Annotated in this window: 95 protein-coding genes, 1 pseudogene and 1 riboswitch (2 of these 97 running past the window's edge); of the genes and pseudogenes, 52 read left to right on the top strand and 44 right to left on the bottom strand. The window is 64.3% G+C overall.

Annotation, left to right across the window (positions count from 1 at the left end):
- The 7 genes from KI242_RS02810 to KI242_RS02780 form a co-directional block, all read right to left on the bottom strand.
- A protein-coding gene (locus KI242_RS02810) for a TIGR02281 family clan AA aspartic protease (RefSeq protein ID WP_011058920.1) crosses the window boundary here: on the bottom strand, positions 1 to 22 show its start. The gene continues 500 nt to the left of window position 1, outside the view; only the first 22 of its 522 coding nucleotides appear in the window; the start codon lies at positions 20 to 22; the stop codon falls past the left edge of the window.
- Positions 19 to 1,002 carry an esterase-like activity of phytase family protein gene (locus tag KI242_RS02805; protein ID WP_212805888.1) on the bottom strand — a complete coding sequence of 328 codons (984 nt, stop codon included), beginning with the start codon at positions 1,000 to 1,002 and terminating at the stop codon, positions 19 to 21. Before KI242_RS02805 ends, KI242_RS02810 begins: the two co-directional genes overlap by 4 nt.
- Positions 1,002 to 2,906 carry a DNA topoisomerase IV subunit B gene (gene parE / locus KI242_RS02800; protein WP_011058918.1) on the bottom strand — a complete coding sequence of 635 codons (1,905 nt, stop codon included), beginning with the start codon at positions 2,904 to 2,906 and terminating at the stop codon, positions 1,002 to 1,004. The genes KI242_RS02805 and parE overlap by 1 nt, the downstream gene beginning before the upstream one ends.
- Positions 2,907 to 2,948: 42 nt before the next feature.
- Entirely contained in the window at positions 2,949 to 3,557 is a 609-nt protein-coding gene (locus KI242_RS02795) for a YqiA/YcfP family alpha/beta fold hydrolase (protein WP_212805887.1), read from the bottom strand.
- Between the two features lie 67 nt (positions 3,558 to 3,624).
- Positions 3,625 to 4,440: a 3',5'-cyclic-AMP phosphodiesterase gene (gene cpdA / locus KI242_RS02790; protein ID WP_041115433.1), complete on the bottom strand. Its 816-nt coding sequence runs from the start codon at positions 4,438 to 4,440 to the stop codon at positions 3,625 to 3,627.
- A 99-nt stretch (positions 4,441 to 4,539) separates the two neighbouring features.
- On the bottom strand, positions 4,540 to 4,992 hold the full coding sequence (locus tag KI242_RS02785; RefSeq protein WP_011058915.1) for a DUF1249 domain-containing protein: 453 nt from the start codon (positions 4,990 to 4,992) through the stop codon (positions 4,540 to 4,542).
- Complete coding sequence (locus KI242_RS02780; protein WP_011058914.1) at positions 4,983 to 5,600, bottom strand: NUDIX domain-containing protein; 618 nt, start codon at positions 5,598 to 5,600, stop codon at positions 4,983 to 4,985. Before KI242_RS02780 ends, KI242_RS02785 begins: the two co-directional genes overlap by 10 nt.
- A 224-nt stretch (positions 5,601 to 5,824) precedes the next feature.
- On the opposite strand from KI242_RS02780, the gene KI242_RS02775 reads away from it, so the two are divergent.
- A complete protein-coding gene (locus KI242_RS02775; protein WP_015633925.1) occupies positions 5,825 to 6,571 on the top strand; it encodes an RsiV family protein in 747 nt (248 codons plus the stop codon).
- Here KI242_RS02775 and cytX read toward each other — a convergent pair.
- On the bottom strand, positions 6,540 to 7,832 hold the full coding sequence (gene cytX / locus KI242_RS02770; RefSeq protein WP_212805886.1) for a putative hydroxymethylpyrimidine transporter CytX: 1,293 nt from the start codon (positions 7,830 to 7,832) through the stop codon (positions 6,540 to 6,542). The two genes, KI242_RS02775 and cytX, sit on opposite strands and share 32 nt — an antisense overlap.
- A gap of 113 nt (positions 7,833 to 7,945) precedes the next feature.
- Complete coding sequence (gene thiC / locus KI242_RS02765) at positions 7,946 to 9,835, bottom strand: phosphomethylpyrimidine synthase ThiC (protein ID WP_015633923.1); 1,890 nt, start codon at positions 9,833 to 9,835, stop codon at positions 7,946 to 7,948.
- Positions 9,836 to 9,999: 164 nt separating this feature from the next.
- Positions 10,000 to 10,104, bottom strand: a riboswitch (TPP riboswitch).
- Between the two features lie 197 nt (positions 10,105 to 10,301).
- Here thiC and KI242_RS02760 point away from each other — a divergent pair.
- Positions 10,302 to 11,732 (top strand): TolC family outer membrane protein, encoded by a 1,431-nt coding sequence (locus KI242_RS02760; RefSeq protein WP_011058910.1) that lies wholly within the window; start codon positions 10,302 to 10,304, stop codon positions 11,730 to 11,732.
- A gap of 100 nt (positions 11,733 to 11,832) precedes the next feature.
- Here the strand turns inward: KI242_RS02760 and waaA are convergent, their stop codons facing one another.
- Entirely contained in the window at positions 11,833 to 13,113 is a 1,281-nt protein-coding gene (gene waaA / locus KI242_RS02755) for a lipid IV(A) 3-deoxy-D-manno-octulosonic acid transferase (protein WP_011058909.1), read from the bottom strand.
- A gap of 22 nt (positions 13,114 to 13,135) precedes the next feature.
- Positions 13,136 to 14,020, bottom strand: a complete 885-nt coding sequence (locus KI242_RS02750) for a LysR family transcriptional regulator (RefSeq protein ID WP_015633922.1) — start codon at positions 14,018 to 14,020, stop codon at positions 13,136 to 13,138.
- 110 nt (positions 14,021 to 14,130) lie between these two features.
- Here KI242_RS02750 and KI242_RS02745 point away from each other — a divergent pair, with 110 nt between their 5' ends.
- The 4 genes from KI242_RS02745 (at position 14,131) to KI242_RS02730 (ending at position 17,571) form a co-directional block, all read left to right on the top strand.
- On the top strand, positions 14,131 to 14,463 hold the full coding sequence (locus KI242_RS02745; protein WP_011058907.1) for a multidrug efflux SMR transporter: 333 nt from the start codon (positions 14,131 to 14,133) through the stop codon (positions 14,461 to 14,463).
- A 110-nt stretch (positions 14,464 to 14,573) separates the two neighbouring features.
- Positions 14,574 to 15,749 carry an FAD-dependent oxidoreductase gene (locus KI242_RS02740; protein ID WP_077933258.1) on the top strand — a complete coding sequence of 392 codons (1,176 nt, stop codon included), beginning with the start codon at positions 14,574 to 14,576 and terminating at the stop codon, positions 15,747 to 15,749.
- Positions 15,746 to 16,558, top strand: coding sequence for an aldo/keto reductase (locus KI242_RS02735; protein WP_212805885.1), 813 nt, complete (start codon positions 15,746 to 15,748; stop codon positions 16,556 to 16,558). The genes KI242_RS02740 and KI242_RS02735 overlap by 4 nt, the downstream gene beginning before the upstream one ends.
- A gap of 41 nt (positions 16,559 to 16,599) precedes the next feature.
- A complete protein-coding gene (locus KI242_RS02730; protein ID WP_019093038.1) occupies positions 16,600 to 17,571 on the top strand; it encodes a hypothetical protein in 972 nt (323 codons plus the stop codon).
- Between the two features lie 52 nt (positions 17,572 to 17,623).
- Here the strand turns inward: KI242_RS02730 and hldE are convergent, their stop codons facing one another.
- The 4 genes from hldE to msbA form a co-directional block, all read right to left on the bottom strand.
- Positions 17,624 to 19,057, bottom strand: coding sequence for a bifunctional D-glycero-beta-D-manno-heptose-7-phosphate kinase/D-glycero-beta-D-manno-heptose 1-phosphate adenylyltransferase HldE (hldE, locus tag KI242_RS02725; protein WP_011058903.1), 1,434 nt, complete (start codon positions 19,055 to 19,057; stop codon positions 17,624 to 17,626).
- 102 nt (positions 19,058 to 19,159) lie between these two features.
- On the bottom strand, positions 19,160 to 19,771 hold the full coding sequence (gene cysC / locus KI242_RS02720) for an adenylyl-sulfate kinase (protein ID WP_053156066.1): 612 nt from the start codon (positions 19,769 to 19,771) through the stop codon (positions 19,160 to 19,162).
- Positions 19,764 to 20,468 carry a sulfotransferase family 2 domain-containing protein gene (locus KI242_RS02715; protein WP_015633918.1) on the bottom strand — a complete coding sequence of 235 codons (705 nt, stop codon included), beginning with the start codon at positions 20,466 to 20,468 and terminating at the stop codon, positions 19,764 to 19,766. The genes cysC and KI242_RS02715 overlap by 8 nt, the downstream gene beginning before the upstream one ends.
- Before the next feature lie 187 nt (positions 20,469 to 20,655).
- Positions 20,656 to 22,461: a lipid A export permease/ATP-binding protein MsbA gene (gene msbA, locus KI242_RS02710; protein WP_011058900.1), complete on the bottom strand. Its 1,806-nt coding sequence runs from the start codon at positions 22,459 to 22,461 to the stop codon at positions 20,656 to 20,658.
- Positions 22,462 to 22,617: 156 nt separating this feature from the next.
- Here msbA and KI242_RS02705 point away from each other — a divergent pair, with 156 nt between their 5' ends.
- Positions 22,618 to 24,480: an O-antigen ligase family protein gene (locus tag KI242_RS02705; protein WP_041115422.1), complete on the top strand. Its 1,863-nt coding sequence runs from the start codon at positions 22,618 to 22,620 to the stop codon at positions 24,478 to 24,480.
- Between the two features lie 79 nt (positions 24,481 to 24,559).
- Here KI242_RS02705 and KI242_RS02700 read toward each other — a convergent pair whose 3' ends face one another.
- From KI242_RS02700 to glnE, 16 genes are all read right to left on the bottom strand, one after another.
- Entirely contained in the window at positions 24,560 to 25,180 is a 621-nt protein-coding gene (locus tag KI242_RS02700; RefSeq protein ID WP_011058898.1) for a CatB-related O-acetyltransferase, read from the bottom strand.
- A gap of 14 nt (positions 25,181 to 25,194) precedes the next feature.
- Positions 25,195 to 26,079, bottom strand: coding sequence for a glycosyltransferase (locus tag KI242_RS02695; protein WP_212805884.1), 885 nt, complete (start codon positions 26,077 to 26,079; stop codon positions 25,195 to 25,197).
- On the bottom strand, positions 26,079 to 27,230 hold the full coding sequence (locus KI242_RS02690) for a glycosyltransferase (protein ID WP_065364872.1): 1,152 nt from the start codon (positions 27,228 to 27,230) through the stop codon (positions 26,079 to 26,081). Before KI242_RS02690 ends, KI242_RS02695 begins: the two co-directional genes overlap by 1 nt.
- A 2-nt stretch (positions 27,231 to 27,232) precedes the next feature.
- Positions 27,233 to 28,111 carry a DUF6625 family protein gene (locus tag KI242_RS02685; RefSeq protein WP_123473062.1) on the bottom strand — a complete coding sequence of 293 codons (879 nt, stop codon included), beginning with the start codon at positions 28,109 to 28,111 and terminating at the stop codon, positions 27,233 to 27,235.
- Positions 28,112 to 28,164: 53 nt separating this feature from the next.
- On the bottom strand, positions 28,165 to 29,577 hold the full coding sequence (locus tag KI242_RS02680; protein ID WP_019093034.1) for a PIG-L family deacetylase: 1,413 nt from the start codon (positions 29,575 to 29,577) through the stop codon (positions 28,165 to 28,167).
- A gap of 8 nt (positions 29,578 to 29,585) precedes the next feature.
- Complete coding sequence (locus KI242_RS02675) at positions 29,586 to 30,482, bottom strand: antimicrobial resistance protein Mig-14 (RefSeq protein ID WP_011058893.1); 897 nt, start codon at positions 30,480 to 30,482, stop codon at positions 29,586 to 29,588.
- Positions 30,482 to 31,612, bottom strand: a complete 1,131-nt coding sequence (locus KI242_RS02670) for a glycosyltransferase (protein WP_011058892.1) — start codon at positions 31,610 to 31,612, stop codon at positions 30,482 to 30,484. The genes KI242_RS02675 and KI242_RS02670 overlap by 1 nt, the downstream gene beginning before the upstream one ends.
- Positions 31,596 to 33,353, bottom strand: a complete 1,758-nt coding sequence (locus KI242_RS02665) for a carbamoyltransferase (RefSeq protein WP_015633912.1) — start codon at positions 33,351 to 33,353, stop codon at positions 31,596 to 31,598. Before KI242_RS02665 ends, KI242_RS02670 begins: the two co-directional genes overlap by 17 nt.
- A gap of 199 nt (positions 33,354 to 33,552) precedes the next feature.
- Positions 33,553 to 35,007, bottom strand: coding sequence for a lipopolysaccharide kinase InaA family protein (locus tag KI242_RS02660; RefSeq protein WP_015633911.1), 1,455 nt, complete (start codon positions 35,005 to 35,007; stop codon positions 33,553 to 33,555).
- Complete coding sequence (locus tag KI242_RS02655) at positions 35,007 to 35,759, bottom strand: lipopolysaccharide kinase InaA family protein (protein WP_011058889.1); 753 nt, start codon at positions 35,757 to 35,759, stop codon at positions 35,007 to 35,009. The genes KI242_RS02660 and KI242_RS02655 overlap by 1 nt, the downstream gene beginning before the upstream one ends.
- Positions 35,756 to 36,490: a lipopolysaccharide kinase InaA family protein gene (locus tag KI242_RS02650; protein WP_011058888.1), complete on the bottom strand. Its 735-nt coding sequence runs from the start codon at positions 36,488 to 36,490 to the stop codon at positions 35,756 to 35,758. The genes KI242_RS02655 and KI242_RS02650 overlap by 4 nt, the downstream gene beginning before the upstream one ends.
- Positions 36,490 to 37,296, bottom strand: coding sequence for a lipopolysaccharide core heptose(I) kinase RfaP (rfaP, locus tag KI242_RS02645; protein WP_047283653.1), 807 nt, complete (start codon positions 37,294 to 37,296; stop codon positions 36,490 to 36,492). Before rfaP ends, KI242_RS02650 begins: the two co-directional genes overlap by 1 nt.
- The gene (locus KI242_RS02640) at positions 37,293 to 38,417 is read right to left on the bottom strand and encodes a glycosyltransferase family 4 protein (protein WP_011058886.1); all 1,125 of its coding nucleotides are present in this window, start codon (positions 38,415 to 38,417) and stop codon (positions 37,293 to 37,295) included. Before KI242_RS02640 ends, rfaP begins: the two co-directional genes overlap by 4 nt.
- A complete protein-coding gene (gene waaC / locus KI242_RS02635) occupies positions 38,417 to 39,478 on the bottom strand; it encodes a lipopolysaccharide heptosyltransferase I (RefSeq protein WP_011058885.1) in 1,062 nt (353 codons plus the stop codon). The genes KI242_RS02640 and waaC overlap by 1 nt, the downstream gene beginning before the upstream one ends.
- A gap of 1 nt (position 39,479) precedes the next feature.
- Entirely contained in the window at positions 39,480 to 40,514 is a 1,035-nt protein-coding gene (gene waaF, locus KI242_RS02630) for a lipopolysaccharide heptosyltransferase II (RefSeq protein ID WP_041751920.1), read from the bottom strand.
- A gap of 134 nt (positions 40,515 to 40,648) precedes the next feature.
- Positions 40,649 to 43,588: a bifunctional [glutamate--ammonia ligase]-adenylyl-L-tyrosine phosphorylase/[glutamate--ammonia-ligase] adenylyltransferase gene (gene glnE / locus KI242_RS02625; protein ID WP_019093029.1), complete on the bottom strand. Its 2,940-nt coding sequence runs from the start codon at positions 43,586 to 43,588 to the stop codon at positions 40,649 to 40,651.
- Positions 43,589 to 43,971: 383 nt separating this feature from the next.
- Between glnE and aceE the strand changes: the two genes are divergently transcribed.
- The 4 genes from aceE to msrA all read left to right on the top strand — a co-directional run bounded on the left by aceE (position 43,972) and on the right by msrA (position 52,307).
- Positions 43,972 to 46,617 (top strand): pyruvate dehydrogenase (acetyl-transferring), homodimeric type, encoded by a 2,646-nt coding sequence (gene aceE / locus KI242_RS02620; RefSeq protein WP_011058882.1) that lies wholly within the window; start codon positions 43,972 to 43,974, stop codon positions 46,615 to 46,617.
- 11 nt (positions 46,618 to 46,628) lie between these two features.
- Positions 46,629 to 48,578, top strand: a complete 1,950-nt coding sequence (aceF, locus tag KI242_RS02615; protein ID WP_123431204.1) for a dihydrolipoyllysine-residue acetyltransferase — start codon at positions 46,629 to 46,631, stop codon at positions 48,576 to 48,578.
- Between the two features lie 311 nt (positions 48,579 to 48,889).
- Positions 48,890 to 51,583, top strand: a complete 2,694-nt coding sequence (locus KI242_RS02610) for a GGDEF and EAL domain-containing protein (protein ID WP_041115398.1) — start codon at positions 48,890 to 48,892, stop codon at positions 51,581 to 51,583.
- Positions 51,584 to 51,656: 73 nt separating this feature from the next.
- Entirely contained in the window at positions 51,657 to 52,307 is a 651-nt protein-coding gene (gene msrA / locus KI242_RS02605) for a peptide-methionine (S)-S-oxide reductase MsrA (protein WP_041115396.1), read from the top strand.
- Between the two features lie 62 nt (positions 52,308 to 52,369).
- On the opposite strand, the gene rlmJ is transcribed toward msrA, so the two are convergent.
- From rlmJ to eutH, 3 genes are all read right to left on the bottom strand, one after another.
- On the bottom strand, positions 52,370 to 53,206 hold the full coding sequence (rlmJ, locus tag KI242_RS02600; RefSeq protein WP_041115394.1) for a 23S rRNA (adenine(2030)-N(6))-methyltransferase RlmJ: 837 nt from the start codon (positions 53,204 to 53,206) through the stop codon (positions 52,370 to 52,372).
- Between the two features lie 103 nt (positions 53,207 to 53,309).
- Positions 53,310 to 53,666, bottom strand: a complete 357-nt coding sequence (locus KI242_RS02595; protein WP_011058877.1) for a DUF1937 family protein — start codon at positions 53,664 to 53,666, stop codon at positions 53,310 to 53,312.
- 36 nt (positions 53,667 to 53,702) lie between these two features.
- Positions 53,703 to 54,938 carry an ethanolamine utilization protein EutH gene (gene eutH, locus KI242_RS02590; protein ID WP_011058876.1) on the bottom strand — a complete coding sequence of 412 codons (1,236 nt, stop codon included), beginning with the start codon at positions 54,936 to 54,938 and terminating at the stop codon, positions 53,703 to 53,705.
- Between the two features lie 382 nt (positions 54,939 to 55,320).
- Here eutH and KI242_RS02585 point away from each other — a divergent pair, with 382 nt between their 5' ends.
- The 6 genes from KI242_RS02585 to KI242_RS02560 all read left to right on the top strand — a co-directional run bounded on the left by KI242_RS02585 (position 55,321) and on the right by KI242_RS02560 (position 62,416).
- Complete coding sequence (locus tag KI242_RS02585; protein WP_011058875.1) at positions 55,321 to 56,085, top strand: DeoR/GlpR family DNA-binding transcription regulator; 765 nt, start codon at positions 55,321 to 55,323, stop codon at positions 56,083 to 56,085.
- A 157-nt stretch (positions 56,086 to 56,242) separates the two neighbouring features.
- Positions 56,243 to 57,649, top strand: coding sequence for an NAD(P)/FAD-dependent oxidoreductase (locus tag KI242_RS02580; protein WP_212805883.1), 1,407 nt, complete (start codon positions 56,243 to 56,245; stop codon positions 57,647 to 57,649).
- Positions 57,636 to 58,892, top strand: coding sequence for an FAD-dependent oxidoreductase (locus KI242_RS02575; protein ID WP_065364861.1), 1,257 nt, complete (start codon positions 57,636 to 57,638; stop codon positions 58,890 to 58,892). Before KI242_RS02580 ends, KI242_RS02575 begins: the two co-directional genes overlap by 14 nt.
- A 2-nt stretch (positions 58,893 to 58,894) precedes the next feature.
- Complete coding sequence (locus KI242_RS02570; protein ID WP_212805882.1) at positions 58,895 to 60,319, top strand: glycerol kinase; 1,425 nt, start codon at positions 58,895 to 58,897, stop codon at positions 60,317 to 60,319.
- A gap of 222 nt (positions 60,320 to 60,541) precedes the next feature.
- Positions 60,542 to 61,813, top strand: coding sequence for an aminotransferase class V-fold PLP-dependent enzyme (locus tag KI242_RS02565; protein WP_019093026.1), 1,272 nt, complete (start codon positions 60,542 to 60,544; stop codon positions 61,811 to 61,813).
- A gap of 108 nt (positions 61,814 to 61,921) precedes the next feature.
- Entirely contained in the window at positions 61,922 to 62,416 is a 495-nt protein-coding gene (locus KI242_RS02560; protein WP_011058870.1) for a DUF2165 domain-containing protein, read from the top strand.
- Positions 62,417 to 62,601: 185 nt separating this feature from the next.
- Here KI242_RS02560 and putP read toward each other — a convergent pair whose 3' ends face one another.
- Entirely contained in the window at positions 62,602 to 64,086 is a 1,485-nt protein-coding gene (gene putP / locus KI242_RS02555) for a sodium/proline symporter PutP (RefSeq protein WP_011058869.1), read from the bottom strand.
- A 124-nt stretch (positions 64,087 to 64,210) separates the two neighbouring features.
- Positions 64,211 to 64,468 carry a hypothetical protein gene (locus KI242_RS02550; protein WP_143061824.1) on the bottom strand — a complete coding sequence of 86 codons (258 nt, stop codon included), beginning with the start codon at positions 64,466 to 64,468 and terminating at the stop codon, positions 64,211 to 64,213.
- 81 nt (positions 64,469 to 64,549) lie between these two features.
- On the opposite strand from KI242_RS02550, the gene putA reads away from it, so the two are divergent.
- Both putA and KI242_RS02540 read left to right on the top strand, forming a co-directional pair.
- Positions 64,550 to 68,503, top strand: coding sequence for a trifunctional transcriptional regulator/proline dehydrogenase/L-glutamate gamma-semialdehyde dehydrogenase (gene putA / locus KI242_RS02545; protein ID WP_041115386.1), 3,954 nt, complete (start codon positions 64,550 to 64,552; stop codon positions 68,501 to 68,503).
- A 278-nt stretch (positions 68,504 to 68,781) separates the two neighbouring features.
- Positions 68,782 to 70,584, top strand: coding sequence for an acyl-CoA dehydrogenase (locus tag KI242_RS02540; protein ID WP_183000682.1), 1,803 nt, complete (start codon positions 68,782 to 68,784; stop codon positions 70,582 to 70,584).
- Positions 70,585 to 70,838: 254 nt separating this feature from the next.
- On the opposite strand, the gene KI242_RS02535 is transcribed toward KI242_RS02540, so the two are convergent.
- The 3 genes from KI242_RS02535 to KI242_RS02525 form a co-directional block, all read right to left on the bottom strand.
- Entirely contained in the window at positions 70,839 to 72,776 is a 1,938-nt protein-coding gene (locus KI242_RS02535) for a methyl-accepting chemotaxis protein (RefSeq protein WP_212805881.1), read from the bottom strand.
- 118 nt (positions 72,777 to 72,894) lie between these two features.
- Entirely contained in the window at positions 72,895 to 73,197 is a 303-nt protein-coding gene (locus tag KI242_RS02530; protein ID WP_011058865.1) for a cell division protein ZapA, read from the bottom strand.
- Positions 73,194 to 73,424: a hypothetical protein gene (locus KI242_RS02525; protein WP_015633896.1), complete on the bottom strand. Its 231-nt coding sequence runs from the start codon at positions 73,422 to 73,424 to the stop codon at positions 73,194 to 73,196. Before KI242_RS02525 ends, KI242_RS02530 begins: the two co-directional genes overlap by 4 nt.
- A 311-nt stretch (positions 73,425 to 73,735) precedes the next feature.
- Here KI242_RS02525 and KI242_RS02520 point away from each other — a divergent pair, with 311 nt between their 5' ends.
- From KI242_RS02520 to trxC, 9 genes and pseudogenes are all read left to right on the top strand, one after another.
- A complete protein-coding gene (locus tag KI242_RS02520; protein ID WP_011058863.1) occupies positions 73,736 to 75,361 on the top strand; it encodes a methyl-accepting chemotaxis protein in 1,626 nt (541 codons plus the stop codon).
- 194 nt (positions 75,362 to 75,555) lie between these two features.
- On the top strand, positions 75,556 to 77,181 hold the full coding sequence (locus KI242_RS02515) for a methyl-accepting chemotaxis protein (protein WP_015633894.1): 1,626 nt from the start codon (positions 75,556 to 75,558) through the stop codon (positions 77,179 to 77,181).
- A 176-nt stretch (positions 77,182 to 77,357) separates the two neighbouring features.
- Positions 77,358 to 79,100, top strand: coding sequence for a potassium/proton antiporter (locus KI242_RS02510; protein ID WP_011058861.1), 1,743 nt, complete (start codon positions 77,358 to 77,360; stop codon positions 79,098 to 79,100).
- 62 nt (positions 79,101 to 79,162) lie between these two features.
- Positions 79,163 to 82,516, top strand: a complete 3,354-nt coding sequence (gene mscK, locus KI242_RS02505; RefSeq protein WP_011058860.1) for a mechanosensitive channel MscK — start codon at positions 79,163 to 79,165, stop codon at positions 82,514 to 82,516.
- A gap of 49 nt (positions 82,517 to 82,565) precedes the next feature.
- Positions 82,566 to 84,029: a protein adenylyltransferase SelO gene (gene selO, locus KI242_RS02500; RefSeq protein WP_015633892.1), complete on the top strand. Its 1,464-nt coding sequence runs from the start codon at positions 82,566 to 82,568 to the stop codon at positions 84,027 to 84,029.
- A 174-nt stretch (positions 84,030 to 84,203) separates the two neighbouring features.
- Positions 84,204 to 84,644 carry an IgaA/UmoB family intracellular growth attenuator gene (locus KI242_RS02495; protein WP_015633891.1) on the top strand — a complete coding sequence of 147 codons (441 nt, stop codon included), beginning with the start codon at positions 84,204 to 84,206 and terminating at the stop codon, positions 84,642 to 84,644.
- Positions 84,645 to 84,726: 82 nt separating this feature from the next.
- Complete coding sequence (locus KI242_RS02490; RefSeq protein ID WP_152685896.1) at positions 84,727 to 85,671, top strand: hypothetical protein; 945 nt, start codon at positions 84,727 to 84,729, stop codon at positions 85,669 to 85,671.
- Between the two features lie 26 nt (positions 85,672 to 85,697).
- The gene (locus KI242_RS02485) at positions 85,698 to 86,648 is read left to right on the top strand and encodes a hypothetical protein (RefSeq protein ID WP_227454118.1); all 951 of its coding nucleotides are present in this window, start codon (positions 85,698 to 85,700) and stop codon (positions 86,646 to 86,648) included.
- Positions 86,649 to 86,747: 99 nt separating this feature from the next.
- A pseudogene (gene trxC / locus KI242_RS02480) lies at positions 86,748 to 87,181 on the top strand (thioredoxin TrxC).
- A 51-nt stretch (positions 87,182 to 87,232) separates the two neighbouring features.
- Here the strand turns inward: trxC and KI242_RS02475 are convergent.
- Positions 87,233 to 88,003: a ParA family protein gene (locus tag KI242_RS02475; RefSeq protein WP_011058854.1), complete on the bottom strand. Its 771-nt coding sequence runs from the start codon at positions 88,001 to 88,003 to the stop codon at positions 87,233 to 87,235.
- Between the two features lie 345 nt (positions 88,004 to 88,348).
- Between KI242_RS02475 and KI242_RS02470 the strand changes: the two genes are divergently transcribed.
- The 23 genes from KI242_RS02470 to KI242_RS02360 all read left to right on the top strand — a co-directional run bounded on the left by KI242_RS02470 (position 88,349) and on the right by KI242_RS02360 (position 108,221).
- Positions 88,349 to 89,068 (top strand): beta-ketoacyl synthase chain length factor, encoded by a 720-nt coding sequence (locus KI242_RS02470; protein ID WP_011058853.1) that lies wholly within the window; start codon positions 88,349 to 88,351, stop codon positions 89,066 to 89,068.
- Positions 89,044 to 89,865: a lysophospholipid acyltransferase family protein gene (locus KI242_RS02465; RefSeq protein ID WP_011058852.1), complete on the top strand. Its 822-nt coding sequence runs from the start codon at positions 89,044 to 89,046 to the stop codon at positions 89,863 to 89,865. Before KI242_RS02470 ends, KI242_RS02465 begins: the two co-directional genes overlap by 25 nt.
- A complete protein-coding gene (locus KI242_RS02460) occupies positions 89,834 to 90,106 on the top strand; it encodes a phosphopantetheine-binding protein (protein WP_011058851.1) in 273 nt (90 codons plus the stop codon). The genes KI242_RS02465 and KI242_RS02460 overlap by 32 nt, the downstream gene beginning before the upstream one ends.
- A gap of 9 nt (positions 90,107 to 90,115) precedes the next feature.
- Positions 90,116 to 90,370 carry an acyl carrier protein gene (locus KI242_RS02455; RefSeq protein WP_011058850.1) on the top strand — a complete coding sequence of 85 codons (255 nt, stop codon included), beginning with the start codon at positions 90,116 to 90,118 and terminating at the stop codon, positions 90,368 to 90,370.
- Complete coding sequence (locus KI242_RS02450) at positions 90,367 to 90,912, top strand: hypothetical protein (RefSeq protein WP_123473070.1); 546 nt, start codon at positions 90,367 to 90,369, stop codon at positions 90,910 to 90,912. Before KI242_RS02455 ends, KI242_RS02450 begins: the two co-directional genes overlap by 4 nt.
- Entirely contained in the window at positions 90,909 to 92,582 is a 1,674-nt protein-coding gene (locus tag KI242_RS02445; RefSeq protein ID WP_212805880.1) for an AMP-binding protein, read from the top strand. Before KI242_RS02450 ends, KI242_RS02445 begins: the two co-directional genes overlap by 4 nt.
- Positions 92,583 to 92,647: 65 nt before the next feature.
- On the top strand, positions 92,648 to 93,382 hold the full coding sequence (locus tag KI242_RS02440) for a glycosyltransferase family 2 protein (protein ID WP_015633886.1): 735 nt from the start codon (positions 92,648 to 92,650) through the stop codon (positions 93,380 to 93,382).
- On the top strand, positions 93,379 to 94,335 hold the full coding sequence (locus KI242_RS02435) for a glycosyl transferase (protein WP_123473072.1): 957 nt from the start codon (positions 93,379 to 93,381) through the stop codon (positions 94,333 to 94,335). The genes KI242_RS02440 and KI242_RS02435 overlap by 4 nt, the downstream gene beginning before the upstream one ends.
- Positions 94,316 to 95,860: an aromatic amino acid ammonia-lyase gene (locus KI242_RS02430; protein ID WP_212805879.1), complete on the top strand. Its 1,545-nt coding sequence runs from the start codon at positions 94,316 to 94,318 to the stop codon at positions 95,858 to 95,860. Before KI242_RS02435 ends, KI242_RS02430 begins: the two co-directional genes overlap by 20 nt.
- The gene (locus KI242_RS02425) at positions 95,853 to 96,278 is read left to right on the top strand and encodes an acyl-CoA thioesterase (RefSeq protein WP_011058845.1); all 426 of its coding nucleotides are present in this window, start codon (positions 95,853 to 95,855) and stop codon (positions 96,276 to 96,278) included. Before KI242_RS02430 ends, KI242_RS02425 begins: the two co-directional genes overlap by 8 nt.
- A gap of 50 nt (positions 96,279 to 96,328) precedes the next feature.
- On the top strand, positions 96,329 to 96,955 hold the full coding sequence (locus tag KI242_RS02420; protein WP_227454117.1) for an outer membrane lipoprotein carrier protein LolA: 627 nt from the start codon (positions 96,329 to 96,331) through the stop codon (positions 96,953 to 96,955).
- Entirely contained in the window at positions 96,939 to 99,281 is a 2,343-nt protein-coding gene (locus tag KI242_RS02415) for an MMPL family transporter (RefSeq protein ID WP_152685894.1), read from the top strand. Before KI242_RS02420 ends, KI242_RS02415 begins: the two co-directional genes overlap by 17 nt.
- Complete coding sequence (locus tag KI242_RS02410) at positions 99,275 to 100,465, top strand: sodium:proton antiporter (RefSeq protein WP_212805878.1); 1,191 nt, start codon at positions 99,275 to 99,277, stop codon at positions 100,463 to 100,465. The genes KI242_RS02415 and KI242_RS02410 overlap by 7 nt, the downstream gene beginning before the upstream one ends.
- On the top strand, positions 100,452 to 101,699 hold the full coding sequence (locus KI242_RS02405; RefSeq protein WP_015633880.1) for an NAD(P)/FAD-dependent oxidoreductase: 1,248 nt from the start codon (positions 100,452 to 100,454) through the stop codon (positions 101,697 to 101,699). Before KI242_RS02410 ends, KI242_RS02405 begins: the two co-directional genes overlap by 14 nt.
- Positions 101,696 to 102,457: a class I SAM-dependent methyltransferase gene (locus tag KI242_RS02400; RefSeq protein WP_019095190.1), complete on the top strand. Its 762-nt coding sequence runs from the start codon at positions 101,696 to 101,698 to the stop codon at positions 102,455 to 102,457. Before KI242_RS02405 ends, KI242_RS02400 begins: the two co-directional genes overlap by 4 nt.
- Complete coding sequence (locus tag KI242_RS02395) at positions 102,454 to 102,939, top strand: DUF3261 domain-containing protein (protein ID WP_212805877.1); 486 nt, start codon at positions 102,454 to 102,456, stop codon at positions 102,937 to 102,939. Before KI242_RS02400 ends, KI242_RS02395 begins: the two co-directional genes overlap by 4 nt.
- Positions 102,936 to 104,132: a beta-ketoacyl-[acyl-carrier-protein] synthase family protein gene (locus KI242_RS02390; RefSeq protein ID WP_077933235.1), complete on the top strand. Its 1,197-nt coding sequence runs from the start codon at positions 102,936 to 102,938 to the stop codon at positions 104,130 to 104,132. The genes KI242_RS02395 and KI242_RS02390 overlap by 4 nt, the downstream gene beginning before the upstream one ends.
- Positions 104,129 to 104,602: a hotdog family protein gene (locus tag KI242_RS02385; protein WP_011058837.1), complete on the top strand. Its 474-nt coding sequence runs from the start codon at positions 104,129 to 104,131 to the stop codon at positions 104,600 to 104,602. Before KI242_RS02390 ends, KI242_RS02385 begins: the two co-directional genes overlap by 4 nt.
- Positions 104,599 to 105,327 (top strand): 3-oxoacyl-ACP reductase FabG, encoded by a 729-nt coding sequence (gene fabG / locus KI242_RS02380; RefSeq protein ID WP_011058836.1) that lies wholly within the window; start codon positions 104,599 to 104,601, stop codon positions 105,325 to 105,327. Before KI242_RS02385 ends, fabG begins: the two co-directional genes overlap by 4 nt.
- The gene (locus KI242_RS02375; protein WP_123473075.1) at positions 105,327 to 106,553 is read left to right on the top strand and encodes a beta-ketoacyl-ACP synthase; all 1,227 of its coding nucleotides are present in this window, start codon (positions 105,327 to 105,329) and stop codon (positions 106,551 to 106,553) included. The genes fabG and KI242_RS02375 overlap by 1 nt, the downstream gene beginning before the upstream one ends.
- 25 nt (positions 106,554 to 106,578) lie before the next feature.
- Positions 106,579 to 107,028: a hypothetical protein gene (locus tag KI242_RS02370; RefSeq protein WP_011058834.1), complete on the top strand. Its 450-nt coding sequence runs from the start codon at positions 106,579 to 106,581 to the stop codon at positions 107,026 to 107,028.
- Between the two features lie 62 nt (positions 107,029 to 107,090).
- Positions 107,091 to 107,537, top strand: a complete 447-nt coding sequence (locus KI242_RS02365; RefSeq protein WP_123473076.1) for an excinuclease — start codon at positions 107,091 to 107,093, stop codon at positions 107,535 to 107,537.
- A 192-nt stretch (positions 107,538 to 107,729) separates the two neighbouring features.
- Positions 107,730 to 108,221, top strand: a complete 492-nt coding sequence (locus KI242_RS02360) for a hypothetical protein (RefSeq protein ID WP_053156030.1) — start codon at positions 107,730 to 107,732, stop codon at positions 108,219 to 108,221.
- On the opposite strand, the gene KI242_RS02355 is transcribed toward KI242_RS02360, so the two are convergent.
- Positions 108,189 to 109,088 (bottom strand): LysR family transcriptional regulator, encoded by a 900-nt coding sequence (locus tag KI242_RS02355; RefSeq protein ID WP_011058831.1) that lies wholly within the window; start codon positions 109,086 to 109,088, stop codon positions 108,189 to 108,191. The two genes, KI242_RS02360 and KI242_RS02355, sit on opposite strands and share 33 nt — an antisense overlap.
- 176 nt (positions 109,089 to 109,264) lie before the next feature.
- Between KI242_RS02355 and KI242_RS02350 the strand changes: the two genes are divergently transcribed.
- Positions 109,265 to 110,476, top strand: a complete 1,212-nt coding sequence (locus KI242_RS02350; protein WP_125063333.1) for an MFS transporter — start codon at positions 109,265 to 109,267, stop codon at positions 110,474 to 110,476.
- Between the two features lie 576 nt (positions 110,477 to 111,052).
- Here KI242_RS02350 and hemE read toward each other — a convergent pair.
- The 3 genes from hemE to gltB all read right to left on the bottom strand — a co-directional run.
- Positions 111,053 to 112,120: a uroporphyrinogen decarboxylase gene (gene hemE / locus KI242_RS02345; RefSeq protein WP_041115348.1), complete on the bottom strand. Its 1,068-nt coding sequence runs from the start codon at positions 112,118 to 112,120 to the stop codon at positions 111,053 to 111,055.
- Between the two features lie 210 nt (positions 112,121 to 112,330).
- Positions 112,331 to 113,749, bottom strand: coding sequence for an FAD-dependent oxidoreductase (locus KI242_RS02340; RefSeq protein WP_011058828.1), 1,419 nt, complete (start codon positions 113,747 to 113,749; stop codon positions 112,331 to 112,333).
- Between the two features lie 33 nt (positions 113,750 to 113,782).
- Positions 113,783 to 115,343, bottom strand: the end of a protein-coding gene (gltB, locus tag KI242_RS02335) for a glutamate synthase large subunit (RefSeq protein ID WP_011058827.1). It continues 2,888 nt past the right edge of the window; 1,561 of the gene's 4,449 nt are visible here — the last part of the coding sequence; its start codon lies beyond the right edge, outside the window; it ends in the stop codon at positions 113,783 to 113,785.

Genomic DNA, 115,343 nt, shown 5'->3' with positions numbered 1-115,343 from the left:
TCTTGCCCGGTTGCTGGCTCACGGCTTGGCACTCCAGCCGCCTTCGGGAGCTGCAAAACGCCAGACGATCGGTCGGGCCTCGCCGTCGGCGCGAGCACCGTTGTTGTTGTCCAGGCCAATCCAGGCGCCCTTGGCGTCCACCACCAGGGCTTCCGCCAACCCGTAGGGCTGTGGATAACGCCGATGCTCTATCAGTGCTTCGCCAGCATACGACCAGCACTGCTCGACCTTGGCGCTCAGCGCGTCCCGGCGACAGATCTGATAGGCGTTGCGCTCCAGGGTGAACAGCTTGCCGTCGAACAGCGACAGGTCGGCGAAGTCACGGGATACGGCCTTGGCGTTGGGCATCTGCTCAGGCTGCATTAGCGCCCCTGCTTCACTGAGCAGCACGCAACCGCCATCGCAGTCCCAGGTGGTCTGGCCACGCTTGATCAACAGCAGCCCGCGCCGCTCGCGTTCCGCCGCCAGCCAGATCCGATCCCCGGCAGGGTTGACCGCCAGCCCTTCGAACAGGGCATTGAAGTGCAGCAGCATGCCGCTGGCACGGGCTTCGCGCACCATGATCGGGGAAATCTTCAACCAGGCCGGCGCGCCTTGCGCCGGAACCTGCAGCACCGCGGCATGGGCTTCGCTGACCACATATTTGTTGCCGGCGGCATCACAGGTGATGCCCTCGAAGTCCAGGTCGCCGCCACGCACGAAGGACGCCGCCCAGGTCCGCACCTTCAAGCCCCAGGGCAAGCCGGAATCCGGCACCGCAGGCACCTCGATCCCGACGGTCTCAGCCTGCCAGACAGGGTTACGGGTATCGAGCCTGTAGATCTGCTCGTCGTCGCGATCGGAGACGGTCCAGAGCTCCTGACCACACAGCGCCAGCCCGGACAGATTGCCGCCGCGCATGCCTTCCACAGGATGCTCGGACAGCAGTTTCAGTTCGGGCGCCGGCGCGGCCACCACCGAGGTTGCCAATAGCGCCAGGGCCAGGGCAAAACCTCTGTGCATCAGGCCAGCACCTCGGCCAGGTTGCCCTTGGACTCCAGCCAGGACTTGCGATCACCGGCGCGCTTCTTGGCCAGCAGCATGTCCATGATTTCCGCGGTGGCCTCGACATCGTCCAGGGTCAACTGCACCAGACGCCGGGTGTTCGGGTCCATGGTGGTCTCGCGCAGTTGCGGCGGGTTCATTTCACCCAGCCCTTTGAATCGGGTGACCTGTGGCTTGCCGCGCTTCTTCTCGGCCACCAGGCGGTCGAGAATGCCGTCGCGCTCGGCTTCATCCAGGGCGTAGTAGATCTCCTTGCCCAGGTCGATGCGGTACAGCGGCGGCATGGCCACGTAGACGTGACCGGCATCCACCAGCGGACGGAAATGCTGGACGAACAAGGCACACAGCAAGGTAGCGATGTGCAAGCCGTCGGAGTCGGCGTCGGCGAGGATGCAGATCTTGCCGTAGCGCAGCTGGCTCATGTCCTCGGCGCCCGGATCGACCCCGATGGCCACGGCGATGTTGTGCACTTCCTGGCTGGCCAGGACCTCGCTGCCGTCCACTTCCCAGGTGTTGAGGATCTTGCCGCGCAACGGCAGGATCGCCTGGAATTCCTTGTCCCGCGCCTGCTTGGCCGAACCGCCGGCGGAGTCACCCTCCACCAGGAACAGCTCGGAGCGCATCGGGTCCTGGCCGGCACAGTCCGCCAGCTTGCCTGGCAGCGCCGGGCCCTGGGTAATGCGCTTGCGCTCGACCTTCTTGCTGGCCTTCAAGCGGCGCCCGGCGTTGCTGATGGCCAGCTCCGCCAGTTGCATGCCCAGCTCGGGGTTGGCGTTGAGCCACAGGCTGAAGGCGTCCTTGACCACACCGGAAACGAACGCCGCCGCCTCGCGGGATGACAGGCGCTCCTTGGTCTGGCCGGAGAACTGCGCATCCTGCATTTTCATCGACAGGACAAAGGCAATGCGCTCCCAGACGTCTTCCGGGGCCAGCTTCAGGCCGCGGGGCAGCAGGTTGCGGAACTCGCAGAACTCGCGCATGGCATCCAGCAGGCCCTGGCGCAGGCCGTTGACATGGGTGCCGCCCTGGGCCGTGGGGATCAGGTTGACGTAACTTTCCTGGACGCTGTCGCCGCCTTCGGGCAGCCACAACAGGGCCCAGTCCACCGCTTCCTTGTTCCCTGCCAGGCTGCCGCAGAACGGCTCGGCCGGCAGGCGTTCGAATTCACTGACCGCATCCACCAGGTAGGAGCGCAGGCCATCTTCGTAGTGCCACTCGACCTTCTCGCCGCTGGACTTGTCCTCGAAGCTCACCAGCAGCCCCGGGCAGAGTACGGCCTTGGCCTTGAGCACGTGCTTGAGACGGCTGACGGAGAATTTCGGCGAGTCGAAGTATTTTGGGTCCGGAGCGAAGTACACGCTGGTGCCGGTGTTGCGCTTGCCCACGGTGCCGACCACTTCCAGCTCGGTGGCCTTGTAGCCGTCGGCGAAAGTCATCTGGTATTCGTTGCCGTCGCGCTTGACCCGCACCCGCACCTGGTTCGACAAGGCGTTGACCACGGAGATGCCCACCCCGTGCAGACCGCCGGAGAACTGGTAGTTCTTGTTGGAGAACTTGCCGCCGGCGTGGAGCTTGGTGAGGATCAGCTCGATCCCGGACACGCCTTCTTCCGGGTGGATGTCCACGGGCATGCCGCGGCCGTCGTCGGACACTTCCAGGGAATGGTCGGCGTGCAGGATGACCTGTATCGACTTCGCATGGCCGGCCAGGGCTTCGTCGACGCTGTTGTCGATGACTTCCTGGGCCAAATGGTTGGGCCGCGTGGTGTCGGTGTACATGCCCGGGCGTTTGCGCACCGGGTCGAGTCCCGAGAGGACTTCGATGGCGTCTGCGTTATAAGAGCTAGCGCTGGGAGTGGCCATGGGTTCTCGTCGTTAGTCGTTCAATGAATATGGGGCGAAGGCTCACAGTGCAGTGAAGTCGATCGCCTGGTACTGATCGGCAGTGATGCCGGCAAAATTCAACATCGCCGGCAATTGTCCGGCAAAACCTTGGAAACTATGATCGCCGCCGGCCTGTATGCGCAAGGCGCAGGCGCGGTAGTAGCGCTCGGCGCTGCGATAGTCCAGCGTCTCGTCCCCGGTCTGCAACCACACCTGATAACGCTCAGGGTCCTGGGGTGGCGCCACTTCCAGCGCTGCCAGGGCCGCGACATGGTCGTGGGTCAGCTCCCAGGTCTCGTCGGTGTACAGGTTCTTCTGCGTGCCCAGATAACCGTCGAACATCCGGTGCGGGCTGACAGCAGGGTTGATCAGCAGGGCCTTCAGACCATAGCGCTCGGCAAGGTGAGTCGCATAGTAGCCGCCGAGCGAGCTGCCGACCAGCAATGGACGACCGAGTTCGGCAATCGCCTGTTCCAGCTGGCCAATGGCCTGGCGCGGATGGTGATGCAGGGCCGGTACCTGCAGTTGCCCGGCCAGGCCGATCTGCTCCATGACCTGGCGCAACTGGGAGGCCTTGGTCGATGCCGGAGCACTGTTGAAGCCGTGGATATAGAGGATCGAACCGGACATGCGAGCTCCCTGTGCACCTGGGCAAAAGCCGCAGTTTACAGGGATGGGGCCAGGTTACGCAGCCGCTTCAGTAGCCTTCGCTACCGTAGTCGATGGTGAATTCATAGCCTTCGACCCGCTGCACGCCGGTTTCCAGCCGTCCATCGGGCAGCAGCCGCAACCAACGGTAGCCCGGCACCTGCTCCTCGACCTTGAAGTCGTCGCTCAAGGGCTCGAACTGGATGCAGGTGGAAGGTGAGGCCAATAGCCGCACGTCGCCCCGCAGGCGATCGATCTCCTGGTGAACATGCCCCCAGAGCACGGCGCGCACCTGGGGGAAAGCGTCGATCACGGCAAACAGCGCCTGGGCATTGCGCAGGCCGATGGGCTCCATCCAGGCGCAATCGATGGACACCGGATGGTGATGCAGGCAGACCAGGTGGTGCCGCTCTGGTGCTTCGCGCAGGGAGCGGGTCAGCAGTTGCAACTGCTCATCCTGCAGATAACCCGGTACCGAACCCGGCACCGCCGAGTCCAGCAGGGTGATGCGCCAGTTGCCGATGTCCACCACCGGGTCCAGCAAGTCACTGCCGCTGGCGGCCTGCTCCATGACCTGCGGTTCGTCGTGGTTGCCCGGCAGCCAGCGGCCTGGGGCGGCAATCTGCCGGGTCAGTTGGCGAAAGCGTTGATAGGACTCCAGCGTGCCGTCCTGGGACAGGTCGCCGGTGGCCAGCATCAGGTCGATCCGTGGCTGCTGCGCCAACACAAGGTCGATGACCCGTTGCAGGCTGTCGGCGGTGTTCATGCCCAAGAGCGTGCCGTCCGTCTCGGCAAACAGGTGGCTATCGGACAGCTGCACCAGCAACACGGGGTCGGCGGCAGTCAGTGCGGATACGCTTGGCACGGCGTTCTCCCGGAGCAAGATCACAAAGCGTGAAGAAGGGGGCAATTATGCTGGGGGAAGTGAAAAAGAGGAAACCTGGGAAGCGGACCCAGTTCACATCTAGCGCACGGCTTCGAACTCGTGACCGCAGGCCAGGCAGTGGCTCAGCCACTCGCCGAGGAACACGTTCAGCTGGGCCTTTTCATCAGGCTGGTGCATGAAGGCATTGGGATAGGGATAGATGCTGCGAAAACGCCGGGCATGTTCGGCACTGATGACTTCCGCCATGCGCGCGTCGTGGTAGACCTGCACTTCCAGCTGCGGCACAGGCAGCCAGGGCAGGCTGTGCTCCTGGCGCACCTGCAAGGTGGTGGTATACGGGCAGGCCAGTACCACCTCCAGGGCCAGTACGCCGAGCATCTGGTCGCCCTGGGTCACGGCGATGCGCCGGGCCACGGGCTGGTTGCGCATGTCGGGCAGCAGTCGCATCAGCCGGGCGTAGTTGGCCTCGCAGGAAGCTTGCAGCCCCGCGAGATCCACCCGATAGCGGTCGCGTACCTTGTTTACGACCATAACCCCCTCACTTCCGCGCGATTGAGCGCCAGCCACTGCAAGGCAATGATGCTGGCGGCATTGCAAATCCGCCCGTCGCGCATGGCCTGCAAGGCATCCTCGTAGGCCATCACGCACACCCGAATGTCTTCCGCCTCTTCCTCCAGCCCATGCAGCCCACCGGCGGCGCTGCTGTCGCAACGCCCCAGGTACAGATGGACGAATTCGGTGCTGCCACCGGGCGACGGGAAGTACTGGGTCATCGGCCACAGCGCCGAGATGTCCAGGCCAGCTTCCTCCTGCGCCTCGCGGCGGGCAACCTGTTCCGGCTGCTCGTCCTTGTCGATCAGCCCGGCCACCAGTTCCACCAGCCAGGGCGAAGCCGTCTTGCCCATGGCACCGACGCGGAACTGTTCGATCAGCACCACCTCATCGCGCTGCGGGTCGTACGGCAGTACGCAGACCGCATCGTGACGGACAAAGACTTCACGATTGATTTCACGCCCCATGCCACCGGCGAACAGCTCATGACGCAGTTGCAGGCGATCGAGCCGGTAGAAACCCTGGAAACAGTTTTCGCGCCGGATGATCTCGACGGCACTCGGCGTGGAGTTGGCAAAGTCAGTCATAACAATCCTCGTGTACAGCATGTTCAATCCGAGGATCCCCCTCGACTTCGCGCCATCCTAACGCGCTCGCAGCTGATCATGCAGCCCCTTTACCCTCAGCGGGATAGACGGCGAGGGGCTAAACCTACTCTAATTGCCTCTATTGAGCTTAGTGGCGAACCGACTGCCTCGCAGGCAGTCGAAGCCGGTAACTTTTGCCTCCCCCTGGTTTATGAAGGACGCCCATGTCGCTTGTCAAAATCGCCTCCGTGGCCTGTATCGCCCTGACCCTGGGTGCCTGCCAAAGCCTGTTTCAACCCAGCTACATGACCCCGCTGGAAACCACCCGGGACAAGTCCGAACAACTCAAGCCCGGTTGCAGCGGCGCCGACTGCCCGCTGGTCAACCTCGACACCGTGCACTTCCCCGCCGAACCGAAGCTGGATGCCATCATTGAAAAGCGCCTGCTGCAAATGACCCGCACCAGCCCCGATGCTGCGCTGCCGGCCAGCCTTGCGGCCTATCGCGAGCAGTTCCTGCGCAGCGCGCCGGACCGCCACGGCATGTACCTGCAATCCAAGCTACGCGAGCAGCATGACGGCCTGGTGATCATCGAACTGGCCAGTTACCTGGACACCGGCGCCGCCAACGGCACCCCGGGCCGTGGCTTCGTCAACTACTCACGCCAGCAGCACAAGGCCCTGAACCTGGCGGACATGCTCCTGCCCGGCCAGGAAGAGATGTTCTGGAAGGCCGCGCGGGTCGCCCACAACAACTGGCTGATCAGCACTCACCTGGATCGCGAGGCCGAGTTCGTGAAGACCTGGCCCTTCCAGAAGACCCAGAACGTAGCGCTGACCCGTAACGCCGTGACCCTCAAGTACGACGTCACCACCATCGCGCCGCAGGTTTTGGGCCACATCGAACTGCAGATCCCTTACGACCGCCTCAAGGGCGTGCTCAAGCCCGAGCTGTTTCCTGGCGGTAACTGAAAGCCCGGCCCAACAGCCATTGCAGCAGCCCTGCCAGCACCAGTGACGGCAGGGTTGCGCCGATATCCGGGTACAGATTGGCCAACAGATGATAGGTGCTCACCCCACCCAGCCAGGCCAGCAGCGCCGGCCAGCGCAAGGCTGACGCCGGGTTCTGCCCCGAGCGCCGACGCAGGATGAAGTGATCCACCAGCACCACGCCAAACAGCGGCGCGAATACCGAGCCGATCAGCAACAGGAAGTTCTGGTACTGGGCCAACGGCGCCAGGCAGGCGATCAGGGTGCAGAGCACGCCTATGGCCAGCGCCAGGTGCTCGACCTTGAGGCGCAGCAGGATGCCGCTGGAAACCGCCGCCGAATGGATATCGGCAAAGGCATTCTCCGACTCGTCCAGCAGAATCAGCAGCAACGGAATCCCCAGCCCGGCCCCGGCCAGCGCCAGCAGCAAGGCATTCACTTCACCACTGGGAGCGAAGGCCAGGGTGTAGGCGACGCCCAGGCTCATCAACCAGAAATTGCCGATGAAAAAGCCCAGGGCCGTGCCGCCGAATACGCTCTTGGCGTGCTTGCCGAACCGCGAGTAGTCGGCGATCAGCGGCAACCAGGACAAGGGCATGGCGATGGCGATATCGAAGCCCACGGCGAACGGCATCGAGCCGTCCCCGGCCTGGGCCCAGAGCGCCGCCAGGTCGGCTCGGGCGAAGAGGTTCCAGGTCAGCCACAGGCAGGCGGCCAACAATAACCAGATCCCCCATTTGCGCAGGATCTGCCGGACGAAGGTCAAGGGCCCGCTGACCGCCAGCAAGGTGGCCAGGGCACCGAAAAACAGGGTCCAGAGCAACGGGTTGGCCAGCAGGCTGCCTTCGCTGAAGGCCCGGCTGCCCAGGAGGCTCGCGGCATCGCGCATGACGATGATTTCAAACGAGCCCCAGCCCACCAGCTGCAACAGGTTCAACAGTGCCGACAGGCTGGCACCGCGCCGGCCCAGGCTGAGCTTGAGCGCAGCCATGGACGACAGGCCGGTGTCGCTGCCGATCACCCCCACCGCCGCCAGCAGCAGAACGCCGACTGCGGTGCCGAGCAGGATCGCCAGCAGCGAATGGGCCAGCCCCAGGCCTGGCGCCAGCAAGGCGCCGGTCTGCAGCACCATCAGGCCGATACCGAGGGAAAACCACAGGGAAAACAGATCGCGGGCGCCAAACACGCGCTTGTCGGCCGGTACCGCGAGATCGGGAGAGTAGGTACTGATTGGACTGCTCAAGGTTGATATCTCGAAGGAATAGGGTCTGCAGGAGCCGGCTTGCCGGCGAAAGCGCCACCTTGTCGAGAGCGCGGCGCCTGGTTCGCGGGCAAGCCCGCTCCTGCACAGAGGGGTCAGACTTTCTTGTACAGCTGGCTGCCTTCCTGCTTGAAGCGCTCGGCCTGTTCCGCCAGGCCCTTGGCGACATCCACATCCACCGCTTCGATACGCTGGTTGGCTGCGTACTCACGCACTTCCTGGGTGATCTTCATCGAGCAGAACTTCGGCCCGCACATGGAGCAGAAATGCGCGACCTTGGCCGAATCCTTGGGCAGGGTCTCGTCGTGGTACGAGCGGGCGGTGTCCGGGTCCAGGCCGAGGTTGAACTGGTCTTCCCAGCGGAACTCGAAACGCGCCTTGGACAAGGCGTTGTCGCGGATCTGCGCGCCCGGATGACCTTTCGCCAGATCCGCAGCATGCGCGGCGATCTTGTAGGTGATGATCCCGGTCTTCACGTCATCCTTGTTCGGCAGGCCCAGGTGTTCCTTGGGCGTGACGTAGCAGAGCATGGCGCAGCCGAACCAGCCGATCATCGCCGCACCGATACCGGAGGTGATGTGGTCGTAGCCGGGGGCAATGTCGGTAGTCAGCGGGCCGAGGGTGTAGAACGGCGCCTCGTCGCAGCACTCCAGCTGCTTGTCCATGTTCTCCTTGATCAACTGCATCGGCACGTGGCCCGGGCCTTCGATCATGCACTGCACGTCATGCTTCCAGGCGATCTTGGTCAGCTCGCCGAGGGTCTCCAGTTCGCCGAACTGGGCTTCGTCGTTGGCGTCGGCAATCGACCCCGGGCGCAGGCCATCTCCCAGGGAGAAGCTGACGTCGTAGGCCTTCATGATTTCGCAGATTTCGTCGAAGTGGGTGTAGAGGAAGTTCTCCTTATGGTGCGCCAGGCACCACTTGGCCATGATCGAGCCACCCCGGGACACGATGCCGGTGACCCGCTTGGCGGTCAGCGGCACGTAACGCAGCAAGACGCCTGCGTGGATGGTGAAGTAGTCCACACCCTGCTCGGCCTGCTCGATCAGGGTGTCGCGGAACAGCTCCCAGGTCAGGTCCTCGGCCACGCCGTTGACCTTTTCCAGGGCCTGGTAGATCGGTACGGTACCGATCGGCACCGGCGAGTTGCGGATGATCCACTCGCGGGTTTCATGGATGTGCTTGCCGGTGGACAGGTCCATCACCGTGTCCGAACCCCAGCGGATGCCCCAGGTCAGTTTCGCCACTTCTTCCTCGATCGAGGAACCCAGGGCACTGTTGCCGATGTTGCCGTTGATCTTCACCAGGAAGTTGCGGCCGATGATCATCGGTTCCAGTTCGACGTGGTTGATGTTGGCCGGGATGATCGCGCGGCCACGGGCGATTTCCTCACGCACGAACTCGGCGGTGATTTCCTTGGGGATGCTGGCGCCGAAGCTGTGGCCGGCGTGTTGCTGCTTCAGCAGGCCGGCGGCACGGGCCTCTTGCAGCTTCATGTTTTCGCGGATGGCGACGTATTCCATCTCGGCGGTGATGATGCCTTTGCGCGCGTAGTGCATCTGGCTGACGTTGGCCCCGGCCTTGGCCCGGCGCGGGTTGTTGACGTGGGCGAAGCGCAGCTTGGTCAGCTCCGGGTCGGCCAGGCGCTGCTGGCCGAAGTTGGAGCTCAGGCCGGCCAGGCGCTCGGTGTCGCCACGGTCTTCGATCCAGGCCGAACGCACATCGCCCAGGCCCTTGCGCACATCGATCACCACGTTCGGATCGGTGTAGGGGCCGGAGGTGTCGTACACGGTCACCGGGGCGTTGATCTCGCCGCCGAAGTCGGTGGGGGTCACATCCAGGGTGATTTCGCGCATGGGCACGCGGATGTCCGGGCGCGAACCCTGGACATAGACTTTTTGCGAGCGGGTAAAGGGCTGAACCGATTGTTGGTCGACTTGGGCCGACTCACTGAGGTTGCTAGCGTTTTTTAATTTTGTAGTCATCACGGGCTCTCCAGACAGCATCCAGGCAGTGGATTTTTGTCGGAGCGAACCTGTAACGGACGGACGCACCCTGGCTAGGCAACTAGTTGAGTGCAGTGCTTGGTACTCGAGGGGTGTTCGATTGTCGAACAACAGCCCGGACGAAGCACAAGAGGACTCGCCGGGTGACGAGAAATCTTGTTCCCTACGCAGGCGCTAACCTGATCAGGTTCAACGGGATCCGGATTGTCCGATCTCAGCCTCATAGCAAGGCACCCCGACAAGAACCGGGCCAGTCTAGACAAAGCCACAGCAGAACGCCAACCCCCCGTACGATCAGCATGATGAATGGCGTAATTGCAGGATTGTTGCCACCCCCCAGCGCATCTACACTCGTTGCCCTGTGTCGAACCTTGACGCTCCGTGGGTCGCGCCTTAGCCTTGGCGCCTGAATTATTGCCGTAATATCAACTCTAGGGATCGCCGAATGCTGCGCAAACTCTCACTGGCTGTTGCCGTGTCTTGTGCGTCCAATGGAATGGCCTGGGCAGCAGAAGCGCCTTTGACCACCAAGACCGATCTGGTCAGCGTCTACCAGGAAGCGGTGGACAACAACGCCGATCTGGCCGCTGCGCGCGCCCAGTACGGTGCCCAGAAGGAAGTGGTGCCCCAGGCTCGTGCCGGGTTGCTGCCTAACCTTTCGGCCGGCGCGGACATGAACAACACCCGCACCAAGTTCGACGAACCGTCGATGACCTCTACCCGCAGCGGCAACGTCTACCAGGCGACCCTGGCCCAGCCACTGTTCCGGGCCGACCGCTGGTTCCAGCTGCAGGCGGCCAAGGACATCAACGAACAGGCTTCCCTGCAACTCTCGGCCACCGAGCAGAACCTGATCCTGCAGAGCGCGGAGAACTACTTCGCGGTGTTGCGCGCCCAGGACAACCTGGCCTCGACCAAGGCCGAGGAAGCGGCCTTCAAGCGTCAGCTGGACCAATCCAACGAACGCTTCGACGTGGGCCTGTCGGACAAGACCGACGTCCTGCAATCCCAGGCCAGCTACGATACCGCCCGGGCCAACCGGATCCTTGCCCAGCGCCAGGTGGATGATGCCTTCGAGGCCCTGATCACCCTGACCAACCGCGAGTACAACTCGATCCAGGGCATCGTCCATACCCTGCCAGTGCTGGCGCCGACCCCCAACGACGCCAAGGCCTGGGTGGACACCGCCGCCAAGCAGAACCTCAACCTGCTGGCCAGCAACTACGCAGTCAGCGCCGCCGAGGAAACCCTCAAGCAGCGCAAGGCCGGGCATGCCCCGACCCTGGACGCAGTGGCGCAGTACAAGAAAGGCGACAACGACGCTTTGGGCTTCAGCAACCCCAACCCGCTGACGCGCTACGGCAGCGACGTCGAACAGCGCTCCATCGGCCTGCAACTGAACATTCCGATCTACAGCGGCGGCCTGACCAGCTCCCAGGTGCGTGAATCCTACTCGCGCCTGAGCCAGACCGAGCAACAGCGTGAATCCCTGCGCCGCCAGGTGGTGGAAAACACCCGCAACCTGCACCGCGCGGTGAACACCGATGTCGAGCAGGTCCAGGCCCGGCGCCAGTCGATCATTTCCAACCAGAGCGCAGTGGAGGCCACGGAGATCGGCTACCAGGTGGGCACGCGCAATATCGTCGATGTGCTCGACGCCCAGCGCCAGCTGTACACCTCGGTGCGCAACTACAACAACAGCCGCTACGACTACATCCTCGACAACCTGCGCCTGAAACAGGCGGCCGGCACCCTCAACCCGGGGGACCTGCAGGACCTGTCGCGCTATCTCAAGGCCGACTACAACCCGGATCGCGACTTCCTGCCGCCAGATCTGGCCAAGGCCGCCCAGGAGCAGCTCAGGGCCCGCCCTTGAAGGTCGCAAGCATGAAAAAGGCCACCTTTGCGGGTGGCCTTTTTCATGGCGGTGTAACGGCCTTTTACGGCCATGCGACAGCGGCTACCGAAGGCGACGATCAGTGCCTGCCCAGGAGGCGGCCAAGGCCATCGAGCAGCCGTTGCAAGGCGCCCTGGTTGGCCTTGAGCACCTTGAGCCCGGCATCGGCCATCTTGCGCGCATCCTGGGGTAGCTCGAACAGACGCTGCACCGCCACCGCGAGCCCCTCGGCATCGTCCACTTCCTGCAAGGCTCCGGCCTCACGCAGCATCGCGGCGATTTCCAGGAAATTGAACAGATGCGGCCCGCTGATCACCGGCTTGGCCAGGGCCGCCGGCTCCAGCAGGTTGTGCCCACCGTTGGGCACCAGGCTGCCGCCGACAAAGGCGCTGTCGGCCAGGGCATAGAGGAACAGCAATTCGCCCATGGTGTCCCCCAGCAGTACCGAGGTGGTGGCAAGCACCGGCTCGGCTGCAGAACGGCGTACCGTGGCAAAACCCTGCTGCCGGCACAGCTCATGCACCGAGTCGAAGCGCTCCGGGTGCCGCGGCACCAGGATCAGCAAGGCATTGGGGTAATTGCCCAGCAGTTGCCGGTGGGCATCGAGCACCACCGCGTCTTCGCCCTCGTGGGTACTCGCGGCGATCCACACCGGGCGCTCCATGGCCTGCCATTGCTGGCGCAGCTCAGTGGCCCGCTGCAGCAACTGCGGGTCGATGCTCAGGTCGAACTTGATCGATCCGGTCACTTGCACAGTCTCTGGCCGGGCCCCAAGCCGGAGGAAACGCTGGGCCTCGGCTTCGGTCTGCACCGCGAACAGGCTCATCTGCGCCAGCATCGGTGCGGTCAGCCGAGCAAAACGCCCATAGCCCTTGGCCGAACGCTCGGACAACCGGGCATTGGCCAGGGCCACCGGAATCCCGCGCCGGGCACACTGGTCGATATGGTTGGGCCACAGTTCGGTTTCCATGATCACCGCCAGCTTGGGCTGCACCCGATCGAGAAACCGCGCCGCGGCGCAAGGCAAGTCGTAGGGCAGGTAGCAGTGCTGGATCCGCGGCTCGTTGGCAAACAGCGCGTGGATGCGCTCGGAGCCGGTGGGAGTCATGCAGGTCACGGTAATCGGCAGCTGTGGATAACGCGCCAGCAGCGCCCGGATCATCGGCGCGGCAGCGATGCTCTCGCCCACCGACACCGCATGCACCCAGATGCCACCGGGTTGCATGCTCGGCAAGCCGAGAGAGAAACGCTCGCCAATGCGCTTGGCATAAGCCGGCGCCTTGCGCGAGCGCAGCCACAGGCGGATCGCTACCAACGGCAGCCCCAGGTAAAACAATGCGGTATAGAGAGTTCTATTCATGGCGGCGGAGTTTATCGGTTTTTTAGCCGATCGCCTTCAGGTGCACGGCAAAACGTTCTGCCAGCCAGTGCGCCGCGGGGCCCAGAGGTTCGTCACGGCGCCAGGCCAGTTCCACCACCAGTGCCGGGGGCGTCCATTGGCTGGCCAGCTCCACCATCTGGTTCTGATAGGCCGGGTACTGCACCACATGCCGTGGCAGCCAGGCCCAGCCCAGCCCGCGCATCAGCCATTCGGCCAGGACGTAGAAGCTGTCAGCCCGCCAGACCTGGGGGCTGACCTGCTCACCACCGGGGTAGCCACTGGCTTGCGGAGCGATGAGCAACTGCCGGTGTAGCGCCAGCAACTGGCGGTTGACCCTTTTTTCATGGGCCAGCGGATGCCCCACGGCGCAGACAGTGACCATCTCCACACTGCCCAGGGCCCGGCGCTCCAAAGTTTCCGGCATCTGCTCATGATGAAACAGCAACCCCAGGTCGGCCCGGCGCTCCACCAGTTTGCGCGCTACGTCGCCCTGGGCCCCGCTGGCCAGTTGCACCTCCAGGCTGGGAAAGTGTTCCGCCAAAGCCTCTAGGCTGTCGAGCACCGGCTGATAGGGCATCGCTTCGTCCTGGGCCAGGCGCAACCGCGCTTCCTGGCCGCGCATCAAGGCCAGCGCCCGGCCATTGAGGCGGTCGCACTGGCGCAGGATCTCCCGCGCTTCCTGCAACAGTGCGCTGCCCGCCTCCGTCAGCCTTGGCTGGCGGCCACTGCTGCGTTCGAACAGGCTGACTCCCAGGTCATCCTCCAGCTGGGCGATGGCACTGCTGATGGCCGATTGCGCCTTGCGCTGCTGGCGGGCCACGGCAGAAAACGAACGCAGTTCGGCGACCCCGACAAACAGGCGCAACTGCTCCAGGTTCCATTGCATGTTCATGGCACAACCTATCTATCATCCAGATAGGTAATGACTTTACCCCATCTGAACTTTCTCTAGAATGCCGACCTCACAAAGCAGTCCCAGCCCCGAGGAACCCTCCCATGAACGCTTACTACTACCTGGCTATCGCCATCTGCGCGGAAGTGATCGCCACTGTTTCAATGAAAGCGGTCAAGGGCCTGAGCACTCCGCTGCCCCTGGCATTGATCATCGTCGGCTACGGCGTGGCCTTCTGGATGCTGACCCTGGTGGTGCGTACGGTGCCGGTGGGCGTGGCCTACGCGGTATGGGCCGGCATGGGCATCGTCATGGTGAGCATCGCCGCGCTGTTTCTGTACGGCCAGAAGCTGGATATCCCGGCGATGCTGGGCATGGCGCTGATCGTCCTCGGCGTGGTGGTGATCCAGTTGTTCTCGAAAACCGCCGGGCACTAGAAAGCAGCCTCACGCCACACGCCTCAAACGGCCAGAGTGAGCGCCAAGCTTGCAGCTTGAGGCCTGAGGCTTGAAACTTGCGGCTTCGTTTTACTTACCGAGGTCGCTGCATGCCATCCGCTATTTCCACCGATGTGCTGATTGTCGGCGCAGGCGTCGCCGGTCTCTGGCTCAACGCTCGCCTGCAACGCCTGGGTTTTTCCACCGTGCTGGTGGAAAGCGCCAGCCTCGGCGGCGGACAGAGCGTGAAATCCCAGGGGATCATCCACGGCGGCGCCAAATACGCCCTGCACGGCGCCCTCACTGGCGCCTCCGAGGCCATTGCCGACATGCCACGGCGCTGGCGCGAAGCCCTGGCGGGCAATGGCGAGCTGGACCTGTCCGGCGTGCGCCTGCTGTCCGAGGCCCACTACCTCTGGTCCCCCGGCACTCTGGCCGGCAACCTCACCAGCTTCTTCGCCAGCAAGGCGGTACGCGGGCGGGTCGATCAGGTCAAGGGCGAGCAACTGCCCCCGGCCCTGCAGGACAAGCGTTTCAAGGGCAAGGTCTACCGCCTCGCCGAACTGGTAGTGGATGTGCCGAGCCTGATCGAGCGCCTCGCGCACCTGGCGGGAGACAGCCTGCTGGCCGGGCAGAAGATCGAGCCCCTGCTGGAGAACGGCCAACTGCTGGGCCTGCGGGTCGACGGCCGGGAAATCCGCGCGCAACGCATTGTCCTCAGCGCCGGAGCCGGCAATGCCGAGCTGCTGCAAGCGGCCGGCCTGAGCCAGCCCGCCATGCAACTGCGACCATTGCACATGGTGCTGGTCAAGGGCCCGAGCCTGAAACCGCTGTACGCCCACTGCCTGGGCGGCGGGCCAAAACCACGGATCACCGTCACCACTCACCCGGCCGCCGACGGCCAGTGGGTCTGGTACCTGGGGGGCGATATCGCCGAAGCCGAGGGCGTGGCCCGGGAACCGGCAGCGCAGATTGCCGCAGCCCAGAAGGAACTGGGGCAACTGCTGCCCTGGATCGACCTGAGCCAGGCGCAATGGGCCACCCTGCGGGTCGACCGCGCCGAACCGGCACAGTCGGGCCTGGCCCGCCCGGACAACGCCTTCCTCGCCGAGCAGGATCGCCTGCTGGTGGGCTGGCCGACCAAGCTGGCCCTGGCACCGGACTTCGCCGACCGGGTCCTGGCTGCCCTGGAGCGCGACGGCATTCGCCCCGCCGCCGCCCAGGCCCTGCCCGAACTGCCCAAGCCGCCCCTGGCGCAACCAGCCTGGGAGCAACTGCTGCCATGAGCCAGCCAACCCTGCACGATCTGCATCGCCCCTTGGGCAGCACCGGCCTGCTGGTGTCGCCCCTGGGTCTGGGCACGGTGAAACTGGGCCGCGACCAGGGCGTGAAATACCCCAACGGCTTCCAGATCCCCGACGACCAGGAGGCCCGCATGCTGCTCAAGCTGACCCGCGACCTGGGCATCAACCTGATCGACACCGCTCCGGCCTACGGCCGCAGCGAAGAGCGCCTGGGCCCGCTACTGCGCGGCCAGCGCCAGGAATGGGTGATTGTCAGCAAGGTCGGCGAAGAGTTCGCCGATGGCCTGTCGCGGCACGATTTCAGCGCGGCCCATACCCGGATGTCCGTGGAGCGCAGCCTGCAACGCCTGGAAACCGACTTCATCGACCTGGTGCTGGTGCATTCCGACGGCAACGACCTGGCGATCCTCGAGCAGTGCGAGGTCTACCAGGCCCTGGCGCAGCTCAAGCAGGAGGGCAAGATCCATGGCTTCGGCTTCTCCGGCAAGACCGTAGACGGCGGCCTGAAGGCCCTGGAGCAAGGCGATTGCGCCATGGTTACCTACAATCTGAACGAACAGGCCGAGCGGGCAGTCATTGACTACGCTACCGCTCACCACAAGGGCATCCTGGTGAAAAAGGCGCTTGCCAGCGGCCACGTCTGCCTGAGCCCGGGAATCGATCCCGTGCGGGCCAGCTTCGAGCTGCTGTTTGACCGGCCCGGTGTCGCCAGTGCTATTGTCGGGACCATCAATCCCTTGCACCTGGCCCATAACGTGTCGACTGTGGCGCAGGTCCTTGGCAAGAACTGATGCCGCCGACGCGGCCGACCCCGACGCAAGAAGGAGCCGAGATGTCGCGACCGCTCATTAGAAAGAACCCCAGCAACTTCAAGACCCTGCCCCTGTTCGTCGAAGCGACTCCCGAAGGCTTGAGCTACCAGAGCGTCGGAATGCCGCTGAACTTCGCCCAGACCCTGCAGCGCCGGCGCGCGGTGACGGTGGCCGACAATCAGCGCTTCGCCCTGGAGCTGGCCAACCTCGGAGTCTCGGTGCGCCTGACCCTGCACTGGCAGAACCGCGACTACTGGGTGCTGGTGCGCCAGCGCCGCCAGGATCGCGGCGATGTGGTGCTCAAGCTGATTTCCGGCTATGTCCCGGCTCACGAGCTCAACCTGCCACTGCATACCGCGATCCAGGAAATTGCCGAGGAATGCCTGCTGGAAACCCCCGAAGGCTGGCTCGGTGGGCGCTTCAACGACACCTGGCTGCCCGCGCCCTACGCCGGCGCCCTGCACTATCGCGAGGCCCTGCCCTTTCGCCTGACCCCGCTGTCCGGGGCGGCGCTGCCGGTGCGCTGTGGCAACCTGCAGTTGCTGGAGCGTCCCCGGGCCTATGTGCACCTGCCCACCGCCTCACTGCAGTTGATCTACGACCTGCGCCTGGACGTGCCGAGGGAAGCCAAGTCCCTGAGCCTGTTCCACGTCGACGAGCGCCTGGAGGGCGACCAACTGGTGGCACGGCTGGACCGCAAGCGCCCGGACCTGTACCTGATGCCCCTGGACAACGGCGAGCCCTGCGCCGAGCTCTACACCCTGAAGAAAGACCAGTTGCATCCGGCCAGCACCCGCGGCCTGTACCTGGCGGAAAGCTTCGCCCAGCAGGAAGGCTGGGTGGTGAGTGACGAGCGGATTCGCTGGAAGGACTGGCTCAGGCAGCGGGGCCTGGAGCCACCGCAAAAGGCGTCGAAGCTATCGCGGCTAACCGGCCGGGCCCGGCAGATCCTGCGCAAGATCGTCCCCGGCAAGGCCCGGCGCCAGGGCTGAGGCAAAAAAAAGGCGCCTGCAACAGGCGCCTTTTTTGCGGACCGCAAGGCCGTTACTCGGCCTTGTCGGTCTTGCGGATCTTCTCGACGATAGCCGTGGTCGAGCTGTTTTCCACCAGCCCCAGCACCTTAACGGTGCCGCCATAGGCACCGACTATATCGGCACCTACAACCTGGTCGATGGAATAGTCACCGCCCTTCACCAGCACGTCCGGCCGAACCTGGGACAGGAGGTTTTCCGGGGTGCCTTCGGGGAAACTGATCACCCAGTCCACCGCCCCCAGCCCCGCCAGCACCGCCATGCGCCGGTCGACGCTGTTGATCGGACGGCCTGGGCCCTTGAGGCGACTGACCGAAGCGTCATCGTTGATCGCCACGATCAACCGGTCGCCCTGGGCTCGCGCCTGTTCCAGGTAGGTCACGTGCCCGGCGTGCAGGATGTCAAAGCAGCCGTTGGTGAAGACGATCTTCTCGTTGTGGGCTCGGGCATCATCGATGGCCAGCAGCAACTGGTCGAGGCTCAGCACCCCGCGCTCGGAGCCTTCCTCGCGCTGGATCGCCCGGCGCAGTTCGGGAGCACTGATGGCGGCGGTACCCAGCTTGCCAACCACGATGCCGGCCGCCAGATTGGCCAGGCCCACTGCGTGGGGCAGCTCTTCGCCGGCGGCAATGGCGGCTGCCAGGGTGGAGATCACCGTATCCCCGGCACCGGTAACGTCGAACACTTCCCGGGCCCGGGCTGGCAAGTGCATGGCCGGATGGTCGGGGCGCAACAGGGTCATGCCATGTTCGCCACGGGTCACCAGCAGCGCCCCCAGTTCCAGGTCATGCATCAACTGCGCGCCCTTGCTCACCAGTTCGTGCTCATCGGCGCAGCCGCCGACGATGGTCTCGAACTCGCTGAGGTTCGGCGTGATCAGGCTGGCGCCGCGGTAGATGGAGAAATCCTTGCCCTTGGGGTCCGCCAGCACCGGAATGCCCCGGGCCCGCGCAGCGGCGATCAGCACCTGGTGATTGCGCAGCGCGCCCTTGCCGTAGTCGGACAACACCAGCACCTTGATCCCGTCGAGCAGGGCATCGACCTCGGCCGCCAGGGCCAGGGCGTCGGTGGCGAAGGGTTCTTCGAAATCGATACGCAACAACTGCTGGTGACGGCTCATGACCCGCAGCTTGACGATGGTCGGCTGGTGCTTGATGCGCTGGAACAGCGCACGCACGCCCGCGCCTTGCAGGCTGTTGGCCAGGCTGTCGGCGGCTTCATCGTCGCCGGTCACGCCCACCAGGGAGGCCGGCGCGCCGAGGGCAGCGATGTTCAGGGCAACGTTGGCGGCACCGCCGGGGCGATCCTCGATTTGCTCGACCTTGACCACCGGCACTGGCGCCTCAGGGGAAATCCGTGAGGTACCACCATGCCAGTAACGGTCGAGCATGACATCGCCGACCACCAAGACGGGGGCTTGATCGAATCGCGGCATGGACAACTTCATGGAGCATCCCACATACAAAATGAACAGGGGCGCGATATTAACACAGGGTTGGCGCCGCCTAGTTCTATGCCTTGAATGGGGCCGACGAAGAATTCTTGCCGCTTATTTACGGGGCAGCAGTTGCAGCAGGCGGCGGATCGCCTCCGGCAGTGCCACGGTCGCCGTGTCGATCTCGCAATCGGCCTGCAACGGCGCTTCATAGGGGCTGTCGAGCCCGGTGAAGTCCTTGATCCGCCCCTCCAGCGCAGCCTGGTACAACCCTTTGGGGTCACGCCGGGCACAGGTGTCAAAAGGTGTACTGACGTACACCTCGATGAATTCCCCCGGGCCGAACAGCGCGCGGGCGGCATCGCGCTCGGCGCGAAACGGCGAGATCGCCGACACTATGACCAGCAGGCCGGCGTCCACCATCAACCGCGCCACCTCGGCCATGCGGCGGATATTCTCCTTGCGCGCCTCGGCCCCCATTCCCAGGTCACTGCACAGGCCACCGCGAACGTTGTCACCGTCGAGGACGAAGGTGTGCATACCCAACTCGTTGAGCCGCAGCTCCAACAGATTGGCCAGGGTCGACTTGCCGGCCCCCGACAATCCGGTCAGCCAAAGACAGCAGGGTTGCTGCTGCTTGAGGGCGGCCCGGGCCTCGGTGGACAACGACAGGCTGTAGGGACGGATTTGCGGGCGCTCCAGCGGTACACAGGCAAGCTTATTCATAACCGAGCATCTCGTAGTCGCGTTGATAGACCCGGCGCACCAGGCGCCGGGTGCGTACCGAACAGATATCCCTGACGGGGGTGCTATGGCGCTGCTGGGTGCTGTTGACATGGGGCAGTCGGGTCTGGACCTGCAACTGCTCGCACAGCAGTTGGAAATCTCGCTGCAGGTGCTCCTGATAGCCGACGAAATCCAGGGCCAGGCGGCCCAGGGAATCGGTGAGAAAATCGCTCTGGGCAGCAAAGTGCATCTGCTTGTGGATGGTTTCCGGGTGCAGCCAGCGGCCGATAAAGTCATCGAAGTCGCGGTAATGCCCTACCAGCGCCTGGGCTGCCTGGTCCCGTCGGCCGAGGCGATTGCCCCGCAGGAAAGCGTAGGCCGAGTAGGCGCGCTCCAGGGGGTCGCGCACGAAAGCAAACTTGAAGCTGCTGGAAAAGGCCTGGGGAAACTGCTGCTCGTACCAGTACAACGGCAGGTGCCCGGGCATCCAACCGTCGAACAATGCCGAACAGATGCTGCTGCCCGCGCACTTGGGGACATGAATGAACAGGCAGGAGTGCCGGGAGAAGGCATCAGGAAAGCGCACATTGGCCGACATGGACTTGTTCACCACTTGGCGATCCACCACCGACAGGCGCCCAAGCAGGAAATTGCGCTGGGTCTTGGGTAATAACTTCCACACAAAGCGTTGCAACATTCTGCTACCCACGCGAGAGGGATGGCCCCCTCGATCTGTTCAAAGATTCAGGCGGGAACCATAACAAGCGGGAAACGCAGAATTATTTAGGCTTGGTCAAGACTGTAAGGAAGCGGCTACAAATGATGCCAAGGTGCCTTGCACACCAAGGCCCCGGGGAGCGAGCCGGCTCGCTCCCCGGAACAGGTCAGGCGATTCCGCTGGGCGCGGGCTCTTCCAGGCCCATGGCATGCAACCGCGAGTAGTAGCCGTTCTGTGCCAGCAACTGGGCATGGCTGCCGCGCTCGACAATCCGCCCCTGGTCCATGACCAGGATCAGGTCGGCTTTCTCGATGGTCGACAGGCGGTGGGCAATCACCAGGGTGGTGCGGCCCTTCATGACCTTGTCCAGGGCGGCCTGGATGTGCCGCTCGGATTCGGTATCCAGGGCCGAAGTGGCCTCGTCGAGAATCAGCAGCGGGGCGTTCTTCAGCAAGGCCCGGGCAATCGCCAGGCGCTGGCGCTGGCCACCTGAAAGCAGTACGCCGTTCTCCCCTACCTGGGTATCCAGGCCTTCGGGCAACTGGGCAATGAAGTCCATGGCATAGGCATCGGCGGCGGCCTTCTCGATGTCCTCACGCGGCGCACCGGCCAGGTCACCGTAGGCAATGTTGTTGGCCACGGTGTCACTGAACAGGGTGACGTGCTGGGTAACCTGAGCAATATGCCGACGCAGGTTCAGCAGGCGGAAGTCTTCGACCTCGGTGCCATCCAGAAGAATCTGGCCCTTGTCGTGGTGGTAGAACCGCGGAATCAGGTTGGCCAGAGTCGACTTGCCACTGCCGGAACGCCCCACCAGCGCCACCATTTTCCCGGGCTCGATACTGAAGCTGATGTCATCGAGCACCTGCCGTTCGGTTCCCGGGTAGGTGAAACTCAGGTTGCGCACCTCCAGGTGCCCATTGATGCTGGCGCGCTCGACGGTGCCGCGATCGACCTCAGGTTCGACGTCCAACTGCTCGAAGATGCTCTCCGCACCCGCCACGCCTTTCTGGATCGTTGAGCTGACTTCGGACAGCTGGCGGATCGGCTTGGGCAGCAGACCGGCCATGGTGATATAGGCCACCATTTCACCGGCAGAAGCATCACCGCGCAGATACAGCACCAGGAACATCAGCACCGCCATGGCGCTGTAGATCACCAGTTGCAACAGTGGGGTGTAGATGGCGCCGGTACGGGTCATGCGCAGTTGCTTGTCAGTGTTGCCCTGGCTGGCCGCAAGAAAACGCTGCTGCTCATAGGTCTCGCCGCCAAAGCTGCGAACCACGCGATAGCCCTGGATGGTTTCCGAGGCAACATGGGTCACATCACCCATGGCCACCTGGATCTTCTTGCTCTGCTTGCGGAATTTCTTGCTGGCGGTGCGGACCATGACCGCGATCAGCGGCAGGATGGCGATCATCACCAGGGTCAGGCGCCAGTTCATCCACAACAGCGAGCCGAACAGGAAGATCACGGTCATGCCTTCGCGGATCACCACCTTGATCGCGTCCGTCGCCGCCCCCGTGACCATGGTCACGTTGAAGGTGATACGCGAGATCAGGTGCCCGGAGTTGTGCTTGTCGAAGTAACGGTTGGGCAGGGTCAACAGGTTGTTGAACAGTTGCACCCGCAAATCGTGCACCAGCCCCAGGGATACCTTGGCCAGGAAGTAGTTGCCCAGGTAGGAGCCCAGGCCTTGCCAGGCAGCGATCAGCACGATCAGCAGCGGCACCGCTTGGAGCAACTGCATGTCGCGCAGATAAGGCACACCGGGAAACAGCACCGCCTGAGGGTTGGACAGACCGTCGACGAAATACTTGAGGATGTAGCCGAGCATGGGCTGAGTCGAAGCGAAGATCAGAAACCCGACGATGCTGATGAGAAACAGACCAATATAGGGCCGCACATAGCCGAGCAGACGGAAGTAGATTTTCAAGCTCGAGGGGCTTGCGTCAGGACTGGAGTCGGTCATATCACGCGAATGTCGTCAAAAAGGAGGCTGACTTTAGCACAGCTTGTTCGCGGTACTGGCACTCCCATAGGCCCGAGATTGTTCAGCTGACCAACGACATCGCCAGCCATAAGTCGTTATGATTGCCAGCTTAACTTCCGGGATGAACGTTCAAGCATGCAACCCAATGCCCTTCACAACACGGCCAATCGAGTATTCGATTTCATTTGCCTGTGGATTCTGCCGATCGGTTATCTACTGCTTCTCTGTGCGATGTTCTTCCTGCCGGGGCGCAGTGGATTGCACAAGCTGTACTACGGACTGTTCAGCATCCCGACGCTGATCGCGCTGTGTACTCGCCCCAGCGAACTGAAAACCCTTCTGCGCGAACCTGTCTTCATCGCCATGTTGCTGTTCTGCACCTGGGCCATTGTCAGCCTGGCCTGGAGCCCTCCGGTGGACAGCGTGCTGGGGGAAATCAAGACGCCTCTGCACACCCTGATGCTGTTCGCCGGCTGCATGCTACTGGTTCGCTACCGCGGCGAGGTGCTACAGCCGCTGGTCTTTTGTGCTGCGATCGTTGCTCTCATCGCCTCGATCTTCAACCTGTACGTCTTCGTTCGATACCACACCCCCGAACTGCGCATGATCGGTGCGGGCGCCTTTGACAACCCATTGCTGAGCTCCCATGTCTTTGGGTTCTTCTGTGTCTACTGGCTGTGCCTGAGCATGAACTGCCGTCGTTACCAGATACTCTGGCTGAGCGTTCCGGCGCTGGTCATCATGGTCGCCGCACTGATCGCCACGGGCTCCAGAACGCCTCTGGTGGCATTGACCCTGGCGGCACTGTGGCTGAGCTTCATTAGTTGGAACCGTCGTTCGCTGATGCTGCTGGGCGGCATGCTGGCAGGCGGTATAGCCGTCGTTGCGCTGTTCTCGCAGATGCTTCTGGAACGGGGCAGCTCTTCGCGTTTCGATCTCTGGCGCCTGGCCCTGGAACAGATTGCCAACCACCCATGGATCGGCCACGGCTACAACGCCAGTCTGTCCCTGGACCCCGGCATCGGTTTCCTGCTGCAAGAGCCCCATAACTTCGCCCTGGGCGTGCTCTACTATGTGGGCATCATCGGCCTTCTGCCGTGGCTGTTCATGCAGGCCTGGGCCCTGTTCAAAAGCTGGCAACTGCGGGCCGAACCACTACTGATCCTGGCCTCGACCTGGCTGATGTTCGGCATTGGCGCAGGCCTGACCGAAGGCGGCGGGATTCTCTCTCGCCCCAAAGAGCACTGGTTCCTGCTGTGGATTCCCCTGGCCCTGATCGCTGCCCTGTGTATCAGCCAACGTGCGCGACGCTCACCCAGCCACAGGGTCGAGTCGCTCACCCAGGCCGACGCCGACAAGCTGATGGCCAATGCCCGGGTTATCGAAGCCGACGGCCTGGGCCCCAAGGTCCTGCGTCTTGACGACGGCAGCTTCCTCAAGCTGTTTCGCCCTCGCCGCTGGTACACCTCCGGAGGGTTCAACCCCTACTCCGCGCGGTTTGCCACCAATAGCGAGCAACTGCGCGAGCTGGGCATCACCACCCCGAAAATCCTCGGACTGTATCGTCTTGCCGACGGCAGCAACGCCGTCCGCTACCAACCGCTACCCGGCCAGACTCTGCGCCAGAGCCTGCAATTGGCCAGCTCTGGCGACGAGCGTTCCAAGTTGATCAAGCGCTTTGGCGCCTTCATGGCCAATCTGCATGAGCAAGGGGTGTATTTCCGCTCACTGCACCTGGCCAATGTGCTGGTACTGGAAAATGGCGAGTTCGGGCTGATCGATCTTGCAGACCTGCGGGTCTACCCCTCATCACTGAGAAAATCGCTGCGCCAACGCAATGTGCGCCATATGCAGCGCTATGCCGAGGATTGTGGCTGGCTGTTCCTGGAGCACCTGGACGCACTGCAGGCCGGTTACGCACTGGGCACCTCGATGCCCCTGGCCACCGGACTGTTGAAGCAGCTACCGGCGAATGACCTGCACCAGGTGGCTCGCTGATCCCTGCGCACGCACCTGTTCCATGACAGCTACACAGAGCTGCCTGGAACAGGTTCGGAAGGGATTAAACAGCGAGCGGTCAGGCTGAGCGCTGCCGGGCGTAGGCCAGGAAGCCGTCAATATCATCGCTGCAGAGCTTGTCGGCCAACCCGTGCAACTCAGCCTCCGGCCAGTCCCACCAGGCACTCTGCAAGAGTTGCTGGCGCTGCTCCTCGGGAAAGCGCCAGCGCAGGAAACGCGCCGGGTTGCCACCGACCACCGCATAAGGCTCGACGTCCTTGGTGACCAGCGCCCCCGCCGCGACAATCGCACCATGACCAATGGTCACACCGGATAACAGCGTGCTGTTGGAACACAGCCACACATCACTGCCCACTCGGACATCGCCATTGGTCCCGGCGTAGCCACTGATGTGCGCGGCCTGAGGCAGCATGGCCGGGAAGGGATAAGTGGTGACCCAATCCGCTCGGTGGTGGCCACCGAGGAATATCTGCACCCCTTCGGCAATCGAGCAGTACGCCCCGATGCTCAGGGTCGAGCCCTCCTGCCAGTCATGCACCTCGGGCAAGCCATAGCTGCCACGCCCGATGCTGTAACCTGGATATCTCTGCTGGAAACGCACCACGCCGCGCTCGATTTTCGGCAGCTTGCGGATCGCACGCTTGGCGCGCTTCTCCAGAAAACGTTGAATCCAGCCCATGCTCCGGCGTCTCTTCAGTCTTTTTCCAGTGGAGAAAAATAAAGGCGGCCCAATCCACGCCAGGTTTTCTTGTTCCAGGCCCTGAACGGAATCTGTGCCAGCAGCTCGCGTGCCAGTTTGCGATCCCGATTGGAGACTTTGAGGAACATCGAACTGAGGAACTTGTAGCGCACCTCGTCATACAGCGGGTGGTCGCTGAACAGGGCATAGGAACGCAGGATGTTGTCGATCATGAACCGGTGGTTCTTGTAGGAATTGGTGGCGTGCTTGCGATACCGCGCCATCAACACGTTCAAGCCATCGATGAAATAGCCGGCCCGGGTGATCTTCAACTCGATCAGCAGGTCTTCAAGGCGGATATTCGGATCGAAACCGCCGACCTTTTCCAGGGCCTCACGACGAATCATCAGGGTCGGAGCCGGTGGATAGGGCTTGCGCTCAAGGAACATGTCGTCGAAGTCCAGGCGCCGGAACGGCACGTCACGGCGCTGGCGCTTCTCGGGAAACAGGTTGCCGTCGCTGTCGATCAGCTCGATATTGCCCGCGCAGATCCCCACCTCAGGCTTGCCATCCATGTAGGCCACCTGAGTCGCAATGCGCTCGGGCAGCATGATGTCGTCGGAGCCGAAAGGCACGACCAGGCTGCCCCTGGACCGTGCAATGGCACCATTGAGAGTGTTGGTCAGACCCTGATTCTGCTGGACCCGGAAGTCGAAGCCATGCTGCTCCTGCAGGCGCCGGATACGCTCGACACTGTCATCGCTGGAACCGTCATCCACCACCAGCAGCTCGATGTTCGGATAGGTCTGGTTGAGCACACTGAGAATGCTTTGCTCAATGTAGGGCGCGTGGTTGTAGGAGGCGATAATCACCGTCACCACAGGTTGCTGGTCTGCCATTACTGCCTCTTGCCCGCTTGACTCAAGCCGGAGTCGATCAATTGCCGGTACTCCTCGCGGAACACCTCGATATCGTGTTCTTTCTGCAGATAGGCATAGGCCTGCTGGCCCTTGGCGGCCAGTTCCTCGTCGGACAGCCCGAGATAGGCATCCAGCGCGGCGACCAGCGCCGGTACATTGGCCGGCTCCACGGCCAGGCCGCCAGCCCCCTCGATCAGGGGCAGCATGGCCGGCACGTTCGAGGCGATCACCGGCAACTGCCCGCTCATGCCTTCAAGCAAGGCCAGGCCCAGCCCCTCGGCCAGCGATGGCATGGTCCAGATATCGAAGGCCCGCACGTATTGCAGGGCGTTCTCCTTGAACCCCAGCAGGTGAGCCCGGCCCTGCAGCCCCAGGCGCTCGATTTCAGCACGCAGATTGGCTTCCTCGCGACCGGCACCAATGATTGCCAACTGAGTTTTCGGGTACTTGTCCTTGAGTTGAGCAAAGGCCTGCAGCAGATAGGTATGACCCTTGACCGGCACCAGGCGGCCCAAGGCACCAATCAGCCGCACATCGGGGGCCAGCCCCAGCAACTCCCGGGAGCGCTCGCGGGAATGCTGCAAGGCCTCTGCCTGTTCAATGTCGATGGCGTTGGTGATCGCCCAGGTATTCTGGTCGGTGAAACCGCATTGGCAATCGAGCAGGTACTGCTTGACGGCCGGGGACACACCGACAAAGCGCCAATGCCGATCGATCAGACGCTGGGTCTGGCGGCGCCGGTAAAGCCGGTCGTACTCACCAAAACCGTGGGAAATTCCGATGCACAACGGCACCTTCAACCAGCGGTTGAGGGTCAGCATCATGTTCACCGGCTTGAAGCGATTGCAGATCACCACATCGAACTGTTCCTTGCGGCAGAACTGATACAGCCGCCACATGGCCCGCAGGCGCATGCCCTTGAGGGATTTGTCGGAAAACTCGAAATACACCGAATGCGCGGCGCGACTCACCGGATCGTTCGGCCCGGGGCGCCCCCGCAGGAACGCTGCGGTGACTTCGTAACGCTCAGCCGGCAAGGCCTTGACGATCTGCTCGGCGAGATCGGCGAAGTCGTGGGATTTGACGTTGTAGTCCGGCTGCAACTGCAGGACCTTGAAGCGCTGACTCATAACTATCCCCGGTGAAAACCTGCGGCATCGATGATCCAGGACGGCTCACTGGCCAGGGCTTGGAGCGACTGCGCATCCTGCTCCGGCAACTGCGACCACTCATTGCGCTTCCAGCACACAAAGTGGAAGTACGGGAAACTGCGGTCGCCGTCGCGGTCATTGGTCAGATGCCCATCCTTCCAGTACCAGCGCGTCGGAAAATCACGGCTGCCGTCATGCCACTTGATGACTCCGCCCGGCGTGCTGAAGGCCTCGGTGAACTCACTGCGGCGGCGCCATGGATTGAACTTGCCCACCAGCTTGAACAGCGGTTCCGGGAAGTTCTTGCGCCAGAGGAAAATCCGACTGAACGCCCCTTCATCCAGTGCGTGATGCTGCTGGTCGGTAAAGCGCGTCTGCCAATCCTTGATCTGCCTGAACAACTCACGCTTGCGTGCAGTATTGCGTATCAGGCACAAGTGCCCGGCGACGCGCCGTTCATGGGTGGAGAACAGGTCATACCCCGCCAGGCGATCCGCAGTGAAATAGGCCCGCAGGTCACCGTAGACCAGGTCGATATCGCCGAAGGCCCAGAAGTCGTAGCCCTCCAGACGATCAATATGGATGTACCCCATTGCCGGCCTGATATCACAGAGCTTGTAGGCCGCATTGGGCGCAAAGTCGATCTCCAGGCGCCGGGATACCAAAGCGCAGTACTCAGCAAAGCTCATGCTTTCTAGCTTGACGTTCGGCGGCAGATTGTCCGGGGTCCCGCAGTCGCTGAAAAAGAGCCAGTCTATATCCGGATTCCGGCGGCAGCTTTCGAGAAAAAACGGCATCCAGAATGGCCAACGCCCGAAGTAGGGCATGAGAAACAAGATTCGCGGGCGAGGATTGATCACAAAGGACTCACTGTCGGATTGGGGCTACAAAACGCCCCCATGGTTATGTCGGTTTATCGCTGTTGCAATAGCCAGAACAGCTCATGGCGTCTGACCGCCTTGCGAAAGAACTCATTCTCCCCAAGTGCTGAAGGCATCCTACTGGCCATAAGCCATTGTATCGACCTGCGCAGGCGTCGCTTGAACGGCATTTTCGGTTGCAGGTCATGCATCATGCCCAAGGCCATGGCCTTGTCATACTGCTCGCCCTGGGACAGTGACAAGCACCAGGGACGCAACACCGCCGTCGACTCGAACACCGGCGGCAACGCAATGCCTGCGCCCGAATCCCCCATGGGCCAGCGGTCGTTGTCATGCAGGTGATTGGCGTAGCCAAGGATAGTGGTCGGCTGCCAGGCCAGCCCTTCCAGGGCTTGCATGACCGCCTCGCGAGCACAGATGTGGTCGGGATGAGGGTCCAGCGTCGGGTGCGGCAGCACTATCACCTCAGGGCGCGCCTTGAGCAGCAGCTCACGCAGGTCGGCCAGGAGATTGTTCCAGGTCGGCAACCCGTCCTGGTCGGCGGGCAGCGGGAATGGATTGAACTGGCGGAACAAGCGGATATCGCTCAGTTGCGCCTCGCGAGAGGCCACCGGCTGTTCAGGGGAGGCCTGCATGGCAGGCAGCTGCAGGCAGAAATAGCCCAACTGCACGCAATGGGATTCAGGCACCCCGGCCCAGCGCGGCACAGTAATACTGTCCCAGGCCCGCAAGCGCCCCTTGATCCGCGCCGCCTCTGCCGGGTTCATGCCCATGGCCTGGTAATGCTCAGCCTCGATTTCGCCTGCGGTGAGGGTCACGATCCAGGCCTCGTCGGCCTGGCTGTACAGACCGAAGGCTGCCAACTCGGCATCGTCGGCATGGGGAGCGATCACCATCACCCGCTGGCGCCGGTAGTCGGGATCCCGCCAGGACATCAGTTGCGGCTGGATGCGGAGCCGACAGAAGCGCCCGCGCAACCTCAGCTCGCCACTGACCAGGGAACTGGCCAGGCCGCTGAGGTTGAGGTAGCGCAGGCCATTGACCCCGCGCTCGAACACCTGACGATCGGCAAGCGGACCGCCCGACACCTCAACAGCCGGGTCGAGAAAACGTCCCAGCCACGAGCTCTTGACGTGCACGCCTAGAACCAGGGTTTCATCCCCGGCCAGCGCCAGCGGCGCCTCCAGCAACAGGCGCCCCGCTTCAAGGCGCACCGCGGCCTGCTGGGCATCGCTGCCGAAGTCGTAGCAGTAATCATCCTTGGGCGAATAGAACAGATGATCGGCAAACCAGGCTTCATGGGCCAGCCAGGCCAATACCGCCAGCAATACCGGCACCCACCAGGCCACCAGGATGCCGGCCACCAATAGCAGCACCAGCCCGATCAACAGAGCGATTCGTTTATTGCGCCGGTGACGCTTGAGCAGTTGTTGCTTGCGACTCATGGGCTGACTCACACCTGGAAAACCGGCACAGGATTGCACCAACGGTCCTTGTATTCACGGTCGGCACGACCGAAGGAGAAACGCAGTGGCTTGTTCAGGGCACGGGCCTGTTCCCAGGCACTCTGGGTGTTGAGAAAACTCAGCACGCTGCCAGGGCTGAACTCACGAGTCTCCGGGTCTACCCCACCGTTCACGTACTCGACGCTGATCCACTCCGGCGCTTCGACCCGGTAGATCAGTTGCACGGCAATCGGCGCGTCGTTGAGGAAGATCACCGAACCGATCAGCAGCTCGCGCAGGCGCTCCAGCACCTCGGCCATACGCTCGGCACCGGTGGCGGCAAAGCCCCAGCGGCGCTGGAACAGGTCGCAGTAGATCGCCGCCAGCTCGGGGCTGCTGAAATCACTGACCGGGCGTACAACCCCGCCCGCCTCTTCCAGCAGGCGCAGCTCACGACGCTGGTTGTAACGAAACTTCTTCGACAGCTCTTCCGGCGTCCTGGCCATGGCCAGCTGTTCAGCCTGGGGCTTGAGGCCGGTCAGGCGCCCCTCGTTCAATGCGGACAGGTAACGCCCACGATGGCGCAACACCGCCTGAGCATCAGCAGCGGCGGGCAGGATCAGCTCGGCATTGCCGATATCGAACAGGCCCTTCTTGCCGGCCCGCTTGAGCACGTCCTTGGACAGCGCCAGGTCGCGCCCCCAGGTGGCAATGGCCGCCTGCAATTGGCCGTTGCGCTCCCAGGCCAGGTAGCGCACCGGGATCTGCGCCAGGTCCGCCAACTGCTCCACCACCAGGGGATGGGTTGCCACACTGCCACCGAACCGCTGCCAGGCATCGGCGTAGGTCGATGCGTCAATGACTGACCAGCCACGTTCGCGCCAGCCTTGAAATCGATTGAGCATCAGCCCCTCGCGGTCAGATCGGTGACTTGCGGCAAACGCCAGAATACGTCGCGTACAGCACGGTCGGAGAAGCGCTCGCGCAGGCGATCGAGCATCAGCTCGGCACAGACCCGGCGCTGGTGGTCGTCCATCGCGGCCAGATGCTGAAGCCCCTGGGCCATATGTTCAACGTCGCCCAGGGGGAACAGGATGCCCACCCCCTCGACCACTTCCCGGGCACCGCCACAGGCGGTGGCCAGCAGCGGCACGCCGGCGGCCATGGCCTCCAGCAGGACCATGCCAAAAGGCTCGTGGTCGGAGCTCAAGGCAAACACATCGAAGGCGCGGAAATAGCGTCGGGCCTGAGGCACCTGCCCGAGGAACAGCACGCGATCGGCAATCCCCAGCTCGCGGGCCAGGGACTTCAGGTCTTTTTCCAGACGCCCGGTTCCGAGAATCGCCAGTTGGCTGTGCGGCGGCAATTGCGGCAAAGCCGCGGCAAAGCCACGCAGCAAGGTGGCCTGGTCCTTGTCCGGATGCAGGCGCCCGACGTTGCCGACAATCCAGGCATCGGCGGACAGGCCCAGCTCGCTGCGCGCCTGGGCAGCGCTCAGTTGCTCGGCCTGCAGTGCCTCAAGGTCGATACGGTTGTACAGGGTCTGAATGCGCTGCGCCGGCCATTTCGGCAGGCAGGCACGCATGTCGTCACGCACCGCATCGGACACCCCGAGCAGGCTCAGGCGCTTACGGAACAGTTGGGCGAAGAGCTTGCGGCTGCCGCGCTTGTAATCGGAAAACGCATGATGGACACCGATCACCGGCAAGCCGGTACCGAGCAAGGCGATATAGATCGGCTTGAAGCGGTGAGCGATGCAGAAGCTGAAATTGCGTGACGCGGCGATCTTGCGCAGGTCGCGGATGGCGCCCAGCTTCAGGCCGCGGATGGCCTTGGAGCTGTATTCCATAAACAGCACTTCATCAGACGCGCAGCCCGCGGCGACATCGGCATCGGCGGCCCCGGTGAGAAACACCGTGGTCACTCGATAGCCGCTGCCCGCGAACAGGTTGGCGTATTGCCGGGCACAGTCCAGGAACGGCCCGTCATAGCCGTGGCAGAACTGCAGCACATGGCGTTCAGCCGAGCGTGTCATAAGGGTCCACGCCGTCTTTGACCACCAGAATGTCTTCCATGATCAGGTACTGCAGGTCGGAGCCGTAGAACATGTTCAGGGCATCGGTGGGCGAACAGATCATCGGTTCGCCACGGCGGTTCAACGAGGTGTTCAGCGACACGCCGTTGCCGGTCAGTACTTCCAGGGCCTTCATCATGTCGTAGTAGCGCGGGTTGTATTCGCGCTTGAGCACCTGGGCCCGGGACGTGCCATCCTCGTGGACCACTTCCGGTACCCGGGTCTTCCACTCTTCAGCCACTTCGAAGGTGAAGGTCATGAACGGCGCCGGGTGATCGACCTTGATCATCTGCGGGCCGACGGTGTCGAGCATCGAAGGGCAGAAAGGCCTCCAGCGCTCGCGGAACTTGATCTGTTCGTTGATCCGGTCGGCCACGCCAGTGGCGCTCGGGCAACCGATGATCGAACGGCCGCCCAGGGCACGCGGACCGAACTCCATGCGGCCCTGGAACCAGGCCACCGGGTTGCCATCCACCATGATCTTGGCGATACGCTCCGGGGTGTTGTCGATCTGCCGCCAGGCTGGCTTGTTCGGGTGGCGGGCACAGGCCGCGATCACGTCTTCGTTGCTGTAGGACGGGCCGAGATAGACATGCTCCATCTTCTCTACCGGCACCCCACGGGCATGGGAAACGTAAGCCGCCGCACCAACGGCGGTACCGGCGTCGCCGGAAGCCGGCTGCACGAACAGCTCCTTGACCTCGGGACGGGCAATGATCTTCTGGTTCAGCTTGACGTTCAGCGCACAGCCGCCGGCGAAGGCCAGCTTGCCGGTTTCCTTGAGGATGTCGCCCAGGTAATGGTCGATCATCTGCAGGGCCAGCTTCTCGAACAGCGCCTGCATGCTCGCCGCGTAGTGGATGTACGGCTCGTCGGCGATGTCGCCTTCGCGCTTGGGACCCAGCCACTCGATGAGTTTTGGCGAGAAGTAGAAACCCTTGCCCTTCTCTTTGTAGCGACGCAGGCCGATGACGTTGGCGTAATCGGTGTTGATCACCAGCTCGCCGTTTTCAAAACTGGCCAGGCGCGAGAAATCGTATTTGCTGGCATCGCCGTACGGCGCCATGCCCATGACCTTGAACTCGCCGTCGAGCATCTCGAAGCCGAGGAACTCGGTGATCGCGCCATAGAGGCCGCCCAGGGAGTCCGGGTCGAAGAATTCCTTGATCTTGTGGATCTTGCCGTTTTCGCCGTAGCCGAAGAAGGTGGTGGCGTACTCACCCTTGCCGTCGATCCCGAGGATCGCGGTCTTCTCCTTGAAGCCCGAGCAGTGGTAGGCACTGGAGGCGTGGGCCAGGTGGTGCTCCACCGGCTCGATCTTGACCTTTTTCGGGTCGAAGCCCAGTTGCTCCAGGCACCAGACGATCTTATTGCGGTAGCGCTTGTAGCGACGGTTGCCCATCAGGATCGCGTCCAGGGCGCGGTCCGGGGCGTACCAGTAGCGCTTGGCGTAGTGCCAGCGAGCCTTGCCGAACAGGCTGATCGGGGCAAACGGAATCGCGACTACGTCAACGTCGGAAGGCTTGATCCCGGCCTGCTCCAGGCAGAATTTCGCCGACTCGTAGGGCATGCGGTTCTTTGCATGTTTGTCGCGCACGAAACGCTCTTCTTCAGCGGCGGCAATCAGCTTGCCGTCGATATACAGGGCCGCTGAAGGATCATGGCTAAGGGCGCCGGACAGGCCAAGAATCGTCAATGCCACAGGGGTCTAGCCTCGTTTAGTCTGCATGCGGGCGCGATGCGCCTTGAAAATGAAGTGTGCTCGCAAGGGGCGAGAAACAACGAAAGGGCGGGATTATAACGTAAAAGCAGGTGCAAGCCTCTAGCGGCGAGCGCCAAGCCTGGGTTGGCACCCGCCGCGCGCCGTGGCCGCGGCGCAGGCAGCGGCCATGGGTCGCAGGTCAGGCCTCGGTGCCCTGGGCCGTCTTGGGCAGGCGCTGGTCAATCACTTGATACAAATTGCTGTCTTGCGGCCAATTGCGCATGAATCGCGCGCGATCACGGGCATAAGCCGGGGCAAAGCTGCTCAGGCTGGAGTGCTGGCACATGGAATCGAGGTCTATCAGCGCCCAGCGACCCTCTTGCCAGAACAGGTTGTGGCCCTTGAAGTCGCCATGGCTGATGCGCTCCTTGATCAGCTCGGCAAACAGCTGGTCCAGCGCCAGCAATTCCGGCTCCGGGGCTTGCCCGCTGTCCACGAAGGGTGCAAAGCGCTCGATGATGTCCGGCCCTGGCAGATGCTCGGTCACCAGGTAGGCGCTGCGCCGCAGCCACAGGAAACGCCGCTCCAGCAAGGCCAGAGGCTTGGGCGTGGCAATGCCCAGGAACGCCAGGCGATTGCCTTCGCGCCAGGAATGCCAGGCCCGGCTCGGGCGCCAGAAGCGCTTGAGCCAGTGAGCAAAGCCCTTGATGTTGTAGCGCTTGATCACCAGCGGCCGGCCCGCAACCTCGACCCGCCCAACACTGGCCGCGCCACCGGTCTTGTACAGATGGCCCTGATCCAGCAGGGCGTCGGCCTGCTCCAGCACCGGCAGCATCGCCGCCTCTTCCTCACGGCGGATCGCGCGCAAGGCGAACGGGCCGCGCTGCACGCTGAACAGCGTGCACTCGCGGCCGACCTTGTTGAGAAAGTCCCGCAGGCGCCAGCCCCGGACCTTGTTCACCTGCTTCTGCAGGGCTTCCAGGGGCAAGGCATGCTCGGCGTTGCTCAACAGGTAGTGCACCAGCAACTCTTCGGTGAACGGTTCCAGACTCTTGGGCAACTGGGCGAAGAATACCCCGAGGTTCTCCAGGACCTTCTGCCGGGACAGGGGCTTGCCCGCCTCTTCGACACAGATCCCCGCCCCATCGATCAAATACAGCCGGTTGTCGTGGCGCAGCAGATTGTCCAGGTGCAGGTCCGATTGCCACAGGCCCTTGGCGTGCAACTGGCCGATAGCCCCGAGGGCCTCGGCCAGTACCTCAGCCTGCTCGTCGGCCAGCACTGGCAGAGCTTCCACCTGCTTCCAGGCGTCGCCCAGGCTTTGTGCGCCCTGCAGTAACTCGAACAGCAGCCAGCCGCCCTCGCCTTCCTGCAAACCGTCCGCCAGCAGCAAGGGCGTCGTCAGCCCTTGTTCTGCCAGCAGGCGCACACCCTGCAATTCTCGCTGGAAATGCCGAGCGGCCTTGGAGCCCACCAGCAGCTTGGCCAGCACCGGACGCCCGCGCCAGACCCCGGCCCCCACGTAACGCTGCCCCGGCAGCACCCGCAGCAGGCTCAGCAACTGCAACTGTGCCGGGCCGGCGGCGTCCGCCAACTCAAGGCTCAAGGGCAGCGTCGGGCTGCGCCCGCTGTTCTTCAGTTCGGACAGACGCATCAGCGTGCCCCCTTGTGGCTGCGCCGAGCACTGAGCCGCGCCACCCAGGCATCCACCAGGGAGCTGTCCCGAGGCTGGCCCACATAGGCCGCCAGCAGGCTGCGCACCTCATCGCCGCTCCACACCGCAGCCCGGCGTAGCAAGGGCTCCAGATCCTTGACCCGATCACGCTGGCCAAACAGCAGGGGCCGGGTCTTTTCCAGGTCGATCAACTGCGCCTGATACCCATCGCCCTCGGCCCGCAGGAAAATATGCTTGGGATAGAAACAGCCATGCACCTGGCGCAAGCCGTGCAGCTGCCGGGCCAGTTGCCCGCAAGCCTGGAGCACCGCCTGCCGCTGATGCTCGCTGAGCCGGTCCCACTGCAACAGCAGCGCATCCAGGTCATCCCAGCCATCCAGGGCCCGGGTCAACAGGATCGCCCGGGACTCGCCATCGACCTTGCGCATACCGAAGAACACCGCTTGCAAGGCCGGAATGCCCAACTGCTGGTAGCGGCGGATATTGCGAAATTCACGGGCGAAACTCGGCTCGCCAAAGGGCCGGTGCAGGGTCCGGGTCAGGTAGTTGGTCTGGCGCTTGAGGTAGAACCCCTGCCCTTCCACATCCAGGCGAAACACACTGCTGCTGCCGCCACGACCGGTATTGGGTTCATCCACCGCTTCCAATTGGGTGGCCCACAGCTGGTCGAAAGTGCCGAGGCCATTGCGCTCCAGCAGCGCACGCTCCTCGGACGCCAGAAAATCAGTCATTCACGCCCCTCGAAAAATCTCACCACGTGGCGAATACGCTCCTTGTCGGCGGCACTCAAGTGATCACGCTGACGGTATTGCAGGTAGAAACGCAGGCGCTGGGTGGCCGACAGATGGTATTTGGCCACCTTATCCAGACAGGCCAGGTCCTTGGTGATCCGGTACTTGAGCCAGAAACCACGCCAGAAATCGCCGTTCGGACAATCGATCAGGTACAACCGGTCCTGGTCGTCGACCAGCAGGTTGCGCCACTTCAAATCATTGTGGGTAAAGCGGTGGTCATGCATGACCCGGGTGTAAGCGGCCAACTGACGGCTGACGCCATCCACCCAACGACGGTCCTGCAGACGCGGGTCGTTGCGTTCGGCCAGCACCGAGAGATCCTCGGTACGCGGCAGCTCCCGGGTGATCATCGCCCCCCGGGAATAGGCCAGGCAGCGACGCTCCAGGCCCCAGGCCACCACATCGGCGGTGGGAATGCCCCATTTGGCGAAGCGCTTGAGGTTCTGCCACTCGAACTTGACCCGGGGCTTGCCCAGGTAGCGCCGCAGATTCTTGCCGGCGCCGGTATAGCGCTTGACGTAATAGTTGACGCCACCACGCTCGACGCGGATGACTTCGGACAACGGATCCCGGGTCAGGTGCTCGCCCTGCAGGGCAAACACCGCTTCCAGACTGCCGAAATCCTCCGCCAACGCCTGATAGGCCGGGTCCAGGTTCCAGCTCGCCATCAGAGTGCATCTCCGTACCGTTGCTTGCGGGCGTAGAGCTTTTCCGCCTTGCCTTCGAGCCAGGCCAGCAGTGCGGCCTCCTCGGCCAGAATCTGCCGCAACGGCTGCTGGAAGTAGCCCTTGAGAAAGCGCAGCTTGTCGCGGCGCGTCAGGCCGATATCCAGGGCCGAGAAATACAGCGCCGCCAGATCCTTGTTGCGCCAGCGCTGAGTGATCTTCGGCCGGGTCTGGGCCCGGTGCAGGTCGATCACCGAGAGCTTGAGCCCTTCGGGAGTGACAGGCCGATCGGTGTGCAGCAGGAAGTGGCAGATATAGCAGTCGCGGTGGTTGACCCCGGCGCGATGCATCATGCCGGTCATGCGCGCTACCTCGGCGATCAGCGCGCGCTTGAGCGCAGGCGCCGGCGGCTGCTTGACCCAGTCGATGCTGAAATCTTCGAGGCTGACGGTCGGCGCCAGTTCCTCGGTGACGATGAACGAATGCTGGTCTGCCGGATTGGCCCCACGCTCGCCGTAGGCCACGGCGGTCATGGTGGGCACGCCCACCTGATGCAGGCGCTCCAGGGCGCGCCATTCCTGGCCGGCGCCGAGCACCGGCAGTTTGGCGGTGACCAGGTTCTTGACGATCTCGCCCCAGCCGATACCACGATGGATCTTCACGAAATAACCGCGGCCGTCGACTTCCGTACGCAAGGTACGGCGCGCTTCCAGCTCACGGTAGACCTGGCCCTTCAGGCCCTCGACAGCGTCGAACGCATCGCGTCCGGCCCAGAGGCTCTTGAAGGGTTCGGCAAGCATCAACTTCATCGGTGTTGCTCCGCCAGAATCACATCCGCAGCGTGCTGCGGCATGCTGTAAAGGTCGGCCGTCTCGGCGAACGCCAGGCCATTTCGGCTCCAGGTCGCGCGTGCAGCGTCGTCGGTCAACATGGTGGTGAGGTATTGATTGAGCTGCGCCTGTTCCAGCGGCTCATCCAGCACCAGGCCGCTCTGGGCCTCGGCAATGTAATGGGCATAACCGCAGACCGCGCTGACCAGCACCGGCAGGCCGGCCACCAGGGCCTCCAGCAATACGGTGCCGGTGTTTTCGTTGTAGGCCGGGTGAATCAGCAGGTCGGCGCCCAGCAGGAACCGCGGGATATCGCTGCGGCCCTTCATGAACTGCACCTGGTCGCTCAACCCCAGCGCAGCACTTTGTACCTGGAATACCTTGGGGTCGTCCTGGCCGATTACAAACAGCCGGGTGCGTTTTTTCAGCGCCGAAGGCAATGCCGCCAGGGCCTTGAGGCTGCGGTCCACACCCTTGGTCTTGAACCCGGAACCGATCTGCACCAGCAGCAGGTCGTCATCCTTGAGCTTGAATTCGCGACGAAAATCCGCCCGGATCTCGGCGGCGTTGGCCGGTGCCCGGCGGTCCTGGGCGATCCCCGGCGGCAGCAGATGGAAGCGCTCCAGCGGGGTGTCGTAGTGCTTGATGAACAGCGGCTGCTGGACCTCGGAGATCATCAGGATCTCGGTCTTGGCGTCCTTGGCAAACACCGCGCGCTCGTACTCGGCAAAGTGCCGGTAACGGCCCCAGCGCCGGTACAGGGAGTGCCGCAGGTTCTGTGCCTTGTCCTCGAAACAGCCATCGGCGGCGTAGTACACGTCCAGCCCCGGCATCTTGTTGAAACCCACCAGCCGGTCCACCGGGCGCTTGGCCAGGTCGGCCTCCATCCAGGCGCTGAGCTTTTCATTGCGACGATGGTTGAACAGCGCCTTGACCGGCGCCACCAGCACTTCGAAACCGGGAGGGACATCGCCTTCCCAGATCAGGGTGTAGACACGGATCTGATGCCCGCGCCGCTGGCACTCCAGGGCGATGCGCATGAAATCGCGCTGCAGGCCGCCGAAGGGGAAATACTTATAAAGGACAAAAGCCAATTGCATCAGCGCGGCTCCTCAGCCAGTAACAGGGTGCTCAGTCGGCTGGCGACACGCTCGGGATTCAGGCGAGTGAAGCACAGCGGCCACTCGCGTTTGAGGTCATAACGCTGCTGGTCCACAGCGGTGGGCTGATAGGTGCATTTCTTCTGCAGGCACGGTGCGCACGGGAAGTTGCTGCCCAGGTGGATCTGCACCCGGCCATAGGCGCCGGTCAGCCCCGGGTTGGTCGGCCCGAACAGTGAGATGGTCGGTACATCCAGTGCCGCGGCGAGGTGGCCCAGCCCGGTGTCCACGGCCACGCAGGCCTGGGCATCGGCCAGCACCTTGGCGACCCCGGCCAGGTTCAGCTTCGGCAGCACCGTGGCGTTTTTCAGGCCGCTGGCGATGCGCTCGGCTCGAGCCTTTTCCGCGGGGTTGCCCCAGGGCAGCTTGACCTCGACGCCGAGCATGCCCATGCGTTCGGTCAGCTCGCGCCAGTAGGCCTCGGGCCAGTGCTTGGTGTCCCAGGTGGTGCCATGCAGGAACAGCACGAAGGGCTTCTTGCGCGGCAACTCCACGAGTTTTTCGACGTTCAGGCCATAGTCGCCCAGGCCCTGGGGCAGGTCGTAGCCCAGGGCCACGGCGAACAGTTGGCGCACGCGCTCCACCGCGTGCTGCCCACGGGCCACCGCCAGGCGCCGGGAGTAGAAGCGTGAAGCCAGAGGCTCGCGGGCCGAGTTCTTATCCAGCCCCGCCACCGGGGCGCGCACGTAGCGGGTCAGCCAGGCGCTTTTCAGCAGGCCTTGGGCATCGATCACCAGGTCGTACTTGGTCGAGCGCACGCTCTGCTTGAAGCGTCGCCACTCGCCACTCTTGATGGTCTGCCAGATGTTCTTGCGCCAGCGACGGATCGCCACCGGTATCACCTTGCCGACCGCCGGATGCCAGGTGGGAATTTCGGCAAAGCCTTCTTCCACCACCCAGTCGAACTTGATCCCGGGGATGGCTCGCGCGGCATCGGTCAGCGCCGGCAATGCATGGATCACATCCCCCAGGGACGAGGTCTTGATCAACAGTACCCGCAACTTATTGAACCTCGACCACGGTGCCCTGCAACCGCTGCAGGGCTTCGTTCACCGGCTGCGGCAACAACTGGCGCAGGCAGTTGTAATGGCCGAAGCGGCAGGTGCGGTCAAAGCACGGGCTGCATTCGATCCCCAGCCGTACTACCTCGACCCGATCGGCCAGGGGCGGGGTGAAGCCCGGCGAAGTGGAGCCGTACACCGCCACCAGCGGGCGATTGAGCGCCGCAGCCACGTGCATCAAGCCGGAATCGTTGGACACCACCGAGTCGGCGCAGGACAGCAGATCGATGGCCTCGGCCAGGGACGTTTCGCCACTGAGGTTGCTCGATTCCTCGCGCAGGCCGGGAATCAGCCGCCCGCGAATCTCTTCGCCCACAGCATGGTCATTCTTCGAGCCGAACAGCCAGACCTGCCAGCCTTCGCGGATCTTCGCCTCGGCGACCTGGGCGTAGTGCTCGGACGGCCAGCGCTTGGCTTCGCCGAACTCCGCCCCCGGGCACAGTGCCAGCACCGGGCGGTCCAGGCTCAGGCCGAACTTGGCCAGGGCCGCGTCCCGGCTTTGCGGATCGATCTGCAGGCTCGGGCGCGGATAAGGCTTGGGCAGCTCGGTCCCCGGCTCATAGGCCAGGGCCATGAAACGCTCGATCATCAGCGGATAACGTTCTTTGTCGAGCTTGCGCACGTCATTGAGCAGGCCGTAGCGGAACTCGCCGCGCCAGCCGGTGCGCTTGGGAATGCCGGCAAAAAACGGCACCAGCGCCGACTTCAGCGAGTTGGGCAGCAGGATCGCCTGATCGTACTGGCCAGCCAGGGACTTGCCGATCCGCCGGCGGGTCGCCAGTTCCAGGGCGCCATGGCCCAGGGGAAAGCTCAGGGCCCGACGCACCTGGGGCATGCGTTCGAGGATCGGCCGGCTCCACTCGGGGGCCAGCACGTCGATCTCGCATTGTGGATGACGCTGTTTCAGGCACTCGAAGAGTGTCTGCGCCATCACCATGTCACCGACCCAACTGGGCCCAACGATCAGAATATTCATGTGGTTTCCATAAACGAACCGGGGAGGCATACGCCTCCCCGCCTCGAGAATCCAGCACCGCGGCCTTCACCGCCGGTTCAGTTTGGGCGAGCCGGCAAGGCCCGCCGAATACATGGTTGGCCTTCTCAGGCCGCTTAGCTTAGCCCCAGCTCACGCCAAATTCGTAACACTTCCCGTCGTTCGGTCACAAATTGATCACCGGTAATGATTCCGGCCTCATTCTGCAACGCCTGCCGGTGAGCCGCGGAACGGTAGGCCTTGTAGACCTCGCGCAGCAGGCTGGCATCGCTCGCGGGCATCAGCCCGACTTGCTCCAGACCTTCCAGGATGCGGATGTTATCGGTATAGCGCAGCAGTGACGGGTGCTCTTCGGACCACGCCAGGGCCGCGTATTGCACCATAAATTCGATATCGACGATACCTCCGGCGTCCTGCTTGAGGTCGAACGGCGCCGTGGCTTCGAAGGCATTGGCTGCAGTTCCGGCGGCGGTCAGGCGGCTGCCCAGGTTGTCGCGCATCTTGGCCCGCATCTCGCTGACTTCCTGGCGCAGCTTGGGCAGGTCGCGTTTTTTCCCCAGCACCGCGGCCCTGACCTTTTCAAAGGCCTGGCCCACATCCTGGCTGCCCACCAGCACCCGCGCCCGCACCAGCGCCTGGTGCTCCCAGGTCCAGGCCTCGTTTTCCTGATAGCGGGCAAAGGCCCCCAGGGAACTCACCAGCAACCCAGACGCGCCGGAAGGCCGCAGGCGCATATCCACTTCATAGAGCTGGCCGGAGTTGGTCTGGGTGGTCAGCAGGTGAATGATGCGCTGCCCCAGCCGGGTGAAGAACTGCGCACCATCTATGGGTTTGGGCCCGTCGGTTTCCGCCTGGGGGTCGCCATCATGGATGAACACCAGGTCCAGGTCGGAACCGTGGCCCAGCTCGATGCCGCCGACCTTGCCGTAACCGACAATGATGAAGCCCGGGTCGCACAAGGTGCCGTCGGTACGCAGCGGTGCACCGTGCTTGGACACCGTCTGGCGCCAGGCCAGGGCCAGCACCTGTTCCAGGATCGCTTCGGCGAGCCAGGTCAGGTAATCGCTGACTTTCATTAAAGGCAGGCTGCCGGCGATCTCCGAGGCGGCCACTCGCAGGCGGTGGGCCAGCTTGAAGTGGCGCAGGGCTTCCATCTGCTGCTCCAGGTCATCCTCGGGAATGCGCGTCAGGCGCTCGCGCAACTCGGCAGCCAGTTCCGGCGCCAGGGGCGGCTTGAACAGGCGCCCTTCGTTGAGCAGTTCATCCAGCAGCAGGGGGAAGCGGGTGATCTGCTCGGCGATCCACGGGCTGGCGGCGCACAAGGTCAGCAGACGACGTAGAGCCCCCGGGTTCTCGGTGAGCAGCACCAGATAGGCCGAACGCCGCGCCACGGCTTCCACCAGCGGCAGCACTCGCTCCAGCACCAGGTCCGGATTGGCGTGCTCCACCGCCTGGGCCAGCAACCGCGGAATAAAGGCATCCAGACGTTCGCGTCCCAGGCGCTGCATGGCACGTAGCTGCGGGCTGCCCCGCAGACCGGCCAGGGCACGCAGGGCCTTGGGCGCATCGACGAAGCCGCCCTCCTGCAACTGGCGGCAGGCGGCCTCCTCGTCCTGGGCTTCCTCCCACAACGGCAGCCATTCGCCACCCACCACCACTTCGCTTTCGGCGCCTTCATCCTCATCCGGGTCGGCGATGACCTGACGGAAGTGCCAATCTACCCGGCCGCGCCAGTGCATCAACTGTTCGTGGAAAGCGTTCCAGTCGGCAAAGCCCAGCATGAAGGCGATCCGCGCCTGATCCTGGGGATTGTCCGGAAGCATCTGCGTCTGGCGATCGGCGATGGCCTGGATCGCGTGCTCGGTATAGCGCAGGAACTCATAGCCTTCGCGCAGCTCGCTGATCACGGCAGGCGGCAGGTAGCCCTGCCCTTCCAGAGTGCCCAGCACCTTTAATAGAGGACGCTGCTGCAGGCTCAGGTCGCGTCCGCCGTGGATCAGCTGGAAAGCCTGGGCGATGAACTCGACCTCGCGGATCCCCCCCGAGCCCAGCTTGATATTGTCGGCCATGCCCTTGCGCCGGACTTCCTGCTGGATCAGCTGCTTCATGGTGCGCAGCGCCTCGATGGCGGAAAAGTCCAGGTAACGGCGATAGACGAAAGGCCGCAGCATGTCCAGCAACTGCGCACCGGCGGCCTGATCCCCTGCCACCACCCGGGCCTTGATCATGGCGTAGCGTTCCCAGTCGCGCCCCTGATCCTGGTAGTACTGCTCCAGCGCATTGAAGCTCAACACCAGGGCACCGGCAGAACCATAGGGCCGCAGGCGCATGTCGACGCGGAACACGAACCCGTCGACGGTCATCGGGTCCAGGGCCTTGATCAGGCGCTGCCCGAGGCGAATGAAGAACTCCTGATTATCCAGGGGCCGCTTGACGCCGACGGTCTCGCCGCCTTCGGGGTAGGCGAAGATCAGGTCGATGTCCGACGACAGGTTGAGTTCCACCGCCCCCAGCTTGCCCATGCCGAGGATCACCATCTGCTGCGGCTCGCCGCTACGCCCGCCGGTGGGCACGCCGAACTGCTGGGTGTGACGCAGATACAACCATTGATAGGCCTGGTCGATGCAGGCGTCGGCCAGATCGGAAAGGTCGCGGCAGGTCTGCACCAGATCCGCCTGGCGGGTCAGGTCGCGCCAGATGATCCGTACCTGCTGACGGGTGCGCTGGCGCCGCAGCACGCGCCCCAATTGATCCTCGCTCTCGGCCGCCTGCACCGCGGCGGCGATTTGCGCGCACAACTCCCCAGGCGCGAATGGGCGGTCCAGCTCGCCGCTGCGCACCAGCTCCAGCAACATCAAAGGGTCACGCAGGCTCTGTTCAATGACAAAGTCGCTGGCGGCGCCCACCCGGGCGAACTCCGCCCAGCGTTCGGCGCTCCAGTCGGCCAACCCGGGATCGCCTTCCAGGGCCGCGACGGCGCCACGCAACGACTGCTCTGCGCGGCTGACCAATGGCAAGAGAATCGCGGGGACGGGGGCAAGCGCGGGCAGGCTCATGGGCTATCCTTGATCGGCGTGGAAAATGCGGGCGGGGACGGATGTCGCGGGCAGGCCGCCTGATGGACTGTCGAACAAAAGTTAGAAATAGCTGAAAATAGGTTTTTTTTAGCAGCCGGCATTAATTTATTACCTATTCCCGTTAGTCATCGACCAACAGTAACGATTATTCTCACAACGCAGCAGGAGGCCACAAGCCGCTCTTCTGTAGTTTTACTACTCGTATATACATTCGAAAGGCTGAAATGGCCGACGATTTGTAGTAAAACTACACGCCGCTGGATCAACCTCCGGCAATCCAAGAATTTATAATCGTCTGCCCAAAAGGCCAGTCGCAAACTCAGGCAACCGATTCTGGAAGCCTTTCCGCCCTGGAGCAAGCCATGCAAGACCTCGATCCCGTCGAAACCCAGGAATGGCTGGACGCCCTGGAATCGGTTCTCGACAAAGAAGGCGAAGACCGTGCTCACTATCTGATGACCCGTATGGGCGAACTCGCGACCCGCAGCGGCTCGCAACTGCCCTACGCCATCACCACGCCGTACCGCAACACGATTCCCGTCACCCACGAAGCACGCATGCCTGGCGACCTGTTCATGGAACGCCGCATTCGCTCGCTGGTACGTTGGAACGCGTTGGCCATGGTCATGCGTACGAACCTGAAAGATTCTGACCTGGGCGGTCACATCTCCAGCTTCGCCTCCAGCGCCACCTTGTATGACATCGGCTTCAACTACTTCTTCCAGGCCCCGACCGACGAACACGGCGGCGACCTGATCTACTTCCAGGGTCACGCATCGCCAGGCGTCTACGCCCGTGCGTTCATGGAAGGCCGCATCACCGAAGACCAGATGAACAACTTCCGCCAGGAAGTCGATGGCAATGGCCTGTCGTCCTACCCGCACCCTTGGCTGATGCCTGACTTCTGGCAGTTCCCGACCGTTTCCATGGGTCTGGGCCCGATCCAGGCGATCTACCAGGCGCGCTTCATGAAGTACCTGGAAGCCCGTGGCTTCATCCCTGCCGGCAAACAGAAAGTCTGGTGCTTCATGGGCGACGGCGAGTGCGACGAGCCGGAATCCCTGGGCGCGATCTCCCTGGCCGGCCGCGAGAAGCTGGACAACCTGATCTTCGTCATCAACTGCAACCTGCAGCGCCTCGACGGCCCGGTTCGCGGCAACGGCAAGATCATCCAGGAACTCGAAGGCGTGTTCCGTGGCGCCCAGTGGAACGTCAACAAGGTGGTCTGGGGCCGTTTCTGGGACCCACTGCTGGCCAAGGACGTCGACGGCATCCTGCAGCGCCGCATGGACGAAGTCATCGACGGCGAGTACCAGAACTACAAGGCCAAGGACGGTGCGTTCGTCCGTGAGCACTTCTTCAATACCCCTGAACTCAAGGCGATGGTTGCCGATCTGTCCGACGACGAGATCTGGAAACTCAACCGTGGCGGCCACGACCCGTACAAGGTCTATGCGGCCTACCACGAGGCGGTCAACCACAAAGAGCAGCCGACCGTCATCCTGGCCAAGACCATCAAGGGTTATGGCACCGGCGCCGGCGAAGCGAAGAACACCGCGCACAACACCAAGAAAGTCGACGTCGACAGCCTGAAGCTGTTCCGCGACCGTTTCGACATTCCGGTGAAAGACGACGACATTGAGAACCTGCCGTTCTTCAAGCCAGAAGAAGGCAGCGCCGAAGCCCGCTACCTGAGCGAGCGTCGTGCCGCACTGGGCGGTTTCGTGCCGCAGCGTCGCGCCAAGAGCTTCAGCGTCCCGACTCCGCCACTGGATACCCTCAAGGCCATCCTCGACGGCTCGGGCGACCGTGAAATCTCCACCACCATGGCCTTCGTGCGGATCCTCGCGCAGCTGGTCAAGGACAAGGAAATCGGCCAGCGCATCGTGCCGATCATCCCGGACGAAGCCCGTACCTTCGGTATGGAAGGCATGTTCCGCCAGTTGGGCATCTACTCCTCCGTCGGCCAGCTCTACGAGCCAGTCGATAAAGACCAGGTGATGTTCTACCGCGAAGACAAGAAGGGCCAGATCCTCGAAGAAGGCATCAACGAAGCGGGCGCCATGAGCTCCTTCATCGCTGCCGGTACTTCGTACTCCAGCCACAACCAGCCAATGCTGCCGTTCTACATCTTCTATTCGATGTTCGGCTTCCAGCGTATCGGCGACCTGGCCTGGGCTGCCGGCGACAGCCGTACCCGCGGCTTCCTGATCGGCGGTACTGCCGGGCGCACCACCCTCAACGGGGAAGGCCTGCAGCACGAAGACGGTCACAGCCACATGCTGGCCGGGACCATCCCGAACTGCCGCACCTTTGATCCGACCTACGGCTACGAGCTGGCGGTGATCATCCAGGACGGCATGAAGAAGATGACCGAAGAGCAACAGGACGTCTTCTACTACATCACCGTGATGAACGAGTCCTACCAGCAGCCAGCCATGCCGGCCGGTGTCGAGGAAGGCATCATCAAGGGCATGTACCTGCTGGAAGAAGACACCCGCGAGGCCGCGCACCACGTGCAACTGATGGGCTCCGGCACCATCCTGCGCGAAGTTCGCGAAGCCGCGAAGATCCTGCGTGACGAGTTCAACGTCGCTGCCGACGTCTGGAGCGTGACCAGCTTCAACGAACTGCGCCGCGACGGCCTGGCCGTGGAACGCAGCAACCGCCTGCACCCTGGCCAGAAGCCGAAGCTGAGCTATGTCGAAGAGTGCCTGAACGGCCGCAAGGGTCCGGTCATCGCCTCCACCGACTACATGAAGCTGTTCGCCGAACAGATCCGCCAGTGGGTCCCATCCAAGGAGTTCAAAGTCCTGGGCACCGACGGTTTCGGCCGCAGCGACAGCCGCAAGAAACTGCGTCACTTCTTCGAAGTAGACCGTCATTTCGTGGTGTTGGCAGCCCTGGAAGCCTTGGCTGACCGTGGTGACATCGAACCTAAGGTCGTGGCTGAAGCCATCACCAAGTTCGGTATCAACCCGGAAAAACGCAACCCACTGGACTGCTGAGGAGACTTTCTGTGAGCGAACTCATTCGCGTACCTGACATCGGCAGCGGTGAAGGTGAAGTAATCGAACTGTTTGTGAAGGTCGGCGACCGTATCGAAGCCGACCAGAGCATCCTGACCCTGGAATCGGACAAGGCCAGCATGGAAGTGCCGGCCCCGAAATCCGGCGTCATCAAGAGCCTCAAGGTGAAGCTGGGCGACCGTCTGAAAGAAGGCGACGAACTGCTCGAACTGGAAGTCGAGGGCGCCGCTGCTGCGGCCCCGGCGGCTGCTCCTGCGGCAAAAGCTGAAGCCAAACCGGCGGCTGCTCCTGCCGCAGCGCCAGCCCCAGCCGCAGCCCCTGCTGCCGCTTCGGTTCAGCAAGTGCACGTGCCGGACATCGGTTCGTCGGGCAAGGCCCAGATCATCGAAATCCAGGTCAAGGTCGGCGACAAGGTCGAGGCTGATCAATCGCTGATCACCCTGGAATCCGACAAGGCAAGCATGGAAATCCCGTCGCCTGCCGCTGGCGTGGTCAAGGCCATCAGCGTCAAGCTCAACGACGAAGTCGGCACCGGTGACCTGATTCTGGACCTGGAAGTGGCGGGTGCTGCGGCTCCTGCTGCCGCTCCGGCCCAGGCTGCTGCTCCGGCCGCTGCCGCTGCGCCTGCTCCTGCAGCAGCCCCGGCTGCTCCAGTGGCTGACAGTGTTCAGGACATCCACGTTCCGGACATCGGTTCGGCCGGCAAGGCCAAGATCATCGAAGTGCTGGTCAAGGCTGGCGACAGCGTTGAAGCCGACCAGTCGCTGATTACCCTGGAATCCGACAAGGCGAGCATGGAAATTCCATCGCCTGCCGCTGGCGTGGTGGAAAGCGTTTCCATCAAGCTGGACGACGAAGTCGGCACCGGCGATCTGATCCTCAAGCTGAAAGTCAAAGGCGCAGCGCCTGCTGCTGCCCCGGCTCCGGCTGCGGCGCCAAGCGCTCCGGCTCCAGCCGCCGCTGCTGCCCCGGCTGCCGCTGCACCTGCTGCCGCCCCGGCCGCCGCACCTGCCAAGCCAGGCGCGAAAGTTCACGCCGGCCCGGCTGTGCGTCAACTGGCCCGTGAATTCGGCGTCGAGCTGAGCGCTGTCGGCGCCAGCGGCCCGCACGGTCGCATCCTGAAAGAAGACGTGCAGGTCTACGTCAAGGCCATGATGCAGAAGGCCAAGGAAGCGCCAGCTGCTGGCGGCGCAACCGGTGGCGCGGGCATCCCGCCGATTCCGGTCGTGGACTTCAGCCGCTTCGGTGAAATCGAAGAAGTGCCGATGACCCGCCTGATGCAGGCCGGCGCCGCCAACCTGCACCGCAGCTGGCTGAACGTGCCACACGTGACTCAATTCGACTCGGCCGACATCACCGAGCTGGAAGCTTTCCGCGTTGCACAGAAGGCCGTGGCCGAGAAGGCCGGCGTCAAGCTGACCATCCTGCCGCTGCTGCTCAAGTCCTGTGCCCACCTGCTCAAGGAACTGCCGGACTTCAACAGCTCCCTGGCGCCAAGCGGCAAGGCGATCATCCGCAAGAAGTACGTGAACATCGGCTTCGCCGTGGACACTCCGGATGGCCTGCTGGTACCGGTGATCAAGAACGTCGACCAGAAGAGCCTGCTGCAACTGGCGGCCGAGGCAGCTTCCCTGGCGGAAAAAGCCCGCACCAAGAAGCTCTCCGCGGACGAGATGCAAGGCGCCTGCTTCACCATCTCCAGCCTCGGGCACATTGGCGGCACCGGTTTCACGCCGATCGTCAACGCGCCGGAAGTGGCGATCCTCGGTGTTTCCAAGGCCACCATCCAGCCAGTCTGGGACGGCAAGGCCTTCCAGCCGAAACTGATGCTGCCACTGTCCCTGTCCTACGATCACCGTGTGATCAACGGCGCGGCCGCCGCACGCTTCACCAAGCGCCTGAGCGACCTGCTGGCAGACATCCGCACCATTCTGCTGTAACCCGCGTACCGGCCCTCCTGTCATGGGCGGGCCGGTAGCGCACGCTTTCCGAGCGCCACGCTCGTACCTCAACCCCGTCAATTTGGCGGGGCTTTTTTTGCCAGAAAAACGTCGCCAATTGCCCGTCAGTGCACGACGTTAAACAGCAAAAAAGTTACTTTGCAGAAATCCTTCTGCCTGCCGATACAGGTTTATAGCACTTAGCCTTCATCTTACTTGTCAGTCGATGCGCCATGATGCAACCTTGCCGCAGGCAACAGTAAAGAGGGCGTGAGCCCGGCGCGATCAGCAATTTCGAAGCGAGTTTCCCCATGAAAAGCCAACCCGATGCCGCCAGCCGTATGGCGGCCGAGGTAGTGACGCAGTTGCCTGTGCCCTCGCGGCTCGGCATGTTGCGTTTCGAACGGCTGAATGAAGCGAGCTGGGCGCTGCTGTTTCTCGATCCCAATTGCGAACGCCAGTTCGGCCTGCCCGCCGTCGAACTCTGCGCCCTGGTCGGCTCGCCCTATGCCAGCCTGATGGAGCCCGAAGCCCGCTATCAGTTGCACGACACCATCCAGCAGCAACTGAGCAACAGCTCTCATTACCTGATCCGCTATACCCTGCACACCGCCCAGGGGCCCTTGAGCATCCTCGAGCTGGGCGAAGCCTACAAACAGCACAACCGGCACCTGCTGCGCGGCTACCTGTTGGTGGTCGAAGGGCTGTTCAGCGATGCTTCGGCGCTGCCGGCACTGGATCTGGAAACCCAGAACACCCGCCTGCAGATCGCCCTGGAACTCAACCAGCGGGCCCAGCAGGAGCAATTGCAGCACCTGGAACGGGTGCGTGCGCAGCAGGATTTGATCCTGCTCCTGACCCGCCAGCGCTACAGCACCGGCAATTCGTTGAAGGAAGCTGCCGAACTGATTACCCGCAGCGCCTGCGACATCTACCAGATCGACTGCGCCAGCATCTGGAACCTGGAAGACCAGCAACTGGTGCCGATTGCCGCCTATCACCGCGGCCCCCAGGAATACCGCATGCCGGAGCCCATCGACGCCAGCAGCTTTCCCGACTACCTGGAAGCCCTGCACAGCTGCCGCGCCATCGACGCGCAGAACGCCATGCGCGACCCGCGAACCCGGGAGATGGCCGAGAGCCTGCGCCCGCGGGACGTCAACGCCATGCTCGACGCCAGCATCCGCATCGACGGCCAGGTGGTCGGCGTGCTGTGCCTGGAACAGACCGGCATGACCCGGGCCTGGCAGTCCGACGAGATCGCCTTCGCCGGCGAACTGGCAGACCAGTTCGCCCAGGTCATCAACAATCACAACCGGCGGGCCGCCACCAGCGCCCTGCACCTGTTCCAGCGCGCCGTGGAACAGAGCGCCAACGCCTTCCTGCTGGTCAATTGCGACGGCGTGGTGGAGTACGTCAACCCCAGCTTCACGGCGATCACCCAATACAGCACCGAAGAGGTCCATGGCCACCGCCTGTCCGAACTGCCGGCCCTGGAAAACCTCAGCGAGCTGCTGTTCGACGCTCCGTCCAGCCTGGCCAAGAGCAACAGCTGGCAGGGCGAGTTCAAGAGCCGGCGCAAGAACCTGGAGCCTTACTGGGGCCAGCTGTCGATCTCCAAGGTGTATGGCGACAACCGCGAGCTGACCCACTACATCGGCATCTATGAAGACATCACCCAGACCAAGCTCGCCCAGCAGCGCATCGAGCGCCTGGCCTACACCGACAACCTGACCAACCTGGGCAACCGCCCCGCCTTCATCCGCAACCTCGATGAACGCTTTGCCCGAGACAGCGATACCCCGATCAGCCTGCTGCTGGTGGACATCGACAATTTCAAGCGGATCAACGACAGCCTCGGCCACCAGACCGGCGACAAACTGCTGATCAGCCTGGCCCGGCGCCTGCGCAACAGCCTGAGCCCCAGCGGCAGCCTGGCGCGCTTCGCCAGCAACGAATTCGCCGTGCTGCTGGACAACACCGACCTGGAAACCGGGCAACAGATCGCCAGCCAGTTGCTGATGACCCTGGACAAGCCGATGTTCGTCGACAACCAGTTGATCAGCGTCACCGGCTCCGTGGGCCTGGCCAGTGCGCCGCTGCACGGCCGTGACCCGCAGACCCTGATGCGCAACGCCGGCCTGGCCCTGCACAAGGCCAAGGCCAACGGCAAGCACCAGGTGCAGGTGTTCACCGAGGCGCTGAACGCCGAGGCCAGCTACAAACTGTTCGTCGAGAACAACCTGCGCCGCGCCCTGACCCAGAACGAGCTGGACGTGTTCTACCAGCCCAAGCTGTGCCTGCGCAGCGGCCGCCTGCTCGGCATGGAGGCGCTGCTGCGCTGGAACCATCCGGAAAAGGGCATGATCCGCCCCGACCAGTTCATCAGCGTGGCGGAAGAAACCGGCCTGATCATCCCCATCGGCAAGTGGATCGCCCGCCAGGCCTGCCGCATGAGCAAGCAACTGACCGCCGCCGGCATGGGCAACCTGCACGTGGCCATCAACCTGTCGCCCAAGCAGTTTTCCGACCCGGACCTAGTGGCCTCCATCGCCAGCATCCTCAAGGAAGAACAGCTGCCCTCCTCGCTGCTGGAGCTTGAGCTAACAGAGGGCCTGCTGCTGGAAGCCACCGACGACACCCACCAGCAGCTGGAACAACTGAAAAAACTCGGCCTGACCCTGGCCATGGACGACTTCGGCACCGGCTATTCGTCCCTGAGTTACCTGAAGAAATTCCCCATCGATATCATCAAGATCGATCGCAGCTTCATCCACGAGATCCCCGACAACCAGGACGACATGGAAATCACCTCCGCGGTGATCGCCATGGCCCACAACCTGAAGATCAAGGTGGTCGCCGAAGGCATCGAGACCGCCGAGCAACTGGCCTTCCTGCGCCGCCACCGCTGCGACGTGGGCCAGGGCTACCTGTTCGACCGGCCGATTCCCGGCTCCGAGCTAATTGCCAAGCTCAAGCGTTATCCTCGTGGCCCGATTGCCTGACAGCGCTGTAACACTCGGGCAAACTGCGTGTCTGATTAATTACTCGATCCCACCCTGACTGAGAGGACTGATCATGGTTCTGCGCTCGGAAATTCTGGTGAACAAAAACGTGCTACCGACCAAAGAACAAGCTCTGCCTGGCCGCGAAACCCCGATGACTCTGCCTGAAAAGCACTTTGTCTTCGAAGACACCCCGCTGCTTGGCCCGTTCTTCCAGGACGTCGACTTCGCGATCTTCGGCCTGGGCTGTTTCTGGGGCGCCGAACGCCGCTTCTGGCAGCGCGAGGGCGTGGTCAGCACCGTGGTCGGTTACGCCGGCGGCTTCACCCCGAACCCGACCTATGAAGAGGTCTGCTCGGGCTTAACCGGCCACACCGAAGTGGTGCTCGTGGTGTATGACAAGGCCAAGGTCAGCTACAAAGAACTGCTGGCAATGTTCTGGGAGCTGCACAACCCGACCCAGGGCATGCGCCAGGGCAATGATATCGGCACCCAGTACCGCTCGGTGATCTACGCCACCAATCCGACCCAGCTGGAGCAGGCGCTGCACAGCAGGGACGTGTTCCAGGCGGAGCTGACCAAGGCCGGCCTGGGCACCATCACCACGGAAATCGAAGAAGCGCCGACCGTGTACTTCGCCGAGGCTTACCACCAGCAGTACCTGGCGAAGAACCCTGAAGGCTATTGCGGGATCGGCGGCACCGGCGTGACCTGCCCGATCTGAGTCCTTGGGCCGGCCAGCCGGCTCCTGCAACCTTGCGCAGGAGCTGGCTGGCCAGCGACCCTTTACTCTGCGATCAACCAGTCCATCTGCCAGCCGCCCTGGGTCTGGCCGAGCTTCTTCGACAGCCAGGGCAGCAACTCGCGCAATTCCTCTTCCAGGCCCCAAGGCGGGTTGGCGATCGCCAGGCCCGAGCCGTTGAGGCTGTTGGGCGTGTCCAGCGGATGCACCAGCAACTCCACCCGCAGCAGCTTCGGCGCACCGGTACCGGCCAGGTCCTGGTAGAAGCGTCGCAGGGCGCGCTGGTCCTTGACCGGGTACCAGATGGCCGCCACGGTCTGGCGCATGCGGCCAATGGCTTCCTTCAGCGATGCCGCACAGCGCTGCATCTCGTCCAGTTGCTCGAAAGGCGGGTCGATGAGCATCACCGCGCGTTTTTCCGCCACCGGCAGCAGGGCCCGGGCCACGTGCCAGCCCTCGCCCAGGTGCACCGCTACCCGCCGGTCACCCTTCATGTTGTCCTTGAGCAGCAGGCCGTCTTCCGGGTGTTTCTCGTTGAGCAGCACCCGATCCTGGGAACGGGTCAGGCGCCGAGCCAGTTCCGGCGAGCCCGGGTAGTAACGCAACTCGCCATCGGGGTTCATCTTGCGCAGCACCTGCATGTAATCGGCGGTCAGCGCCGGCAGGTCCTCGTCGCCCCACAGGCGGGCGATGCCTTCCAGGTACTCGCCGGTGCGCGTGGCCTGGTCGCCCTTGAGGTCATACAGGCCGATACCGGCGTGGCTGTCGAGGTAGGCGAACGGCTGCTCCTTGCGCGACATCAGGGCGATGAGGCGGGTCAGGGTCAGGTGTTTGAAGACGTCGGCGTGATTGCCGGCGTGGAAGGCGTGACGATAGTTCATGGTTGCTCCTGCGCAGGGGGGCAAGTTTACCCTGTGCGCAGGCTGTCGTCAGTTCAGAGCCGGGCCGTACCCGGCGCAGGCGACGACGGGCACGGGGAGGGTTTCAGACAAACTCGTGGCTGACTTGCGACCACAGGCTGACCCGCCGCCCGGACGTTTCGAACACCTCGATCTCGCGCTTGATCCCGCCGCTGTCCTTCCAGCCCGGCAGGTCGAGCACGATCAGCTCCTCCATCATCGCCATGTACAGCGCATCCACCGGCGCCCAGAGCTTGCCGATGGCGGCATTGTCCTTGCCCGCCAGGCACAGGTTGATCGGGTGGGACATGCTCACCTGGCTGAACACCGCATGGCCGGCTTCCAGTATCTGCGCCGCGACCTGGTTGCATTGGAGAAAACGCTCGTTGATGACGGCCGGCTCGGAATGGCTGTAGGGGCAGGCCAGGAAAATCTTGCGCATCGTTACCTCGATTTCAGTGATAGGTGATGCGGGCCGTCAGGCCCGCGCAGGTTGCAGGGCAAAGGCGGCCGCCTGTTCCTGCTCTTGCAGCTCATAGCGCTGGGCGGCTGGCACCGAGATGCGGATGGCGATCGCCACCGCCAGCAGGCCGCCGAACAGTTTGCCGAGCAGAATCGGCAGGATCAGGCTTGGCTGGAAGTTCGCAGTGAACGCCAGGTGGTCGCCGATCAGTGCCTGGGCGCAGACCCCCAGGGCCACGCACAGCACCTTGTCGCGGGCGGTCATGTGCTTGAACAGGTGGAAGGTGGCGATGATGTTGGCAAACACCATGATGAACCCCGCGGCACCGGTGCTGGACAGGTTCAGATGGCGCCCCAGCAGTTCCATGGGCTTCTTGCAGTAGCGCTGGAACAGGTAGCAGATGGGGAAGGTACCGGCGAGCATGATGCCGATGTAGCCGGCGATCTCGATCGCCCGGAACAGCTCCTTTTCGTCGGCGAACATCGGGTCGAAGCCCCAGCCGCCGAAGTTGATGCTGAAGAACTTGGTGAAGTGCTCGACGATGCTCAGGGCCAGGATCAGCTTGATCGCCGCGTCCATGATCTTGCCGAACACCAGGAAGCCCCTGACCATCATCTGCGGCCGGTAGCGCAGCCCCGCCGCCAGCAGAAAGCAGAACACGAACAACGGCGCCAGCAGCTTGAGCATGTCGACGAAGCCCAGGGACAGGTAGTACAGCGCCTCGGAGTTGGTGGAAACGATGTCCCGCACCGGCAAGTGGGTAGCGGTGATGATCAGCAGCGACATCAGCACCGCGAACGGAATGCTGATCAGCCCGGCCATGGCACCCAGGGCCAGGTACTTGTGGTCCTTGCGCTCGAGCATGGTCAGGCCCACCGGGATCAGGTAGACGATGGTCGCCCCGGAGGTGTAGCCCACCAGCATTGCGGTGATCCACAGGTCACGGTTGGCGGTCAGGGCGTTGGCCAACTGGTAGCCGCCCATGTCCACGGCAATGATCGACAGCGCCGCGATGGAGACATCCGAACCCAGGGCGTTGAAAAACGGCCCCAGGGCGTGGGAAATGCCCTGGGACAGGTAGGGAATCGCCACCATGATCCCGGCCTGGGCCAGGAACACCGGGCCGATGGAGTGGATACCGTTGACGAACTCCTTACCCAGCCCACTCTCGGGCTTGATGATGGATGACAGGGCGCCGATCACGGCGCCGAGCATGATCAGGTAAATGACGTAGTTTCCAAATTCAGCCATGTGGGTTCATCTCTCTGAGCGTCATTTATAGGTTTCCCCCGCCGGGGAAGTTCTTGTCGAGGCCAGCTCTGGTCACTCATCGCCAAGGAGAACGATGAACCAGGTGATGAAACACAGGGCACATCCCGTGCCACAATGTGTATTAGTTGTGGTTTTTACTTTAAAACAACCATATTTCGGTCAATTCATCTTCGCAACATTGGCCCGACCTGCCGTGGGTCCTGCGCCAACCCCATGACTGCGGGCCATTGTGAAACGTGCAAGTAAATGCTTAACTTTTCCATCGAATTTGACCGAATCAGCATATTTCTGAACCAGGAGTGTGCGTAAGTAACAAAAAATGCCCATTTGTGTGGCGAAGTACCACTAAACGGAAAACACCATGCGCCCCAACGAACGACGACAGCACATTCTCGAACTCCTGCGGCAACGGGAGCGGATTTCTGTGGAAGAGCTGGCGCGCATCACTGCCACGTCCCAGGAAACCATCCGCCGCGACCTCAGCGACCTGGCAGAAAGCGGCCTGGTCACCAAGTTCCACGGTGGCGCGGCCCTGCCTCCTACCGGCGAGCACGAAAACACCTTCCAGACCCGCATGAACGAACACGCCCAGGAGAAGCGCGCCATCGGCCGCTACGCCGCCGGCCTGTTCTGCGCGGGCGACAGCATCTTCATCGATACCGGCACCACCACCCTGTTCTTCGCCCGGGAACTGGCGCAGCACACCCGCCTGACGGTGATCACCAACTCCCTGCCGATTGCCGGCTGCATTGGCGAGTCGGGCAATCGGGTGTTCATGATCGGTGGTGAATATCGCCCCGACTCGACACAGAACGTCGGCACCCTGGCCCTGGAGCAAATCACCCGTTTCAACGCCGAGCACGCGGTAATCACCATTGGCGCACTGAATGAAGACGGCGCCATGGACTTCTCCATCGAAGAAGCCGAAGTGGCCCGCGCCATGATTGCCCAGGCCCGCCAGCTGACGGTGATCGCCGACTCTTCGAAGCTGGAACGCCGCGGCCTGTTCAAGGTGTTCCCGCTGGAGCGCATAGACCGCCTGGTGATCGACCGCCAGCCCGGCCCGGAGCTGCTGGCGGCCCTGGAGAAAGCCGGCGTGGAGGTGCATCTGGTGCCACAGCCCTGAACGAGGGCCGTTACCACAGGCGATGGCCATCACCGAAAACCACAACCAAATGACCGATATATGACCGAATATAAAACAAAAACAACAATCATGGCCCGCATTATGCTTTGATTCCTGCACAGATCCTTGGGTGTTACCGCAGGAAACAGGCATTTATATGACCGAACTTTATCCGAATAATGTGACTTTCGACGTAGCCATCGTCGGTGGCGGGGTCGTCGGTTGCGCCATGGCCCGGCGCTTCGCCCTCGAAGGCGCACGGGTGGTGCTGCTGGAAAAGGGCAGTGACATTCTCTCCGGCGCCAGCAAGGCCAACAGCGCCATCCTGCACACCGGCTTCGACGCCCCCAGTGGCAGCCTGGAACTGCAGTGCATGCAGGCCGGCTACCAGGAATACCTGGAAATCCACTCGGCCATGAACCTGCCACTGCTCAAGAGTGGCGCGCTGGTAGTGGCCTGGAACGCCGAGGACCAGGCCAGGCTGCCGGGGATCCTCGCCCAGGCCCAGGCCAATGGGGTAGACAACGTACGCCTGCTGGAACGCAGCGAGATCCTCGCCCTGGAGCCGCACCTGGCCAATCACGCCGTGGGCGCGGTACTGGTCCCCGACGAGCACCTGATCGACCCCTGGTCCGCACCCCTGGGTTACCTGCAGCAGGCCATGGCCCATGGCGCCCGCGTACAGTTGCAATGCGAGGTGCAGCAAGGCCAGTTCGATGGCGACGCCTGGACCCTGCACACCAACCGGGGCACCCTGCGCAGCTCCCAGGTGATCAACTGCGCCGGGCTGTTCGGCGACACCCTGGAACACAACCTGCTGGGCCACAGCGAATTTCGCATCATGCCGCGCAAGGGCCAGTTCGTGGTCTTCGACAAGGCCGCGGCCACACTGCTGGAGCACATCGTCCTGCCGGTACCCAACGAGCGCACCAAGGGCATAGTCCTGACCCGCACGGTGTACGGCAACCTGCTGGTGGGCCCCACGGCCGAAGAGCAGGAGGACCGCGTGCATGCGGGGCTCGACGGCCCGACCCTGCAAAGCCTGATCGATGCCGCCGTGGAGCGGATTCCCGCCCTCGCCGGGATACCGGTCACCGCCACCTACGCCGGGCTACGCCCCGCCAGCGAAAAGAAGGAATACCGGATCCAGGCCGACCACGCCCGGCACTGGATCACCGTCGGCGGCATCCGCTCCACCGGGCTCACCGCCGCCCTGGGTATTGCCCGGCATGTCTACGGCCTGTACAGCCAGCGCCGCCAGCACCAGCCGGTGCGCGAACCGGTCTGGCCACAGATGCCCAATCTGGCGGAGCACTTGCCCCGCGACTGGCAGCGCCCCGGGTATGGCGAAATCGTCTGCCATTGCGAACTGGTGACCCGGCGCGAAATAGAAAGCGCTTTGCACAGCCCCCTGCCCCCTGGCGACCTGGGCGGGCTCAAACGCCGCACCCGCGCCTGCATGGGCCGCTGCCAGGGTTTCTATTGCTCGGCCAAGGTCGCCGAACTCAGCGCCAGCCAACTGGCCGTCCCTCTTGCCACAGGTCGTTGCCATGAACAGCACTGAACTTCTTCAGGCCGAAGCGGCCATTATCGGCAGCGGCCCGGCGGGCCTGGCCGCGGCTATCGAACTGCGGCGCCAGGGTATCGGCCCGGTGATTGTCATCGAACGTGAAAGCGAAGCCGGCGGCATTCCCCGGCACTGTGCCCACCCGCCCTTCGGCATGCGCGAGTACCAGCGCCTTCTCAGCGGGCCGGCCTATGCCCGGCGCAATGTCGAAGCCGCGCTGAAAGCCGGCGTGATCCTGCTGCTGCGACACACGGTGGTCAGCCTGGAACCCGGCGGCCTGTTACGCCTGGCCACTCCAGACGGACCACGGCAGATCCAGGCACAGAAGGTGCTGATCGCCACCGGCGCCCGGGAAACCCCGCGCTCGGCACGCCTGCTGTCCGGCGACCGCCCGGTGGGGGTGATCAACACCGGGGCCTTGCAGAACTTCCTCTATGTGCAGCACCTCAAGCCTTTCGAGCGGCCGCTGATCATCGGCACCGAACTGGTCAGCCTGTCTGCCGTGCTCAGTTGCCGACGCGCCGGTATCCGTCCAGTGGCGGTGCTGGAAGCCAATAAACGAGCCACCGCCCGCTGGCCGCTGTCGGTGTTCCCAAGGTTGCTGGGCATCCCCATGCACTTTGGCGCCGAGCTGCTGGCGATCAATGGGTGTGGCCGGGTGGAGTCGGCTCGGGTGCGCCTGGCCGACGGCCAGGTTCGCGACATTTCCTGCGACGGCGTGCTGCTCACCGGCCAGTTCACCCCGGAGTCGAGCCTGGTGCGCCTGAGCCACCTGCAACTGGACAATGGCAGCGGCGGCCCGAAGATCGACCAGTACGGCCGCTGTTCGGACCCGGCCTACTTTGCCGCCGGCAACCTGCTGCGGCCGATCGAGACGGCCGGCTGGTCCTACCGCGAAGGGCGGCGCATCGGCAGCCTGATGGCCCTGGCCCTGAGCGGCCAGCTACCCGATGCCAATGACGCCCTGACCCTGAAGTACGCCGCCCCGATCAAGCTCGGCGTGCCAGGCCGCCTGGTGCGTGGCGAACTGGCGGGCCTGGCGCACATCCAGTTGCGGGTCAGCCAGGCGGTCAGTGGCACTCTGCGGGTCCGCGCCCAGGGCCTGGAGCTCTGGAGCCGACCGGTCTCGGCACTGCCGGAACGGCGCCTGCTGATCCCCATCAAGGACCTGCACCTGCCGGAACATTTCGACCAACTGGACATCTGCATCGACCAGGCCGTCCCACAACAAGAGAAATGACCATGCGAATAGCCGCACTTGACCAGGGCACCACCAGCACCCGCGTACTGGTCGTGGACATGCAAGGCCGTGCCGATATCCAACTGGCGCTGCGCCACCAGCAGCATCACCCGCGCCCAGGCTGGGTCGAACACGACCCGCTGGAGCTGCTGGCCAACCTGCAACGCTGCCTGGAAGCCACCGGCCGGGTCGACGCCATCGGCCTGGCCAACCAGGGTGAAAGCTGCCTGGCCTGGGACGCCGTCAGTGGCGCGCCGCTGTCGCCGGTGATCGTCTGGCAGGACAACCGCAGCACCGCGCGCATCGAAGAACTGCGCGCCAGCGGCGCCGAAGCCCTGACCCTGGAGCGGGCCGGGCTGCCCCTGGATGCCTACTTCTCCGCCAGCAAGCTGGCCTGGATCGTCGACAACCTGCCGGCGGCACAGGCCGCCCTGAGTGCCGGCCGCCTGCGCCTGGGCACCACCGATGCCTACTTTCTCGATCGCCTGACAGGGGTCTACGCCACTGACATCACCACCGCCTCGCGCACCTCGCTGATGAATCTCGCCACCGGCCAGTGGGACCCGCAGCTGTGCCAGCTGTTCGGCGTGCCCATGCAGGCCCTGCCGGAAATCCGCGCCACGGTCGGCGACTTCGGACGCATCGGCCAGACCCCCATCAGCGCCTCGGTGGTCGACCAGCAAGCCTCGCTGTACGGTCACGGCTGCCGGGAGCCGGGGGACGCCAAGATCACCTTCGGCACCGGCGCCTTCGCCCTGACAGTCACAGGCGAACAGATCATTCGCGCTCCGGAGAAAGGCCTGCTGGCCACCGTCGCCTGGCAGGCCGACGGCAAACCGGTGTATGCCATGGACGGTGGCGTGTACGACGCTAGCGCCGCAGTGGAATGGGCCGGGCGCCTGGGCCTGTTCAGTGATTTCTCGGAATTGGCAGCCTTCGATCAGCCACCGGCGATTTCCCGCGAGCTGGCGTTTGTCCCGGCCTTGTCCGGACTTGCCTGCCCGCACTGGGACCGCAGTGCCGGGGCGGTGTGGATCGGCATGAACGCCGCCACCACTCGCCAGGACCTGTGCCAGGCGGTATTGGAAGGCGTGGCCCTGCGCAGCGCCGAAGTGATCACGGCGATGGACGACCACCTCAGCGTCACCGACCAGCTATCGATCGACGGCGGGCTGGCCCGCAGCCCGTATTTCGCCCAGTTCCTGGCCGATATCCTGCAACGCACCATCGTCACCCAGCGCTTCGACGAACTCACCGCCCTGGGCTGCGCCGCCCTCGCCGCCCGCGGCCTGGGGCTGGAGTTACCAGAGCTGGACAACACCCGTACCCACTACCGGCCACGTATCGACCGGGCCACGGCAGACGCCTGGCGCAGCACCTTCAGTGGCGCCGTCAAGCGCTCCCAAGGTTGGTCCCAACCCCGCTGAAACGCTACAGCGGCCAAGGACGGCCGCCCCTGTCCCTGCACGCCTGCGCGCCCCCTTGCCCATCCGCCGCGCCTGTTGGACACTGGCGCGCCTGCCTGCGGCCAAGCGGCAGGTACATCAAGCGGTTGCTGGCGACTCAGACACACGGGACCACTGACTGCTGCGCGGGCACCCACCCTGCCTGCTGCACTCATTAAAGGATTGCTACTGAGTCGAGGATTTATGAAAGACGCAACGATTGCGCTACACCATGGATTCAAGTCGGACCCGACCACCAAGGCCGTGGCCGTGCCCATCTACCAGAACGTCGCCTTCGAATTCGACAACGCCCAGCACGGCGCCGACCTGTTCAACCTCGATGTGCCCGGCAACATCTACACCCGCATCATGAACCCCACCAACGATGTGCTGGAACAGCGCATGGCCGCCCTGGAAGGCGGGATCGCCGGGCTGGCGGTGGCCGCCGGCAGTGCCGCCATCCACTACGCGATCCAGACCCTGACCCAGGCCGGGGACAATATCGTCTCCACGCCCCAGCTGTACGGCGGCACCTACACCCTGTTCGCCCACCTGCTGCCCAGCTTCGGGGTCGAAGTGCGTTTCGCCCGGGACGACTCCCCCGAGGCCATTGCCGAGCTGATCGACGACAAGACCAAGCTGGTGTACTGCGAGAGCATCGGCAACCCCGCGGGCAACATCGTCGATATCGAGGGCCTGGCCCAGGCCGCCCACGCCCGTAACGTGCCACTGATGGTGGACAACACCGTGGCCACGCCGATCCTGTGCAAGCCGATCCAGTTCGGCGCCGACATCGTGGTGCACTCGGTGACCAAGTACGTCGGCGGCCACGGCAACTCCCTGGGCGGGGTGATCGTCGACAGCGGCAACTTCCCCTGGGCCGACCACCCGCAGAAGTTCGCCAGCCTCAACACCCCGGAGCCGGCCTACCACGGCGTGGTCTACACCGAGAAGTTCGGCCCCGCCGCCTTTATCGCCCGGGCCCGCACCGTGCCGCTGCGCAACACCGGCGCAGCATTGGCGCCGATGAACGCCTTCCTGTTGCTGCAAGGCCTGGAAACCCTGGCCCTGCGCATGGAACGCCACACCGACAACGCCCTCAAGGTGGCGCAGTTCCTCAAGGCCCACCCGCTGGTGGCCTGGGTCAGCTACGCCGGCCTGCCCGACCACCCGCACCATGAACTGGCGCGCAAATACATGCAGGGCAAGCCGTCGGCGATCCTCTCCTTCGGCCTCAAGGGCGGCTATGCCGCGGGCGTGCGCTTCTACGATGCGCTGCAGATCTTCAAGCGCCTGGTGAACATCGGCGACGCCAAGTCCCTGGCTTGCCACCCGGCGTCCACCACCCACCGGCAGATGAACGAAGAAGAGCAGGCCAAGGCCGGGGTCAAGCCGGAGATGATCCGTCTCTCGGTGGGCATCGAGGCCATCGAAGACCTGCTCGAAGACCTGGACCAGGCACTGCAACAAGCCTGATCCCCGGCCCTGGCGTTCTGCGCCAGGGCCATTGCCTAGCGCGTTGGCACCCACGCCTCTCCCCTCTCCAGCCCCCAGGACCCTTGATCACCCGCAAAGGAACCCGACATGATTGTGCGTTACGTCAAGATCACCATGACCCTGGCAGTGGCGGCTTTCGCCCTGCTGGTGGCCTACAACAACATCAGCGACTACGGTTCCAACTTCGCCTTTGTCCAGCACGTGCTGAGCATGGACAGCGTCTTCCCCGGCAACAGCGCCACCGACCGCGCCCTGACCTTGCCGCTGCTGTGGAATGCCGGTTACTGGCTGATCATCGCCGGCGAAGCCCTGACCGGCGCGCTGCTGGTGTTTGGCGCCCTGCGCCTGTGGCTGGCCCGGCACGGTGTCGCCAGCGACTTCAACCGTGCCAAGCGCTGGGCCATTGCCGGCTTCTGCCTGGGCTTTTGCGTCTGGTTCTTTGGTTTCATGGTGGTCGGCGGCGAGTGGTTCATGATGTGGCAGTCCAAGGCCTGGAACGGCCAGGACGCGGCCTTCAAGTTCTACATGGCGATCCTGGGCGTACTGATATTCCTCAACCAGCCCGACACCGAGCTGCACTGACCCTGTAGCCGCAGCCGAGCCATGGCGAGGCTGCGCAAAGGCCTGCAGGGCCTTGCGGTCCCTCCGAGCGCCCCTCGTTAACAGCCTGCGGCAGCGGCTACGGGACGCAAAAAAAAACGGCCCGCTGCGGTGACGCAGCAGGCCGTTCTTCAGCGCCCCGGGGAATCAGGGCAGGATTTGCGCACTCAGTGGTTGAGCTTGAAATCCTTCTCGGCCGCTTCGAAGCGCTGGACCATGCCGGCGCTCGGCGTGCCCATCTTGCTCACCAGCAGGATCGCCAGGCTGGCGAAGATGAAGCCCGGGATGATTTCGTACAGGCCCAGCAGAGCGAAATGCTTCCACAGGATCACGGTGACGGCACCGACGATGATGCCGGCCAGCGCGCCGTCACGGGTCATGCCTTTCCAGATCACCGAAATCAGTACCACGGGGCCGAAGGCCGCGCCGAACCCGGCCCAGGCATAGCTCACCAGGCCCAGCACGCGGTTTTCCGGGTTGGCGGCCATGGCAATGGCGATCAGCGCCACCACCAGCACCATGGCGCGGCCGACCCACACCAGTTCCAGCTGGGAAGCGTGCTTGCGCAGGAAGGCTTTGTAGAAGTCTTCGGTCAGGGCACTGGAGCACACCAGCAGCTGGCAGCTCAGGGTACTCATGACTGCCGCCAGGATGGCCGACAGCAGCACACCCGCGATCCACGGGTTGAACAGCAGCTTGGCCAGTTCGATGAACACCCGCTCAGGGTTTTCGGTCACAGGGCCGGCCACCTCAGGGTGCGCCGAGAAATAGGCGATACCGAAGAAGCCCACCGCCACGGTGCCGCCCAGGCACAGGATCATCCAGGTCATGGAGATGCGACGGGCCTTGGCGATCGACTTCACCGAATCGGCGGCCATGAAGCGCGCCAGGATATGCGGCTGACCGAAGTAGCCCAGGCCCCAGCCCATCAGCGAGATGACGCCGATGAAGGTGGTGTTCTTGAGCATGTCGAAGTTGGTCGGGTCCTTGGCTTCGATGGCCAGGAAGGTGGTGTCCACGCCACCGGTCGCCAGCAGCACGATGATCGGCGTCAGGATCAGAGCGAAGATCATCAGCGTGGCCTGGACGGTATCGGTCCAGCTCACTGCCAGGAAACCACCCACAAAGGTGTAGGCAATGGTTGCCGCCGCACCGGCCCACAGCGCTGTCTCGTAGGGCATGCCGAAAGTGCTTTCGAACAGGCGGGCACCGGCGACGATGCCGGAGGCGCAATAGATGGTGAAGAACACCAGGATCACCACCGCAGAGATGATCCGCAGCAGGCCGCTCTTGTCTTCAAAGCGGCTGGAGAAGTAGTCCGGCAGGGTCAGCGCGTCACCGTTGTGTTCGGTCTGCACCCGCAGGCGGCCGGCCACGAACAGCCAGTTGAGGTAGGCACCGACGATCAGGCCGATGGCGATCCAGCTTTCCGAAAGACCGGACATGTAGATGGCACCCGGCAGGCCCATCAGCAGCCAGCCACTCATGTCGGAAGCACCGGCGGAAAGCGCGGTGACCACGCTGCCGAGGCTGCGGCCGCCAAGAATGTAGTCGGAAAGGTTGTTGGTGGAGCGATAGGCCATGAAGCCGATCAGCACCATTGCCGCGATGTAGATCACGAAGGTGATCAAGGTTGGATTGCTTGCACTCATTGAGTTACGCCCTGGCTTTGTTTTTATGGTGCGGCGGCCACTGCCCCCCGCCGCCAAACGATGACGCTTGGGAGACGATCAGGCGGGCCGCGCATTTATGACTGATGTTTCCCCAGGAAAGCCATCAGCCGATGAACCAGTCCTGCAGGACGGTTGCACCTTGGCCGCGAATCCTATGCAACAAGACGAACAAGGTGCAACCAATTTGCGCCGAATCAGTTGCACCTTGTCTAAAAACTGGTCGTTGACGACGCTTTTGCTCCTTTTTGGAGCAAAAAATGGCGTTTTCAGAAGTAAAGGCACCAGTAGGAGGCAAGCCACTCCGTGCAGGAATTTTATTCCTGACAAGCTGCTTCTTTTTCCAGCTAAAAATGGGTTGCACCCGGTTGCACCTATTGCAGTGCACGGATAATCTTGCCGCCAGCTGATGCCACACGTGCGTGGCAAACATGAGGATAAAAATATGGCTACCACCACCCTCGGGGTCAAACTCGACGACCCTACCCGCGAGCGCCTCAAGGCCGCCGCGGCCTCGATCGATCGTACGCCGCACTGGCTGATCAAGCAGGCGATTTTCAATTACCTGGAAAAACTCGAGGGTGGTGCAACCCTGACCGAGCTGAGCAGTGCCACCGCCAAAGACGGCGAGGATGCCGGCGAGGTGCAGACCGATCACGCCCACCAATGCTTCCTGGAGTTCGCCGAAAGCATTCTCCCGCAGTCGGTGCTGCGCGCCTCGATCACCGCCGCCTACCGCCGCCCGGAACCGGAAGTGGTACCGATGCTGCTGGAGCAGGCGCGCTTGCCGGCCGCCACCGCCGAAGCCGCGAACAAACTGGCCGCCTCGATCGCCGAGAAGCTGCGCAACCAGAAGAGCGCCGGCGGCCGTGCCGGTATCGTCCAGGGCCTGCTGCAGGAGTTCTCCCTGTCGTCCCAGGAAGGCGTGGCGCTGATGTGCCTGGCCGAAGCCCTGCTGCGCATCCCCGACAAGGGCACCCGTGACGCGCTGATCCGCGACAAGATCAGCACCGGCAACTGGCAGCCGCACCTGGGCAACAGCCCATCGCTGTTCGTCAACGCCGCCACCTGGGGCCTGCTGCTGACCGGCAAGCTGGTGTCGACCCACAACGAGGCCGGCCTGACCTCCTCCCTGAGCCGCATCATCGGCAAGAGCGGCGAGCCGATGATCCGCAAGGGCGTGGACATGGCCATGCGCTTGATGGGCGAACAGTTCGTCACCGGCGAAACCATCGCCGAAGCTTTGGCCAACGCCAGCAAGTTCGAAGCCAAGGGCTTCCGCTATTCCTACGACATGCTCGGCGAAGCCGCACTGACCGAGCACGACGCACAGAAGTACCTCGCGTCCTACGAGCAGGCCATCCACTCCATCGGCAAGGCCTCCCACGGTCGCGGCATCTATGAAGGCCCGGGCATCTCCATCAAGCTCTCGGCCCTGCACCCGCGCTACAGCCGCGCCCAGTACGAGCGCGTGATGGAAGAGCTGTACCCGCGCCTGCTGTCCCTGACCCTGCTGGCCAAGCAGTACGACATCGGCCTGAATATCGACGCCGAGGAAGCCGACCGCCTGGAGCTGTCCCTGGACCTGCTGGAGCGCCTGTGCTTCGAGCCGCAACTGACCGGCTGGAACGGTATCGGCTTCGTGATCCAGGCCTACCAGAAGCGCTGCCCGTACGTGATCGACTATGTCATCGATCTGGCCCGTCGCAGCCGTCACCGCCTGATGATCCGCCTGGTGAAAGGCGCCTACTGGGACAGCGAGATCAAGCGCGCCCAGGTCGAAGGCCTGGAAGGCTATCCGGTCTACACCCGCAAGGTGTACACCGACGTTTCCTACATCGCCTGCGCACGCAAGCTGCTGTCGGTACCGGAAGTCATCTACCCGCAGTTCGCCACCCACAACGCCCACACTCTGTCGGCGATCTACCACATTGCCGGTCAGAACTATTACCCCGGCCAGTACGAGTTCCAGTGCCTGCACGGCATGGGCGAACCGCTGTACGAGCAAGTGGTGGGCAAGGTTGCCGAGGGCAAGCTGAACCGTCCATGCCGCGTCTATGCACCGGTGGGCACCCACGAAACCCTGCTGGCCTACCTGGTACGCCGGCTGCTGGAAAACGGCGCCAACACCTCGTTCGTCAACCGTATCGCCGACCAGTCGATCTCGATCCAGGAACTGGTGGCCGATCCGGTGACCCAGATCGAACAGATGGCCACCCTGGAAGGCGGTTTCGGCCTGCCGCACCCGCGCATTCCATTGCCGCGTGACCTGTATGGCGCCGAGCGGGCCAACTCCGCCGGCATCGACATGGCCAACGAACACCGCCTGGCGTCACTGTCCTGCGCACTGCTGGCCACCGCCCACAACAACTGGAAAGCCGCACCGATGCTCGGTTGCGCCGCCAGCAGCGAAACCCCGGCACCGGTACTCAACCCGTCGGACCATCGCGATGTGGTGGGCCACGTCCAGGAAGCCACGGTCGAAGACGTCGACAACGCCATCCAGTGCGCCCTCAACGCCGCACCGATCTGGCAGGCCACGCCGCCGGCCGAACGCGCGGCGATCCTGGAACGCGCCGCCGACCTGATGGAAGGCGAGATCCAGCCGCTGATGGGCCTGCTGGCCCGGGAAGCCGGCAAGACCTTCGCCAACGCCATCGCCGAAGTGCGTGAAGCCGTGGACTTCCTGCGCTACTACGCGGTGCAGGCCCGCAACGACTTCAGCAACGACGCCCACCGCCCACTGGGCCCGGTGGTGTGCATCAGCCCGTGGAACTTCCCGCTGGCCATCTTCAGTGGCCAGGTCGCCGCGGCCCTCGCCGCCGGTAACCCGGTACTGGCCAAGCCGGCCGAACAGACCCCGCTGGTGGCGGCCCAGGCCGTGCGCCTGCTGCTCGAAGCCGGGATTCCCGAAGGCGTGCTGCAACTGCTGCCGGGCCAGGGCGAAAGCGTCGGTGCCCGCCTGGTGGGTGACGAGCGCGTCAAGGGCGTGATGTTCACCGGCTCCACTGAAGTTGCGCGTCTGCTGCAACGCAACATCGCCGGGCGCCTGGACAACCAGGGCCGGCCGATCCCACTGATCGCCGAAACCGGCGGCCAGAACGCAATGATCGTCGACTCCTCGGCCCTGACCGAACAGGTGGTCATCGACGTGGTGTCCTCGGCCTTCGACAGTGCCGGCCAGCGTTGCTCGGCCCTGCGCGTGCTGTGCCTGCAGGAAGATTCCGCCGACCGTGTGATCGAAATGCTCAAGGGCGCCATGGCCGAAAACCGCCTGGGCAACCCTGAGCGCCTGTCGGTGGACATCGGCCCGGTGATCGACGCCGAAGCCAAGGCCGGCATCGAGAAGCACATCCAGGCCATGCGCGACAAAGGTCGCAACGTGTACCAGATGGCCATCGCCGACGGCGAAGAATGCAAGCGCGGCACCTTTGTCATGCCGACCCTGATCGAGCTGGAAAGCTTCGACGAGCTGCAGCGCGAGATCTTCGGTCCGGTGCTGCACGTGGTGCGCTACAAGCGCAAGGAAATCGACCAGCTGATCGCCCAGATCAACGCTTCCGGCTACGGCCTGACCTTGGGCGTGCACACCCGGATCGACGAGACCATCGCCAAGGTGGTGGACAACGTCCACGCCGGTAACGTCTACGTCAACCGCAACATCGTCGGTGCCGTGGTCGGCGTGCAGCCGTTCGGCGGCGAAGGCCTGTCGGGCACCGGCCCGAAAGCCGGCGGCCCGCTGTACCTGTACCGCCTGCTGTCGACCCGCCCGGTGGATGCCATCGAGCAGTCCTTTGCCCGTGGCGACGCCGAGAACGCCCCGGACCTGCGCCTGCGCGAAGCCCTCAGCAAGCCGTTAAACGCCCTGCAAGCCTGGGCCGAGAGCAGCAAGCTGGCGGAACTGGCGATCCTGTGCAAACAGTTCGCCGGCCAGTCCCAGAGCGGCATCACCCGGCAGTTGACCGGCCCTACCGGCGAGCGCAACAGCTACGCCATCCTGCCCCGCGAGCACGTCCTGTGCCTGGCGGAGGTCGAGGGTGACCTGCTGACCCAACTGGCAGCCGTGCTGGCCGTCGGTGGCTCGGCGGTGTGGCCGGAAAGCGAGATCAGCAAGGCGCTGTTCGCCCGCTTGCCGAAGGAAGTCCAGGCACGTATCCAGCGCGTGGCCGACTGGAGCAAGGACGAAGTGGTATTCGACGCCGTCCTGCACCACGGTGATTCCGACCAGCTGCGCAGCGTCTGCCAGCAGGTGGCCCAGCGTGCCGGTGCCATCGTCGGCGTCCAGGGCCTGTCCCAGGGCGAGACCGCGATTGCCCTGGAGCGCCTGGTGATCGAGCGCGCCTTGAGCGTCAACACCGCAGCGGCCGGCGGCAACGCCAGCCTGATGACCATCGGCTGAAGCCGATAGTCGGCACCATGGAAAAGAGCGCCCTCAGCGGCGCTCTTTTTTTTTGCCCGACGCCGTTTCCTGTAGCCGCTGCCGCAGGCTGCGATCGGCCGGAACGGCCGTAGCGATTTCATTGCCGCCGAAGTTCCTGCGGGACTTATCGCAGCCTTCGGCAGCGGCGACAGGGGCTGTGCCTGTTTGGCATCTTTATCACCCACATCAATCTTGCTATCCAGCCTTCATTCACGCGCCTAGACTCGGCCCATTCCCTATCCCACAGGTATGCCGCCATGTCCGAGACGCTGCTCAGTTCCCGCAATCTGGCCTTCGAACTGTATGAGGTACTCGACGCCGAGGGCCTGACCCAGCGCGAGCGGTTTGCCGAGCACAACCGGGAAACCTTCGACGCCGCCCTGGGCACCGCCCGCAGCATCGCCGAGAAGTTCTTCGCCCCGCACAACCGCAAGGGCGATGAGCACGAGCCACGCTACGAAGACGGCCAGGCGGTGCTGATCCCCGAAGTGAAACCGGCGGTGGATGCGTTCCTCGAAGCCGGCTTCCTGAATGCCGCCCGCAGTTTCGAGGCCGGCGGCATGCAACTGCCAACCCTGCTGTCCCAGGCCTGCTTCGCCCACTTCCAGGCGGCCAACGCGGCCTCGACCTCCTACCCGTTCCTGACCATGGGCGCCGCCAACCTGATCGAGAGCTTCGGCACCGAAGAACAGAAACAACGCTTCCTGCAGCCGATGATCGACGGTCGCTTCTTCGGCACCATGGCCCTGACCGAGCCCCATGCCGGCTCGTCGCTATCGGATATCCGCACCCGTGCCGAACCGGCCGCCGACGGCAGCTACCGGCTCAAGGGCAACAAGATCTTCATTTCCGGCGGCGACCACCCGCTGTCGGAAAACATCGTGCACATGGTCCTGGCCAAGCTGCCGGACGCGCCGCCCGGGGTGAAGGGCATTTCGCTGTTTATCGTGCCCAAGTTCCTGGTCAACGACGACGGCAGCCTGGGGCCGCGCAACGATGTGCTGCTGGCCGGGCTGTTCCACAAGATGGGCTGGCGCGGCACCACCTCCACCGCACTGAACTTCGGCGATAACGGCCAGTGCGTGGGGTATCTGGTGGGCAAGCCCCATCACGGCCTGAGCTACATGTTCCAGATGATGAACGAGGCACGGATCGGCGTCGGCATGGGGGCGGTGATGCTCGGCTACGCCGGCTACCTGTACTCCCTGGAATACGCCCGCGAACGCCCGCAAGGTCGCCTGCCGGACAGCAAGGACCCGAGCACCGCGCCGGTGGCGATCATCCAGCACGCCGATGTGCGGCGCATGTTGCTGACCCAGAAGGCCTACGTCGAAGGCGCCTTCGACCTGGGGCTATACTCGGCGCGGCTGTTCGACGACACCACCACCCTGGCCGATGCGGCCGAGCGCCAGCAGGCCCACGAACTGCTGGACTTGCTGACCCCGATCGTCAAGTCCTGGCCTTCAGAGTTCTGCCTGAAGGCCAACGAACTGGCGATCCAGATTCTCGGCGGCCACGGCTATACCCGGGAGTACCCGGTGGAGCAGTACTACCGCGACAACCGCCTGAACCCGATTCACGAAGGCACCCACGGCATCCAGTCCCTGGACCTGCTGGGACGCAAGCTGGCGCAGAACGGCGGCGCCGGGCTCAAGCGCCTGGTACGCCTGATTGCCGAGACCGGCGAGCGGGCCCGCGCCCATCAATCACTGGACGCCCTGCGCCTGCCCCTGGAACAACTGGTAACGCGCCTGCAAAGCGTGACGCTGGGGTTGCTGGGTGACCTGGCCAGCGGCAAGGTCACCGGCACCCTGGCCAACTCGGCGCTGTATCTGAAAGCCTTCGGCCATGCGGTGATCGGCTGGCGCTGGCTGGAACAGGCCATCCGGGCCGAGGAAGGACTGGCGCGGGCAGTGGCGGCGGATCGGGATTTCTACCTGGGCAAGTTGCAGGCCGCGCGCTACTTCCTGACCTGGGAAGTGCCAGGCTGCCAGCACGAGCTGGCACTGCTGGAAGCGCGGGACGATACCTGCCTGAGCATGCAGGACGCCTGGTTCTGAGGCCACCCAGGAGCCGGCTTGCCGGCGAAGGCGCCCGGCCTGACACACCGCGGCGCATGGTTCGCTGGCAAGCCAGCTCCTACACCAGGCGCCATTGCTCCCCGTAGGAGCCGGCTTGCCGGCGAAGGCGCCCGGCCTGATACACCGCGGCGCATGGTTCGCTGGCAAGCCAGCTCCTGCACCAGGCGCCATTGCTCCCCGTAGGAGCCGGCTTGCCGGCGAAGGCGCCCGGCCTGATACACCACGGCGGGTGGTCAGTGCAGCTTGAAGCCGCCCACCTGTCGGGCCAGGTCCTCGGAGAGGCGCTGCAGGGTCCGGCAGTCTTCACGACAGGCCTGGACTTCGGCCGCGGTGGCCCGGGCCAGATCGGAGATGCCCTGGACATTGCGGTTGATCTCTTCGGTCACCGCCGACTGCTCCTCGGTGGCGGTGGCCACTTGCTGGTTCATGTCGCTGATGTGCTCAACCTGCCCGGTAATCGCTGTCAGCGAAGCCCCGGTCTGCTGGCTGGACTGCACCCCGGTACCCGTGGCCGACTGCCCGGCATGCATGGAGGCCACGGCATTCTCCGCGCCCTGCTTGAGGCTCTGGATCATCTGCTGGATCTCGTCGGTGGACGCCTGGGTGCGCTGGGCCAGGGTCCGCACTTCGTCCGCCACCACGGCAAAGCCTCGGCCCATTTCCCCGGCACGGGCTGCCTCGATAGCCGCATTGAGGGCCAGCAGGTTGGTCTGCTCGGAGACCCCGCGGATCACCGCCAATACCTGATCGATGGAGGCCACCTGATGCGCCAGTTCACTGACAGCGCTGGCGGCCAGGGCAATTTCCCCGGACATGCTTTCGATGTGCCGGATCGAGCCGTCCACCACCCCCTGGGCCAGCTGGGCTTCATCCCGGGCCGCCTGGGACGCATCGGCCGCCTGCCCGGCATTGCGCGCGATGTCCTGGACGGTCAGCCCCATCTGGTGCACGGCCGTGGCCACCATGTCGGTCATTTCCTGCTGCCGCCCCGAGCGCTCGGCAGTGTTCTCCACCACCGCCGCCACCTGCCCCACGGATGAGCGCAGACGCTCGGTGGTGGCCAGCACTTCGCCGATCATGCCGTGCTGGCTGTCGAGAAAACGATTGAAGCCCCGGGCCAGGTCCCCCAGCTCGTCGGCCCGGCTGGCATCCAGGCGCAGGGTCAGGTCGCCACCACCGCTGCCGATGGCTACCAGCCCGGCGGTCACCTGACGCACAGGCCGCACCAGGCCGCGAGCCAGCCAGATCACCAGCAGCAGGCAGACCAGGGCGATAGCCAGGCCGATGCCGGTGGTCAGCCACAAGGTTTGCCGGGCATCGGCGTAGATCTGCGCTTCGGGCACCTCGGCCACCAGCGACCACCCCATGCCCCGCAGTGGCAGGCCCAGGGCCACAAAGTCTTCGCCGTCGCGCACGAACCGGCTGCTGGCCAACCCCTCGTGCCCCATGACCGCCTGGGCGGCCGACTCGCCGATCTGCTCGGACAGGTGCCGCTTGCCACTGAACTGCGCCTCGGGGTGAACCTGGATCAAGCCGTCGGCGCGCACCAGATAGACCTTGCCGTGCTCGCCGAAGCTGAAGTCATGGATCAATTGCGACAGCGCCTGCATCTTCAGCCCGAGCCCGGCCACCCCCACCAGCTTGCCGTCCTTCTTGACCCGCATGTCGATGAACATCGCCAACTCGCCGGTGGCCACATCGGTGTCGATGTTGAGCAGCCGCGGCTTGTCGCTGTCGATGAAGCTGTAGAACCAGGCGTCCTTGGGATTGGAACGGCTGAGGGTGCGATCCAGCCCCTTCTCGTTGTAGTAGTGGTTGGTCGCGGTGCCCACCATCAAGGTGGTGAAGGCCTGGTTTTCGGCGCGGATGCCTTCCAGGTAGTCGACGAACACCTGGGCCTGGGCCGGATCCTCGCCGCCTGCCAGCCAATCGCGCAGCATGCCGTTGCTGGCAATGTCCCGGGCGACCGTCAGCGGCTGGGCGAGAATGCGTTCGATATCGTTGCGCATGGCTTCGATGCTCGAAGGCAGCGCCTTGTCCACCAGGTAGTTCTGGGTCAGGTGGTTGATCACCACGGTGTAGACCGCCACCACCACCAGCAGGCTGACCAGCAGGGCCGAGCCCATGCTGAGGACGAGTTGCCATTGAATACTGCGTCGCCAGAATTGCATGGAACACCTCTTTCTTATTGGTATAAGAGGCTGAAATGTCGCGCCAGCCGCGGAAGGCTGTATACAAACATTAGTTATGTTTGTCCAACCTATAACCCTGCGGCTGTGTGCAGTTCCGTCAGTTCTGTTGAATGGTCTTGGCGATGACCTCGACAGTGGCGCTCACTTGCTCTTGATAGCGCTCCAGTTCCTGGGCATGGCGCTTCTGCATCTCGATCTGCTGCGAGCACAGGTTCATCGCCGCCAGCACCAGCAGGCGCTCGCCGATCAGCGTCGGGTACTTCTTCTTGGTGTCGGCCAGGGCCGCCTTGAGCATCAGCGCAGCGTCCATCAGGGTCTGTTCTTCCCCGGCCGGCGCCTTGATCGAGTAATCCTCCCCCAGGATCGAAACGACCTTCACTCCATCGATGTGATGTCTCATGGATTGGCCGGGCTCGCGCTGACACGCTCAACCAGCGCCTGGATGCGGGCAGCGGTGGCGCCTTGCTTTTCTTCCTGCTCCATCAGGCTCAGTTGCAGGCTTTCGTTTTCATCCTTGGCCTGGTCCAGTTGTTCCTTGAGGGCTGCGTTCGTACCGAGCAGTTCCTGGTTCTGTACCACCAGGTCGCTGACCAGCTGTTCCAATTGGCTGAGGGATGCTTCCAACATTTTGATCTTCCGGGCTTTTTGCAAAGGGCGCGTACGATAAAGAAAAGTCACCCTGGATGCCAGGGTTATCCAGGCGCAAAGCCTTGATTTTACTGGCGATGACCCTTCCGCGAGAGCTGTTAGAGACTGTCATTCTGCGCTCCGGTTCCTGACGCCTCGTCGGAGTCTCGGACTTTTATGAACTTTCCCAGTTACGCATAAGAAATTTCTGAAACTGCATCCGCCGGTTCAAGAAGCCATTGTTCAACGCGATAGACAGGTACGTCCCTGATCCTGCCAGCGCAATAAAGCGCTCACCCGAGGTAATGTCCATGTCCCTGCGCTCCCTGAATATTGCCCCGAGGGCTTTCCTCGGATTTGCCCTGATCGGCTGCCTGATGCTGTTTCTCGGGGTGTTCGCCCTGAATCAGATGGGCAAGATCCGCTCAGCCACCGAGCGCATGAGCCAGGACACCATCCCGAGCATCAAGAGCGTCGATGAATTCACCCAGCTCAGCCTGCGCCAACGGGTCCAGGCCTACCGGCTGCTGCTCAACCGCGAACCCCAGGCCCAGCAGCAGACCCTGGATGCCATCGACCAGCGCAACCAGAAGATCGAAGAAGCCCGGGCCCAGTACCTGAAGCTCATCAGCAGCCCCGAGGAGCGCCTTGCCTACGAGCAATACGGCACGCTGCTGAGCCACCACCGGCAGTTGGAGAGCCAACTGATCGAGCTGTCGCACAACAACCAGCTTGAGGCCATGCAACAACTGCTCAATACCGACCTGATGGACAGCGCCGAAAAGATCAACGCGGTCCTCAACCAACTGGTGGAGATCAACAGCCATTACGCCACCGTCGCCGACGATGATGCTGCCGCTCAGTACCGCAGAGCCTTCAATCTGGTGGTGGGGCTGCTGGTGCTGGCCAGCGCCCTGACCCTGCTGTTCGCCTGGCGCCTGATCCGCAGCATCACCCAGCCCATCGCCAATGCCCTGAGGGCCGCCGAAGAGATCGCCGAAGGCAACCTGACCCGCCCCATCACGGTCGATGGCAGCGACGAAGCCGGGCGCCTGCTGCAAGCCATGGTCACGATGCAGGAAAAGCTGCGCGACACCCTGCAGAGTATTTCCGGCTCCGCCCATCAGTTGGCGTCGGCGGCCGAAGAGCTCAACAGCGTCACCGAGGAAGGCGCCCGCGGCCTGACCCAGCAGAACAACGAGATCGAACAGGCCGCCACCGCGGTCAATGAAATGACCAGCGCCGTGGAGGAAGTGGCGCGCAATGCGGTGAGCACCTCCGAAGCCTCGAAGAGCGCCACCACTTCCGCCGGCGACGGCCGCGACCTGGTGCGCGAAACCGTGTCGGCCATCGAGCGCATGAGCTCCGACGTGCAAGGCACCGCCAGCCTGATCGGCGACCTGGCCAACGAGTCCCGGGACATCGGCAAGGTACTGGACGTGATTCGCGGCCTGGCCGACCAGACCAACCTGCTGGCCCTCAATGCCGCCATCGAGGCTGCCCGGGCCGGTGAGGCCGGTCGCGGTTTTGCCGTGGTCGCCGACGAAGTCCGCGCCCTGGCCCACCGCACCCAGCAGTCCACCAGCGAAATCGAACGCATGATCGGCAGCATCCAGAGCGGCACCGAGCACGCCGTGGACTCCATGCGCAACAGCACCGAACGCGCCGAATCGACCCTGAGCATCGCCCGGGGGGCCGGCCAGTCCCTGGACACCATCAACAGCGCCATCAGCGAAATCAACGAACGCAACCTGGTGATCGCCAGCGCCGCTGAAGAACAGGCCCAGGTGGCCCGTGAAGTGGACCGCAACCTGGTGAACATCCGCGACCTGTCGGTACAGTCCACCACCGGTGCCAACCAGACCCAGGCCGCCAGCAGCGAGCTGTCACGCCTGGCGGTCGACCTGAACAACCTGGTCACCCGATTCAAGCTCTGAAGCCCTTGCGCCCTGCTCCAGCTCCCGCCGTTGAGCGGTGGGGGCTGGTGAGGGTGGCGTTCAAGGCACCCCAGCAGGCAGGTACCGGACAGGCTTAATCCACGGCGAGACTCAAGACTTTAGTCGTACGACCGATAAGTCACGGTAGAGTCAGTCTCAAGCCCCGCACGGATGCGCCCTTTTTGGTACCTACCATGTCCCTTCGTAATATGAATATCGCTCCGCGGGCCTTCCTCGGCTTCGCCATGATCGGCGGCTTGATGCTGATCCTCGGGGTGTTCGCCCTGAACCAGATGAGCAAGATCCGCGGCGCCGCCGAAGACATCACGTCGAGCAGCGTGCCAAGCATCAAGAGCCTCGACGAATTCACCCAGTTGACCCTGCGCCTGCGGGTGCTGTCCTACCGCTTGCTGGTGAACCGTGAGCCGGACGTGCAGCAAAAGACCATCGAACTGCTGGAAATGCGCAACCAGCAGATCCGCGCCGCCCAGGTCATCTACGAAAAATTCATCACCAGCCCGGAAGAAAAATCCGCCTACGAGCAGTACCTCCAACTGCTGGGCCAGTACCGGCAGATCGAAGAGCGGATGAAGAGCCTGTCGCGCAACAATCAGGTGGATGAGCTGCGCAACTTGCTCAATACCGAACTGCTGAACAACTCCGAAGCCATGAACACCGTGCTCAACCGCTTGCTGGAGATCAACACCCAGCAGACCGTGGACACCAACCAGCAAGCCGCCGAGCAGTACTCCTCGGCCTTCAACCTGGTGGTGGCGCTGCTGGTGCTGGCTACTGGCCTGACCTTCCTCTTCGCCTGGCTGCTGACCCGCAGCATCACCCAGCCCATCGCCAACGCCCTGGGCGCCGCCGAGGAAATCGCCGAGGGCAACCTGACCCGGCCGATCAAGGTCGATGGCAGTGACGAGGCCGGGCGCCTGTTGCAGGCCATGGCCAAGATGCAGGAAAAACTGCGCGACACCCTGCAGCGCATCTCCGGTTCCGCCACCCAGTTGGCTTCGGCGGCCGAAGAGCTCAACAGCGTCACCGAGGAAAGCGCCCGCGGCCTGACCCAGCAGAACAACGAGATCGAACAGGCCGCCACCGCGGTCAATGAAATGACCAGCGCCGTGGAAGAAGTGGCGCGCAACGCGGTGAGCACCTCCGAAGCCTCGAAGAATGCCACCGCCTCCGCCGGCGACGGCCGCGACCTGGTGCAGGAAACCGTGTCGGCCATCGAGCGCATGAGTTCCGATGTGCAGGGCACCGCCAGCCTGATCGGCGACCTGGCCAACGAGTCCCGGGACATCGGCAAGGTGCTGGACGTGATTCGCGGCCTGGCCGACCAGACCAACCTGCTGGCCCTCAATGCCGCCATCGAGGCCGCCCGTGCCGGTGAGGCCGGTCGCGGTTTTGCCGTGGTCGCCGACGAAGTCCGCGCCCTGGCCCACCGCACCCAGCAGTCCACCAGCGAAATCGAACGCATGATCGGCAGCATCCAGAGCGGCACCGAGCACGCCGTGGATTCCATGCGCAACAGCACCGAACGTGCCGAATCGACCCTGAATATCGCCCGGGGTGCCGGCCTGTCCCTGGACACCATCAACAGCGCCATCATCGAGATCAACGAACGCAACCTGGTGATCGCCAGCGCCGCTGAAGAACAGGCCCAGGTGGCCCGGGAAGTGGACCGCAACCTGGTGAACATCCGCGACTTGTCGGTGCAGTCCTCCACCGGTGCCAACCAGACCAGTGCAGCCAGCAACGAGCTGTCGCGCCTGGCCGTGGACCTCAACGGCATGGTTGCCCGCTTCCGCCTCTGAAACACCCCGCCAGCCCTGGATGGCGCCGGTAAAACGGCGCCGGAATTCGCACCTGGGGAATCCGCCACTGTCGCCAAAAGCTTTTTGACAGTGGCGTATTTCAACAGGTTAGAATCGCTGGCACGCAGACTGCATGGTCAGCCTGCGCCCGCCTTTTTCGCCCTGGAGTACTGCCTTTGAATGCGACGACCATCAACAGCCTGTTCTTGATCGGCGCGTTGCTGGTAGGTGCGAGCATTCTGGTGAGTTCACTTTCATCGCGCCTGGGCATCCCGATCCTGGTGATCATCCTGGCCGTGGGCATGACCGCCGGGGTGGACGGCGGCGGCATCATCTTCGACAACTACCCGACCGCCTACCTGGTGGGCAACCTGGCCCTGGCCGTGATCCTGCTGGACGGCGGCCTGCGTACCCGGGTCGCGAGTTTCCGCGTGGCCCTGTGGCCGGCGCTGTCCCTGGCCACGGTGGGGGTGCTGATCACCACTGGCCTGACCGGCATGGCAGCCGCCTGGCTGTTCGACCTCAACCTGATCCAGGGCCTGCTGATCGGCGCCATCGTCGGTTCCACCGACGCCGCCGCGGTGTTCTCGTTGCTGGGGGGCAAGGGCCTCAACGAGCGGGTCACCGCCAGCCTGGAGATCGAATCCGGCAGCAACGACCCGATGGCGGTGTTCCTCACCGTGACCCTGATCGACATGCTCGCCAGCGGCCACACCGGCCTGCACTGGAGCCTGCTGACGGACCTGATCCGCGAGTTCGGCATCGGCGCGGTGATCGGCCTGGGCGGTGGTTGGCTGATGTTGCAACTGGTCAACCGCATCCACTTGGCCACCGGTCTGTACCCGATCCTGGTGGTGGCCGGCGGCCTGGTGGTGTTCGCCCTGACCAACGCCCTGCACGGCAGCGGCTTCCTCGCCGTGTACCTGTGCGGCCTGGTGATCGGCAACCGCCCGGTACGCAGCCGCCACGGCATCCTGCACATGCTCGACGGCATGGCCTGGCTGGCACAGATCGGCATGTTCCTGGTGCTGGGGCTGCTGGTCACCCCCCACGACTTGCTGCCCATCGCCCTGCCGGCCCTGGGCCTGGCGCTGTGGATGATCCTGTTCGCCCGACCGCTGTCGGTGCTGGTGGGCCTGGCGCCGTTCAAGGCCTTCCATGGCCGGGAAAAGGCCTTCATTTCCTGGGTCGGGCTGCGCGGTGCGGTACCGATCATTCTCGCGGTGTTCCCGCTGATGGCCGGGCTGCCCAATGCCCAGCTGTACTTCAACCTGGCGTTCTTCATCGTCCTGATCTCGCTGCTGGTGCAGGGCACCAGCCTGCCGTGGGTGGCCAAGTGGCTGAAGGTGACGGTTCCACCGGAGCCGGCACCGATCTCCCGGGCGGCCCTGGAGGTCCACGTCACCAGCGAGTGGGAGCTGTTCGTCTACCGCCTGGGGGCGGAGAAATGGTGCATCGGCGCCGCCCTGCGGGAGCTGAAAATGCCCGAGGGCACGCGCATCGCCGCACTGTTTCGTGGCCAGCAACTGCTCCATCCGTCGGGTAGTACGGTGCTCGAAGCCGACGATCTGCTGTGCGTGATCGGCCATGAACACAACCTCCCGGCCCTGGGCAAACTCTTCAGCCAGGCTCCGGAACGCGGCCTGGACCTGCGCTTCTTCGGTGACTTCGTGCTCGAGGGCGATGCCCAGCTGGGCGCGGTCTCGGCGCTCTACGGGCTCAAGCTCGACGGCCAGGACGCAGACATGCCGCTGGGCGCCTTCATCGCCCAGAAGGTCGGTGGTGCACCGGTGGTCGGCGACCAGGTGGAATGGAACAACACCATCTGGACCGTGGCCGTGATGGACGGGAACAAGATCGGCAAGGTCGGCGTCAGATTCCCCGAAGGAAGTCGCCCCGGCCCCGGACTCTTCCTCTAAACTGCGGAACGCGTCAGCCCCCGGCATGGCGCCCCCTATTCCTACTTGCTTGACCGACCTCTATGCCTATCCTGCGTAAATTTTTCGCTGTTGCCCTGCTGGGCCTGAGCCTCTCTGTCGGCGCGGTACAGGGCGGTGACCCGCCCAGCGCCGAGGCGGTCCAGCAGAGCCTGGACAAGATCGCCGAGCGCAAACTGCCGGAGGCCGACCAGAAGGCCCTGCAGACCCTGCTGCAGAACACCCTGAATCAGCTGGCCAACAAGCAGAACTATGAGCAGCGCCTGAGCGATCTCAAGCAGCAATTGAGCAATGCCCCGCGCCAGACATCGGAAAACCAGCGCGAACTGGCCCGCCTGAAAGCCAGCAAAGTGGTCCCGGTGATCCAGCGCTACGGCTCGTTGCCGGTATCGCAGCTCGAACAGCTGCTGACCGAGCGCACCAGCCTGCAGGGCGACCTGCAAAAGGCCCTGGCCGACGCCAATACCCTGGACATCACCGCCCAGACCCGCCCCGAGCGCGCCCAGGCGGAGATCAGCAGCAGCCAGACGCGCATCCTGCAGATCAACGCCGCACTCAAATCCGGCAAGGACGGCGGCAAGCTGCTCAGCGCCGACCAGCGCAACCTGCTCAACGCCGAGCTGGCAGCGATCAACGCGCTGATCCCCCTGCGCCGCCAGGAACTGGCCGGCAACAGCCAATTGCAGGATCTGGGCAGTAGCCAGCATGACCTGCTGATGGAAAAGACCGCGCGCCTGGAGCAGGAAATCCAGGACCTGCAGACCCTGATCAACCAGAAGCGCCTGGCCCAGTCCCAGGAAACCGTGACCCAGCAGTCCATCGAGGCGCAGAAGGCCGGGAGCAGCAGCCTGCTGGCCACCGAGAGCGCCAGCAACCTCAGGCTCTCCGACTACCTGCTCAAAAGCACCGACCGCCTCAACGAACTGACCCAGCAGAACCTGCTGACCAAGCAGCAGCTGGACAGCGTGACCCAGAGCGATGCGGCCCTGGACGAGCAGATCAACGTGCTCAAGGGCAGCCTGCTGCTGTCGAAGATCCTCTATAAACAGAAGCAGGCCCTGCCGCGCCTGAAACTGGACCGCGACCTGGCGGACGAAATCGCCGACATCCGCCTCTATCAGTTCGAAGTCAATCAACAGCGCGAGCTGCTGGGCAGCCCCAGCACCTACGTCGACAACCTGCTCAAGAACCAACCCCCGGAACAGGTCACGCCACAACTGCGCCGGACCCTGATCGATCTCGCCATCACCCGCGCCGACCTGCTGGAACGCCTGAACCGCGAGCTGAGCGCGCTGCTCAATGAATCCATCACCCTGCAGTTGAACCAGAAGCAGCTGCTCAGCACCTCCCAGAGCCTGCGAGCGACCCTCGACGAGCAGATGTTCTGGATCCCCAGCAACAAGCCGCTGGACGCCGAGTGGCTGCAAAGCGTCCCCGTGCGCCTGGAGCGCCAGGTCACTACCCTGCCCTGGGCCTCCAGCCTCAGCGAACTGACCGACGGCCTGGCCCAGCGGCCACTGCTGTTCCTGCCCCTGGCGCTGCTGTTCGGCGCCCTGCTGTGGCGGCGCAAGGCCCTGTATGCGCGCCTGAACAAGGTGCACAAGGACATCGGCCATTTCAAACGCGACAGCCAGTGGCACACACCACTGGCGATCTTGGTGAACATCCTCCTGGCGATGCCGGTGACCCTGGTCCTGGCCCTGTGCGGCTACGCCCTGCAGATCGACGCCCGTGGGCAGAACGCCAACCTCGGCGCCGCGCTGCTGCAGATCGCCCAGGCCTGGCTGGTGTTCTATACCGCCTATCGGATCCTCGCCCCCGGCGGCGTGGCGGAACTGCATTTCCGCTGGGAAAAACCCCAGGTGGAATTCCTCCAGGGCTGGGTCCGCCGCCTGGGGCTGGTGGTCCTGGCACTGGTGGCCGTGGTGGCGGTGGCCGAGCACCAGCCCGCAGCCCTGGCCGAGGACGTGCTGGGCATCGCCGTGGTGCTGACCTGCTATGCACTGATGGCCTGGCTGCTGAGCCGCCTGCTGCTGAGCAGCCCGACCCACCAGAACACCTCGCTGTTCCGCAAGGCCGTGGGCGTGCTCTTCACCCTGCTGCCGATCGCCCTGTTCATCGCCGTGTGCTTCGGCTACTACTACACCGCCCTGAAACTCAGCGACCGGCTGATCAACACCCTGTACCTGCTGATGTTCTGGCTGGTGATCGAGGCCACCTTCGTCCGCGGCCTGAGCGTGGCGGCCCGGCGCCTGGCCTACCAGCGCGCGCTGAGCAAGCGCCAGGCCGCCAAGGAAGCCGGGGAAAGCGGCGAGGCGGTGGTGGAAGAGCCGACCCTGGATATCGAGAAGGTCAACGAGCAATCCCTGCGCCTGATCCGCCTGGCCCTGCTGGGCGGCTTCATGGCGGCGCTGTACTGGGTATGGGCAGACCTGATCACGGTGTTCTCCTACCTGGACAACGTCACCCTCTACGAATACACCAGCGGCACCGGCGCCAACATGAGCATGGTGCCCATCAGCATCGGCGACGTCATCGGCGCGCTGATCATCGTCGGCATCACCTTCGCCCTGGCGCGCAACCTGCCTGGCCTGCTGGAGGTACTGGTGCTGTCCAAGCTGGACCTGGCCCAGGGCAGCGCCTATGCCACCACCACCCTGCTGTCCTACGCCATCGCCGGGATAGGTTTCGTCGCCACCCTGTCGACCCTGGGGGTCAGCTGGGACAAGCTGCAATGGCTGGTGGCCGCCTTGTCCGTGGGCCTGGGCTTCGGCATGCAGGCGATCTTCGCCAACTTCATCTCCGGCATCATCATCCTGTTCGAGCGCCCGGTACGGATCGGCGACACCATCACCATCGGCAACCTGTCGGGCACCGTGAGCAAGATCCGCATCCGCGCCACCACCATCACCGACTTCGACCGCAAGGACATCATCGTCCCCAACCAGACCTTCATCACCGGGCAGTTGATCAACTGGTCGCTGACCGACACCATCACCCGGGTGACCCTCAAGCTCGGTGTCGACTACGGTTCGGACCTGGACCTGGTCAAGGAACTGCTGCTCAAGGCCGCCCGGGAGAACCCGCGGGTCCTCAAGGAGCCGGAACCCCATGTGTACTTCCTGAACTTCGGTGAAAGCACCCTGGACCATGAGCTGCGCATGCACGTGCGCGAGCTGGGGGACCGCAACCCGGTGGTCGACGAGGTCAACCGCTTCATCAACCGCGAGTTCAAGAAACAGCACATCAACATCTCGTTCCGGCAGATGGAGGTCTACCTGAAGAACCTCCACGGCCAGGAATACAAGATGGTGCCCATCGAACCCGAGGCCAAGACCATAGTCCCGGTGGCCGAGGGCAAGCCGCTGCAGGAACCGCCGGCCAGCAAACTCGACTAAGGCCTCTTTCCCCAGCAGAATACTCGGACATTCTGCTGGGAGATGGCCGTTGAAAGCCCTCGACGAACTGACCTTCGACAACCGCTTCGCCCGCCTGGGCGACGCCTTCTCGACCCACGTACTGCCCGAACCCCTCGACCACCCGCGGCTGGTGGCCGCCAGCCCTGGCGCCATGGCGCTGCTGGACCTGGACCCGGCCGTGGCCGAAACCCCGGTGTTCGCCGAACTGTTCGGCGGGCACAAGCTGTGGGCCGAGGCCGAGCCCCGGGCGATGGTCTATTCCGGGCATCAGTTCGGCTCCTACAACCCGCAATTGGGGGACGGCCGCGGGCTGCTGCTGGGCGAGGTCTACAACCAGGCGGGAGAACACTGGGACCTGCACCTGAAGGGCGCCGGCCAGACGCCCTATTCGCGCATGGGCGATGGCCGCGCGGTGCTGCGCTCGTCGATCCGCGAATTCCTTGCCTCCGAGGCCCTGCATGCCCTGGGCATTCCCAGCAGCCGCGCACTGTGCGTGATCGGCTCGGACACTCCGGTATGGCGCGAGAAGCAGGAGCGCGGGGCCATGGTCCTGCGCCTGGCACCGAGCCATATCCGCTTCGGCCATTTCGAGTATTTCTACTACACCAAGAAACCCGAGCAGCAGAAGCAGTTGGGGGAGCATGTACTGGCCCTGCATTTCCCCGAGTGCCAAGAGCTGCCTGAACCCTATCTGGCGATGTTTCGCGAGATCGTCGAGCGCAATGCCGAGCTGATTGCCAAATGGCAGGCCTATGGCTTCTGCCACGGGGTGATGAACACCGACAACATGTCGATCCTGGGCATCACCTTCGACTTCGGCCCCTTCGCCTTCCTCGACGATTTCGACGCCCACTTCATCTGCAACCACTCGGACGATCAGGGGCGCTACTCCTTCAGCAACCAGGTACCCATCGGCCAGTGGAACCTCAGCGCCCTGGCCCAGGCCCTGACCCCGTTCATCAGTGTCGAGGCGCTGCGCGAAAGCCTGGGCCTGTTCCTGCCGCTGTACCAGGCCCACTACCTGGACCTGATGCGCCGGCGCCTGGGCTTCACCCAGGCCGAGGACGACGACCAGAAGCTCGTGGAACGCCTGCTGCAACTGATGCAGAACAGCGGCGTCGACTACAGCCTGTTCTTCCGCCGGCTGGGGGAGCACGCCCCGGAGCAGGCGCTGGCACGGCTGCGGGACGACTTCGTCGACCGCAACGGCTTCGACGCCTGGGCCGGGCTGTACCGGGAACGGGTCGCCCGCGATCCGATCCAGGGCCAGGACCTGCGCCGCGAGCGCATGCACGCGGTCAACCCGCTGTACATCCTGCGCAACTATTTAGCGCAGAAAGCCATCGACGCCGCAGAAGCCGGGGATTACAGCGAAGTGCGCCGCCTGCATCAGGTGCTGAGCCGGCCTTTCGAGGAACAGCCCGGCATGGACAGCTACGCCGAACGCCCGCCGGAGTGGGGCAAGCACCTGGAAATCAGCTGTTCGTCCTGAGTCGGGCGAAGCTGTCCATCGATACCTTCAAGCCCTAGGCCAACCTGCGGACCTGCCGCAGGTTGAGCAGGCGCTTGCCGTCCAGCACTGGCTCAACCTGGGATTGCGCATGGACCCACCACTGACGGGCAGGGATAATGCGCGCCCTGATTTCCAGTACCTGCAAGGATGCACATGAACCTGTTCTTCACCCTGGCCACCCTCGCCCTTGCCGTCTTCAGCCTGGTGTCGGTCGTCATCTACCTGAGCCGCCGCGCCAAGTACCGCATGAACCTGCAGGACCTGCACCTGCACGGTAAGGCGCACCGCAGCATTACCCAGGCCGAACTGGACGAGCTGGCCAAACAGACCGCCAGCCTGCAACGCATCCAGGGCAGCGGCGGCATGTCCTACAAGCCGATCAGCGACAGCGTCTATCTGATTAGCGGCGGCACCGCGAGCGACGGGCTGGAACTGCAGGTCCAGTCGGTGAAACACATGTCGATCGCCGGTATTCCCGTGGAATTTCCCTTCCCGATGGAAAGCTTCCTGGCCGACAACAACCAGGCCGAAGTGGTGATCGCCAAGAAGTTCGCCGTGGTCATCGGCCTCAACGGACATCGCCTGGCCCAATGACGCACTGGCGGCCTGGCTGCCACCTTCACCGCTCGCCCATGCCCCGAGCCCTGCCACCATCGCTGCCCTGCAAGAGTCCGCCATGAAACGTCGCTACCTGCTGCTGTTGCCCCTGCTGCTGTCGCTGGCCGGATGCAAGGAAGACTTCGCCACCCTGCACTTCCAGGAGTCGGTGCGCTCCGACCCCAAGGCCGGCCCGCAATACTCCGACCAGTTGGTGCACGAGGCGTACAAACACAGCATTTACACCGCGCTCGGCGCCCAGGGCCTGGACCCGGACGCCATCGCCCTGGAGCGGGACCAGGAGGACGACAAGGTCATTCACCTGCGCCTGGTGGACTACTCCCTGAGCCCGGAACAACGGGGCAGCCTCAAGGCCATCCTCGAACAGGTCGTCAGCGCGCGAAATGCCAGCTCGATGAACCTGCGCCTGGAGCTGGACAACGCCCATGCCAAGGTCACCCCTTCCGGCACCAGCGACCTGCCGGACAACATCGACGCCACCCTGGCGTTCGAGCCGGAGTTCGGCATGCTGCTGGACCGCAGCTACGAAGACAGCATGCAGGCCATCGTCAACGCGAGCGAAATCGAAGGCCCGGTCAGTTGCAAGATCACCGCGCGCCTGGCCATGCCCAGGCCCTTGAAACTGATCGCCTACGAAGCCCTTGAACAGGACAACAGCGAGCGCGGCCTGATCTCCTTGCTGACCCGCGGCGGCAGCATTGCCAAGGTGCCAATCAAGGTACATTTCGATGACCCGGACCTGAACCGGCTCCTGCAGCACAAAACCGTCCAGGCCTGGCCATCCAGCTCGAAGATCACCCGGCCCGCCCCGGTGCCCCTTGACGAATTCGCCATCGTCATCGGCTCCATCGGCGTCCAGACCCTGACCTCGGCCCTAGCCTTCGACACCCGCAAGGACGAGCTGCAAGCGCTGTGCGACCAGAAGATGCAGGCCCTGGGCCGGCCGTTCACCTTTCACATGGGCCGGACCCTGGATCGCCTGACCAGCGTCGATTACCGCTAACAGCCACTATGCGACGAGGATTTCCATTGAACCGACGTCTCTCCACTGCCGCCCTGTTGCTGATGCTGCTGACCGGCTGCAAGCAGACCTACCTCACCCTGCATTTCCAGGAAGAAGTGGGCAACCCCCAGCAGGCCCGGATAGTGCCGTACTTCGCAGAGGCCATCACTCAGATGGCCGCCGGGATCGGCATCGAACCCGACGCCATCGGCCTGGAAATGGACCGCAAGGACGACAAGACCCTGCATATCAGCCTGGACAGCAGCGTGCCCGAACCCCAGCGCCAGCGCCTGCAAGCGCTGTTCAGCGAGATTGTCGAGGCACGCGCAGCCGGCACCTTCGAAGCCGTTCTGGAGATCGCCCCGCAAACCGGGAGATACACCACCCCCGAGTACCGCAAAAGGGCCATGGCCTTGCCGCGACGCTTCTCCCTGGCGCTGGAGCCGGTGAAATACGCCGACGTGCTGTTTCATTACTCGATGGAGGAGTTGATCAGCGGCAAGCTCGCGGCCACCGGCACGCCCAACGAGGCGTTCTGCCAATACCAGGCCACCCTCCAGGCGCCGGGCATGCCGTTCAGCCAGATGGGCAGCAAGGCCGGTAGCGGCACAGGGGATTACAACGTGTATCTGGAGTGGAAAGACGGCAAGCGCGAACCGGCGCAATACTTGTTCGGCAACATCACTTTCGCCAACCCCACGCTCAACCAGATGCTGTTCGACAACCGCATCCAGCTGTCCGCGATCAAGACCTCCTGGGGCACGCGAGCGGACCGCCGGGCCGACCGCGTCGGTTTCAGCGTCGGCTCCCTGGGCCTGCAGTACCACGAAGACGGGGAGATTTCCCCGTTGCAACACATCGGTTTCATGGGCAGGTGCGAGGGCATGGCCATGGCGCTGGGGCGGCCCTTTACCTTCTACATCGGCCGCTCCATGGACCGCCTGGTCAGCGTCGAACTGGCCCCGCCCAGCGCATGAGCCCTGGAGCCGCAACGGCTCCAGGCCGACCGCTGCGACTTGATATTGCCCCCGGGCGCCGCCATCTAAGGCGCTCTACCCTGTTTGCGGAGCCCGACCATGTCCGACCCACTGCTGATCCCCTGCCCGCACTGCAACGGCCTCAACCGCATTCCCGCCGAGCGCCTGGGGACCACCCCAAGTGCGGGCGCTGCAAGGCCGAGGTCTTGCTGAGCAAACCCTTTGACTTGAAACAGGGCGACTACGCCAGCCAGATCAAGGGCGACCTGCCGTTGCTGGTGGATGTATGGGCAGACTGGTGCGGGCCGTGCAAATCCTTTGCGCCGGTCTTCCAGCAAGCCGCCGCGCAGCTCAGCGGCAAGTGCCGCCTGGCCAAGCTGGACAGTGAAGCCAACCCGCAGCTGGCGGGGCAATTGGGGATTCGCTCGATCCCCAGCCTGATTCTGTTCAAGAACGGTCGGGAAGTAGCCCGGCAAAGCGGCGCCTTGCCACTGCCGCAATTGTTGAGCTGGCTGCGCAGCCAGGGGATTTGACGCAGCGCCAAGAGCCGCAGGCCAAACCCTGTGCTCATGGCCTCTTGAGGGTCAGGCGTTTTCCAGCAGGTTGTGCAGGTCGACGAATTGCTGGGTCAGCTTGTGTCGTGGGTCCAGGTGGATCAGCGGCATGCTGGCCTGGTGGGATTCACGCATGCGCACCGAGCTGCCCAGGTACACCGGCAGCACTGGCAGGCCCTCGCTGATCAGTTCGTCGAGCATCTGCTGCGGCAGGCTGGCCCGGGCCTGGAACTGATTGACCACGATGCCCTCGACCTCCAGCCCCTCGTTGTGGTCTTCCTTCAGCTCTTCGATCTCCGCCAGCAGGCCGTACAGGGCCTGGCGGGAAAAACTGTCGCAGTCGAAGGGGATCAGCACACGATCAGCGGCGATCAGCGCCGATACCGCGTAGAAATTCAGGGCCGGCGGGGTATCGAGGTAGATCCGGTCGTAATCCTCGGCCAGTTCGTCCAGCAATTTGCGCAGCTTGTTGATCTTGTGCTTGGCCTCAAGCTTGGGCTGCAGGTCCGCCAGCTCGGCGGTGGCCGTGATCACGTGCAGGTTGTCGAAGGGGGTCTCGTAGATATCCACCTGGTTTTTCTTGGCGAACGGTCCGGACGACAGGGTTTGCTTGAAAAAATCGGCAATGCCCATGGGAATGTCCTCGCCGGTCAGGCCGGTGAGGTACTGGGTCGAGTTGGCCTGGGCATCCAGGTCCACCAGCAAGGTGCGATAGCCCTCGCTGGCGCTGACCGCCGCCAGATTGCAGGCAATACTGGATTTGCCCACGCCACCTTTCTGATTGAACACCACACGCCGCATGTCTAGACCTCCCTGTATCAAAGATCACCGAGTGTAGTAGGCCACGCGGCCCCTTAGCTACCTTGCTGTCACACAGATTTTCCTTACCCGCAGCCCTGGCACAAACACCGGGCAATGTCGGCCCCGAGGCCGACCTGGGACTGAAAGACTTCAGATAGTGGCAAAAAGACACCTCGCATCGCGTCGGATTTTTCGCTTTTGCGACCAACAGGCCAAGGAGCATTTGCTACAAGCCAGTCGCACCGGGATAATGCGCGCCACTGACGCCTTCGCGTCACTCAGGCCAATCGCCGATCGAAGCGATATGCCGCGTCAAGGAAGCCCGCAGGGGCGGGATGAAATCAAGTGATCAAGTTCAACATCGCTCAATGGCGTGCGTGGGCCCCTGGGCTCGAAAGCGTGGACGCCTGGCAGGCCTGGAGCCGTCAACCGGCCCTGCCTGAAAACAGCGATGCCGCCCCCGATGTGTCCTTTCTCCCCGCCATGCAGCGACGCCGTCTCAGCCGCCTGGCGCGCATGGCGTTCAGCGTCGGCTGGCCCCTGGCCGAGGGCCTGGAACAACTGCCGCTGGTGTTCATCTCCCGGCATGGCGAAACCCCGCGCACCTTCGAGATTCTCAGCGACCTGGCCGCCGAGCAACCGTTGTCGCCCACCCAGTTCAGCCTCTCGGTACACAACGCAGTGATCGGCCTGTGGTCGATCATGCGCGGCGAAACCAGCGAAATGACGGCCCTGGCCGCTGCCGGCGATGGCCTTGAGCATGGCCTGCTGGAGGCGGCCACGCTGCTGGCCGACGGCGCCCCCCATGTACTGCTGGTGATCACCGAGGAACAACCGCCCGAGGCCTATGCCAGCTGGATCGACGACGTGCCGTTTCCCTATGCCCTGGGCCTGCTGCTGACCCCCGGCGACGACTGGCAGTTGTCCCTGGGCAGCCATGACGGTCAAACGCCCAGGGCCCAATGGCCCCACGCCCTGAATCTGCTGCGTACCCTGCTGGGCGCGCAGACCTTTTGCCAACATGCCTGGATGAATCGTGTATGGACCTGGCAACGCAACCACTGAGCGCCAAGGGCCGCAATGCCTACTACTGGCGCCTGACGGCCACGGCGCTGAGCTTTGCACTGTTCGGAATAGGTGGTTTGTGCCTGCGCCTGGTGATTTTCCCCCTGCTCGCCTGCCTGCCCGGCGACGCCCAGCGCCAGCGCCAGCGGGCGCGCAAGACCGTCAGCCGGCTGTTCTGGCTGTTTATCCGCTTCATGGCCAGGAGCGGCGTGCTCACCTATGAGGTCCAGGGCGCCGAGCGGCTCGGGCGACCGGGGCAGATGATCATCGCCAACCACCCCTCGCTGATCGACGTGGTGTTCCTCATCGGCCTGGTCCGCGACGCCAACTGCGTGGTGAAGCAGAGCCTGTGGAACAACCCCTTCACCCGCGGCCCGGTGCGCGCCACCCAGTACATCAGCAACGACGGCAGCATGGACATGCTCGACAGTGCCTGCGGGGCGCTGCAAGCAGGCCAGACCCTGATCGTCTTTCCCGAGGGCACCCGCACCCAGCCGGGTGCCGCTCCGGCCTTTCATCGGGGAGCGGCGGCCATTGCCCTGCGCGGTGCGAAGATCATCACCCCGGTGGTGATCCGGGTCAGCCCCAGCACCCTGACCAAGGCCGAACCCTGGTACCGCATCCCGCAACGCCGTGTGCACTTCAGTTTTCACGTCGGTGCCGATATAGACCCACAGACCTTTGCAGCCCAGGGCCCGGCGCCCCAGGCTTCGCGCAAGCTCAATGAGCACTTGCACCATTTTTTCATTAAGGAGCTCGCCAGAGATGAGCGATACACACCCGGACCTGATGCTTGAAATCAAACTGCTGATCATCGACGCCCTGGGCCTCGAAGACATCAGTGCCCAGGACATCGGCAACGACCAGACGCTGTTCGGCGAAGGCCTCGGCCTGGACTCGGTGGATGCCCTGGAGCTGGGCCTGGCGATCCAGAAGAAGTACGGCATCAAGATCGACGCCGACGCCAAGGACACCCGCAACCACTTCAGCAACGTGGCGAGCCTTGCGGCGTTCGTCACTGCAAAACAGGCAGCTTGAGAACCGACCATGCAAACCCGTGACGATATCTTCAACACCCTGCGCGATGCCCTGGTCGAGCTCTTCGAACTGGAGCCCGAGCGCGTCAGCCTCGAGTCCAACCTGTACGAAGACCTGGAAATCGACAGCATCGATGCGGTCGACCTGATCGACCACATCAAGCGCCAGACCGGCAAGAAAATCGCCGCCGAGGAATTCAAGTCGGTGCGCACCGTCAACGACGTGGTCGAGGCGGTCTACCGTCTGGTCCAGCCGGCCGCATGAGCCGGCTGATCGGCCTGGGCTTGTTGCTGGCCGGCCTGCTCTACCCCTTCGCGGTGTACTTCGGCATGGAGCATTTCGCTCCGTGGCAGTTCGGCCTGCTGATGGGCGGCCTGTGGCTGGCCCGGGCGCTGACCGGCGAACGCCGCCCCGGCAGCCTGTGGATGGCCATTGCGGCGATCGCGTTCTGCCTGCTGCTGGCCTGGTTCGACAACCCGGCGCTGCTGCGCTGGTACCCGGTGCTGATCAGCGCCTTCATGCTCGGCCTGTTCGGCCTGAGCCTGAAATACGGCCCCCCGGTGGCAGAGCGCCTGGCCCGCATCAGCGAGCCGCAATTGCCGGAAAAGGCCATACGTTATACGCGCCAGGTGACCGTCGCCTGGAGCGTGTTTTTCCTCTGTAACGGAATGCTCGCCGCGGCCCTGACCCTGTGGGCGCCGCTGAGCTGGTGGACGTTGTACAACGGCCTGATCGCCTACGGGCTGATGGGCCTGCTGTTTGCCATTGAATGGCTGTTACGACAACGGGTAAGAGGCCGTAGATGAACTGGATTCCCCTTGAGCAGCTGTTGCTCAAGCTACATACGCCGCGAGCGGTCAGCGCCGCGCCGGCCATCGACCTGGGGGCCGTGCAGGAACAGGCCCTGAGCCTGGCCGCTGCCCTGCAAGCCCGTGGCGTACGGCGCCTGGCGGTGCACCTGGAAGACGCCGTGGAACTGGCGGTGGCCCTGCTCGGCGCCTGGCGTGCCGGGGCCAGCGTGCTGCTGCCCGCTGACCTGCAAGCCCAGACCCGCCAGCGCTGGTCGAGCGAAGTCGACCTGTGGCTGACCGACCAGGACACGCCCCTGCACCAGTTGCAGGCCAGCCCCCTGGCCCCGGCCGTGCTGGACCTGGACACCTGCCAGTTGAGCCTGTGCACCTCCGGCTCCAGCGGCGAACCCAAGCGCATCGAGAAGAACCTGCGGCAACTGGCCAACGAGGTCGTCGCCCTGGAACACCTGTGGGGCGCCGACCTGGGCCAGGCCTGGATCATCGGCAGCGTCGCCACCCAGCACATCTACGGCCTGCTGTTCCGCGTGCTCTGGCCACTGTGCGCCGGGCGGCCTTTTGTACGCCGCCAGCTGCCATTTCCCGAAGACCTGCAACGGGCCAGCCGCGAGTGCCCGGCGTTTGCCTGGGTGGCGAGCCCGGCCCTGCTCAAGCGCATGGGCGACAACCTCGACTGGCCGGCCCTGAGCCAGGTACGGCGGGTATTTTCCTCCGGCGGCGCCTTGCCCGCCGAAGCGGCCAACGGCCTGCACCAGCGCCTGCAGCAATGGCCGACGGAAATCCTCGGCAGCTCGGAAACCGGCGGCATCGCCTGGCGCCAGGGGCCAGGCCTGTGGCAGCCCTTCGCCGATGTACGGCTGAGCCAGGATGCCGACGGCGCGCTGTTGATCGCCTCGCCCTACCTGCCGGCCGGGCATGTGGAACACACGGCCGACGCCGCGCGGATCGCCGCCGACGGGCGCTTCGAACTGCTGGGGCGCCTGGATCGCATCGTCAAGCTGGAAGAAAAACGCATTTCCCTGCCCATGCTTGAGCAGGCCCTGGCCAGCCACGAATGGGTGGCGGAAGCGCGACTCGGGGTGATCGAAGACAACCGCGCCTACCTCGGCGCCCTGCTGGTGCTCAGCGAGCCCGGCCTGCATGCCCTGCGCAACCAGGGCCGGCGCCACCTGACCCAGGCCCTGCGCCAGCACCTGGCCGGGCATTGCGAAGCCCTGGCCCAGCCCCGGCGCTGGCGTCTGGTGCGGCAACTGCCGCTGAACAGCCAGGGCAAGCTGCCCCAGGCGCAAGTCCAGGCCCTGCTGCTGGCTCCACGCCCGCAAGCCCCGGAAGTGCTGGAGCAACGGCAGCACGAGGAGGAGTGGCAGCTGCAACTGGCCATTCCGCCGGACCTGGCGTACTTCAGCGGGCACTTCCCCCAGACCCCGGTGCTGCCGGGGGTGGTGCAGGTGGACTGGGCCCTGGCCCTGGGCCAGCAACTGCTGGAGCTGCCGGGCCGCTTCGCCGGCATGGAAGTGCTGAAGTTCCAGCAACTGGTACGCCCCGGCGACCGCATCCAGCTGAACCTGCGTTTCGATGCCCAGCGCCAGAAACTGTATTTCGCCTACCTCAATGACGGGGCTCCCTGCTCCAGCGGGCGGATCGTCCTGGAGGCCAGCTGTGGATAAGTTGTACGGCGTCGCGCCCGGGATTCCCTGGCAAGCCAGCGCCTACGCTGAAGGGGCCCGCTGCCATGCATAAGCCTTGCGCGGTGATACCGGTCTACAACCATGAAACCGCCGTGCCGGCGGTGGTCGAGGCGCTCCTGGCCCGCGGCCTGCCCTGTGTCCTGGTGGACGACGCCAGCAGCCCCCAATGCGCGGCGGTGCTGGAGCAGCTGGCCGGCCTCGACCAGGTGTTCCTGATCCGCCTGGCGATCAACCAGGGCAAGGGCGGCGCGGTCATGGCCGGCCTGCGCGAAGCCGCGCAGCTGGGCTTCAGCCATGCCCTGCAAGTCGATGCCGATGGCCAGCACGACCTCACGGATGTGGATAACTTCATCCAGCACTCCCAGGCCCACCCTGAGGCGCTGGTCTGCGGTTATCCACAGTACGACGCCAGCGTGCCCAAGGGGCGCCTGTATGCCCGCTACCTGACCCACGTGTGGGTCTGGATCAACAGCCTGTCACTGCAGATTCCCGATTCCATGTGCGGCTTCCGGGTCTACCCCTTGCCACCGACCCTGGCCCTGCTGGACTCGGTGCAACTGGGCCGGCGCATGGACTTCGATCCGGAGATCCTGGTGCGCCTGGCCTGGCGCAACCAGCCCATGCGCTGGCTGCCGACCCGGGTCCACTATCCCCAGGACGGCCTCTCGCACTTTCGCCTGTTCCATGACAACGCGCTGATCTCGAAGATGCACGCCAAGCTGTTCTTCGGCATGTTGGCGCGCCTGCCGCTGATCCTCTGGCGCCGGTGGCGTCCATGAGCCAGGAGCAACCCAAGGAGCCCGGCAACGAACACTGGGCCGGCCATCAGGAGCGCGGCAGCTTCTGGCTGATGAAGCTCACCGCCCTGGGCGTGCGGGTGCTGGGGCGCCGGCTGCTGAGCCCGGTGCTGTACGCCATCGTGTTCTACTTCTTCCTGTTCGGCCGCCGGGCCCGACGCAGCATCTGGCAGTACCAGCAGCACCTGGCCCAATGGAGCGGGCGCGACGAGTTGCGCCCCGGCCACTGGCGGGTGTTCGGCCAGTTCATGGCCTTTGCCGATGCCCTGCTGGACAAGCTCGACGTGTGGAACGGCAAACTGCGCATCGAACAGATCGAGATCGTCGACCCGGCGCAACTGCGCCACCAACTGCGCGGCGAACGCGGGCAGATGCTGGTGGGCGCGCACCTGGGCAACCTGGAAGTCTGCCGGGCCCTGGCCGAGCTGGGGGAGCAGGTGACCATGAATGTGCTGGTGCACACCAAGCACGCCGAACGCTTCAACCGCCTGCTGGGCGAAGCCGGGGCCAGCAACCTGCGGCTGATCCAGGTCAGCGAGCTGGACCCGGCGATCATGCTGCAACTGAGCCAGCGCCTGGATCGCGGCGAATGGCTGGCGATTGCCGGGGACCGCGTGCCGCTGCACGGCGGGCGCAACGTGCGGGTGGATTTCCTCGGCCACCCGGCCGCCTTCCCCCAGGGCCCCTGGCTGCTGGCCGGGCTGCTCAAGTGCCCGGTCAACCTGCTGCTGTGCCTGAAACAGCAAGGCCGCTACCAGGTGATCCTCGAGCCCTTCGCCGACGCCGTGCAGTGGAAACGCAATGACCGCCAGCAGGTGATCGCCCAGTGGACCGCCCGCTACGCCGAGCGCCTGGGCCAGTACTGCCTGCAAGCCCCGCAACAATGGTTCAACTTTTACCCATTCTGGAAGACCGATGACGACCTCGACCCATGAGCCGGTAACCTTCGGCGAACACCCCCTGCGCATCGAAGACGTGCTGGCCCTGGCCAACCGCCAGGTGCCGACGCGCCTGCAAGGCGACGACGCCTGGCGCCAGCGGATCGCCAAGGGCGCGCAGTTCCTCGATTCCCTGCTGGACAAGGAAGGGGTGATCTACGGCGTGACTACCGGCTACGGCGACTCTTGCGTGGTGGCGGTGCCGCTGCAGCATGTCGAGGCGCTGCCGCGCCATCTGTACACCTTCCACGGTTGCGGCCTGGGCAAGCTGCTGGACGCCCAAGCTACCCGCGCGGTGCTGGCGGCGCGCTTGCAGTCGCTGTGCCACGGGGTTTCCGGGGTCCGCGTGGAACTGCTGGAGCGCCTGCAGGCCTTCCTCGACCAGGACATCCTGCCGCTGATCCCGGAAGAGGGATCGGTGGGCGCCAGCGGCGACCTGACGCCGCTGTCCTACGTGGCGGCCACCCTTTCCGGGGAACGCGAGGTGATGTTCCGCGGCGAGCGGCGTGAGTCCGCCGACGTGCACCGCGAGCTGGGCTGGGAACCGCTGGTGCTGCGGCCCAAGGAAGCCCTGGCGCTGATGAACGGCACCGCGGTAATGACCGGGCTGGCCTGCCTGGCCTTTGCCCGGGCCGACTACCTGCTGCGCCTGGCGACCCGCATCACCGCCCTCAACGTGGTGGCCCTGCAGGGCAATCCGGAACATTTCGACGAACGCCTGTTCGCCGCCAAGCCGCACCCGGGGCAGATGCAAGTGGCCGCCTGGCTGCGCCAGGACCTGGCGATCGACGCGCCGACCGCGCCCCTGCATCGCCTGCAGGACCGCTACTCGCTGCGCTGCGCCCCCCATGTGCTGGGGGTGCTGGCCGACAGCCTGAACTGGCTACGCGGTTTCATCGAGACCGAGCTCAACAGCGCCAACGACAACCCCATCATCGACGCCGAGGCCGAGCGCGTGCTGCACGGCGGGCACTTCTATGGCGGGCACATCGCCTTCGCCATGGACAGCCTGAAGAACCTGGTGGCCAACGTCGCCGACCTGCTGGACCGGCAGTTGGCCCTGCTGGTGGACGTGCGCTACAACCACGGCCTGCCGAGCAACCTTTCCGGCGCCAGCGCCGAGCGCGCCATGCTCAACCACGGCTTCAAGGCGGTGCAGATCGGCGCCAGCGCCTGGACCGCCGAGGCCCTGAAAAACACCATGCCGGCCAGCGTGTTCTCGCGCTCCACCGAGTGCCACAACCAGGACAAGGTGAGCATGGGCACCATCGCCGCCCGGGACGCGATCCGCGTGCTGGAGCTCACCGAACAAGTGGCCGCCGCCACCTTGCTGGCGGCCAACCAGGGGGTCTGGCTGCGCAGCCAGGAAGCCGATACCCGGCCTTTGCCACCAGCCCTGGATGCCATGCACCGGCAACTGGCCGAGGACTTCGCACCGGTGATCGAAGACCGCGCCCTTGAGCACGAACTGCGCCTGTGCCTGCAACGCATCGCCGAACAACACTGGAGGCTGCATGCGTAGCAAGGGAGTGATCCACGCCGACACCCAGATCCAGGTGCCCTTCTTCGACGTCGACACCATGCACGTCGTCTGGCACGGGCATTACGTCAAATACCTGGAGGTCGCCCGCTGCGCCCTGCTGGACAAGCTCGGCCACAACTACCAGCAGATGCTCGAATCCGGCTACGCCTGGCCGGTGATCGACCTGCAACTGCGCTACGTGCGCGGTGCGGTGTTCGGCCAGACCCTGAACGTGCGCGCCAGCCTGGTGGAGTGGGAAAGCCGGCTGAAGATCAATTACCTGATCACCGACCAGGCCACGGGCGAGCGCATGACCCGCGCCAGCTCGGTGCAGGTGGCCGTGGAGATCGCCAGCCGGGAAATGCAACTGGCCTCGCCCAAGGTCTTCACCGATGCCGTCGCGAGGGCCTTGCCATGAAGGTAGGAGCGAGCTTGCTCGCCAAGAGGGTCGGTCTGCCTGCCAGCTGCATGAGGCTGCGTACCGTGGTGCGGCGGTTCGCGAGCAAGCTCGCGCCCACGCTCTTGGTGCTCTGGTGTGTGCCGGGGCTGGCCCAGGCCTTCGACCTGCAACAGTTGAGCGATCAACTGTCGCGGCCGGAGGTAATCCACGGTCGTTTCATCCAGGAAAAACACCTGCGGGCCCTGCCCCAGCCATTGACCAGCAAGGGTCACTTCGTGCTGGCGAAAAACCATGGCCTGCTGTGGCTGCTGCAGACCCCGTTGCAACAGGACTACCGCATCACTGCCCAGGGCATCGCCCGGCGCGATGGCGGCGGCTGGCAGATGCTTCCCGGCAAGAGTGCCGGGGCCGAGCAGAACCGCCTGTTTCTCGCTGTGCTGCAAGGCGACAGCAGCGGCCTGCAGCGGGACTTCGAACTCAAGCTGCAAGGCAGCGCGCAGAACTGGCAGTTGCAACTGATCCCCCGTTCCCTGCTGCTCAAACAAATCTTCAACCAGATCAACATCGACGGCGGCGAGCTGGTGCAACGCATCGAACTGCTGGAAGCCCAGGGCGACCGCACCTTGCTGATCATGCAGGACAGCAGCAGCGCCCAGCCGCTCAGTGAAACGGAGCAACATGACTTTGCCGAGTGAACGCTGGCTGCCGCGGTTTTTCCTGATTCTGCTGACCCTGGTCCTGGCCCTCGGTGCCTGGCAATGGCGCCATGGCGCACCGCTGTCGGCCAACCTCATGGAACTGGTACCCGGCACCGCCCCGGATGCCCTGGAGCAACAGGCCGAGCAACGCATGCAGGAACCGCTGAACCGGGAAATCCTGGTGCTGGTGGGGCATGCCGAACGTCAGCAGGCAGTGGCCATGGCCCGGCAATTGGCCGAGCAATGGCAGGCCAGCGGGTTGTTCGAGAAGGTCCAGTGGAACCTCCAGGCCGACCTGCCGGCGCTGCGCCAGCAACTGTTGCAGGGCCGCCTGGCGATGCTCGGGGCCAAGGATCGCGAGCAACTGGCCCAGCAGCCCCAGGCGTTTATCCAGCAACGGGTGCAGAGCCTGTTCGACCCGTTCGGCGGCTTTACCCTGGTGCCCAGCCAGGATGACTGGCTGGGCCTGACCGGACGCATCCAGAACAGCCAGCCGCAACATGGCGCGGTGCAGCTGGACATCGGCAGCGGCGCCCTGGTGGCCGAGGCAGACGGCCAGCACTGGGTATTGCTGCGGGCCCGCACCGGCGGCAACGCCTTCGACATGCAACTGCCTCTGCAAGTGGCTGACCTGCTGCGCCACAGCCGTGAGCAGGCCAGCCAGCAACAGGTACAACTGTTAGCCGCCAGCGGTTTGCTGTACGCCGCCAACGGCCAGCAACAGGCCACCCGGGAAATCACCTGGGTCGGCGGCGGCGCCACCCTGGGCATCCTTTTGCTGTTGCTGCTGGCCTTCCGCCGCTGGCGCGCCCTGCTGGCCTTCGTCCCGGTGCTGGTGGGCATGCTGTTTGGCGCCGTGGCCTGCGTGGCGCTGTTTGGCCGCATGCACGTCATGACCCTGGTGCTGGGGTCGAGCCTGATCGGCGTGGCCGTCGACTACCCCCTGCACTACCTGTCCAAGAGCTGGAGCCTGAAACCCTGGCGCAGCTGGCCGGCCCTGCGCCTGACCCTGCCGGGGCTGAGCCTGAGCCTGGCCACCAGTTGCATCGGCTACCTGGCCCTGGCCTGGACCCCGTTCCCGGCCCTGACCCAGATCGCCGTCTTCTCCGCCGCCGGCCTGGTGGGCGCCTACCTGGCGGCGGTGTGCCTGCTGCCGGCACTGCTCAAGGGGGTGCAACTGCGCCCGGCGCAATGGCCGCTGCAAGTGGCCCAAGCCCTGCTGCAGGCCCGCGCGGCCTTGCTCAAGCGAGTGCCCAGCCCGGTGCTGCTGGTATTGCTGGCGCTGTTCTGCGCCGCCGGCCTGTGGCAGCTCGAGAGCAAGAACGACATCCGCCAATGGGTCGGTGCACCGCCGCAGTTGCTGCAGGAAGCCCAGGCCATTGCGCGGATCACCGGCTATCAGCCCACCAGCCAGTTCTTCCTGGTGCGCGCCACCGATCAGCAGCAACTGCTGGAGCGCCTGGAGGCCCTGGACCTGCGCCTGCAACAGCTGGTGAACCTGGGCAAGCTCAAGGGCTACCTGTCGCTGAACCAGTTGCTCAGCCAACCGACCGAACAACAGCAGGTGCGCGAAGCCCTCAAGCAGCTGCCGCGTTTCTGGCAGCCGCTGCTGGACCTGGGGGTGCCCCTGGCCGCCCTGCAAGCGGAGCTGGAACAGCTGCAGCAATTGCCGGTGGAAGACCTCGACGCCGCGCTTTCCGGGCCGCTGGCCGAGCCCTATCGCCCGCTGTGGCTGGGAGCCAACGCCAACGGCGTGGCCGCCATGGTCAGCCTGCAGGGGCTGAACGACGCCGCCCTGCTGCGAATCCAGGCCGATGATCTGCCAGGGGTGCAACTGGTGGACCGCCTGGGTGAGCTGAACCGGGTATTCGCCGCCACCCAGGTCAGCGCCGCCGAACTCAAGCTGGCCTCCTGCGTGCTGATCGTCCTGCTGCTGATCCTGCCCTTCGGCCTCGGCGGCGCCTTGCGCCTGGTGGCCCTGCCCCTGCTGGCAGCCCTGTGCAGCCTGGCCAGCCTCGGCTGGCTGGGCCAGCCCCTGACCCTGTTCAGCCTGTTCGGCCTACTGCTGGTGACGGCCATCAGCGTCGACTACGCGATCCTCATGCGCGAGCAGATCGGCGGCGCCGCGGTGAGCCTGCTGGGCACGCTGCTGGCGGCCCTGACCACCTGGCTGTCGTTCGGCCTGCTGGCCATTTCCAGCACCCCGGCGGTGAGCAACTTCGGTCTGGCGGTCAGCCTGGGGCTGGCCTTCAGCTTCATCCTCGCGCCCTGGGCCGGCCACAGGCCGCACCCGGCGCCCGACGCAGAGCGTGCAGCATGCTGACCCTGCTGTTCTGGCTACTGGCCCTGGCGCTGTTTGCCCTGGCCACCCACATCGGCCGACGCCTGGGCCTGATCCCGATTGTCAGCCAGCTGCTGCTGGCGACCTTCGGCCTGCCGCTGCTGATGCTGCTGTGGATCGAACCGCACTGGCAGCTAAGTGGTGCGCAGCTGGTTTCGCCGCAGTGGCTCAAGCATCTGTACAGCCTGAGCTTTGCCTTGCTGCTGGGGCATATCCTCAGTGACGTGATCGACCTGCGCCTGGACCGTCAGAGCCTGAAGATCGCCGTGCCGAGCTTCGGCATTCCCTTCGCCTGCGGCCTGGCCACCGTCTTCTGGCTGCTGCCGGCGCAACCCTGGATCAGCTCCCTGGCGGTCGGCCTGCTGTTCGCCATCACCGCGATCCCGGTGCTCTACCTGTACCTGCGGCACATCCAGTACCCGCCCGCCGCCACCCGGCGCCTGGTGCAGACCGCGATCCTCATCGACCTGGCCTGCTGGAGCCTGTTCGCCCTGGCCCAGGGTAGCCTGCACCTGAGCAGCCTGCTGCTGCCCCTGGCCGGCGCCTGCCTGCCCCTGGTGCTGCGCGGCCTGGGCCTGCGCCAGCCGCTGCTCTACAGCCTGGGCTTTTTCGGCCTGCTGGTGGTGGCCGAGCACTACCGGCTCAATGCGCTGATCTTCGGCATCGGCTACCTGCTGTGCATGGCCGCCCTCAAGCTGGCGCTGGTGCTGCCGTTACAGGCTGCCTGGATGAACCGCTTGCAGACCTACATCGCCATCCCGCTGATCCTGACCTTCGGCATCGTGCAGATCGATGTGCACAGCGCCATGGGCAGCCTCGGCTGGGTGCAACTGGCGGCCCTGCTGCTGTTGCCGATTGCCAGCAAGCTGCTGGGCAACTGGCTGGGCCTGGGCTGGGCAGGCGCTTCCTTTACCGGCGCCAGCCGCTGGCGGGAAAGCCTGCTGCTGAACATTCGCGGCTTGAGCGAGATCGTCTTTCTCAACCTGCTGCTGCAACAACAGTTGATCAGCCCGGCGCTGTACTTCGCGCTGATGCTCATGGGCCTGATCGCCACCCTGCTGCCGGCCCTGGCCGGAATGCACCGAACTCCCCAGGCGGCGCCCCACGCTGCCCCCTTGAACCTGAACATCGCCAAACCGGCAAGGAGCCCCAGTGCCAACAGTTGAAATGGAACGTCGCCAAGTCGTGGTGATCGGTGCCGGCCCCTCGGGGGCCATCGCGGCCGCGCTACTCAAGCGCCAGGGCCACGACGTGCTGATCGTCGAGCGGCAACATTTCCCGCGTTTCTCCATCGGTGAAAGCCTGCTCTCCCACTGCCTGGATTTCGTCGAGGAAGCCGGGATGCTGGAGGCCGTGCAAGCCGCCGGCTTCCAGCTCAAGAACGGCGCGGCCTTCGCCTGGGGCGAGCACTACAGCACCTTCGATTTCGGCGACACCTTCAGCAATGGCAAGCCCACCACCTTCCAGGTGCAGCGCGCCGACTTCGACAAGCTGCTGGCCGACCAGGCCGCCCTGCAAGGGGTGGAGATCCGCTACGGCGAAGAGATTGTCGCGGTGGAAGTGGAGCGGCCCTTGCCGCAACTCGACTGCCGCCGTGAAGACGGCAGCCAGTACCGCATCGAAGCCGACTTCATCCTCGACGCCAGCGGCTACGGCCGAGTCCTGCCACGCCTGCTGGAACTGGAAGCACCGTCGAACTTTCCGGTACGCCGAGCGGTGTTCACTCATGTCGAAGACCGCATCGACTGCGAGCACTTCGACCGCAACAAGATCCTCATCACCACCCACCCCGAGCACCGCGACATCTGGTTCTGGAGCATCCCCTTCAGCAACGGCCGCTGCTCGGTAGGGGTGGTGGCCGCCCAAGAGCATTTCGCCGGGCGCGATGGCGACCTGGACGCCTGCCTGCGGGGCTTCATCAGCGAAACCCCGAGCCTGGCCAAGGTGCTGCAATACGCCGAGTGGGACACCCCGGCACGGACCATCGGCGGCTACTCGGCCAACGTCAGCACCCTGCATGGCCCGGGCTTCGCCCTGCTGGGCAACGCCGCGGAATTCCTCGACCCGGTGTTCTCTTCCGGGGTGACCATCGCCATGCGTTCCGCGAGCATGGCCGCCGCCGTGTTGCACCGGCAGTTGCAGGGCCAGGGCGTCGACTGGGCGACGGAGTTCGCCGAACCGCTGAAACGCGGCGTGGACACCTTCCGCTGCTACGTCGAGGGCTGGTACGCCGGTACTTTCCAGGACGTGATCTACCATCCGGGCAGTTCCCCGGAAATCCGCCGCATGATCAGCTCGATCCTCGCCGGTTATGCCTGGGATGAACGCAACCCTTTCGTCAGCGAGCCCAAGCGCCGGCTCAAGGCCCTCTCGGAAGTCTGTGCGAGGGACCGCGCATGAGTGAGCAAACCAGCCAGTACCTGAGTGACAGCTACGTCGAGGAAACCCGCTTCGGCTTCTGGTTCCTGCGCAGCCACACCTGGCAGCACCATGTGCTGCGGGTGGCGATCAATGACCTGCGCTCGCTGTTCGATGGCGAGCTGCCCCGGCATCCGGTGTTGCTGGACGCCGGTTGCGGCCAGGGCAAGTCGTTCCAGTACCTGCGCCAGGTGTTCGCCCCGCAGCGCCTGATCGGCCTGGACGCCGACCCCCACAGCCTCAAGCTCAGCGCCGAGGAAGCCCGGCGCCAGCAGATGCAGGTGGAGTTGATCGGCAGCGACTGCGCGACCCTGGAACTGGCCGACGCCAGCGTCGACCTGCTGTTCTGCCACCAGACCTTCCACCACCTGGTGGAACAGGAAAAAGCCCTGGCCGAGTTCTACCGGGTGCTCAAGCCCGGGGGTTACCTGCTGTTTGCCGAATCCACCGAGGCCTATATCGACACCTGGGTGATCCGCTGGCTGTTCCGCCATCCGATGCATGTGCAGAAAAGCGCCGCCCAGTACCTGCAGATGATTCGTCAGCAGGGCTTTGAATTCGGCCCGCAGAACGTGTCTTATCCCTACCTGTGGTGGAGTCGCGCCAAGGACTTCGGCCTGCTGGAGCGCTTCGGCCTGCGCCAGCCGCCGCCGGTGGGCCAGCGCGAGGAAACCCTGGTCAATGTGGTGGCCCGCAAGCCGCTCGCTCCCCCTGTTGCCGAGGAAGGTCCGTCCGAATGATCCGTGCCCTGCTGCTCGGTTGTGTCCTGTTGCTGAGCGCTTGCGTCAGTCAGGCTCCGCTGCCCGAGCGCACGCCCTCGCTGGTGCTGCCGTTGCAGCTCCACGTACAGCGCCAGCTTCAGGACCAGCGCCAGGACTGGCTGCTGGTGATCCAGGCCGAAGGCCCGGACCTGCGCTGGTCGCTGATGGACCCGCTGGGCATTCCCCAGGCCCGTCAGCGCCTGGTGGGCGGACACTGGCAGGCCGACGGCCTGCTGCCACCCAACCCGGAGGCCCGGGAGATGTTCGCGGCCCTGCTGTTCGCCCTGACGCCTGTGGCCGAACTGCAGGCCAATTATCCGCACGCCCGGCAACAGGGCGCCCAACGTACCCTCGGCCCGCGCTGGCGAGTCGACTATCAACACGCTCTGGATTTCACCTTGAACCTGCCCCAAGGCCCGCACTACCACATCACGGCTCTGAGCACCGAGGCCACGCCATGACGGCTTACCTCAACGCCCTCGGGGTGATCTGCGCCCTGGGCCGCAATCGCCAGGAAGTCGCCCGCAGCCTGTTTGCCGGCGACTGTTCGGGCATGCGCGACGAAAGCCACTGGGTGCCCGAGCGCACCTTGCCGGTGGCGGCAGTGCGCAGCCCGCTGGCGGGCATGCCGGCGGGCCTCGAAGCCCAGAACAGCCGCAACAACCAGCTGTTGCTGGAGGCCACCCGGCAGATCGAAGGCGACATCCAGCAGGCCATCCAGCGCTACGGCCATGGCCGCATCGGCATCGTCCTGGGCACCAGCACGTCGGGCATCGACGAAGCCAGCCGGGGCATCGCCCGTTACCTGCAGGACCGGCAATTCCCGGCGGGCTACGACTACCGTCAGCAGGAGCTCAGCGCGCCGGCGAACTTCCTCGCCCAATGGCTGCAACTCTGCGGCCCGGCCTATGTGATTTCCACCGCCTGTACCTCCAGCGCCCGGGCCCTGATCAGTGCCCGGCGCCTGCTCGATCTGGGCCTGTGCGACGCCGTGCTGTGCGGCGGGGTCGACAGCCTGTGCAAGCTGACCCTCAATGGTTTCACAGCCCTGGAGGCGGTCTCCGGGCAACGCTGCAACCCCTTTTCCCGCAACCGCGACGGGATCAACATCGGTGAAGCGGCGGTGCTGTTCCTCATGAGCCGGGAGCCTGCCGGCGACGCCCCTGTTGCCCTGCTGGGCGGTGGCGCCAGCTCCGACGCCTACCATATTTCCGCCCCGGCCCCCGATGGCCGCGGCGCCCTGCAGGCCATGAGCCAGGCCTTGCGCAGCGCCGGCCTGCAGCCACAGCAGATCGGCTACCTGAACCTGCACGGCACCGCCACCCAGCACAACGACGCGATGGAAAGCCTGGCCGTGGCCCAGCTGTTCCCCGAAGGCGTGCCCTGCTCTTCGACCAAACCCATGAGCGGCCATACCCTGGGGGCCGCCGGGGCCCTGGAGGCGGCGTTCTGCTGGCTGGCCCTGAGTACCGACAACCCCGGCCTGGCGCTGCCGCCCCATGTCTGGGATGCCCAGGCCGACCCGGCCTTGCCGCCACTGCGCTGGGTCACCCCGGACGATCGCCTGGCCCCCCACGCACCGCGCCGCCTGATGAGCAATTCCTTCGCCTTCGGCGGCAACAACGTCAGCCTGATTATCGGAGACGCCCCATGATTGACTGGCCGCTCGCAGAGTTGCTGCCCCACGCCGGGGACATGATCCTCATCGATCAGGTCCTGGCCTTTGATGAAGAACAGATCCGCACCCGCCTCGAAGTTCGCCCCGGTGGCCTGTTCAACCGCCCCGACGGCAGCCTGCCGGCCTGGGTCGGCGTCGAGCTGATGGCCCAGAGCGTGGCCGCCTACGCCGGTTGCCGCGCCCGCCAGCAAGGCTTGCCGGTGGAGCTGGGCTTTCTTCTGGGCACCCGCAAATTCGAATGCAATGTCGAGCACTTCCCCCTCGGCAGCACCCTGGAAATCCATGCCCTGCGCTCTCTGGAAGACGACAACGGCATGGGCGTGTTCGAGTGCCACCTCAGTGGCCCCGGCATCACCGCCAGCGCGCGCCTGAACGTGTTCCGTCCGCCCCAGGCCGCCGACTACCTGCATGAAACACCTGCCTCTTCTACAGGAACACCGTCATGACTGACTCCGTACTGGTCACCGGCTCCAGCCGTGGCATCGGCCGTGCCATCGCCCTGCGTCTGGCCCGGGCCGGGTATGACCTGGTGCTGCACTGCCGCAGCGGCCGCACCGAAGCCGAAGCCGTCAGGGGCGAAGTCCAGGCCCTGGGCCGCAGCGCCCGCGTCCTGCAATTCGATGTATCGGACCGGGAGGCCTGCCGGGCTGCCCTGGAGGCCGATGTCGAAGCCCATGGCGCCTATTACGGCGTGGTGCTCAACGCCGGCCTGACCCGCGACGGCGCCTTCCCGGCCCTCAGCGAAGAGGACTGGGACCAGGTGCTGCGCACCAACCTCGACGGTTTCTACAATGTCCTGCACCCGGTGATGATGCCCATGATCCGCCGCCGCGCAGCCGGGCGCATCGTCTGCATCACCTCGGTCTCGGGGCTGATCGGCAACCGTGGCCAGGTCAACTACAGCGCCTCCAAGGCCGGCGTGATCGGCGCCGCCAAGGCCCTGGCCATCGAGCTGGGCAAGCGCAAGATCACCGTCAACTGCGTGGCCCCGGGGCTGATCGACACCGCCATGCTGGATGAAAACGTGCCGGTGGAAGAACTGCTGAAAATGATTCCCGCGCAGCGCATGGGCACCCCGGAAGAGGTGGCCGGCGCGGTGAATTTCCTGATGTCCGCCGAAGCGTCCTACATCACTCGCCAGGTGCTGTCGGTGAACGGGGGCCTGTGCTGATGAAACGTGTGGTCGTCACCGGCATGGCCGGCATCACCTCCCTGGGCAGCGACTGGGCCAGCATCGCCGAGCGCTTTGCCGCCAACCGCAGCGGCATCCGGCGCATGGACGAGTGGGACAGGTTCAGCGAACTCAACACCCGCCTGGCCGGCCCCATCGATGACTTCCAGGTGCCCGGGCACTGGACCCGCAAGCAGCTGCGCAGCATGGGCCGGGTTTCGCGCCTGGCCGTGGGCGCCGCCGAGCAGGCCCTGGCCGACGCTGGGCTGCTGGGCGACCCGTCGATCAAGGACGGGCGCATGGGCGTGGCCTGTGGTTCTTCCACCGGCAGCACCGACGAGATCAAGGCCTTCGGCAACATGCTGCTCAACTCGGTGGCCGAGGGGCTCAACGCCAACTCCTACGTGCGCATGATGCCCCACACCACCGCCGCCAATATCAGCATCTTCTTCGGCCTGACCGGGCGCCTGATCCCTACCTCCAGCGCCTGCACCAGCGGTAGCCAGGGCATCGGCTACGCCTATGAGGCGATCAAGTTCGGCCGCCTGCCGCTGATGCTCGCCGGCGGCGCCGAGGAACTGTGCCCCACCGAAGCCATGGTGTTCGACGCGCTGTATGCCACCAGCCTGAAGAACGATGCGCCGCACACCAGCCCGCGCCCCTACGACAGCGGCCGTGACGGCCTGGTGATCGGCGAAGGTGGCGGCATGCTGGTGCTCGAGGAGCTGGAGCACGCCCTGGCCCGTGGCGCGCGCATCCACGCGGAAATCGTCGGCTTCGGCAGCAACGCCGACGGCCAGCACACCACCCGCCCCGAACAGAGCACCATGCGCCGGGCCATGGAGCTGGCGCTGGAGGATGGGGCCCTGGCCCCGGAGGCCATCGGCTACGTCAACGGCCATGGCACCGCCACCGAGCAGGGCGACATCGCCGAGACCCTGGCCACCAGCAGCCTGTTCGGCAGCCGCATGCCCATCAGTTCGCAGAAGAGTTTCCTCGGCCACACCCTGGGCGCCTGCGGCGCACTGGAATCCTGGTTCAGCATCGAGATGCTCAACCGCGACCTCTATGTGCACACCTGCAACCTGGATCAGGTCGATCCCCGCTGCGGCGAGCTGGACTACCTGCAGGGAGGCTTTCGCGCCATGAGCCACGAATACGTGATGAACAACAACTTTGCCTTTGGCGGCGTCAACACCTCGTTGGTCTTCCGCCGCTGGTCCTGATGCCTCACCTCACTGGAGAAATGGAATGTCTTCCCTGTTTCGCGCCACCCTCATCGTCCTTGCCCTGCTGAGCGTCACCGCCTGTACCAGCAAGCGCATGTACACCCCCAACCGGGTGCTCCCGGCCACCATCCAGGCCGACCAGGAGCAGGTCAAGCAGGCGATCCTGAAGAACCTCGTAGCCCGCAAGTGGACCGTGCAGCGCATCAGCCCGGAGCTGATCCAGGCCGAGATCACCGTGCGTCAACAGTTCCACGCGGAGATCGATATCCAGTACTCCGCCAGCTACTACAAGATCGTCTACCGCGACAGCCGCGACATGGACTACAAGGACGGCAAGATCCACAAGAACTACATCCGCTGGGTGCGCCTGCTGGACAAGGGAATCCTGCGCGAACTGCGGGACAACCAGAACGAGCGGGCCGCGCAACAGCTGTCGGATGCCGCGGCCAAGAGCTTCCCGGCCGCACAATGAGCCCTTCCCTGTGACCCCGGTCACAGGGCTGCTTCACCCCCTTTGATGTCATGGAGAATGCGATGCGTTTGAAGACACTGGCGGCCACCGCCACCCTGCTGCTGTGCACCCTGCCCGGCGTCAGCCAGGCCCGCGATACCACCCTGTACCTGCCCTTCGACAAGGTGGTGGCCGAGGCCATCAGCACCGGCAAGATCGACGGCAGCGTGAAGTTCTACCTGGCGGGCAACAAGCCGGCCGGCAAGGTCAGCGTGCTGAGCCCCAGCGCCGTGACCAACAAGAAGACCAATGCCTTCGGCAAGGCCGACCAGGTGGCCTGCGAGTGGGCCTTGCAGTCGGCACTGATCACCCTGCATGAAGCGGCGAAGAAAGTCGGCGCCAACGCCGTGACCGACATTGCCAGCTTCTACAAGAGCCACGAGCGCAAGGACGCCACCACCTATGAGTGCCATGCCGGCGCCATCATGGCTGGCGTCGCGCTGCGCGGGGATCTGTCCAAGGTCCAGTGACCTGCGACTGACAACGCAAAGGGCGCCTGGGTCGCCCTTTGCGTTTCCGGTTTTTTTCCGGAAGCGCGCCAATCGCCGTCTACACTCGCAACAGCAGGCCGGGTCACCGCCGCCTGCGGGAGCCAAGTGGCGCGATCGGGCATCGGCCGGCGTGACAGTGGCGCCCCTTTCACGTCCGTCAAGGAGCCGACCATGCAAGTGAAAGCACTGATTGCCCTGGCCCTGCTAACGGCCCTGAGCCCCGCCAGCCAGGCCACCAACCTGATGTACATGCCCTTCGAGAAAGTCGTGGCCGACGCCGAGCGCGCCGGGCGCCTGGATGGCAGCGTGAGCTTCCATCTGGCCGGCAACCCGCTTGCGCCGGTGCTCCAGGTGCGGCTCACCGAAGTCACCACCAACAAGAAGACCAACGCTTTCAACAAGAGCGATATCGCCGCCTGCGAATGGGCCCTGCAGTCGGCCCTGATCACCCTGCAAGCCGCGGCCAAGCGGGTCGGCGCCAACGCGGTGACCAATATCGTCAGCTACTACAAGCACCACGTGCGCAAGGACCTCAACACCTACGAATGCCATGCCGGGGTACTGATGGCCGGAGTGGCCCTGCGCGGCGACCTAGTGAACCTGCAGGCCCCGGTGCGGCCCAACAGCCCCTCAGGGCGTAGCCCCGGTCTTGCGCGTCAGTAGCTCGACAAAGGCCTTGGCCATGGGCGAAGCCTGATCCTTGCGCTGCACCAGCCACACCGCCGACATCGCCGCCGGGTCCAGCAGGCGGCGATAGACCACGCCGTCGATGCGCATGCGCTGGTAGGACGCCGGCAGCACCGACACCCCCAACCCCGCCGCCACCAGGCCAATGATGGTCATGGCTTCCGCCGCCTCCTGAGCGAAATGCGGGGTAAAGCCGGCATCCCGGGACAGGCTCAGCAACTGCGCATACAGGCCGCTGCCATAGCTGCGGGGGAAAAACACAAAGGGCTCATGGGCCAGCTCCGCCAGGTGCAGCCCCTCTTCGCTGCCACTGGCCAGCGGGTGCTTGGAACTGAGCACCGCCACCAGCGGCTCGCGCAGCAGCTCCACCACCGACAGCGAATCCGGCAGGGGCAAGGGCCGCATGATGCCGACCTGGATCGCCTGGTCCACCAGGGCCTCGGCCACCTGGGTGCTGCTCATTTCCTTGAGCTTGAGGTGTACCGCGGGAAAGCGCTGGCGAAAGGCGAAGATCGCCTGGGGAATGGTCGAATTGAAGGGCGCCGACGAGGTGAAGCCGATCTTCAGTTCCCCCAGCTCGCCCAGCTGCGCACGCCGCGCCACGTCCGCCGCCTTGTCCACCTGGGCCAGTACCAGCCGCGCCTCTTCCAGGAACAGGCGCCCGGCCTCGCTGAGCTCGACCCGACGATTGGTGCGTTCGAACAGGCGCGCCCCCACCTCCTGCTCCAGCGCCTGGATCTGCTGGCTCAGGGGCGGTTGGGAGATGCCCAGCACCTGGGCTGCACGGCCAAAATGCAGTTCTTCGGCGACAGCGATGAAGTAGCGCAGGTGACGCAGTTCCATGAGGGCCTCATTAAGTCTTAAAACCTATCAAACAGGTCGAACAATATATTGGAAAGAATCATTAGCCAGCTATATGCTTTTTCCATTGCCTGACCGGCTGCGTTCCCCCGAGGTCCCCCGTGAAATCCGCTGTTGCCGCTGTTGCCCCCTCCGCCCACGAACCCCCTGCCACGCCCCTGGACGAGGTGGTCGCCCAGCTCAACGAGGCCTACATCGAAAAAGGCACGCCGATGTTCATGCGCACCGTGCTGGCGCTGTTCTCCGGCGGTTTTGCCACCTTCGCCCTGCTGTATTGCGTACAGCCGATGATGCCGCTGCTGTCCCGGGACTTTTCCATCAATGCCGCCCAGAGCAGCCTGATCCTCTCGGTCGCCACCGGCATGCTGGCCATCGGGTTGTTGATCACCGGGCCGGTTTCCGACCGCATCGGTCGCAAGCCGGTGATGGTCGCCGCCTTGCTGGCCGCCGCCCTGTGCACCATCGCCAGTGCGCTGATGCCGAGCTGGCACGGGGTGCTGCTGATGCGCGCGCTGGTGGGCCTGTCCCTGAGCGGGCTGGCAGCGGTGGCCATGACTTACCTGAGCGAGGAGATCCACCCCCAGCACATCGGCCTGGCCATGGGCCTGTACATCGGTGGCAACGCCATCGGCGGCATGAGCGGGCGACTGATCACCGGGGTGCTGATCGACTTCGTCAGCTGGCACACGGCGATGCTGGTGATCGGCGGCCTGGCACTGATCGCTGCCGCGGTGTTCTGGCGCATCCTTCCCGAATCACGCAATTTCCGCCCCCGTTCGCTGCACCCGCGCAGCCTGCTGGACGGCTTTGCCATGCACTTTCGCGATGCCGGCCTGCCCTGGCTGTTCCTCGAAGGTTTCCTGCTGATGGGGGCATTCGTCACCCTGTTCAACTACATCGGCTACCGCCTGCTGGCCGAGCCCTATCAACTGAGCCAGGCCTGGGTCGGGATGCTGTCGGTGGTGTACCTCTCGGGCATCTACAGCTCGGCGAAGATCGGCGCCCTGGCCGACCAGCTGGGCCGGCGCCGGGTGCTGTGGGGCACCATCGTGCTGATGCTGGCGGGGATCGCCCTGACCCTGCTGACCCCGCTGTCCCTGGTGCTGATCGGCATGCTGCTGTTCACCTTCGGCTTCTTCGGTGCCCACTCGGTGGCCAGCAGCTGGATCGGCCGTCGCGCCACCAAGGCCAAGGGCCAGGCGTCGTCGCTGTACCTGTTCAGCTACTACGCCGGCTCGAGCATTGCCGGCACCGCCGGCGGGGTGTTCTGGCACCTGGCGGGGTGGAACGGCATCGGCCTGTTTATCGGCGCCTTGCTGATCGGGGCCCTGTTGATCGCCATGAAACTCGCCAAACTCCCCCCTTTGTAGGAACAGGCTTGCCGGCGAAGTGCTCCGCCAGGCAGGCGCAGGTCTTGAAGGCCCTTTCGCCAGCAAGCTGGCTCCTACACCGAGCGAATCTGGCTGGCCGCCCCCTGTAGGAGCTGGCTTGCCAGCGAAGGCGTGCGCCAGGCAGGCGCAGGTCTTGAGAGCCCTTTCGCCAGCAAGCTGGCTCCTACACCGAGCGAACCTGGCTGGCCGCCCCCTGTAGGAGCTGGCTTGCCAGCGAAGGCGTGCGCCAGGCAGGTGCAAGCCTTGAGGGCCCATTCGCCAGCAAGCTGGCTCCTACACCGAGCGAATCTGGCTGGCCGCCCCCTGTAGGAGCTGGCTTGCCAGCGAAGGCGTGCGCCAGGCAGGTGCAGGCCTTGAGGGCCCTCTCGCCAGCAAGCTGGCTCCTACACCGAGCGAACCTGGCTGGCCGCCCCCTGTAGGAGCTGGCTTGCCAGCGAAGGCGTGCGCCAGGCAGGCGCAGGTCTTGAGAGCCCTTTCGCCAGCAAGCTGGCTCCTGCAAAAAGTGTCCGCCAATGAAAACGCCCGGCAGGTGCCGGGCGTTTTTTAGGGAGGCGCTTATTCGTGGTATTGCGCCGACAACTCGTGCACCGCTTCCAAGAAGGCTCCGGCGTGCTCCGGTTTCACTTCCGGAGTGATGCCGTGGCCCAGGTTGAACACGTGGCCGCTGCCCTTGCCGTAGCTGGCGAGGATGCGCGCAACTTCGCTGCGGATCGCCTGCGGGTTGGCGTAGAGCACGGTAGGGTCCATGTTGCCTTGCAGCGATACCTTGCTGCCGACCCGGCGGCGGGCTTCGCCGATGTCACAGGTCCAGTCCAGGCCCAGGCTGTCCGCGCCGGCATCGGCAATGCTTTCCAGCCACAGGCCGCCGCCCTTGGTGAAGAGGATCACCGGAACCTTGCGCCCGTCGTGTTCGCGGATCAGGCCACTGACGATCTTGCGCATGTAGGCCAGGGAGAACTCCTGGTAGGCCGCCGCCGAGAGGCTGCCGCCCCAGCTGTCGAAGATCTGCACCGCCTGCGCGCCGGCACGGATCTGCCCGTTCAGGTACGCGGTGACCGACTGGGCCAGCTTGTCCAGCAGCAGGTGCATGGCTTGCGGGTTGTCGTAGAGCATGGCCTTGGACTTGCGGAAGTCCTTGGAGGAGCCGCCTTCGACCATGTAGGTGGCCAGGGTCCAGGGGCTGCCGGAGAAACCGATCAACGGCACACGGCCGTTGAGTTCGCGACGAATGGTGCTGACCGCATCCATTACATAGCCCAAGTCCTTGTGCGGATCGGGGATCGGCAGGGCTTCGATGTCGGCCAGGGTGCTGACCACTTTCTTGAAGCGCGGGCCTTCGCCGGTTTCAAAGTACAGGCCTTGGCCCATGGCATCGGGGATGGTCAGGATGTCGGAGAAGAGGATCGCCGCATCCAGCTGTGGATAGCGGTCCAGAGGCTGCAGAGTGACTTCGCAAGCGAACGCCGGGTTCATGCACAGGCTCATGAAGTCACCGGCGTTGGCACGGCTGGCGCGGTATTCAGGCAAGTAGCGCCCAGCCTGACGCATCATCCACACCGGGGTGACGTCTACGGGTTGCTTGAGCAGGGCACGAAGGAAACGGTCGTTCTTCAGGGCAGTCATGTCGGCATCCGGAAAAAAAGTGGGGGCATTTTCTCAGAGCGCGACACAAAAGGCACGGCAAGAGCCGTTTCTTTATGTCTATGGGGGCAATTTGTCACGGGACGGGCACAGATCCCGTAGGAGCCAGCTTGCTGGCGAAGCGATCGACGCGGTGCATCAACAGCACCGCGTTATCGTTGTTCGCCGGCCAGCCGGCTCCTGCAAGGTGGGTCAGACGCCCAGGTAGTCGAGGATGCCTTCGGCGGCGTTACGCCCTTCGAAGATCGCCGTCACCACAAGATCAGAACCGCGCACCATGTCACCACCGGCAAAGATCTTCGGGTTGCTGGTCTGGTGCTTGAACTGGCCCTGTTCCGGGGCCACGACACGGCCCTGGCTGTCGGTCTGGATGCTGAACTGCTCGAACCATGGCGCCGGGCTTGGACGGAAACCGAAGGCGATGACCACGGCGTCGGCCGGGATGATCTCTTCAGAACCCGGGATCGGCTCGGGGCTGCGGCGGCCACGGGCGTCCGGCTCGCCGAGACGGGTCTCGACCACCTTCACGCCTTCGACGCGGTCTTCACCGACAATGGCGATCGGCTGGCGGTTGTAGAGGAACTTCACGCCTTCTTCCTTGGCGTTCTTCACCTCTTTGCGCGAGCCGGGCATGTTGGCTTCGTCACGACGATAGGCGCAGGTCACCGACTTGGCGCCCTGGCGGATCGAGGTGCGGTTGCAGTCCATCGCGGTGTCGCCACCGCCCAGCACCACCACCTTCTTGCCCTTCATGTCGACGAAGTCTTCCGGCGACTTTTCAAAGCCCAGGTTGCGGTTGACGTTGGCGATCAGGAAATCCAGCGCGTCATAGACGCCCGGCAGGTCCTCGCCGGCAAAGCCGCCCTTCATGTAGGTGTAGGTGCCCATGCCCATGAACACCGCATCGTATTCGGCGAGCAGCTGCTCCATGGTCACGTCCTTGCCCACCTCGGTGTTCAGGCGGAACTCGATGCCCATGCCGCTGAAGACTTCGCGACGATTGCTCAGCACAGTCTTTTCCAGCTTGAACTCGGGGATACCGAAGGTCAGCAGACCGCCGATTTCCGGGTTCTTGTCGAACACCACCGGGGTCACGCCGCCACGCACCAGCACGTCGGCACAGCCCAGGCCTGCCGGGCCCGCGCCAATGATCGCCACGCGTTTGCCGGTGGGCTTGACCTTGGACATGTCCGGGCGCCAGCCCATGGCGAAAGCGGTGTCGGTGATGTACTTCTCCACCGAACCGATGGTCACCGCGCCAAACCCGTCGTTGAGGGTGCAGGCACCCTCGCACAGGCGATCCTGCGGGCACACCCGGCCACAGACTTCCGGCAGGGTGTTGGTCTGGTGCGACAGCTCGGCGGCGGCGAGGATGTTGCCCTCGGCCACCAGCTTGAGCCAGTTGGGAATGAAGTTGTGCACCGGGCACTTCCATTCACAGTATGGGTTACCGCAACCCAGGCAGCGGTGGGCCTGGTCGGCCGACTGCTGGGGTTTGAAGGGTTCGTAGATTTCCACGAACTCTTTCTTGCGTTGACGCAACAGTTTCTTCTTCGGATCCTTGCGCCCGACATCGATGAACTGGAAGTCGTTATTCAGACGTTCAGCCATTATCAAAACCTCATCACACTCTTCAGGCGCATATCACTGCGGGTTGGCACGGGTGCTGGAAAGCAACGACTTCAAGCTGGCAGCCTTGGGCTTGACCAGCCAGAAACGGCGCAGGTAGTCGTCGAGGTTCTCGGCGAGGTTACGGCCCCATTCGCTGTCGGTTTCCTCGACGTACTCGTTCAGCACGCGCTGCAGGTGGCTGCGATAGGCTTCCATCGCTTCGCCGCTGATCCGTTGGATTTCCACCAGTTCGTGGTTGACCCGGTCAACGAAGGTGTTGTCCTGGTCCAGCACATAGGCGAAACCGCCGGTCATGCCTGAGCCGAAGTTGTAACCGGTCTTGCCCAGGACGCAGACGAAACCACCGGTCATGTACTCGCAGCAGTGATCGCCAGTGCCTTCCACCACGGTGTGGGCACCGGAGTTGCGCACGGCGAAACGCTCACCCGCGGTGCCAGCGGCGAACAGCTTGCCGCCGGTGGCGCCGTACAGGCAGGTGTTGCCGATAATGGCGCTGTCCTGGGTCTTGTAGACGCTGCCCTTGGGCGGAACGATCACCAGCTTGCCGCCGGTCATGCCCTTGCCCACGTAGTCGTTGGCGTCGCCTTCCAGGTAGAGATTCAGGCCGCCGGCGTTCCACACGCCGAAGCTCTGCCCCGCAGTGCCCTTGAAGCGGAACGTGATAGGCGCCTGGGCCATGCCCTGGTTGCCGTGGAGCCTGGCGATCTCGCCGGAGATCCGTGCGCCGATGGAGCGGTCGCAGTTGCAGATATCCAGGGCGAAATCGGCGCCGCTCTTGTCATTGATCGCCGAGCGGGCCATCTCGACCATTTTCTCGGCCAGCAGGCCCTTGTCGAACGGCGGGTTGCGGTCCACCTGGCAGAACTGCGGCTTGTCCGCCGGAATGTGGTCACTGCCCAGCAACGGGGTCAGGTCCAGGTGATGCTGCTTGGCGGTCTGGCCTTCCAGCACCTCCAGCAGGTCGGTCCGGCCGATCAGTTGCTCCAGGGAACGCACGCCAAGCTTGGCCAGCCACTCACGGGTTTCCTCGGCGACGTAGGTGAAGAAGTTCACCACCATGTCGACGGTGCCGATGTAGTGATCCTTGCGCAGCTTCTCGTTCTGGGTCGCCACGCCGGTGGCGCAGTTGTTCAGGTGGCAGATGCGCAGGTACTTGCAGCCCAGGGCGATCATCGGCGCGGTGCCGAAGCCGAAGCTCTCGGCGCCGAGGATGGCTGCCTTGATCACGTCGAGGCCGGTTTTCAGGCCGCCGTCGGTCTGTACCCGGACCTTGCCGCGCAGGTCATTGCCGCGCAGGGTCTGGTGGGTTTCCGCCAGGCCCAGTTCCCACGGTGCACCGGCGTACTTGATCGAGGTCAGCGGCGAAGCGCCAGTGCCGCCGTCGTAGCCGGAGATGGTGATCAGGTCGGCATAGGCTTTGGCCACACCGGCAGCGATGGTGCCAACGCCGGCCTCCGCCACCAGTTTCACCGAGACCAGGGCCTGAGGGTTGACCTGCTTGAGGTCGAAGATCAGCTGCGACAAGTCTTCAATCGAATAGATGTCGTGGTGCGGCGGTGGCGAGATCAGGGTC

The organism is Pseudomonas sp. Eqa60 (assembly GCF_018326405.1).
Lineage (GTDB): Bacteria > Pseudomonadota > Gammaproteobacteria > Pseudomonadales > Pseudomonadaceae > Aquipseudomonas > Aquipseudomonas protegens.
This window is presented reverse-complemented; position numbering and strand designations above follow the sequence as displayed.

Bases quoted from the DNA above. Each gene is read 5' to 3' on its own strand.
- KI242_RS02530 (WP_011058865.1), bottom strand. From the start codon at position 73,197: ATGAGACATCACATCGATGGAGTGAAGGTCGTTTCGATCCTGGGGGAG.
- KI242_RS02595 (WP_011058877.1), bottom strand. From the start codon at position 53,666: ATGCGCAAGATTTTCCTGGCCTGCCCCTACAGCCATTCCGAGCCGGCC.
- KI242_RS02440 (WP_015633886.1), top strand. From the start codon at position 92,648: ATGCATAAGCCTTGCGCGGTGATACCGGTCTACAACCATGAAACCGCC.
- KI242_RS02585 (WP_011058875.1), top strand. From the start codon at position 55,321: ATGCGCCCCAACGAACGACGACAGCACATTCTCGAACTCCTGCGGCAA.
- KI242_RS02705 (WP_041115422.1), top strand. From the start codon at position 22,618: ATGCAACCCAATGCCCTTCACAACACGGCCAATCGAGTATTCGATTTC.
- parE (WP_011058918.1), bottom strand. From the start codon at position 2,906: ATGGCCACTCCCAGCGCTAGCTCTTATAACGCAGACGCCATCGAAGTC.
- KI242_RS02435 (WP_123473072.1), top strand. From the start codon at position 93,379: ATGAGCCAGGAGCAACCCAAGGAGCCCGGCAACGAACACTGGGCCGGC.
- KI242_RS02340 (WP_011058828.1), bottom strand. From the start codon at position 113,749: ATGGCTGAACGTCTGAATAACGACTTCCAGTTCATCGATGTCGGGCGC.
- KI242_RS02750 (WP_015633922.1), bottom strand. From the start codon at position 14,020: ATGCAATGGAACCTGGAGCAGTTGCGCCTGTTTGTCGGGGTCGCCGAA.
- KI242_RS02715 (WP_015633918.1), bottom strand. From the start codon at position 20,468: ATGTTGCAACGCTTTGTGTGGAAGTTATTACCCAAGACCCAGCGCAAT.
- KI242_RS02420 (WP_227454117.1), top strand. From the start codon at position 96,329: ATGAGGCTGCGTACCGTGGTGCGGCGGTTCGCGAGCAAGCTCGCGCCC.
- KI242_RS02650 (WP_011058888.1), bottom strand. From the start codon at position 36,490: ATGGCGAGCTGGAACCTGGACCCGGCCTATCAGGCGTTGGCGGAGGAT.
- waaA (WP_011058909.1), bottom strand. From the start codon at position 13,113: ATGAATAGAACTCTCTATACCGCATTGTTTTACCTGGGGCTGCCGTTG.
- KI242_RS02410 (WP_212805878.1), top strand. From the start codon at position 99,275: ATGCTGACCCTGCTGTTCTGGCTACTGGCCCTGGCGCTGTTTGCCCTG.
- KI242_RS02540 (WP_183000682.1), top strand. From the start codon at position 68,782: ATGTCCGAGACGCTGCTCAGTTCCCGCAATCTGGCCTTCGAACTGTAT.
- rlmJ (WP_041115394.1), bottom strand. From the start codon at position 53,206: ATGAACTATCGTCACGCCTTCCACGCCGGCAATCACGCCGACGTCTTC.
- KI242_RS02360 (WP_053156030.1), top strand. From the start codon at position 107,730: ATGCAAGTGAAAGCACTGATTGCCCTGGCCCTGCTAACGGCCCTGAGC.
- KI242_RS02560 (WP_011058870.1), top strand. From the start codon at position 61,922: ATGATTGTGCGTTACGTCAAGATCACCATGACCCTGGCAGTGGCGGCT.
- KI242_RS02515 (WP_015633894.1), top strand. From the start codon at position 75,556: ATGTCCCTTCGTAATATGAATATCGCTCCGCGGGCCTTCCTCGGCTTC.
- msbA (WP_011058900.1), bottom strand. From the start codon at position 22,461: ATGACCGACTCCAGTCCTGACGCAAGCCCCTCGAGCTTGAAAATCTAC.
- hldE (WP_011058903.1), bottom strand. From the start codon at position 19,057: ATGAAGTTGTCCATGCCGCGATTCGATCAAGCCCCCGTCTTGGTGGTC.
- KI242_RS02785 (WP_011058915.1), bottom strand. From the start codon at position 4,992: ATGGTCGTAAACAAGGTACGCGACCGCTATCGGGTGGATCTCGCGGGG.
- KI242_RS02430 (WP_212805879.1), top strand. From the start codon at position 94,316: ATGACGACCTCGACCCATGAGCCGGTAACCTTCGGCGAACACCCCCTG.
- aceE (WP_011058882.1), top strand. From the start codon at position 43,972: ATGCAAGACCTCGATCCCGTCGAAACCCAGGAATGGCTGGACGCCCTG.
- KI242_RS02445 (WP_212805880.1), top strand. From the start codon at position 90,909: ATGAACTGGATTCCCCTTGAGCAGCTGTTGCTCAAGCTACATACGCCG.
- KI242_RS02385 (WP_011058837.1), top strand. From the start codon at position 104,129: ATGATTGACTGGCCGCTCGCAGAGTTGCTGCCCCACGCCGGGGACATG.
- KI242_RS02525 (WP_015633896.1), bottom strand. From the start codon at position 73,424: ATGTTGGAAGCATCCCTCAGCCAATTGGAACAGCTGGTCAGCGACCTG.
- KI242_RS02680 (WP_019093034.1), bottom strand. From the start codon at position 29,577: ATGAGTCGCAAGCAACAACTGCTCAAGCGTCACCGGCGCAATAAACGA.
- putP (WP_011058869.1), bottom strand. From the start codon at position 64,086: ATGAGTGCAAGCAATCCAACCTTGATCACCTTCGTGATCTACATCGCG.
- KI242_RS02495 (WP_015633891.1), top strand. From the start codon at position 84,204: ATGAACCTGTTCTTCACCCTGGCCACCCTCGCCCTTGCCGTCTTCAGC.
- KI242_RS02565 (WP_019093026.1), top strand. From the start codon at position 60,542: ATGAAAGACGCAACGATTGCGCTACACCATGGATTCAAGTCGGACCCG.
- KI242_RS02575 (WP_065364861.1), top strand. From the start codon at position 57,636: ATGAACAGCACTGAACTTCTTCAGGCCGAAGCGGCCATTATCGGCAGC.
- KI242_RS02670 (WP_011058892.1), bottom strand. From the start codon at position 31,612: ATGACACGCTCGGCTGAACGCCATGTGCTGCAGTTCTGCCACGGCTAT.
- fabG (WP_011058836.1), top strand. From the start codon at position 104,599: ATGACTGACTCCGTACTGGTCACCGGCTCCAGCCGTGGCATCGGCCGT.
- KI242_RS02760 (WP_011058910.1), top strand. From the start codon at position 10,302: ATGCTGCGCAAACTCTCACTGGCTGTTGCCGTGTCTTGTGCGTCCAAT.
- hemE (WP_041115348.1), bottom strand. From the start codon at position 112,120: ATGACTGCCCTGAAGAACGACCGTTTCCTTCGTGCCCTGCTCAAGCAA.
- KI242_RS02535 (WP_212805881.1), bottom strand. From the start codon at position 72,776: ATGCAATTCTGGCGACGCAGTATTCAATGGCAACTCGTCCTCAGCATG.
- eutH (WP_011058876.1), bottom strand. From the start codon at position 54,938: ATGGCTGAATTTGGAAACTACGTCATTTACCTGATCATGCTCGGCGCC.
- KI242_RS02450 (WP_123473070.1), top strand. From the start codon at position 90,367: ATGAGCCGGCTGATCGGCCTGGGCTTGTTGCTGGCCGGCCTGCTCTAC.
- KI242_RS02640 (WP_011058886.1), bottom strand. From the start codon at position 38,417: ATGCAATTGGCTTTTGTCCTTTATAAGTATTTCCCCTTCGGCGGCCTG.
- KI242_RS02695 (WP_212805884.1), bottom strand. From the start codon at position 26,079: ATGGCAGACCAGCAACCTGTGGTGACGGTGATTATCGCCTCCTACAAC.
- rfaP (WP_047283653.1), bottom strand. From the start codon at position 37,296: ATGAAGTTGATGCTTGCCGAACCCTTCAAGAGCCTCTGGGCCGGACGC.
- mscK (WP_011058860.1), top strand. From the start codon at position 79,163: ATGCCTATCCTGCGTAAATTTTTCGCTGTTGCCCTGCTGGGCCTGAGC.
- KI242_RS02795 (WP_212805887.1), bottom strand. From the start codon at position 3,557: ATGTCCGGTTCGATCCTCTATATCCACGGCTTCAACAGTGCTCCGGCA.
- KI242_RS02520 (WP_011058863.1), top strand. From the start codon at position 73,736: ATGTCCCTGCGCTCCCTGAATATTGCCCCGAGGGCTTTCCTCGGATTT.
- KI242_RS02365 (WP_123473076.1), top strand. From the start codon at position 107,091: ATGCGTTTGAAGACACTGGCGGCCACCGCCACCCTGCTGCTGTGCACC.
- glnE (WP_019093029.1), bottom strand. From the start codon at position 43,588: ATGAGCCTGCCCGCGCTTGCCCCCGTCCCCGCGATTCTCTTGCCATTG.
- KI242_RS02425 (WP_011058845.1), top strand. From the start codon at position 95,853: ATGCGTAGCAAGGGAGTGATCCACGCCGACACCCAGATCCAGGTGCCC.
- msrA (WP_041115396.1), top strand. From the start codon at position 51,657: ATGGTTCTGCGCTCGGAAATTCTGGTGAACAAAAACGTGCTACCGACC.
- KI242_RS02660 (WP_015633911.1), bottom strand. From the start codon at position 35,007: ATGCGTCTGTCCGAACTGAAGAACAGCGGGCGCAGCCCGACGCTGCCC.
- KI242_RS02415 (WP_152685894.1), top strand. From the start codon at position 96,939: ATGACTTTGCCGAGTGAACGCTGGCTGCCGCGGTTTTTCCTGATTCTG.
- KI242_RS02780 (WP_011058914.1), bottom strand. From the start codon at position 5,600: ATGACTGACTTTGCCAACTCCACGCCGAGTGCCGTCGAGATCATCCGG.
- KI242_RS02475 (WP_011058854.1), bottom strand. From the start codon at position 88,003: ATGCGGCGTGTGGTGTTCAATCAGAAAGGTGGCGTGGGCAAATCCAGT.
- KI242_RS02395 (WP_212805877.1), top strand. From the start codon at position 102,454: ATGATCCGTGCCCTGCTGCTCGGTTGTGTCCTGTTGCTGAGCGCTTGC.
- KI242_RS02570 (WP_212805882.1), top strand. From the start codon at position 58,895: ATGCGAATAGCCGCACTTGACCAGGGCACCACCAGCACCCGCGTACTG.
- KI242_RS02390 (WP_077933235.1), top strand. From the start codon at position 102,936: ATGACGGCTTACCTCAACGCCCTCGGGGTGATCTGCGCCCTGGGCCGC.
- waaF (WP_041751920.1), bottom strand. From the start codon at position 40,514: ATGAATATTCTGATCGTTGGGCCCAGTTGGGTCGGTGACATGGTGATG.
- KI242_RS02805 (WP_212805888.1), bottom strand. From the start codon at position 1,002: ATGCACAGAGGTTTTGCCCTGGCCCTGGCGCTATTGGCAACCTCGGTG.
- KI242_RS02745 (WP_011058907.1), top strand. From the start codon at position 14,131: ATGAACGCTTACTACTACCTGGCTATCGCCATCTGCGCGGAAGTGATC.
- KI242_RS02700 (WP_011058898.1), bottom strand. From the start codon at position 25,180: ATGGGCTGGATTCAACGTTTTCTGGAGAAGCGCGCCAAGCGTGCGATC.
- putA (WP_041115386.1), top strand. From the start codon at position 64,550: ATGGCTACCACCACCCTCGGGGTCAAACTCGACGACCCTACCCGCGAG.
- KI242_RS02490 (WP_152685896.1), top strand. From the start codon at position 84,727: ATGAAACGTCGCTACCTGCTGCTGTTGCCCCTGCTGCTGTCGCTGGCC.
- KI242_RS02740 (WP_077933258.1), top strand. From the start codon at position 14,574: ATGCCATCCGCTATTTCCACCGATGTGCTGATTGTCGGCGCAGGCGTC.
- KI242_RS02735 (WP_212805885.1), top strand. From the start codon at position 15,746: ATGAGCCAGCCAACCCTGCACGATCTGCATCGCCCCTTGGGCAGCACC.
- KI242_RS02730 (WP_019093038.1), top strand. From the start codon at position 16,600: ATGTCGCGACCGCTCATTAGAAAGAACCCCAGCAACTTCAAGACCCTG.
- KI242_RS02610 (WP_041115398.1), top strand. From the start codon at position 48,890: ATGAAAAGCCAACCCGATGCCGCCAGCCGTATGGCGGCCGAGGTAGTG.
- KI242_RS02675 (WP_011058893.1), bottom strand. From the start codon at position 30,482: ATGCTCAATCGATTTCAAGGCTGGCGCGAACGTGGCTGGTCAGTCATT.
- cysC (WP_053156066.1), bottom strand. From the start codon at position 19,771: ATGAATAAGCTTGCCTGTGTACCGCTGGAGCGCCCGCAAATCCGTCCC.
- KI242_RS02355 (WP_011058831.1), bottom strand. From the start codon at position 109,088: ATGGAACTGCGTCACCTGCGCTACTTCATCGCTGTCGCCGAAGAACTG.
- thiC (WP_015633923.1), bottom strand. From the start codon at position 9,835: ATGACTACAAAATTAAAAAACGCTAGCAACCTCAGTGAGTCGGCCCAA.
- KI242_RS02775 (WP_015633925.1), top strand. From the start codon at position 5,825: ATGTCGCTTGTCAAAATCGCCTCCGTGGCCTGTATCGCCCTGACCCTG.
- KI242_RS02580 (WP_212805883.1), top strand. From the start codon at position 56,243: ATGACCGAACTTTATCCGAATAATGTGACTTTCGACGTAGCCATCGTC.
- KI242_RS02375 (WP_123473075.1), top strand. From the start codon at position 105,327: ATGAAACGTGTGGTCGTCACCGGCATGGCCGGCATCACCTCCCTGGGC.
- KI242_RS02655 (WP_011058889.1), bottom strand. From the start codon at position 35,759: ATGACTGATTTTCTGGCGTCCGAGGAGCGTGCGCTGCTGGAGCGCAAT.
- KI242_RS02455 (WP_011058850.1), top strand. From the start codon at position 90,116: ATGCAAACCCGTGACGATATCTTCAACACCCTGCGCGATGCCCTGGTC.
- KI242_RS02400 (WP_019095190.1), top strand. From the start codon at position 101,696: ATGAGTGAGCAAACCAGCCAGTACCTGAGTGACAGCTACGTCGAGGAA.
- KI242_RS02690 (WP_065364872.1), bottom strand. From the start codon at position 27,230: ATGAGTCAGCGCTTCAAGGTCCTGCAGTTGCAGCCGGACTACAACGTC.
- KI242_RS02370 (WP_011058834.1), top strand. From the start codon at position 106,579: ATGTCTTCCCTGTTTCGCGCCACCCTCATCGTCCTTGCCCTGCTGAGC.
- KI242_RS02460 (WP_011058851.1), top strand. From the start codon at position 89,834: ATGAGCGATACACACCCGGACCTGATGCTTGAAATCAAACTGCTGATC.
- KI242_RS02465 (WP_011058852.1), top strand. From the start codon at position 89,044: ATGGACCTGGCAACGCAACCACTGAGCGCCAAGGGCCGCAATGCCTAC.